This is a genomic window from Sporosarcina sp. QA0331 (assembly GCF_055808055.1).
The window spans coordinates 3,527,844-3,642,059 of the sequence record NZ_CM147850.1 but is presented as its reverse complement, the minus strand read 5'-3'; the positions used below and the strand labels follow the sequence as shown (position 1 = coordinate 3,642,059).

The 114,216-nt window shown below is 43.4% G+C and carries 126 protein-coding genes, 5 tRNA genes and 1 pseudogene (2 of these 132 running past the window's edge); 97 read left to right on the top strand and 35 right to left on the bottom strand.

The window, feature by feature from the left end:
• The 3 genes in view from AC0L13_RS18505 to AC0L13_RS18495 are tightly spaced (at most 17 nt apart) and all read left to right on the top strand, a layout consistent with a single transcriptional unit that may run on beyond the window.
• On the top strand, positions 1–260 hold the end of the coding sequence (locus tag AC0L13_RS18505; RefSeq protein WP_473642231.1) for an ABC transporter ATP-binding protein. Its footprint begins 517 nt before the window's first position; the window shows 260 of its 777 coding nt (coding positions 518–777); the start codon falls outside the window, past its left edge; it ends in the stop codon at positions 258–260.
• 17 nt (positions 261–277) lie between these two features.
• Positions 278–787: a heme iron utilization protein gene (locus AC0L13_RS18500; protein ID WP_473642229.1), complete on the top strand. Its 510-nt coding sequence runs from the start codon at positions 278–280 to the stop codon at positions 785–787.
• A 16-nt stretch (positions 788–803) separates the two neighbouring features.
• Positions 804–1,217: a DinB family protein gene (locus tag AC0L13_RS18495; protein ID WP_473642227.1), complete on the top strand. Its 414-nt coding sequence runs from the start codon at positions 804–806 to the stop codon at positions 1,215–1,217.
• Between the two features lie 139 nt (positions 1,218–1,356).
• Here the strand turns inward: AC0L13_RS18495 and AC0L13_RS18490 are convergent, their stop codons facing one another.
• The gene (locus AC0L13_RS18490) at positions 1,357–2,247 is read right to left on the bottom strand and encodes a LysR substrate-binding domain-containing protein (RefSeq protein ID WP_473642225.1); all 891 of its coding nucleotides are present in this window, start codon (positions 2,245–2,247) and stop codon (positions 1,357–1,359) included.
• Positions 2,248–2,432: 185 nt separating this feature from the next.
• On the opposite strand from AC0L13_RS18490, the gene AC0L13_RS18485 reads away from it, so the two are divergent.
• Positions 2,433–3,920 carry an SLC13 family permease gene (locus tag AC0L13_RS18485; RefSeq protein ID WP_473642223.1) on the top strand — a complete coding sequence of 496 codons (1,488 nt, stop codon included), beginning with the start codon at positions 2,433–2,435 and terminating at the stop codon, positions 3,918–3,920.
• A gap of 19 nt (positions 3,921–3,939) precedes the next feature.
• The gene (locus tag AC0L13_RS18480; protein ID WP_473642220.1) at positions 3,940–5,178 is read left to right on the top strand and encodes a 2,3-bisphosphoglycerate-independent phosphoglycerate mutase; all 1,239 of its coding nucleotides are present in this window, start codon (positions 3,940–3,942) and stop codon (positions 5,176–5,178) included.
• A gap of 80 nt (positions 5,179–5,258) precedes the next feature.
• Here the strand turns inward: AC0L13_RS18480 and AC0L13_RS18475 are convergent, their stop codons facing one another.
• On the bottom strand, positions 5,259–6,089 hold the full coding sequence (locus tag AC0L13_RS18475; protein ID WP_473642218.1) for a MerR family transcriptional regulator: 831 nt from the start codon (positions 6,087–6,089) through the stop codon (positions 5,259–5,261).
• Positions 6,090–6,173: 84 nt separating this feature from the next.
• Here AC0L13_RS18475 and AC0L13_RS18470 point away from each other — a divergent pair, with 84 nt between their 5' ends.
• From AC0L13_RS18470 to AC0L13_RS18450, 5 genes are all read left to right on the top strand, one after another.
• Entirely contained in the window at positions 6,174–6,650 is a 477-nt protein-coding gene (locus AC0L13_RS18470; protein ID WP_473642216.1) for a GNAT family N-acetyltransferase, read from the top strand.
• Positions 6,628–7,959 (top strand): MATE family efflux transporter, encoded by a 1,332-nt coding sequence (locus AC0L13_RS18465; protein WP_473642214.1) that lies wholly within the window; start codon positions 6,628–6,630, stop codon positions 7,957–7,959. The genes AC0L13_RS18470 and AC0L13_RS18465 overlap by 23 nt, the downstream gene beginning before the upstream one ends.
• A gap of 130 nt (positions 7,960–8,089) precedes the next feature.
• Complete coding sequence (locus tag AC0L13_RS18460) at positions 8,090–8,386, top strand: rhodanese-like domain-containing protein (RefSeq protein ID WP_473642212.1); 297 nt, start codon at positions 8,090–8,092, stop codon at positions 8,384–8,386.
• A 422-nt stretch (positions 8,387–8,808) separates the two neighbouring features.
• Positions 8,809–9,522, top strand: a complete 714-nt coding sequence (locus AC0L13_RS18455; protein ID WP_473642210.1) for an N-acetylmuramoyl-L-alanine amidase — start codon at positions 8,809–8,811, stop codon at positions 9,520–9,522.
• Between the two features lie 77 nt (positions 9,523–9,599).
• A complete protein-coding gene (locus AC0L13_RS18450) occupies positions 9,600–10,658 on the top strand; it encodes an Mrp/NBP35 family ATP-binding protein (protein ID WP_473642208.1) in 1,059 nt (352 codons plus the stop codon).
• Between the two features lie 32 nt (positions 10,659–10,690).
• Here the strand turns inward: AC0L13_RS18450 and gerD are convergent, their stop codons facing one another.
• Complete coding sequence (gerD, locus tag AC0L13_RS18445) at positions 10,691–11,314, bottom strand: spore germination lipoprotein GerD (protein ID WP_473642206.1); 624 nt, start codon at positions 11,312–11,314, stop codon at positions 10,691–10,693.
• A gap of 142 nt (positions 11,315–11,456) precedes the next feature.
• Here gerD and AC0L13_RS18440 point away from each other — a divergent pair, with 142 nt between their 5' ends.
• Entirely contained in the window at positions 11,457–12,140 is a 684-nt protein-coding gene (locus AC0L13_RS18440) for a KinB-signaling pathway activation protein (protein WP_473642204.1), read from the top strand.
• 212 nt (positions 12,141–12,352) lie between these two features.
• On the opposite strand, the gene AC0L13_RS18435 is transcribed toward AC0L13_RS18440, so the two are convergent.
• Positions 12,353–13,018, bottom strand: a complete 666-nt coding sequence (locus tag AC0L13_RS18435) for a polysaccharide deacetylase family protein (RefSeq protein WP_473642202.1) — start codon at positions 13,016–13,018, stop codon at positions 12,353–12,355.
• 171 nt (positions 13,019–13,189) lie between these two features.
• On the opposite strand from AC0L13_RS18435, the gene AC0L13_RS18430 reads away from it, so the two are divergent.
• The 12 genes from AC0L13_RS18430 (at position 13,190) to glmM (ending at position 22,656) form a co-directional block, all read left to right on the top strand.
• Positions 13,190–13,264 (top strand) — tRNA-Asn (locus AC0L13_RS18430).
• 7 nt (positions 13,265–13,271) lie between these two features.
• Positions 13,272–13,347, top strand: a tRNA-Thr gene (locus AC0L13_RS18425).
• Between the two features lie 163 nt (positions 13,348–13,510).
• Positions 13,511–13,585 (top strand) — tRNA-Glu (locus tag AC0L13_RS18420).
• A 193-nt stretch (positions 13,586–13,778) separates the two neighbouring features.
• Positions 13,779–13,863 (top strand) — tRNA-Tyr (locus tag AC0L13_RS18415).
• Positions 13,864–13,952: 89 nt separating this feature from the next.
• Positions 13,953–14,027 (top strand) — tRNA-Gln (locus AC0L13_RS18410).
• Positions 14,028–14,625: 598 nt separating this feature from the next.
• Complete coding sequence (locus AC0L13_RS18405; RefSeq protein WP_473642200.1) at positions 14,626–16,401, top strand: putative bifunctional diguanylate cyclase/phosphodiesterase; 1,776 nt, start codon at positions 14,626–14,628, stop codon at positions 16,399–16,401.
• 70 nt (positions 16,402–16,471) lie between these two features.
• Positions 16,472–17,377: an arginase gene (gene rocF, locus AC0L13_RS18400; RefSeq protein ID WP_473642198.1), complete on the top strand. Its 906-nt coding sequence runs from the start codon at positions 16,472–16,474 to the stop codon at positions 17,375–17,377.
• Between the two features lie 367 nt (positions 17,378–17,744).
• On the top strand, positions 17,745–18,308 hold the full coding sequence (gene sigW, locus AC0L13_RS18395; protein ID WP_473642196.1) for an RNA polymerase sigma factor SigW: 564 nt from the start codon (positions 17,745–17,747) through the stop codon (positions 18,306–18,308).
• A 13-nt stretch (positions 18,309–18,321) separates the two neighbouring features.
• Complete coding sequence (locus AC0L13_RS18390; protein WP_473642194.1) at positions 18,322–18,954, top strand: zf-HC2 domain-containing protein; 633 nt, start codon at positions 18,322–18,324, stop codon at positions 18,952–18,954.
• A 205-nt stretch (positions 18,955–19,159) separates the two neighbouring features.
• Positions 19,160–19,999, top strand: a complete 840-nt coding sequence (cdaA, locus tag AC0L13_RS18385) for a diadenylate cyclase CdaA (RefSeq protein ID WP_473642192.1) — start codon at positions 19,160–19,162, stop codon at positions 19,997–19,999.
• The gene (locus AC0L13_RS18380; RefSeq protein WP_473642190.1) at positions 19,992–21,263 is read left to right on the top strand and encodes a CdaR family protein; all 1,272 of its coding nucleotides are present in this window, start codon (positions 19,992–19,994) and stop codon (positions 21,261–21,263) included. Before cdaA ends, AC0L13_RS18380 begins: the two co-directional genes overlap by 8 nt.
• A 40-nt stretch (positions 21,264–21,303) precedes the next feature.
• Complete coding sequence (gene glmM / locus AC0L13_RS18375) at positions 21,304–22,656, top strand: phosphoglucosamine mutase (protein WP_473642188.1); 1,353 nt, start codon at positions 21,304–21,306, stop codon at positions 22,654–22,656.
• 191 nt (positions 22,657–22,847) lie between these two features.
• On the opposite strand, the gene pstA is transcribed toward glmM, so the two are convergent.
• The 5 genes from pstA to AC0L13_RS18350 all read right to left on the bottom strand — a co-directional run bounded on the left by pstA (position 22,848) and on the right by AC0L13_RS18350 (position 27,337).
• Positions 22,848–23,732: a phosphate ABC transporter permease PstA gene (gene pstA, locus AC0L13_RS18370; protein ID WP_473642186.1), complete on the bottom strand. Its 885-nt coding sequence runs from the start codon at positions 23,730–23,732 to the stop codon at positions 22,848–22,850.
• A gap of 1 nt (position 23,733) precedes the next feature.
• Positions 23,734–24,687 carry a phosphate ABC transporter permease subunit PstC gene (gene pstC / locus AC0L13_RS18365; RefSeq protein WP_473642184.1) on the bottom strand — a complete coding sequence of 318 codons (954 nt, stop codon included), beginning with the start codon at positions 24,685–24,687 and terminating at the stop codon, positions 23,734–23,736.
• Between the two features lie 104 nt (positions 24,688–24,791).
• Positions 24,792–25,772 (bottom strand): PstS family phosphate ABC transporter substrate-binding protein, encoded by a 981-nt coding sequence (locus tag AC0L13_RS18360; protein ID WP_473642181.1) that lies wholly within the window; start codon positions 25,770–25,772, stop codon positions 24,792–24,794.
• Positions 25,773–25,947: 175 nt separating this feature from the next.
• Positions 25,948–26,769 carry a phosphate ABC transporter ATP-binding protein PstB gene (gene pstB, locus AC0L13_RS18355; protein ID WP_473642178.1) on the bottom strand — a complete coding sequence of 274 codons (822 nt, stop codon included), beginning with the start codon at positions 26,767–26,769 and terminating at the stop codon, positions 25,948–25,950.
• Positions 26,770–26,896: 127 nt separating this feature from the next.
• Positions 26,897–27,337: a YtoQ family protein gene (locus tag AC0L13_RS18350; RefSeq protein WP_381441689.1), complete on the bottom strand. Its 441-nt coding sequence runs from the start codon at positions 27,335–27,337 to the stop codon at positions 26,897–26,899.
• A 107-nt stretch (positions 27,338–27,444) separates the two neighbouring features.
• Between AC0L13_RS18350 and AC0L13_RS18345 the strand changes: the two genes are divergently transcribed.
• The 3 genes from AC0L13_RS18345 to AC0L13_RS18335 all read left to right on the top strand — a co-directional run bounded on the left by AC0L13_RS18345 (position 27,445) and on the right by AC0L13_RS18335 (position 30,094).
• A complete protein-coding gene (locus tag AC0L13_RS18345) occupies positions 27,445–29,013 on the top strand; it encodes an amidohydrolase (protein ID WP_473642174.1) in 1,569 nt (522 codons plus the stop codon).
• A 75-nt stretch (positions 29,014–29,088) separates the two neighbouring features.
• Positions 29,089–29,424 (top strand): NIPSNAP family protein, encoded by a 336-nt coding sequence (locus AC0L13_RS18340; protein ID WP_473642172.1) that lies wholly within the window; start codon positions 29,089–29,091, stop codon positions 29,422–29,424.
• 112 nt (positions 29,425–29,536) lie between these two features.
• Positions 29,537–30,094: a GNAT family N-acetyltransferase gene (locus AC0L13_RS18335; RefSeq protein ID WP_473642170.1), complete on the top strand. Its 558-nt coding sequence runs from the start codon at positions 29,537–29,539 to the stop codon at positions 30,092–30,094.
• An 80-nt stretch (positions 30,095–30,174) separates the two neighbouring features.
• Here AC0L13_RS18335 and AC0L13_RS18330 read toward each other — a convergent pair whose 3' ends face one another.
• Complete coding sequence (locus tag AC0L13_RS18330) at positions 30,175–32,826, bottom strand: MMPL family transporter (protein ID WP_473642167.1); 2,652 nt, start codon at positions 32,824–32,826, stop codon at positions 30,175–30,177.
• A gap of 2 nt (positions 32,827–32,828) precedes the next feature.
• A complete protein-coding gene (locus AC0L13_RS18325; RefSeq protein ID WP_473642165.1) occupies positions 32,829–33,275 on the bottom strand; it encodes a MarR family winged helix-turn-helix transcriptional regulator in 447 nt (148 codons plus the stop codon).
• A 137-nt stretch (positions 33,276–33,412) separates the two neighbouring features.
• Between AC0L13_RS18325 and AC0L13_RS18320 the strand changes: the two genes are divergently transcribed.
• Complete coding sequence (locus AC0L13_RS18320) at positions 33,413–33,556, top strand: hypothetical protein (protein WP_473642163.1); 144 nt, start codon at positions 33,413–33,415, stop codon at positions 33,554–33,556.
• Between the two features lie 45 nt (positions 33,557–33,601).
• Here AC0L13_RS18320 and AC0L13_RS18315 read toward each other — a convergent pair whose 3' ends face one another.
• The 5 genes from AC0L13_RS18315 to AC0L13_RS18295 all read right to left on the bottom strand — a co-directional run bounded on the left by AC0L13_RS18315 (position 33,602) and on the right by AC0L13_RS18295 (position 37,870).
• Positions 33,602–33,934, bottom strand: a complete 333-nt coding sequence (locus tag AC0L13_RS18315; RefSeq protein ID WP_473642161.1) for a DUF4288 domain-containing protein — start codon at positions 33,932–33,934, stop codon at positions 33,602–33,604.
• Between the two features lie 38 nt (positions 33,935–33,972).
• Positions 33,973–35,115 (bottom strand): signal peptidase I, encoded by a 1,143-nt coding sequence (lepB, locus tag AC0L13_RS18310; protein ID WP_473642159.1) that lies wholly within the window; start codon positions 35,113–35,115, stop codon positions 33,973–33,975.
• Positions 35,096–35,611: an RNA polymerase sigma factor gene (locus AC0L13_RS18305; protein ID WP_473642157.1), complete on the bottom strand. Its 516-nt coding sequence runs from the start codon at positions 35,609–35,611 to the stop codon at positions 35,096–35,098. Before AC0L13_RS18305 ends, lepB begins: the two co-directional genes overlap by 20 nt.
• A 134-nt stretch (positions 35,612–35,745) precedes the next feature.
• A complete protein-coding gene (locus AC0L13_RS18300; RefSeq protein ID WP_473642155.1) occupies positions 35,746–37,326 on the bottom strand; it encodes a DUF4179 domain-containing protein in 1,581 nt (526 codons plus the stop codon).
• Entirely contained in the window at positions 37,304–37,870 is a 567-nt protein-coding gene (locus AC0L13_RS18295) for an RNA polymerase sigma factor (protein WP_473642153.1), read from the bottom strand. Before AC0L13_RS18295 ends, AC0L13_RS18300 begins: the two co-directional genes overlap by 23 nt.
• 316 nt (positions 37,871–38,186) lie before the next feature.
• Between AC0L13_RS18295 and AC0L13_RS18290 the strand changes: the two genes are divergently transcribed.
• From AC0L13_RS18290 to AC0L13_RS18265, 6 genes are all read left to right on the top strand, one after another.
• Positions 38,187–39,218 (top strand): ArsR/SmtB family transcription factor, encoded by a 1,032-nt coding sequence (locus tag AC0L13_RS18290; protein ID WP_473642151.1) that lies wholly within the window; start codon positions 38,187–38,189, stop codon positions 39,216–39,218.
• Between the two features lie 119 nt (positions 39,219–39,337).
• The gene (locus tag AC0L13_RS18285; protein WP_473642149.1) at positions 39,338–40,318 is read left to right on the top strand and encodes an ABC transporter ATP-binding protein; all 981 of its coding nucleotides are present in this window, start codon (positions 39,338–39,340) and stop codon (positions 40,316–40,318) included.
• Entirely contained in the window at positions 40,315–41,091 is a 777-nt protein-coding gene (locus AC0L13_RS18280) for an ABC transporter permease (protein ID WP_473642147.1), read from the top strand. The genes AC0L13_RS18285 and AC0L13_RS18280 overlap by 4 nt, the downstream gene beginning before the upstream one ends.
• Position 41,092: 1 nt before the next feature.
• Complete coding sequence (locus tag AC0L13_RS18275) at positions 41,093–41,881, top strand: ABC transporter permease (protein ID WP_473642145.1); 789 nt, start codon at positions 41,093–41,095, stop codon at positions 41,879–41,881.
• A 109-nt stretch (positions 41,882–41,990) separates the two neighbouring features.
• Positions 41,991–42,596 (top strand): methyltransferase domain-containing protein, encoded by a 606-nt coding sequence (locus AC0L13_RS18270; protein WP_473642143.1) that lies wholly within the window; start codon positions 41,991–41,993, stop codon positions 42,594–42,596.
• 2 nt (positions 42,597–42,598) lie between these two features.
• On the top strand, positions 42,599–42,793 hold the full coding sequence (locus tag AC0L13_RS18265; protein WP_336824712.1) for a YwbE family protein: 195 nt from the start codon (positions 42,599–42,601) through the stop codon (positions 42,791–42,793).
• Here AC0L13_RS18265 and AC0L13_RS18260 read toward each other — a convergent pair.
• Positions 42,785–43,255: a hypothetical protein gene (locus AC0L13_RS18260; protein WP_473642140.1), complete on the bottom strand. Its 471-nt coding sequence runs from the start codon at positions 43,253–43,255 to the stop codon at positions 42,785–42,787. The two genes, AC0L13_RS18265 and AC0L13_RS18260, sit on opposite strands and share 9 nt — an antisense overlap.
• Positions 43,256–43,278: 23 nt before the next feature.
• Positions 43,279–44,595, bottom strand: coding sequence for a solute carrier family 23 protein (locus tag AC0L13_RS18255; RefSeq protein ID WP_473647121.1), 1,317 nt, complete (start codon positions 44,593–44,595; stop codon positions 43,279–43,281).
• Positions 44,596–44,777: 182 nt separating this feature from the next.
• Between AC0L13_RS18255 and AC0L13_RS18250 the strand changes: the two genes are divergently transcribed.
• The 9 genes from AC0L13_RS18250 to AC0L13_RS18210 all read left to right on the top strand — a co-directional run bounded on the left by AC0L13_RS18250 (position 44,778) and on the right by AC0L13_RS18210 (position 54,557).
• Positions 44,778–45,752, top strand: coding sequence for a Rieske 2Fe-2S domain-containing protein (locus AC0L13_RS18250; RefSeq protein WP_473642138.1), 975 nt, complete (start codon positions 44,778–44,780; stop codon positions 45,750–45,752).
• A gap of 147 nt (positions 45,753–45,899) precedes the next feature.
• A complete protein-coding gene (locus tag AC0L13_RS18245) occupies positions 45,900–46,703 on the top strand; it encodes an ATP-binding cassette domain-containing protein (RefSeq protein WP_473642136.1) in 804 nt (267 codons plus the stop codon).
• Entirely contained in the window at positions 46,703–47,407 is a 705-nt protein-coding gene (locus tag AC0L13_RS18240; RefSeq protein WP_473642134.1) for a hypothetical protein, read from the top strand. The genes AC0L13_RS18245 and AC0L13_RS18240 overlap by 1 nt, the downstream gene beginning before the upstream one ends.
• A gap of 101 nt (positions 47,408–47,508) precedes the next feature.
• Entirely contained in the window at positions 47,509–48,657 is a 1,149-nt protein-coding gene (locus tag AC0L13_RS18235) for a PstS family phosphate ABC transporter substrate-binding protein (RefSeq protein WP_473642132.1), read from the top strand.
• Between the two features lie 259 nt (positions 48,658–48,916).
• A complete protein-coding gene (locus AC0L13_RS18230) occupies positions 48,917–49,924 on the top strand; it encodes an NAD(P)H-dependent flavin oxidoreductase (protein WP_473642130.1) in 1,008 nt (335 codons plus the stop codon).
• 14 nt (positions 49,925–49,938) lie between these two features.
• The gene (locus AC0L13_RS18225) at positions 49,939–50,361 is read left to right on the top strand and encodes a PhoU family transcriptional regulator (RefSeq protein ID WP_473642128.1); all 423 of its coding nucleotides are present in this window, start codon (positions 49,939–49,941) and stop codon (positions 50,359–50,361) included.
• A 137-nt stretch (positions 50,362–50,498) separates the two neighbouring features.
• A complete protein-coding gene (locus tag AC0L13_RS18220; RefSeq protein WP_473642126.1) occupies positions 50,499–52,238 on the top strand; it encodes a LytS/YhcK type 5TM receptor domain-containing protein in 1,740 nt (579 codons plus the stop codon).
• Positions 52,235–52,969: a LytR/AlgR family response regulator transcription factor gene (locus AC0L13_RS18215; protein WP_473642124.1), complete on the top strand. Its 735-nt coding sequence runs from the start codon at positions 52,235–52,237 to the stop codon at positions 52,967–52,969. The genes AC0L13_RS18220 and AC0L13_RS18215 overlap by 4 nt, the downstream gene beginning before the upstream one ends.
• 130 nt (positions 52,970–53,099) lie before the next feature.
• Positions 53,100–54,557, top strand: coding sequence for a carbon starvation CstA family protein (locus tag AC0L13_RS18210; RefSeq protein ID WP_473642122.1), 1,458 nt, complete (start codon positions 53,100–53,102; stop codon positions 54,555–54,557).
• Between the two features lie 429 nt (positions 54,558–54,986).
• Here AC0L13_RS18210 and AC0L13_RS18205 read toward each other — a convergent pair whose 3' ends face one another.
• On the bottom strand, positions 54,987–55,736 hold the full coding sequence (locus AC0L13_RS18205) for a DUF3888 domain-containing protein (RefSeq protein WP_473642120.1): 750 nt from the start codon (positions 55,734–55,736) through the stop codon (positions 54,987–54,989).
• Positions 55,737–55,874: 138 nt separating this feature from the next.
• Here AC0L13_RS18205 and AC0L13_RS18200 point away from each other — a divergent pair, with 138 nt between their 5' ends.
• The 9 genes and pseudogenes from AC0L13_RS18200 to AC0L13_RS18160 all read left to right on the top strand — a co-directional run bounded on the left by AC0L13_RS18200 (position 55,875) and on the right by AC0L13_RS18160 (position 61,663).
• A complete protein-coding gene (locus tag AC0L13_RS18200; protein ID WP_473642118.1) occupies positions 55,875–56,753 on the top strand; it encodes a DMT family transporter in 879 nt (292 codons plus the stop codon).
• A 60-nt stretch (positions 56,754–56,813) separates the two neighbouring features.
• A complete protein-coding gene (locus AC0L13_RS18195) occupies positions 56,814–57,557 on the top strand; it encodes a GyrI-like domain-containing protein (protein ID WP_473642115.1) in 744 nt (247 codons plus the stop codon).
• 9 nt (positions 57,558–57,566) lie between these two features.
• Positions 57,567–57,924 (top strand): annotated as a pseudogene (locus tag AC0L13_RS18190) (VOC family protein).
• Positions 57,925–57,971: 47 nt separating this feature from the next.
• Positions 57,972–58,391 carry a GyrI-like domain-containing protein gene (locus AC0L13_RS18185; RefSeq protein ID WP_473642113.1) on the top strand — a complete coding sequence of 140 codons (420 nt, stop codon included), beginning with the start codon at positions 57,972–57,974 and terminating at the stop codon, positions 58,389–58,391.
• A gap of 110 nt (positions 58,392–58,501) precedes the next feature.
• Positions 58,502–58,693 carry a hypothetical protein gene (locus AC0L13_RS18180; RefSeq protein ID WP_473642111.1) on the top strand — a complete coding sequence of 64 codons (192 nt, stop codon included), beginning with the start codon at positions 58,502–58,504 and terminating at the stop codon, positions 58,691–58,693.
• A gap of 25 nt (positions 58,694–58,718) precedes the next feature.
• The gene (locus AC0L13_RS18175; RefSeq protein WP_473642109.1) at positions 58,719–59,519 is read left to right on the top strand and encodes a hypothetical protein; all 801 of its coding nucleotides are present in this window, start codon (positions 58,719–58,721) and stop codon (positions 59,517–59,519) included.
• Positions 59,520–59,735: 216 nt separating this feature from the next.
• On the top strand, positions 59,736–60,311 hold the full coding sequence (locus tag AC0L13_RS18170; protein WP_473647119.1) for a bifunctional transcriptional activator/DNA repair enzyme AdaA: 576 nt from the start codon (positions 59,736–59,738) through the stop codon (positions 60,309–60,311).
• On the top strand, positions 60,292–61,209 hold the full coding sequence (locus AC0L13_RS18165) for a DNA-3-methyladenine glycosylase family protein (RefSeq protein WP_473642107.1): 918 nt from the start codon (positions 60,292–60,294) through the stop codon (positions 61,207–61,209). Before AC0L13_RS18170 ends, AC0L13_RS18165 begins: the two co-directional genes overlap by 20 nt.
• A complete protein-coding gene (locus AC0L13_RS18160; RefSeq protein ID WP_473642105.1) occupies positions 61,193–61,663 on the top strand; it encodes a methylated-DNA--[protein]-cysteine S-methyltransferase in 471 nt (156 codons plus the stop codon). The genes AC0L13_RS18165 and AC0L13_RS18160 overlap by 17 nt, the downstream gene beginning before the upstream one ends.
• A 109-nt stretch (positions 61,664–61,772) precedes the next feature.
• On the opposite strand, the gene AC0L13_RS18155 is transcribed toward AC0L13_RS18160, so the two are convergent.
• Both AC0L13_RS18155 and AC0L13_RS18150 read right to left on the bottom strand, forming a co-directional pair.
• Positions 61,773–62,747, bottom strand: coding sequence for an MraY family glycosyltransferase (locus AC0L13_RS18155; protein WP_473642103.1), 975 nt, complete (start codon positions 62,745–62,747; stop codon positions 61,773–61,775).
• A 34-nt stretch (positions 62,748–62,781) separates the two neighbouring features.
• Positions 62,782–63,279: a GNAT family N-acetyltransferase gene (locus tag AC0L13_RS18150; protein ID WP_473642101.1), complete on the bottom strand. Its 498-nt coding sequence runs from the start codon at positions 63,277–63,279 to the stop codon at positions 62,782–62,784.
• A gap of 137 nt (positions 63,280–63,416) precedes the next feature.
• Here AC0L13_RS18150 and AC0L13_RS18145 point away from each other — a divergent pair, with 137 nt between their 5' ends.
• The 15 genes from AC0L13_RS18145 to AC0L13_RS18075 all read left to right on the top strand — a co-directional run bounded on the left by AC0L13_RS18145 (position 63,417) and on the right by AC0L13_RS18075 (position 79,796).
• The gene (locus tag AC0L13_RS18145) at positions 63,417–64,139 is read left to right on the top strand and encodes a MerR family transcriptional regulator (RefSeq protein ID WP_473642099.1); all 723 of its coding nucleotides are present in this window, start codon (positions 63,417–63,419) and stop codon (positions 64,137–64,139) included.
• A 127-nt stretch (positions 64,140–64,266) separates the two neighbouring features.
• Positions 64,267–65,448, top strand: a complete 1,182-nt coding sequence (locus AC0L13_RS18140) for a MalY/PatB family protein (RefSeq protein ID WP_473642096.1) — start codon at positions 64,267–64,269, stop codon at positions 65,446–65,448.
• 323 nt (positions 65,449–65,771) lie between these two features.
• Entirely contained in the window at positions 65,772–66,368 is a 597-nt protein-coding gene (locus AC0L13_RS18135; RefSeq protein ID WP_473642094.1) for a hypothetical protein, read from the top strand.
• A gap of 81 nt (positions 66,369–66,449) precedes the next feature.
• On the top strand, positions 66,450–67,646 hold the full coding sequence (locus AC0L13_RS18130; RefSeq protein WP_473642092.1) for a class I SAM-dependent rRNA methyltransferase: 1,197 nt from the start codon (positions 66,450–66,452) through the stop codon (positions 67,644–67,646).
• Positions 67,647–67,960: 314 nt separating this feature from the next.
• Entirely contained in the window at positions 67,961–68,800 is an 840-nt protein-coding gene (locus AC0L13_RS18125; protein ID WP_473642090.1) for a hypothetical protein, read from the top strand.
• A gap of 12 nt (positions 68,801–68,812) precedes the next feature.
• Positions 68,813–69,331 carry a hypothetical protein gene (locus AC0L13_RS18120; RefSeq protein ID WP_473642088.1) on the top strand — a complete coding sequence of 173 codons (519 nt, stop codon included), beginning with the start codon at positions 68,813–68,815 and terminating at the stop codon, positions 69,329–69,331.
• Between the two features lie 161 nt (positions 69,332–69,492).
• Positions 69,493–70,113 (top strand): LysE/ArgO family amino acid transporter, encoded by a 621-nt coding sequence (locus AC0L13_RS18115; protein ID WP_473642086.1) that lies wholly within the window; start codon positions 69,493–69,495, stop codon positions 70,111–70,113.
• Between the two features lie 350 nt (positions 70,114–70,463).
• Positions 70,464–71,831 carry an ABC transporter substrate-binding protein gene (locus AC0L13_RS18110; RefSeq protein WP_473642084.1) on the top strand — a complete coding sequence of 456 codons (1,368 nt, stop codon included), beginning with the start codon at positions 70,464–70,466 and terminating at the stop codon, positions 71,829–71,831.
• A gap of 63 nt (positions 71,832–71,894) precedes the next feature.
• On the top strand, positions 71,895–72,713 hold the full coding sequence (locus AC0L13_RS18105) for an HAD family hydrolase (protein WP_473642082.1): 819 nt from the start codon (positions 71,895–71,897) through the stop codon (positions 72,711–72,713).
• A 21-nt stretch (positions 72,714–72,734) separates the two neighbouring features.
• Complete coding sequence (locus AC0L13_RS18100; RefSeq protein ID WP_473642080.1) at positions 72,735–73,832, top strand: ABC transporter ATP-binding protein; 1,098 nt, start codon at positions 72,735–72,737, stop codon at positions 73,830–73,832.
• Position 73,833: 1 nt separating this feature from the next.
• The gene (locus AC0L13_RS18095; protein WP_473642077.1) at positions 73,834–74,769 is read left to right on the top strand and encodes a carbohydrate ABC transporter permease; all 936 of its coding nucleotides are present in this window, start codon (positions 73,834–73,836) and stop codon (positions 74,767–74,769) included.
• A gap of 13 nt (positions 74,770–74,782) precedes the next feature.
• Positions 74,783–75,607: a carbohydrate ABC transporter permease gene (locus tag AC0L13_RS18090; protein ID WP_473642075.1), complete on the top strand. Its 825-nt coding sequence runs from the start codon at positions 74,783–74,785 to the stop codon at positions 75,605–75,607.
• A 247-nt stretch (positions 75,608–75,854) separates the two neighbouring features.
• Positions 75,855–76,820 (top strand): glycosyltransferase family 2 protein, encoded by a 966-nt coding sequence (locus tag AC0L13_RS18085; protein ID WP_473642073.1) that lies wholly within the window; start codon positions 75,855–75,857, stop codon positions 76,818–76,820.
• Positions 76,810–77,178 (top strand): GtrA family protein, encoded by a 369-nt coding sequence (locus tag AC0L13_RS18080; RefSeq protein ID WP_473642071.1) that lies wholly within the window; start codon positions 76,810–76,812, stop codon positions 77,176–77,178. The genes AC0L13_RS18085 and AC0L13_RS18080 overlap by 11 nt, the downstream gene beginning before the upstream one ends.
• The gene (locus AC0L13_RS18075) at positions 77,175–79,796 is read left to right on the top strand and encodes a YfhO family protein (protein ID WP_473642069.1); all 2,622 of its coding nucleotides are present in this window, start codon (positions 77,175–77,177) and stop codon (positions 79,794–79,796) included. Before AC0L13_RS18080 ends, AC0L13_RS18075 begins: the two co-directional genes overlap by 4 nt.
• A 15-nt stretch (positions 79,797–79,811) precedes the next feature.
• Here AC0L13_RS18075 and AC0L13_RS18070 read toward each other — a convergent pair whose 3' ends face one another.
• The 5 genes from AC0L13_RS18070 to AC0L13_RS18050 form a co-directional block, all read right to left on the bottom strand.
• Entirely contained in the window at positions 79,812–80,648 is an 837-nt protein-coding gene (locus AC0L13_RS18070) for a metallophosphoesterase family protein (RefSeq protein WP_473642067.1), read from the bottom strand.
• 135 nt (positions 80,649–80,783) lie between these two features.
• Positions 80,784–81,194 (bottom strand): DUF3021 domain-containing protein, encoded by a 411-nt coding sequence (locus tag AC0L13_RS18065; protein ID WP_473642065.1) that lies wholly within the window; start codon positions 81,192–81,194, stop codon positions 80,784–80,786.
• Positions 81,191–81,649, bottom strand: coding sequence for a LytTR family DNA-binding domain-containing protein (locus tag AC0L13_RS18060; RefSeq protein WP_473642063.1), 459 nt, complete (start codon positions 81,647–81,649; stop codon positions 81,191–81,193). The genes AC0L13_RS18065 and AC0L13_RS18060 overlap by 4 nt, the downstream gene beginning before the upstream one ends.
• Positions 81,627–82,442 (bottom strand): ABC transporter permease, encoded by an 816-nt coding sequence (locus tag AC0L13_RS18055; RefSeq protein ID WP_473642061.1) that lies wholly within the window; start codon positions 82,440–82,442, stop codon positions 81,627–81,629. Before AC0L13_RS18055 ends, AC0L13_RS18060 begins: the two co-directional genes overlap by 23 nt.
• 12 nt (positions 82,443–82,454) lie before the next feature.
• Positions 82,455–83,174, bottom strand: a complete 720-nt coding sequence (locus AC0L13_RS18050; protein ID WP_473642059.1) for an ABC transporter ATP-binding protein — start codon at positions 83,172–83,174, stop codon at positions 82,455–82,457.
• A 186-nt stretch (positions 83,175–83,360) separates the two neighbouring features.
• Here AC0L13_RS18050 and AC0L13_RS18045 point away from each other — a divergent pair, with 186 nt between their 5' ends.
• From AC0L13_RS18045 to AC0L13_RS17950, 20 genes are all read left to right on the top strand, one after another.
• Positions 83,361–84,182, top strand: coding sequence for a VanW family protein (locus tag AC0L13_RS18045; protein WP_473642057.1), 822 nt, complete (start codon positions 83,361–83,363; stop codon positions 84,180–84,182).
• Positions 84,179–84,718 (top strand): AAA family ATPase, encoded by a 540-nt coding sequence (locus AC0L13_RS18040; RefSeq protein ID WP_473642055.1) that lies wholly within the window; start codon positions 84,179–84,181, stop codon positions 84,716–84,718. The genes AC0L13_RS18045 and AC0L13_RS18040 overlap by 4 nt, the downstream gene beginning before the upstream one ends.
• The gene (locus tag AC0L13_RS18035; protein ID WP_473642054.1) at positions 84,685–85,251 is read left to right on the top strand and encodes a GrpB family protein; all 567 of its coding nucleotides are present in this window, start codon (positions 84,685–84,687) and stop codon (positions 85,249–85,251) included. Before AC0L13_RS18040 ends, AC0L13_RS18035 begins: the two co-directional genes overlap by 34 nt.
• A gap of 20 nt (positions 85,252–85,271) precedes the next feature.
• Positions 85,272–85,970: an isoprenyl transferase gene (locus tag AC0L13_RS18030; protein ID WP_473642052.1), complete on the top strand. Its 699-nt coding sequence runs from the start codon at positions 85,272–85,274 to the stop codon at positions 85,968–85,970.
• A gap of 48 nt (positions 85,971–86,018) precedes the next feature.
• Positions 86,019–86,783, top strand: coding sequence for a DUF817 domain-containing protein (locus AC0L13_RS18025; RefSeq protein WP_473642050.1), 765 nt, complete (start codon positions 86,019–86,021; stop codon positions 86,781–86,783).
• Between the two features lie 100 nt (positions 86,784–86,883).
• Complete coding sequence (locus AC0L13_RS18020) at positions 86,884–88,572, top strand: methyl-accepting chemotaxis protein (RefSeq protein ID WP_473647115.1); 1,689 nt, start codon at positions 86,884–86,886, stop codon at positions 88,570–88,572.
• A gap of 18 nt (positions 88,573–88,590) precedes the next feature.
• Positions 88,591–89,238, top strand: a complete 648-nt coding sequence (locus AC0L13_RS18015) for an HAD family hydrolase (RefSeq protein ID WP_473647113.1) — start codon at positions 88,591–88,593, stop codon at positions 89,236–89,238.
• On the top strand, positions 89,235–89,852 hold the full coding sequence (locus tag AC0L13_RS18010) for an NUDIX hydrolase (protein ID WP_473642048.1): 618 nt from the start codon (positions 89,235–89,237) through the stop codon (positions 89,850–89,852). The genes AC0L13_RS18015 and AC0L13_RS18010 overlap by 4 nt, the downstream gene beginning before the upstream one ends.
• Positions 89,853–89,994: 142 nt before the next feature.
• The gene (locus tag AC0L13_RS18005; protein WP_473642046.1) at positions 89,995–91,185 is read left to right on the top strand and encodes a hypothetical protein; all 1,191 of its coding nucleotides are present in this window, start codon (positions 89,995–89,997) and stop codon (positions 91,183–91,185) included.
• Between the two features lie 159 nt (positions 91,186–91,344).
• A complete protein-coding gene (locus AC0L13_RS18000; protein ID WP_473642044.1) occupies positions 91,345–92,265 on the top strand; it encodes a helix-turn-helix domain-containing protein in 921 nt (306 codons plus the stop codon).
• 383 nt (positions 92,266–92,648) lie between these two features.
• Positions 92,649–93,188, top strand: a complete 540-nt coding sequence (locus AC0L13_RS17995; RefSeq protein WP_473642042.1) for a GNAT family N-acetyltransferase — start codon at positions 92,649–92,651, stop codon at positions 93,186–93,188.
• Positions 93,189–93,198: 10 nt separating this feature from the next.
• Positions 93,199–93,594: an NUDIX hydrolase gene (locus tag AC0L13_RS17990; RefSeq protein ID WP_473647110.1), complete on the top strand. Its 396-nt coding sequence runs from the start codon at positions 93,199–93,201 to the stop codon at positions 93,592–93,594.
• A gap of 22 nt (positions 93,595–93,616) precedes the next feature.
• The gene (locus AC0L13_RS17985) at positions 93,617–94,333 is read left to right on the top strand and encodes a nucleotidyltransferase domain-containing protein (RefSeq protein ID WP_473642040.1); all 717 of its coding nucleotides are present in this window, start codon (positions 93,617–93,619) and stop codon (positions 94,331–94,333) included.
• 10 nt (positions 94,334–94,343) lie between these two features.
• A complete protein-coding gene (locus AC0L13_RS17980) occupies positions 94,344–94,847 on the top strand; it encodes an NUDIX hydrolase (protein WP_473642038.1) in 504 nt (167 codons plus the stop codon).
• Positions 94,848–94,990: 143 nt separating this feature from the next.
• Positions 94,991–95,443 carry a GNAT family N-acetyltransferase gene (locus tag AC0L13_RS17975; RefSeq protein ID WP_473642036.1) on the top strand — a complete coding sequence of 151 codons (453 nt, stop codon included), beginning with the start codon at positions 94,991–94,993 and terminating at the stop codon, positions 95,441–95,443.
• A gap of 21 nt (positions 95,444–95,464) precedes the next feature.
• On the top strand, positions 95,465–96,430 hold the full coding sequence (locus AC0L13_RS17970; protein WP_473642033.1) for a S66 family peptidase: 966 nt from the start codon (positions 95,465–95,467) through the stop codon (positions 96,428–96,430).
• Between the two features lie 224 nt (positions 96,431–96,654).
• Positions 96,655–97,512, top strand: a complete 858-nt coding sequence (locus tag AC0L13_RS17965) for a manganese catalase family protein (RefSeq protein WP_473642031.1) — start codon at positions 96,655–96,657, stop codon at positions 97,510–97,512.
• Between the two features lie 160 nt (positions 97,513–97,672).
• Positions 97,673–98,059, top strand: a complete 387-nt coding sequence (locus AC0L13_RS17960) for a hypothetical protein (RefSeq protein ID WP_473642029.1) — start codon at positions 97,673–97,675, stop codon at positions 98,057–98,059.
• A gap of 15 nt (positions 98,060–98,074) precedes the next feature.
• Positions 98,075–98,311 carry a hypothetical protein gene (locus AC0L13_RS17955; RefSeq protein WP_473642027.1) on the top strand — a complete coding sequence of 79 codons (237 nt, stop codon included), beginning with the start codon at positions 98,075–98,077 and terminating at the stop codon, positions 98,309–98,311.
• 153 nt (positions 98,312–98,464) lie between these two features.
• Complete coding sequence (locus tag AC0L13_RS17950; protein ID WP_473642025.1) at positions 98,465–98,845, top strand: CopG family transcriptional regulator; 381 nt, start codon at positions 98,465–98,467, stop codon at positions 98,843–98,845.
• A 46-nt stretch (positions 98,846–98,891) separates the two neighbouring features.
• On the opposite strand, the gene AC0L13_RS17945 is transcribed toward AC0L13_RS17950, so the two are convergent.
• The 4 genes from AC0L13_RS17945 to AC0L13_RS17930 are packed head-to-tail and all read right to left on the bottom strand — an operon-like array spanning position 98,892 to position 101,050.
• Positions 98,892–99,287 (bottom strand): VOC family protein, encoded by a 396-nt coding sequence (locus tag AC0L13_RS17945; protein WP_473642023.1) that lies wholly within the window; start codon positions 99,285–99,287, stop codon positions 98,892–98,894.
• Positions 99,288–99,304: 17 nt separating this feature from the next.
• On the bottom strand, positions 99,305–99,775 hold the full coding sequence (locus tag AC0L13_RS17940) for a DinB family protein (RefSeq protein WP_473642021.1): 471 nt from the start codon (positions 99,773–99,775) through the stop codon (positions 99,305–99,307).
• A 16-nt stretch (positions 99,776–99,791) separates the two neighbouring features.
• Positions 99,792–100,139 (bottom strand): VOC family protein, encoded by a 348-nt coding sequence (locus tag AC0L13_RS17935; protein WP_473642019.1) that lies wholly within the window; start codon positions 100,137–100,139, stop codon positions 99,792–99,794.
• A 17-nt stretch (positions 100,140–100,156) separates the two neighbouring features.
• Positions 100,157–101,050, bottom strand: a complete 894-nt coding sequence (locus AC0L13_RS17930) for a hypothetical protein (protein WP_473642017.1) — start codon at positions 101,048–101,050, stop codon at positions 100,157–100,159.
• A gap of 198 nt (positions 101,051–101,248) precedes the next feature.
• On the opposite strand from AC0L13_RS17930, the gene AC0L13_RS17925 reads away from it, so the two are divergent.
• Positions 101,249–101,989: a YhfM domain-containing protein gene (locus AC0L13_RS17925; protein WP_473642015.1), complete on the top strand. Its 741-nt coding sequence runs from the start codon at positions 101,249–101,251 to the stop codon at positions 101,987–101,989.
• A 52-nt stretch (positions 101,990–102,041) separates the two neighbouring features.
• Here the strand turns inward: AC0L13_RS17925 and dacB are convergent, their stop codons facing one another.
• Positions 102,042–103,580 (bottom strand): D-alanyl-D-alanine carboxypeptidase/D-alanyl-D-alanine endopeptidase, encoded by a 1,539-nt coding sequence (gene dacB, locus AC0L13_RS17920; RefSeq protein WP_473642013.1) that lies wholly within the window; start codon positions 103,578–103,580, stop codon positions 102,042–102,044.
• A 198-nt stretch (positions 103,581–103,778) separates the two neighbouring features.
• On the opposite strand from dacB, the gene pxpB reads away from it, so the two are divergent.
• From pxpB to AC0L13_RS17900, 4 genes are read left to right on the top strand one after another with little or no spacing between them, the layout of a single operon-like run.
• Entirely contained in the window at positions 103,779–104,480 is a 702-nt protein-coding gene (gene pxpB, locus AC0L13_RS17915) for a 5-oxoprolinase subunit PxpB (RefSeq protein WP_473642011.1), read from the top strand.
• Complete coding sequence (locus tag AC0L13_RS17910) at positions 104,480–105,469, top strand: 5-oxoprolinase subunit C family protein (RefSeq protein WP_473642010.1); 990 nt, start codon at positions 104,480–104,482, stop codon at positions 105,467–105,469. The genes pxpB and AC0L13_RS17910 overlap by 1 nt, the downstream gene beginning before the upstream one ends.
• An 11-nt stretch (positions 105,470–105,480) precedes the next feature.
• The gene (locus tag AC0L13_RS17905; RefSeq protein WP_473642008.1) at positions 105,481–106,266 is read left to right on the top strand and encodes a LamB/YcsF family protein; all 786 of its coding nucleotides are present in this window, start codon (positions 105,481–105,483) and stop codon (positions 106,264–106,266) included.
• A 27-nt stretch (positions 106,267–106,293) separates the two neighbouring features.
• A complete protein-coding gene (locus AC0L13_RS17900) occupies positions 106,294–106,842 on the top strand; it encodes a GNAT family N-acetyltransferase (RefSeq protein ID WP_473642006.1) in 549 nt (182 codons plus the stop codon).
• 82 nt (positions 106,843–106,924) lie between these two features.
• On the opposite strand, the gene AC0L13_RS17895 is transcribed toward AC0L13_RS17900, so the two are convergent.
• Positions 106,925–107,644, bottom strand: a complete 720-nt coding sequence (locus tag AC0L13_RS17895) for a YebC/PmpR family DNA-binding transcriptional regulator (protein WP_473642003.1) — start codon at positions 107,642–107,644, stop codon at positions 106,925–106,927.
• 231 nt (positions 107,645–107,875) lie between these two features.
• Here AC0L13_RS17895 and AC0L13_RS17890 point away from each other — a divergent pair, with 231 nt between their 5' ends.
• Together AC0L13_RS17890 and AC0L13_RS17885 are read left to right on the top strand one after the other, a co-directional pair.
• Positions 107,876–108,556 carry a phosphoribosylaminoimidazolesuccinocarboxamide synthase gene (locus tag AC0L13_RS17890; protein WP_473642001.1) on the top strand — a complete coding sequence of 227 codons (681 nt, stop codon included), beginning with the start codon at positions 107,876–107,878 and terminating at the stop codon, positions 108,554–108,556.
• Positions 108,557–108,706: 150 nt separating this feature from the next.
• On the top strand, positions 108,707–109,264 hold the full coding sequence (locus tag AC0L13_RS17885) for a superoxide dismutase family protein (RefSeq protein ID WP_473641999.1): 558 nt from the start codon (positions 108,707–108,709) through the stop codon (positions 109,262–109,264).
• 26 nt (positions 109,265–109,290) lie between these two features.
• On the opposite strand, the gene AC0L13_RS17880 is transcribed toward AC0L13_RS17885, so the two are convergent.
• Both AC0L13_RS17880 and AC0L13_RS17875 read right to left on the bottom strand, forming a co-directional pair.
• Positions 109,291–110,430 (bottom strand): zinc-dependent alcohol dehydrogenase, encoded by a 1,140-nt coding sequence (locus AC0L13_RS17880; protein ID WP_473641997.1) that lies wholly within the window; start codon positions 110,428–110,430, stop codon positions 109,291–109,293.
• Between the two features lie 71 nt (positions 110,431–110,501).
• On the bottom strand, positions 110,502–111,632 hold the full coding sequence (locus tag AC0L13_RS17875) for a CAP domain-containing protein (protein ID WP_473641995.1): 1,131 nt from the start codon (positions 111,630–111,632) through the stop codon (positions 110,502–110,504).
• Between the two features lie 127 nt (positions 111,633–111,759).
• Between AC0L13_RS17875 and AC0L13_RS17870 the strand changes: the two genes are divergently transcribed.
• The 4 genes from AC0L13_RS17870 (at position 111,760) to AC0L13_RS17855 (ending at position 114,153) form a co-directional block, all read left to right on the top strand.
• The gene (locus AC0L13_RS17870) at positions 111,760–112,638 is read left to right on the top strand and encodes a putative RNA methyltransferase (RefSeq protein WP_473641993.1); all 879 of its coding nucleotides are present in this window, start codon (positions 111,760–111,762) and stop codon (positions 112,636–112,638) included.
• Between the two features lie 215 nt (positions 112,639–112,853).
• On the top strand, positions 112,854–113,504 hold the full coding sequence (locus AC0L13_RS17865; RefSeq protein WP_473641991.1) for a pentapeptide repeat-containing protein: 651 nt from the start codon (positions 112,854–112,856) through the stop codon (positions 113,502–113,504).
• 44 nt (positions 113,505–113,548) lie between these two features.
• Positions 113,549–114,025 (top strand): hypothetical protein, encoded by a 477-nt coding sequence (locus AC0L13_RS17860; protein WP_473641989.1) that lies wholly within the window; start codon positions 113,549–113,551, stop codon positions 114,023–114,025.
• Positions 114,022–114,153 carry a hypothetical protein gene (locus tag AC0L13_RS17855; protein WP_473641987.1) on the top strand — a complete coding sequence of 44 codons (132 nt, stop codon included), beginning with the start codon at positions 114,022–114,024 and terminating at the stop codon, positions 114,151–114,153. The genes AC0L13_RS17860 and AC0L13_RS17855 overlap by 4 nt, the downstream gene beginning before the upstream one ends.
• Positions 114,154–114,211: 58 nt before the next feature.
• On the opposite strand, the gene AC0L13_RS17850 is transcribed toward AC0L13_RS17855, so the two are convergent.
• On the bottom strand, positions 114,212–114,216 hold the end of the coding sequence (locus AC0L13_RS17850; RefSeq protein WP_473641985.1) for an MMPL family transporter. It continues 2,125 nt past the right edge of the window; only the last 5 of its 2,130 coding nucleotides appear in the window; the start codon falls outside the window, past its right edge; it ends in the stop codon at positions 114,212–114,214.

Genomic DNA, 114,216 nt, shown 5'->3' with positions numbered 1-114,216 from the left:
AGCATGAAGTGCTAGAGCTCGTCAGGGAGCTGAATAGTGAAATGGGTATGACAGTTCTAATGGTGCTCCATGACCTCAATCAGGCTTCGCAATATAGTGACCGGATCGTCGTCGTGCAGTCAGGTGAAAAAGCAATGCAGGGCACGCCGAAAGAAGTGATGACACAAGAAATGATTCGAAGCGTGTATTGCATGGACTGTGAGATACAGTATAGACCAACGGAAAGAAAGCCACGCATTCATTTATTAAAAAAAGTATAGTGACAAGGGGGATTGCAATGAATAAGAAGATTGATGTAGAAAAGTATAAAAGCATGTATTTGAAGTTTATTGATAACCGGCATACCGCTGTTTTAAGCTTTGTCGATAAGGAAGGGAAACCTTTTAGCAGTATAGCTCCCTTTGTAAGAAAAGATAATAAGCTTTTCATCTATATTAGCAAGATCGCCGAGCATTACGAGTTGACCGAAAAATGCGATGCGATTGACGTGTTATTACTTGGTGACGAATCTGAAACGAAAAATCCCTTCGCAACAGAGCGAGTTCGCTGGAAATGTACTTCAAGAAATCTTGGGAATGATGGTCAGGAAGTTATTTTTGAAATGTTTAATTCCACATTTAATAAAAGTTTAATGGACGTATTGCGAGGGTTGGATTTTTCCCTCTTCGAATTAACACCTTCTGAAGGTCGATATGTCGTTGGCTTCGGCTTAGCCTTTGACGTTACGATAGATGGAGAAACTTTCGAGCATGTCGTCGTGGATAAGGAAAAGAAAGCAATATCGTAAAATTGGAGGTGATGGAATGACCTACGAGACAGTTCTATCAATGTGGGATGCTGTTCGTGAGCGTTTTTTTGAAAAGGCAAAGGGGTTGTCAGATGAAGATTTAACGCTTCAATTAGGGGACCTATCCATTGGAAGATTACTGTTCCACACGGGAGAGGTGGAGTATATATTTGCAGATTGGTATTTCGGTAAAAATCATGGCGAAGTCAAGAAGCCATCCTTGTTGAGTAAAGAGGAACTCATCGACTTTTTAACAGAATCAAATGCCTTTTTAAAGGACGCAATGAAGGATTTACCGGAAGAAGGTTGGCATGAATTGAAGGAAACGCAGATGGGAAGTTCGACACCTTTGGAAGTGATGGGCAGACTGATGTATCACACTGGCATACATGCAGGGCAAATTACGGATATACAAAAGTTCGGAAAATAACAGTACTTTAAACAGACTGTAGGCAAACTCTAGAAGTATACGAGTTTGCTTACAGTTTTTTTGGGTAGAAAAAGAGGCAGCATAGCTTCTTTCTTCGAATAGTAGGGAGGAGCTTTTCCTATCGGTGAAATTCAATGAATTAAGGGGATAGTTGATCCAACATCGATATGAACTTTGCGGCAGCTGGGGATAGGTGTGCTCCACGATGATGGACGTAGCGAATTCCACGCAGAAATTGTACGCCTTCGATAGGAACCTCTACCAACAAACCGCTGTTAATTTCCTGTTTGATCGCTAAGCTGGAGACGATGGATATGCCTAGGCCATGTATGACGCTTTGCTTTATGGCTTCTAAGTTGCTGATCTCCATATACTTTGGCGAACTGAATCCGTATTTTTTAAACTCCCCTTCCAAGTAATTGCGTGTCGCAGACTTATTTGGTTTCAAAATCCATGTCTCATCAATTAAATCGCCCAATTCGCAAATACTCTTTTGCGCAAAGGGATGTTGTTGGTTGACGATTAGGACAAGTTCGTCCTCACAAAATGTATTAAATTGAAAACGTTCCTCATCTATGGGAATACGATCGGAAAGCACTAAGAATTCCACTTTTTTCGTCTCCAACATGTCAATCAGGTGGCTTGAGGATATGATGTTCATATTCATTTTGATTCCTGGAAATTCCTTATTAAAATCACTGAGTATGGCGGGAAGAAGATAGACTCCGACAAAACTGCTTGCTCCGAAGGATAGTGTGCCGAATGAAAGATTGTCTAATTGCTTTATATGCTCTTTCGATGAATGAAATAAATTAATTATCTGCTCGGCATATGGTTTGAAATGTTCTCCTTGCTTCGTTAGGTAGAGCTTTTTACCGATCCTATCAAAGAGTTGAAAACCTAAATCCTTTTCGAGGCTTTGTATTTGCATGCTGACAGACGGTTGTGAACAAAATAGCTTTTCTGCTGCCACGGTAAAATTCAAACACTCCGATAAGGTGATAAAGGTTTGCAGCTTTGTTAAGTTCAAATGAAAACACACCTTTCAAATGAAGTCGAATTGGTCCGTTGAACGTACAATTCAGTAGTTGCGATGATTATAGCACAACGATTATAAGATTTCCTTATGATAATTAAAAATAAATCAAATTGTATTATAATAAACTCCCACATATAATGAAAGCGAATACATTTCAAGGGTGAGGGGGATGCAAGATGAGTAATTCCCAAAAGAAAGTGGGAACAAGTGACAACGAGCCTCAACAAAAGAAAAGGTGTGGACTTGAGGCGGGGATGAGAAAGTGGGGAATCCCTATTGCGCTCATCGTATTTTTATCACTATTATTTATGCCTAACCCGGAAGGATTAGATCCGGCCGCACAAAAATCATTGGCAGTATTCATGGGTGCCTTGATTCTTTGGGTAACAACTCCAATTCCAATCTATTTAACATCATTGATTGCGATTTTACTGCTTCCATTAGTTGGAGCCGTAGAGAATGAGGATGTCGCTTTTGGAACATTAGGATACGATGTTATTTGGCTAATGGTTGCCGCGTTTATCCTGACGTCTGCTATGATGAAATCCAATCTAGGCAGAAGGTTTTCATTATGGATGGTAACAAAGTTCGGAAGCACGCCGAAAAGAACGCTTCTTGTATTGATTGTCATCAACTTCATTTTGGCATTTTTTGTTCCTTCTACAACGGCAAGGGCAACGCTTATGATGCCAATCTGTATGATTTTGCTTGAAGTTTATAAAGCTATTCCAGGAAAAAGTAACTTTGGAAGGCTTATGATGCTACAAGGTCTACAGGCAGATGCCCTTGCCACGTCAGGAATCATGACGGCTACTGCAGGCAACATTATTGCGGTAGGCTTCATCAACGAACAAGCAGGTGGGGACATCGGTTATATGACTTGGCTTATTGCCTCGATGCCTTCTGCAATTCTGACAATGGGAATCACGTTCCTCATCGGACTGAAGCTGTTCTCCATCAAGGACGAGGAGAATTTTCAAGATGCTCGGAATACATTGAAGGACGAGTTGCACAAATTGGGCACCTTCTCCTTAGACGAAAAGAAAGCCACGGTTATCTTCCTGCTAACTGTACTCCTATGGGCAACCGGAGACTATCATGAAGCGTGGTTCGGCTTCGAAATTAGCACCGCCCAGACTGCTGTCATCGCAGGCCTTCTTTGTTTAATGCCAAGAGTGGGACTGCTTCAATGGAATGATGCGAATATCAAATGGGATTTGATGATATTCGCGGCGGGTGCATATGCAGTCGGGAACGCTTTGGATAAGTCTGGTGGGGCTGTTTGGATTATTAATAAAGTCGTTTATGGACTTGGAATCGAACAAATGAATCATAGTTTGGTGGCAATCGTAGTCATCTTTATCGCGATGTATAGCCATCTTATCTTCACGAGTAAAACGGTGCGGGTGACAATCTTGATTCCTGCATTCATTGCATTAGCAAAATCGTTGGGGATGGACCCTGTTCCGCTTGCGTTGGCTGCAGCGATGACGACGACCTTCACGATTACACTTCCACCGCATTCGAAAGTAAATACGATTTATTTTAGTACTGGATTCTTTACTGTCCTGGATCAAGTGAAATATGCGGTTGTCACTTGCTTTATCGGTGCAAGCGTCATTAGCGCATTTTATTTCACGTGGTTCAAGTTGATAGGTATCTAATCTAAAGGAGGACAACATGATGCGCAGAAAAGTGATTATGGCGATTGCTGACGGGATCGGGGATCGGCCTCATCCTTTATTGGAAGGACAAACACCATTGGAATTCGCGCGAACTCCTAATTTGGACCAACTTGCCTCACAAGGCATTAGCGGCATGATGGATTTGATTGCTCCAGGCATTCCAGTCGGGACGGATATGGGGCATATTATTCTTTTTGGCTATGAACCCCGCCACTATCCGGGAAGAGGGCCTATTGAAGCTCTTGGTATTGGAATGGACGTAAAGCCTGGTGATATTGTACTCCGTTGTAACTTTTCAACTGTGAATGAGAAAGGCCTTGTCGTCAATCGGAGAGCAGGAAGAATTCGTGAAAAGACTGACGAGCTTGCTCGAGCAATTGATGGGATGGAGTTAGAGGGTGGAGTAACTGTCCACTTCAAGCCTGCTACAGAGCACCGGTCTGTCTTGATTTTGCGCGGATCCGGTTTGAGTGATCAAATTAGCGATTCCGACCCGAAAGCACCGAATGATGGGCAGCCTTACCATAAGGTGATGCCATTGGATCATTCTAAAGAAGCTAAAAGAACGGCTGAATTGTTAAATCAATTCGTGCAAGAGGCGTATGAACGGCTATCCAACCACCCTGTAAATAAAGAGCGCATTGCAGCAGGCAAGCTGCCTGCAAACTTTATTTTGACGAGGGGCGCGGGGCGGATGGCGGATCTCACACCGATCACCGAAACAATGCAGATGACAGGAAGCTGTATTGCAGGAGAGAGTACTGTATTAGGCGTTGCCCAGTTAGCGGGTTTTAAAACGATCACAGATCGCAGTATGACGGGCAATATCGATTCGAATATAGAATTGAAAGCAAAATTGGCGATCGAAGAAATCGCGGACAATGATATGGTCTATGTTCATTTCAAAGCGCCGGACGTCAAAGGCCATGACAATGAACCGCATGAAAAAGCGAAAGCGATTGAGCTGTTTGATCATATGGTTGCGCTTATTGTAGAACAGCTTCCAAACGATGTCTATTTAGCAATAGCAGCCGACCACTCGACTCCTTGTGAAATCGGGGAGCATTCGGGAGATCCGGTGCCAGTTCTTATTGCTGGCCCTAGTATACGAAGAGACCGGGTTATGAACTACAATGAAATGGATTGCGCGTATGGCGGGTTAGGACATATGGCTGGGAACAATTTTGTAAGGACGCTGCACGGTTTAATGGGATTGGTGAAGAAGCAAGGAAATTAATAGTAACCCCTTCCGAATAGCGGAAGGGGTTTTCAGCTGTGTCCGATCGACTTTTATTTCGAAAGATCGCCATACGCATGTCAAACTTCTTTTTCAATTTCCAACATAATCTTCGTCACATACTCTGCTTCATCGTTTCTAATAAAAGCATCATATACATATTCCTCATACACATACTGCCCCAACCGATAGTGATGCTCATCCATAAAGGTAAATAATCGTTTATAGGTTTGTTCAATTGAACTTGCAGTCCCTACGTGATATCCAATAATAACTTCTCCTTCAAGGGCCTTGAAATAGGAATGTCCTTTGCGCGGAAGTGGCTGTTCCATATACAAGTATGAATAATTATCATAGTTGCCGGATAACACTTGCTCTCTCTTTGTAATGGCGCCAATCGGATAACCTGTATCTAATTGTGAACGATACAATTCATCAATGAAATCGGAAACTGCTTCGACAAATTGTTCTTCTGAGGAGTCTTCAATGTTTTCGCTAAGATACAATATTTCTTCCGGAAAATGCTGAATGGTAATGCTGTCAAAGTCGAGATGCAGTGTTTCCTCAGTCGATTGTATTTTCACGTTTATCATGCTTTCAATCATTCGTAGTTCTTGCCGCTTTTTCTCCACAACCTCTTTTTGCTGCTGCATTAATTGCAAAAAGTTATTGGGGGATTTATCCGCCATGTACGTCTGAATTTCTTTCAGTGACATGCCAACCGCTTTTAATAATTCAATGACACTAAAATAATCATATTGGGCAATCGAATAATAACGGTAGTCTTTATCGTCTTTCATAGCGGGCGATAGTAAACCGATTTGATCATAATAAATAAGTGTCTGTTTGTTAACTTTGCATAGCTTAGCAAATTCACCTGTCGTAAAGTACTTAATTTTCCGATTTGACAATGTATAATCTCCTTCTTGACTGTATAGTTACTATATACCTTAAATTATACCTATCCATAATACACATAGAAAGGTTTTGACAACATGTTCTCGGAAATTCGGAACATTACAGCTGTAAATAAAGAGGAGATTTTATCATTGCATATTGCAGACGATCAACAAGGTTTTATTGAAACGACGTGGCAATGCTTAACGGAGGCAGAAAGCGATCGTCGTTTCGTACCTGTTGGTTTATATAAGGGAGATACTGCAGTGGGATTTGCAATGTACGGCACGTTTCAACAGGATCAAGGAGAACAGCGTGTATGGCTGGATCGGTTTTTTATAGATGAGCGTTATCAGCATCGAGGAATAGGAAAATACTTTTTGCAGCAACTCATTTGTTATTTGCAAGCGACATTTCATTGCAGCCGCATTTACTTAAGTGTTTTTGATGATAACGAAGTAGCCATTCAGCTTTATAAAAAGTTCGGGTTTGTTTTCAATGGAGAGATTGATGAGAATGGTGAAATGGTGATGGTCAAGGAGGTGGGAATTGATGACTACAATGAATCTAATTGAAACAAAACCACTGAAACCATTATTTCTATCTTATTTATTTCCCGCTATGATCGGCATGCTGCTCATGTCGGTCAATATTTTAGTGGATGGTATTTTTGTGAGTCATGGTGTTGGACCGATGGCGCTGGCAGGAGTAAATATTGCGGTCCCAATCTTCTCCATTTTGTTATCAATTTCCCTTTGGATTGGAATGGGTGGCGCAACACTCTATTCCATAGCGCTCGGTCAACAGAATAAAGCACGTGCGCATCAGATCTTCACATTGTCATTCGTAACGATGTTAACAGTGGTTGTCATTTTAATCATTACCTTGTTACTCAACCTGCAAGACATCTCTTATATTTTTGGGGCGAATAACAGCACCTATCCGTATGTAAAAGAATATTTGTCTATTATTTTGCTGTTTGGCATCTTTTATACAATTGAAAATATGCTTAGTATCTTCATTAGAAATGATGGAAATCCAAAACTTGCGATGGCGGGTTTGGTCACTACATCCGTTTTGAATATCGTGTTGAATTATCTCTTTATATTCGTATTTGACTATGGGGTAACAGGTTGCGCATTGGCTACTGTAATATCCACAATGATAGGAGCCGCTGTGCTGTGCCTTCATTTCTTCAGGAAGAAGTCAGAGTTGAAGTTTGTCCGAAAGTTTTTTAACTGGACTGATGTAAAGAGCGTATTTGCAATTGGCCTGCCAAGCTTTATTGTAGAAGCTTCAGTAGCTGTTATCGTGATTTTGTATAATGTTACGTTTTTATACTATTTGGGAGATAACGGCGTAACAGCCTACGCGATGGTTAATTATATTCATACAGTGCTCTTAATGATGTTTTACGGTATAGGCATGGCGCTGCAGCCTATTGTCAGTTATCATTATGGCGCTAGGCTAATGAAGAGAGTGACAGCGCTTTTGAAAATTGGCATTGTCACCGCGTTTGGATTTGGATTCATCATTGCGGTTGCTGCTATATTATTTCCTGCGCAGATGATGGCCGTGTTCGGTGACAGTACAATGGATGTTCGCCAAATGGCATCACAAGGTTTTGTTCATTTTGCGTTTGGTTATATATTCTTGGGCATTAATTTAGTATTTGCGGAGTTCTTACAATCGATTGAAAAGACACGCCTTGCAACTTGGATTATGCTATTGCGCAGTATCGTTTTATTTGTCCCAGCACTCATCGTGTTGCCGATCGTATTCGGAGCGCGGGCGATTTGGTGGACATTCCCCGTTGCTGAAGGTGTTACGGCGTTGCTCATATTCTATTATGTAAAGAAAAATCCTAAAGTGATTTCTACTTGAGTTAAAGCTGGAGTCATAAAAGTATTAAAGTGCTCAGGCGACAGTCGAAGTTGAAATGATAATCAAAGTGCTGGACGACAGGCTTCTCTCATAGATAAGATGGAAGAAATGACTATGAGGAGGATTCGATATGAAAGAGATGAAGACAGCAGAAGTTCAGCAAAAACTTGATAATGGGGAAATCCTTCATATGATTGATGTACGTGAAGATGACGAGGTCGCGGCAGGAATTATTCCCGGTGCGATTCATATTCCATTAGGGGAAGTTCCAGATCGTTTGGAAGAACTCGATAAAGCAACGCCATATGTGCTTATTTGCCGGTCAGGCGGTCGCAGTGGGCGCGCTGCAGAATTTTTAGAGGCACAAGGATATGACGTAACTAATATGGTTGGCGGCATGTTGGATTGGCAAGGAGACGTTGAATAAGGAATGCAAAAAGGGAGCCGGAATGGCTTCTTTTTTTGTCCGCGTCTAGACTCCGGGTGGCAACTCCTCGGGTCATAAGTCAGCTCTGCTTCACGGCAAAAGCGCCGTTTCGCAGATCTGACTTATGCCTGTCGCAGTTAACCGCCACCAAAGAGGTGCCTTAATTTCTGCAAAAAGCGCCACTTCGTATCTTTGTCTTATGCCTGTCGCGGTTAACCACCACCCTCCGCTTTTGTTACGTCTAGACTCCAGGCTCCAGAAGCTCGGGTCATAAGCCAAAGCTGCTCTGTGGCAAAAAGCGCCACGCCGCATCTTTGTCTTATGCCTGTCGCCTCTAAGCAGGCGCCCTCCGCTTTTGTTGATACAAGCATTCATATCTTGGCCAAGGTCTGCGTATAGTGGAGGAAAAAGGCGGTGTGAGATTGAAACGATGGCTTATCATCGGGTTGTTATTTGCAAGCTCCCTACTTATCGTGCTTTACGGTGTGAATGCCTCGGACAGGGGTTTTTTCATGCCTGAACAGCTTGGGGGAGTGAAAATTGTCATTGATCCCGGGCACGGGGGACTGGACGGCGGAGCGTCGGTTGGAGAAGTTGTAGAGAGGGACATTACGTTAAGCATTTCGCATGAATTGAAGAAGAGATTGGAAAAGAAGGGTGCAATGGTCGTCATGACGCGTGAGAAGGAAGGAGACGCCCTTGCAGAACACGCACCGAGTGAGAAGTTCGGAACGACAAGGCAAAGAAAAATGGCCGACTTGAAATTGCGAGAAAGCCTTGCAATTGAAGAGGATCCTGATATGTTCCTCAGCGTCCATGTCAACGCGATTCCAGAACAAAGATGGCGAGGTTCACAAGTGTTTTATCATGCTGAAGGCCATCCTGGAGGAGAGCTCTTAGCAAAATCAATTCAAGGATCTTTCGTAAATAATTTACAGAATACTGATCGTGAAGCATTGGCGATCAAAGGAGTTTATTTGTTGAAAAAGGTTCCGATGCCATCCGTTTTAATAGAGACTGGCTTCATCTCAAACCCGGAGGAACGGGCATTGTTGACGGATCCTGCCTATCACGGGAAAGTGGCGGATGCGATAGTGGAAGGAATCATCCAATTTCATTTATCTGAAAAGCAATGAAGACAATTCTGACTTTGCAAGTGTAGCAATATGGTATACTTAGAGGAGAAGAAATAAACCTCTAAGGAGTGGCCATATTGATTAACGAACAAATTGTCCGTGACGTTGTAGGCGAGTTGAAGGATCCGTTTTTACATAAAACACTTGCGGAAACCGATGGGATTGTTAGCGTATCGGTTAAACCGGAGAAAAAGCATGTCAGTGTAAAATTGGCCATCGCTAAAGTCAACACAGCGGAGCAAATGAACTTGCAGATGAAAGTGGTTGAAGTAATAAAAGCAGCAGGAGCAGATTCAGTCGGTATCCGTTTTGAGGAACTGCCGCCTGAAACACTCGAAAAATTCCGCGGTACGGCAACGGAGGCTGAAGCTCAAGACTTACTGTCTCCGTTGAATGATATTGAATTCATTTCAATTGCATCCGGGAAAGGTGGAGTGGGGAAATCGACGGTTTCCGTGAACTTGGCGGTTGCCCTTGCTCGTCTCGGGAAGAAGGTTGGATTGATCGATGCGGATATTTACGGATTCAGTGTGCCTGATATGATGGGTATTACAGAATTGCCGGTCATCCGTGAAAATCGAATCATCCCGGTAGAACGTTTTGGAGTGAAAGTAATTTCCATGGGGTTCTTCGTGGAAGATAACGCTCCGGTCGTATGGCGTGGGCCAATGCTCGGGAAAGTGCTAGATCAGTTTTTCCGTGATGTAGATTGGGGACCGCTGGATTATCTCATCTTAGATTTACCGCCTGGTACTGGGGATGTCGCGCTTGATGTTCACCAAATGATTCCTTCATCTAAGGAGATTGTCGTCACAACGCCGCATCCGACAGCAGCATTCGTAGCGGCACGCGCAGGAGCAATGGCGCTTCAAACAGATCATGCCCTCTTAGGTGTCATTGAAAACATGGCGTGGTTTGAGTCGAAACTGACAAACGAAAAGGAATACGTATTCGGCCAAGGCGGAGGCACTCGGTTAGCAGAAGAATTACGTACCGAGCTATTAGGACAAATTCCACTCGGTCAGCCGGATTGGAATGAAACTGAATTTGCCCCATCCGTTTATGCAGAAGATCATCCGATTGGTCAAACGTACACGAAAATTGCACAGACAGTTATCGAGAAAACCAAAAAATAACGGGAAGCTTCATACAAAATGGGCGGTGGAGGTTATTGACCTCCGCCGCCGCTATTTCCACCACCACCGCCTGCTTGTCCACCGCCGCCTCCGCCAGATTCACCGCCACCACCTTGCTTCTCGGTCGGTGCCACTTCACCCGCTTTGAGGATCAGCTCCTGCCATTTCGCCTTGAGCAATGGGCTGTTAATCGTTTCTTCAATCGACTTCTCCATCTGTTTTTTCATATTTGCCGATTGCAAAATGGTTTCCATTTGTTTTTGCATATCAGGCTGTCCGAAAAATTCCACCATTTCTTCTTGGAATGAAGAGTCATTAATTAGCTTCGACATAATGTCTTGCTGCTGATCCTTCATGCTTTTCGCAATTTTTTCGGTGAACTTCGGATCCTCAAATGCCTTTTTCCAGAAATCCTCACCTTTATCCGACAATAACGTATCCTCGATGGATTTTTTCACTTCCGCCTGATCCAGTACCATCAACTCCCTGAATTCGGGATCGGATAGCATTGTCCGGACAGCCTTTTTTCCATCCTCGGTTTGCAAAGCATCCGTCATCATCTTCTTCATTTCATCATAATTCGGTCCTTGCTGTTGCATACTGCAGCCCGATAATAATATAACAAGTACAAGTAAATGAACCCATTTTTTCATCATGAGATCAATTTCCCTTCCGATTGCGTTTTCAATTATTGTTCACAATATAAAGAGGAATATGCATTACGCATTCAAGGAAATAGATTTTTCGGCAAAACGTTGATACACTAATGGAAGCAATTGAAAACGGGGGAACAGTAACGTGACCATACGAAATTGGGTTAAATTCTTTTTTACTGCATTAATTATCGGAGGAGTTGTCACGGGAATTCTCGGGTTGATTGTCCGTTGGGAATTCTTCTCACAATACTTATCATCCGGAGAATATACAGAGTTTCTTGGCGCATTCTTATGGATGATCTTTCTCGGATTTACGATGAGTGTCGTCGCGCAAATGGGCTTCTTCGCCTATTTGACGGTTCACCAATTTGGGGTGAACTTATTCAGAACATTGACATTATGGAATTGGGTGCAGCTGCTCATCATCGCGGTAGTCATCTTTGATCTCGTGTTTTTCAGATTCAAACTGACGGCTGGAGATACCGGGCGAACCATGCTTTATTTGACGCTGCTGTTTTCATTATTAGCAGTTTCTATTGTCACGGCTTATTTCAAAGCGAAATGGACAAAAAAACACACGCTCATTTCCGCACTGTTCTTCATGATCGTCATTACGACGCTCGAATGGCTACCGGCATTGATGGTCCGTTCAGGCAATATCGACTCGTGGGTGACAATATTATTATTCCCGCTACTCGCGGTCAATGCATATCAGCTTCTCATGCTGCCGAAGTACAACCGCCAATCCGATGAGGACAAGGCAAAGCTGGATGCGCGTAAACAGGCGCGAAAATCGAAATCAGCAAAAACGGCAAAAGCGAAATGATAAAAGCGCAGTTCCTCAAATAAAGGAGAACTGCGCTTTTTGTTTACGTCTAGACTCCAGGCGCCAGAGGTTCGGGTCATAAGTCAAAGCTAAAGCCGTCACGAAGAACGGCTTTTGCGAGCAAAAGCGTAGCGTTACGAGCAGCGAAAAGACAACCACTCCACATCTTTGTCTTATGCCTGTCGCCTCTAGGCAGGCGCTTTCCGCTTTTGTTACTTCGGCATTTTTTTTGTTTTGATGGACATGTTGAAAAGGACATCTTCCAATAACCTATTCTGGCGTGTCTCGGCCAGCTTTTTAAAATTGGATAATGTGATCCTTTCTTCACGATGATGCGGCAACGAAATAATTTCTCCTTCAATGACCGGCGGCGGCTCTCCTGTATGCCAGCGGACGGATGAACCGAGAGCATTCACTTCGCTATCCCATAGCGCACTTCGTAAAGAATATGGAAACTGTTCATCAGACGTCCTGAACCATAACGGTTTGGCACCGAACAACTCCTCATACTTTTCGAGCTGTTCAATGAGAAGAGGTGTGTTCTGTTCATATTCCATCCCTGCATGTCCCAGTAAGCCGGTCGGGATGTTTCGTTTCTTGATCAATTGTACGATTTCCGGAAAACGGTCGGCCCATTCCATATCAAGAAGAAGCAATGGATAGGGAGCCTGTAATTCACGAACCAGCTGCTTCACTTCCTCGTCTCCGAATGAAATATTAATTGTCATCGCAGAACCAGACATTCCTCTGACGATGACTTCATTCGGCTCGTCCGTCAACCGGAAAACAGCCTTCAATGAATCCGATCCGGGCATGCTTGGGAAGAATAGGGCGGCAGCGCAGCAAACAAAAATGAGAATAACTAGTTTAGCTCTCAAGTCACATCCCCTTTAAAACGAAATCTATAGGGTACTTTATGATAAAGGCTTGACCAATATGATTGGGTCATGCTAATATAAGAAAGTCGTTACAGGGTAGTGGAAAAAGGGTTGATTTTCACCCGGCTTTCAGCTAAACTAAATAATGTCGTTGGAAATAATAATTACGATTCCGCAGTAGCTCAGTGGTAGAGCAATCGGCTGTTAACCGATCGGTCGTAGGTTCGAGTCCTACCTGCGGAGCCATTTTTATGCTTCCATAGCTCAGTAGGTAGAGTGCTTCCATGGTAAGGAAGAGGTCACCGGTTCGAATCCGGTTGGAAGCTCCAGATGAAACTTGCGACTTCTGTTTCATTAAGAAAGACGCTTTTTTTATGTCAACCTGCCCTTTGGAATGCGAAAATTAAAAATGAAAAATAGACTTGCATAACGAATGCGAATTTGTTAATATAACATTTGTGCGATTCATAAAGCAGTTTATAAATCTTATATGGCCCCTTGGTCAAGCGGTTAAGACACCGCCCTTTCACGGCGGTAACACGGGTTCGAATCCCGTAGGGGTCACCATGTTTGTTTCTAAAGTTAATAAAATGAAGCTGACAAAGAAATGCGCAGCTTATCACTGTACTCCCGTTAAAATTGGGAGAAGCAAGCAGGTCGCGGAAGCGATTGAGAGAAAGAGGGAGCGTACAAAAGGTACGTGACCGAGTGAACGAATGAAGCTGACAAAGAGATGCGCAGCTTATCACAATTTTAACCTGGTGGGGTAGCGAAGTGGCTAAACGCGGCGGACTGTAAATCCGCTCCCTCAGGGTTCGGCGGTTCGAATCCGTCCCCCACCACCATACATACTTACGCTTTAACATGTTTGCTAATCCAGTTAAAAACGAGTGAAGCCGAAGCAGCAATGCGAAGCTAAACTCTATTTTAACGTTGGGGTATAGCCAAGCGGTAAGGCAACGGACTTTGACTCCGTCATTCGTTGGTTCGAATCCAGCTACCCCAGCCAAACTTTTTTAGCGCTTTGCGATAAAAAAGTTTTGCGAGTAATTCCGAAAGGAATTAGGAGCAAACCGGTTTTAATTATAGAGCATCCTAAATTTAAGGTATTGCGAGCAAAACGTTTTTAATTACAAAGCATCACAAGCAAACCAATTTTAACACCAAAGCTCCCTAAATTATAAAACCTCATACATCCCACTCAAATCCATCCAAAAGATAGGATTTTTTTATTGCCTAAAAACCCCTCTCACGACTTTCAAAAAATGTTCATACAGCGATCCGTCAAATCCAGTTTTTGCGAGTATTATAGAAAGGTATTGTATAGTAGAGACAACGAATCATATCTATGTTCATTGAAAGACTTCATGATCAGCAGAAATGACGTAGATTCCAACAAATATAGAACAGTTCGTAGGTGTTTATGCGTATTTAGGCTTATTTATGCGTATTTGTACTCATTTATGAGCTTTTCAGGAAATATATGCGTATGTAGAAGCGTTTATGCGCTTTTGAACTGATTTATGCGTATTTGGATTACCGTGGAGTCATCGAAGTTTATTCAAATAGGCAGCAAGGTTTCAGTTGAAAGGATTGATGATGTTCACATGCACAATTATTTTGAAGTGATGCGTAAAATGACAGGCGACGACAAACAGATTGACGTGGAGGCTATTCTCGCTGATATTGCATTTGCGCTCGATCAAACCGTCATAATCGCGATTACTGATCGCACGGGAAAAATCACCTATGTCAATGAATTGTTTACAAAGATATCCCAATACGAAGCTGATGAGCTGATTGGGGCTGCGCACTCGATCATTAATTCAGGCTATCATTCGAAAGAGTTTTTCAAAGATATGTGGTCAACAATTGGCCGCGGGAAAATCTGGCAAGGTGAAATTCGCAACCGAGCAAAAGATGGCAGCGTTTACTGGGTCGATACGAAGATTGTTCCTTTTTTGAATGAAAAGGGAATCCCGAACAGATATATTTCCATTCGTTATGATATTACAGAACGGAAGTTTATGGAGGAGAAAATTCGAAAGGATGCACAAACATACCGTCGAATTGCCGAAGAAAACCGTGATCTCTCGTATAACGACCAACTGACGTCATTGCTCAATCGTAATGCGTTCAGCAAGGAGCTGAGAACGTGTATCGAAAGTAAACGGAAAGATGGATCAAGATTAGGACTTGTATATTTGAACATCGATCGATTGCGAAACGTAAATGACTCTTTCGGACAGGAAACTGGGGATTATGTGCTGTCGGTAGTCGCGAGCCGGTTGAAGAACGTACTTAGTCATGAAGACATCATTGGTCGCATCTCAGGTGATGAATTTGCATTCACGTTAACGGAGGCTGCGGACGAGGAAGAAGCGGAGCAGTTGACGGAGAAAATAAAGAGCAGTTTGGAAAATCCGATAAGCATTGATGGTGAATTGTACACCATTTCCACTAGCTGTGGCATTGCGTTATTTCCAAAACATGCTAAAGTCGCGCAGGAGCTTATGATGAAGGCCGAAAAGGCGCTGCATTATGTTAAGGAGCATGGCGGCGGGAACTATAAAATGTATGAACCTGGAACAGCGACGAAAACGTTGGAACGCATATTGTTGGAGAATGAATTGCGTAAAAGTGTTCAAATGGGACATTTCACATTGGAGTATCAACCGAAAATGAATTTGGCTCGTGGTGATCTGTCTGGGGTCGAGGCATTGGTACGCTGGAATCATCCCGATCTCGGTCGCATTCCGCCGGATAAATTCATTCCGTTAGCGGAGGAGACGAAAATCATTTTGCCTCTAGGCGAATGGATTTTACGGAAAGCTTGCAAGCAGGCGGCGCAATGGAAGCGTGAAGGGTATGGACCGATTCGCATTGCTGTGAATATGTCGACCGTCCAGCTGGATGATGCGGATATCGTTGGAACGATAAAACGGATTCTTATGGAAGAGGAAGTGGAACCGGAACTCATCGAAATTGAGCTGACCGAGAGCTCATTCGCAGACCGCGATGAAATGAGGGAGACGATTCAGCAGATCAGGGATTTAGGCATGCACGTCGCAATCGATGATTTCGGAACAGGTTATAGCACTTTCAGTTATATTAAGGAATTGCCTGCGGACACAGTGAAAATCGACATGTCATTCGTGAAGGACATTGACGTGAACGAAAACAGCAGAGCTATCGTCAAGGCGATTGTTACATTGGCGGACACGGCAGGCCTTAATGTCGTTGCCGAAGGAATCGAGACGGAAGAACAGGCGAAAATCCTTTGCAACTTAGGCTGCAGAGAAGGACAAGGCTATTTCTTTAGCAAGCCTTTACCTCCCGAAGACTGTGAATTCATGTTTTCGAAATCAGTAGAATATGAATAAATATCCGTAAACTTGTCAGGTTGAGCCATTCCATTGAACGAATTACAATATGGATGGGGGGCTGACATATATGAGAAAATTGGATATATCACTAATTGGTGTTCCGCTCGATTACGGACAAAGCAGAAGAGGCGTGGACATGGGACCGAGTGCCATCCGTTATGCGGGGGCGATAAAAAGATTGGAAGCGATCGGACACACGCTGAAGGATGAAGGGGATATCCAAGTAAGCTCTGTCGAACATAAAGATCGTGAAGCTACGAACTTGAAAAACTTGGAGGAAGTTGTCCAAGCGACGAGTGAACTTGCAAATCGGGTTGCTGAAGTCGTAGAAAAAGGGAATTTCCCACTCGTCCTCGGGGGCGATCACAGCATTGCAATCGGGACGATTGCGGGATTATCGTCAACGTATAAAAACTTAGGTGTCATCTGGTATGATGCGCATGTTGACATGAATACTGCTGAAACGTCACCATCAGGTAATATCCATGGAATGCCGCTTGCGGTTCTCATGGGCCGGGGGCATGAAAGATTAGTAAACATTTTTAAAGAAGGGCAGAAAGTAAGGCCCGAAAACATTGTCATTATCGGAGCCCGTTCAGTCGATCCGGGCGAGCGTTTGTTAATTAAAGATCTAGGCATCAAAGTATTCACGATGCACGAAATTGACCGCGATGGCATGACTTCGGTCATGAAGGAAGCGATTGCTTATTTGCAAGCTAAGAATGTTGATGGTGTCCACCTGTCATTGGATTTGGACGGCCTCGATCCTCTCTACACACCGGGAGTCGGAACACCGGTGCCAGGCGGAATCAGCTATCGCGAAAGCCATCTTGCAATGGAAATGCTTGAAGATTCGGGCATGATCACATCAGCGGAATTCGTCGAAGTGAATCCGATTCTCGATGAAAAGAACAAAACTGCGGATGTCGCAGTCGGACTAATGGGATCATTGTTCGGAGAAAAATTATTATGAGAAGTGCCGCTTGGATTATTATCCGAGCGGTTTTTACTTGCTTCAGTCGATTAAACCCTCGACTGAAGCAAGTAAAAAGCCTCCGGCGGATGTCACAGATTTTGAGGGGAGTTATGGATGGCAGTCTAAGTTCGCGACGTCCTGTCGCAACGACTGCATGACCGACATCCTGCCGGCCTCAAGCGCAATTCAAAAACTGGACATAATTACGCCAAGGCGTAATTGATTTCAGTAAACAAAATTCCTAAAAGAACGGAAATATTTATCAATCTTTGGTAAAATAAAAATATGAATTAAAAAAATGAAACCTGTTGGACCCTTCAAACGTATAGAAGGAACAGCCGCATAGAGCGGAGGATGAAAGTCATTGGATGAATTGGTCAATAAAAGAATAAATGATGTGATCAAAGGCGATCAGGATGCATTCGAAGAAATTGTCACCATGTTTCAACATCGGCTGTATCATGTTTGTTATCGAATGCTCGGCAATCCCCAGGAAGCGGAAGATATAGCTCAAGAAGCATTTGTGCGTGCATATGTGAACATCCATACGTACGACCAGAAACGGAAATTTTCCACTTGGTTATTTCGGATTGCAACAAATTTATGCATCGATAGAATCCGTAAAAAGAAACCGGATTATTATCTTGATGCAACAGTGCCTGGAACGGATGGCCTGAATATGTATTCGCAGATTGCAGCAGCCGGCGACTTGCCGGAGGAAGAAGTGGAACGTATGGAAGCGCAGGATCGTGTCCAATATGAGATTGGAAGGCTTCCTGAAAAATATCGTTCTGTTATCGTCCTACGATATATGGAAGAATTGCCGTTGCAGGAGATTAGTGATATTTTAGAATTACCACTTGGAACCGTAAAGACCCGAGTTCACCGTGGCCGGGAAGCGCTACGGAAACAAATGGGTAATATGTAGGAGGGAATTAAGTATGAATACGTGTCAGGAACCAGTGATCCATTTAATGCACGCGTATTTAGACGGAGACATAAGCCGCGAGGATGAGCAATTGTTGCAGGAGCATTTAGCTGGCTGTGAACATTGTAGGGAAATGATGGATGAATTCAAAATGTCGGCTTTATTCCTGAAGGATGCTGCTCCAATCCAAGCCCCGGAAGGATTTGTCTCAGGCGTCATGGCACGTCTCCCGAAAGAAAAATCGCAAGCAGGTTTTCAACGGCTTTTACGCAGGCACCCACTCGTGGCTGCGGCTGCACTGTTTTTGATATTAATGAGCGCGACGCTCTTTTCTAGTTTCGGCAATAATCAGCAGTTTTCATTCACGAAGCAACCAAATCTGGTCGTTGAAGGGGAAACGGTCGTCGTCCCTGCTGGTGAAGTTGTGAAAGGGGATATCGTCGTCAAAAACGGCAATCTTCGAATTGAAGGAGAAGTGGACGGCAATGTAACTGTCATCCGCGGTTCGAAATACATGGCTTCAACGGCAGTTGTTACAGGAAAAAGCGAAGAAATTGATCGGGCCTTTGATTGGTTATGGTATAAAATCAAGTCGACAGTTAAAGATATTTTCCCGTCCTCCGATGGAGAGTCAGGGGAAGAATAATGATTGCACGATCGCCTTCCCGGCAAAGGGTGGGCGATTGTTTTTTATTTTTCATGAATGAACGTTTGACACATAGGGAAAGGAAACAAAACACCGATCAAAAACGTTCCATTAGTAGCCAGTCCTTGTTCGTTTTCAAGAGCATTGAAACTGAGCTGTATGATATACTGAAGTAAAGAATATGCGATGAAGGTGAGGGAAGCGCATGCCTGGTTGGGAAATGATTACAAACTCAAGTCCGATTGAAATACTTAAAAATATAGTGGATGTGCTTCTCGTTTGGTTTGTTTTCTATAAATTAATCACCATCATAAAAGGCACGAAAGCCGTACAGCTATTAAAAGGGATTTTCGTTATTTTATTTGCCCGTATTCTTACTGAATACCTTGGTCTTGATACATTGAAGTGGATGCTGGATCAAGTGTTGATGTTCGGTTTCCTTGCTATTATTATCCTTTTTCAACCCGAGATACGCCGTGCGTTGGAGCAACTTGGTCGAGGCCGTTTGTTTGCGAGGTCGGCAATGCAGGAAGAAGAGGAACGTGATCGCATGATCGACGCTTTCAACAAGTCGGTGAGCTATATGGCGAAGCGGCGGATTGGAGCACTTATATCGATTGAACGGGAGACAGGGCTTAGTGAGTATATTGAAACAGGGACTCCGTTGAACTCAATTGTCACTTCGGAATTGCTCATCAATATATTCATCCCGAATACTCCGTTGCATGACGGGGCTGTCATTTTACAAAAAAATCGCATCGCTGCTGCAGGATGCTATTTACCGCTTTCGGAAAATCCTTTCATTTCAAAGGAACTCGGAACCCGACACAGGGCAGCTCTTGGCATCAGTGAAGTGACCGACGCAATCACAATTGTCGTTTCCGAAGAGACAGGTGCAGTCAGCCTTACGACAAATGGAGATATTAACCGGAATTTGTCAATGGATGAATTTGAGAAACAACTGCGGAAAGTATGGTTTGGAGCAGAACCTGATGAAACCTCATCTACTTCATTCTGGAAATGGGGGAAACAGAAAAATGGATAAATTAATGGATCGCCCATGGTTTCTCCGTATTACGGCATTGGCGCTTGCCATTATCCTTTTCTTTTCCGTTCAGGCGGAGGAAGATAAAAAGACAGGATCCACAATCGGTGATTCACAGGATGTCCTTCGCGATGTCCCAGTGGAAGTTTTTTTTGACAATGAAAACCTTGTTGTCACAGGAGTACCGAAAACCGTCAATATGTCAATTGACGGACCTTCCAACCTTGTACAGTCAACAAAACTGTTGAAGGATTTCACATTGAAGGTCGACCTGCGGACCCTCGAATTGGGAAGACATACAGTTAGGATCCAAGCAGAAAACCTCTCGGAAAAGCTGGATGTAAGATTGGACCCAGCAACGGTGGATGTCGTCATCGAAGAGAAAATATCGAAATCGTTCCCAGTTGAGCCTGAGTTTAATGAGCGATTGCTCGCAGAAGGTTACAATGCCGTGAAAAAGGAAGTCGAACCTTCTATGATCCAAGTGACGGGCGCCAAAAGCGTCATCGAATCAATTAGCTTCGTAAAGGTTTCTGCAACAGGTGATCCGGGAATTGATAAATCGTTTGAGCAAAAAGCTCGTGTCCGGGTGCTTGACCGGGATTTGAATAAATTGAATGTCACGATCGATCCCGAGGATGTAACTGTTAAAGTGGAAGTGAAAGAAAATAGTAAAGAGGTGCCGATCGTTTTAAGGGAAAAAGGCGTTCCAGGAGAGAACATCGTAATCGACTCCGTTTTCACGGATATGAAGACAGTAACACTTTACGGACCACAGAAGACGTTGGAGTCCATTGACGAAGTTCGTGTAGATGTTGATATTTCGAAAGTGAAGGAGTCAGGGACAGTAGAGTTGAACGTTCCAAAACCGAAGGGAGTATCCAAGCTTTCAAAGGACAAAGTTAAAGTGAATATTCGAGTAACGACTTTGAATGGAGAAGATCCTCCTCCGGACATATCGATGGAACCGACTGAGGAGGATGTAACAAAGGAATTCAAAAACATCCCCATCGCTGTGAAAGGGCTGGATGAGAAATTTAGCAGTACCTTTCTGAAACCCACTGAAGGTGTCGTCGATGTAACAGTGACGGCAAAAGAGGATGTTATCAATTCACTAGACGTTTCAGACTTCGATATTAGCGTCGATGCTTCCGAGACGAATGAGGAAGGCGAACACTCATATCCGCTTTCTGTAGTTGCGCCTGACGGTATTGCTTGGAAGATTTCAGAGGATGAAGTGACGCTGGAAATAAAGCTTGCATAATGAAGAAGCTGATTATGAGCATTGAAAGGGAGTATGGATAATGACAAAGTATTTCGGAACAGATGGCGTCCGTGGGATTGCAAATAAAGAATTAACGCCTGAGCTTGCTTTTAGACTTGGTAGAATTGGCGGATATGTGCTGACAAAAGATTCACAGGAGACGTCACAAGTCCTTGTCGGCAGGGATACTCGCATATCCGGCCATTTATTGGAAAACGCTTTGATTGCGGGTCTGTTATCGATGGGAATCGAAGTAATGAGGCTCGGAATCATCAGTACGCCAGGTGTAGCTTACTTGACACGCGTAATGAATGCCCAGGCAGGTGTCATGATATCTGCATCCCATAATCCATTTGAGGATAACGGCATCAAGTTTTTCGGAGCGGACGGGTTCAAATTGACAGATGAGCAGGAAGATGAAATTGAAGCCCTCTTGCACGAAGAGACGGATCAACTGCCTCGTCCGGTAGGAGCGGAAGTCGGAACTGTAACGGATTACTTCGAAGGTGGCCACAAATACATCCAATACTTGAAACAGACGGTTGATGAGGAGTTCACAGACCTCCATATTGCCCTGGATTGCGCGCATGGTGCTACTTCTTCATTGGCAACACATGTCTTTGCTGATTTGGATGCGGACTTATCGACGATAGGAGTCTCACCGAATGGTGTGAACATCAATGACGGCGTCGGATCAACACATCCGGAAGGACTTAGTCAGCTTGTAATCGATAAAGGCGCAGACATCGGACTTGCTTTTGATGGCGATGGAGACCGTCTCATTGCAGTTGATGAACTAGGTCGGATCATTAACGGAGACCAAATCATGTTCATCATCGGGCGTCACCTCCAATCGAAAGGCCGCCTAAAATCTGACACGATTGTTTCTACGATTATGAGTAACCTCGGCTTTTATAAAGCGTTGGAGCGACAAGGCATGATGAGCGTCAAAACAGCTGTTGGAGACCGATATGTCGTCGAAGAAATGAAAAAAGGGAACTATAATCTTGGCGGAGAACAATCTGGCCACATCATCTTGCTCGATTACAATACGACAGGGGATGGCCTCTTGACGGCATTGCAGCTCGTCAACATCATGAAGCGGACAGGAAGAAAGTTATCCGAACTTGCAAGTGAGATGACGATTTACCCGCAGGAGCTCGTCAACGTCCGTGTGACGGATAAAAACAAAGTGACCGAAAATGCAAAAGTTGCTGCTGTTATTAAGGATGTAGAAGAGGAAATGGCCGGAAACGGCAGAGTACTCGTCCGTCCATCAGGAACGGAGCCACTCGTACGTGTAATGGTTGAATCACCAGACCACGATACTTGCAAACGCTTTGTCGACCGCATTGCAGAAGTCGTGCGTGCAGAAATGGGAACGGAAGAATAAGAAACGAACAGGCTTGTCTAATATACTGTAATGGATGAAGGAAAACATTTCCTTCATCCTTTTTTTATCTGTTAACAGGCGGTGAGAGCGACTTATTAGGCGGTTATGATGCTATATCAGGCGGTTAGGATCCCTGTAATGAAAGAAATAAAAAAATCGCACCCACAATCGGATGCGATGGAAAATACCACTTAGAATACACGTTGGAATTTATTTCGAATGATGATTGCCGTGGAATTCAAAATGAACAGCGCCACAAGCAATACGATGATCGTGGCGGCTGCCAAATTGGCGTATTCCGCAACTAATGAAGCATCCAACGTCCAATAATAAATCTGTACCGGTAACACCGTGAAACGATCCAGGATGCCTCCCGGGAACGGGATAAGCAATGCAGGAATGCCGATGACGACGAGCGGTGCTGTTTCACCGATTGCTCGAGAAAGGGCAAGAATTGCACCCGTTAAAATTCCTGGCAGTGCTGCTGGTAGGATGACCCGCTGAATGGTTTGCCATTTTGTCGCACCCAATCCGTAAGCCGCTTCACTTAAAAAGAAGGGGATGGAGCGGATTGCTTCCTGGCTCGCAACGATAACGATTGGCAGTATCAATAAAGACATCGCCAAACCGCCAGCAAGGACGACGTTTCCAAGGTTCAGCGCGCGTACAAATACTGTCATTCCAAGGATCCCGTAAACAATGGAAGGAACGCCCGCCAAGTTGGAGATATTCGTTTGAATGAACCCAAGTACTCGGCCTTTCTTCGCGTACATCTCTAAGAAAATTGCCGTACCAACACCTAAAAACATCGTGACAGGAGCAACGACAAGCATAAGCCAAAACGTTCCGAGAATTGCTCCCATAATGCCCGCACGCTCTGGTTGTGTCGATAATTTACCTGTTAGGAAATCCATGTTAATGGAACCAATGCCGTCTGCTACAACTTTGTACAGTAAAACGGCGAGAAAGAACAAGCCGAAAAAGGCGGAAAGCATAAAAATGTATTTCGAAAATTGATTCAAGAGCATACGGGACTTAGTCCGACGGATATGTTGGTTTTCGTTAAGATGTTTCATGTTAGTATTCCTCCCTGAACTTCTTGGAAACGGCCCTTGCAAGAAGGTTCATAATGAGTGTAAAAACGAATAGCGTCATCGCCACTGCATACAGGCTATAATAAACAGTTGAGCCTGCAGGAGCATCTCCGCCCGTTACTTCTACGATATAAGCGGTCATCGTCTGCATCGACTGTGTAATGTCAAAAGTGAAGTTTTTCGTACTGCCGCTCGCAATCGTCACAATCATCGTTTCTCCGATTGCTCGGGATATTCCAAGGACGAATGAAGCGATAATGCCGGATAAAGCAGCAGGGATGACAACTTTGCGTGTTACTTCAAGTTTCGTGGCACCTAATCCAGAAGCTCCTTCGCGCATTGCGTTTGGAACGGAGCTCATTGCATCTTCAGATAGAGAAGCGATCATCGGAATGATCATGACTCCCATGACTAGGCCGGGGCTTAGTATATTTGTCGCTTGAAGGCTTGGGATGAACTCGCGCAATAGCGGTGTTACAAATGTAAAGGCAAAAAAACCATAAACAATTGTTGGTACACCGGCCAACAGCTCAAGCACAGGTTTAACAACTTTTCTTACTTTGGGCGACGCATATTCACTCAAGTAAATGGCAGCCATCAACCCGATTGGGGCGGCTACAGCCATTGCGATTAAAGAGGAGGTTAGGGTACCCATCAATAAAGGGAGCAGTCCGAACTCAGGGTTCTGGCTTAGTGGTCTCAAGACGGTGCCTGTAAAGAAATCGAGGAATGGCACCCGTTTAAAAAACTCCACTGTTTCGGATAACAGTGTCCAAATGATGCCGATTGTCGTCAGGACAGATATAGAAGCGATCAATGTGAGGAAGATGGGAATTAGCTTTTCGATTCTTCTTCTGATTGAATTGCTGCGCTGATTTTGGTCGATCATGTCTCGGATATTCACTTTATCTGTTTTTGGAAATTCATGATTTATCATTAATGAGACTCCTTCCGGTAAGATGCAAGAGGATGAAGGCTGCGGGCAGCCCTCATCCTTTTCTTGTCTAGACTCAATTGCCTAGGCGCTTGCGCTTTTGTTGCTTACAGGCCTTCGAGGAAGCTGACGTTTTCTTTTACTTCAGATTCTGGAATTGGTGCAAAGCCTGTTTCTCCTGCGAATGTATTAATATTGTTCATCACGTAAATTGCAAAGTCTTTAACTTGTGGTTTCTCTTTTGCATGGTTCACATTCAAGTATGTGAAGACCGGGCGAGTGAAGTCTGCATAAGCTCCATCTTCAGCAATCGTATCCAATGCCGGCTCTACTGGACCATTTCCGAAGTCCACCGCAACAGCGTTCAACTTGTCTTGGTTGTTAACGTAGTAGCCAAATCCGAAGAATGCAATACCATTCTTATCTTCAGAAACAAGGTTTACAAGAGTTGAATATTCTTGTTGTAAGTTAACAGAGCTATCCATGTCTTGCTTATCTAAAATGCTTTCATAGAAAAATTCATACGTTCCGTGGTTTTCATTTGGTCCCATAGCATTGATCTTTTCATTCGGCCAATCCGGATTAATGTCAGACCAGTTTTCAACAGTGCTATCTGCAAGGAAAATGCTAATTAATTGTTCAGGCGTCATTTCTGTAGCCCAATCATTATCTTTATTGATGACGAAAGTAAGACCGTCTAAAGCAACTTTCAATTCTTTCACTTCGATGCCAAGCTTATCGGCTTCTGCAGCTTCTTCGTCTTTGATTTGTCGGGAAGCATCGTTAAAGTCTGTACCATTTTCAACGAGGAATTTCTTGAAGCCTGCACTTGTACCTGCACGGCTCACTTCAACAGATACGTTCTCTTGTTCGTTCACCATATACTCCTCAGCAAGACGAGCCATGAGCGGGTATACTGTTCCGGAACCGTCGATTGCAACGCTGCCTTCCAGCTCTTCGCCAGAAGATCCTTGTGCGGAAGCTGTGCTGCTGCCTGAATCTGTGCTGTCTTCATCTTTGCCACATGCTGCAAGGACAACTGCAAACGCAGCCATGATCATGAATAAAAGAAACTTGTTGAACTTCATTGATAAATCCTCCCCTGAGTTATGTTCTAATGTAGATGAAGGAATTTCCCTCACAACTAAATCATAACGGCTGATTGTTAAGTGAGTATTGTAAATATGTAAATGTATTGTAAATTGATTTTAGATGAAAAAATAAAAACCCGCTTCTAATAAGCGGGTTTCTACATCGTAAAGTTCAACCGAATCGGCCGTTAATATAGTCTTCTGTCATCTTGTCTGAAGGATTGTTGAAGATAGTCGTCGTACGGTCATGTTCAACCACTTCGCCATTGAGGAAGAATGCAGTACGGTCGGAAATACGTGAAGCTTGCTGCATATTATGTGTGACGATGGCGATTGTAACATCGTTCTTAATAGAACGGATTAACTCTTCGATCTTATGTGTCGATACTGGATCGAGAGCTGAAGTCGGTTCATCCATCAAAATCACTTCTGGGTCTATGGCAAGACATCTAGCGATACATAGTCGTTGTTGTTGACCACCGGAAAGGCCATATGCGCTCTTATGCAATCTGTCTTTTACTTCGTCCCATAATGCGGCTTTCCGTAAGCTTTCTTCAACGATTGTATCAAGTGTTGCCTTGTTGCGGATGCCGTGGACTCTTGGTCCAAAAGCGACGTTTTCATAAATTGATTTTGGGAAGGGATTCGGCTTTTGGAATACCATTCCGACTTTGGAACGGAGTATTTCGACAGGCATCGCCTTGCCTAAGATATTATTTCCTTTAAAAGTGACATTCCCGGAGATGGAGACATCGGCTGCTGTTTCCACCATTCGATTCAATGTTTTGATGAATGTAGATTTTCCACAGCCTGATGGGCCGATGATAGCCGTAACTTCGCGTTCATTAATTGCCAAGTCTATATTTTTTAAAGCATGCGACGTGCCGTACCAGAGATTCAAGCCATTCGTTTCATAAATCGGCTTCTGCCAGTTTTCATTTCGCACGACTGATAATGGTTTTTCCTTTATACGTTCATGAAGTGAAATTGTCATTTAAAATCCTCCTAGTTGGATTGAGGCTTACGTATAGTGTACGGGAGGATTATTGAGTGAGTATGAAGGCGATGTAAAGATTCTGTAAATGAAAAAAGGCCATCCCCGAATCGGATAGCCTTTTAGTTCATTCAAAAATATAATGCAATGCCTTCACGGCTTGGTCGACGGTCTCAACCGTAGCATGTGCTTTGCGGGAAAGCTCTTTTAACGGATGATGATGCTGTTCGGAACGGATAAGGATGAGCGGCTTGCCGTATGCAACCGCAGCACTCGCATCCATCGCCGTATTCCATTGCTTGTACTGCTCACCGAAAAGAGCAATGACAAGATCGGCTTTCTTCATTAATAGTTCAGTCCGCAAATTGTTAAAGCTAGAAGCGGCTGCATCTTTGAAGATCGCATTCGGCTGCTTGCCTAAAATCTCCTCTCCGATATTATCCGAGCGATCGTGGTCTTCCATCGGGCCGACGAAGTCAATCGGCAAGTTTAAAGCAGCAACTTTCTGTTTCACTTCTTCGCGCCATGACGTATGGATTTCTCCTGCAAGATAAACAGTTAATCTCATAAAAAATCCCTCCCTGAAATGATGGTTCCATTATAGCATTCATTCGAATTAGATTGCCCAACGTTGCACGAAAGTTTAGAATTAAGGAAAGAAAAGGGGGAATATGGATGAAAACGATTTGGCATAATGGCAAGTTGTATACGATGAAAAAGGAAGGGGAAACCGTCGAGGCGTTACTGACGGAAAACGGTAAAATTATCGCGGTAGGCGATTATCATGAACTAAAAGAGGAAGCGAATAACGAAGTCGACCTTAATGGAGCGGTGCTTTACCCGGGATTCATCGACAATCATATGCATATGATCGGGCACGGTCAGAAGCTGCTTAGCTTCGATTTGTCGAAGGCGAAATCCGCTGATGACATGATGGATATGCTCTTGAACGCTTATCCCGATTTGAAAGCGGATGAGTGGTTCATTGGCGAAGGATGGAACGAAAACAATTTTGCAGATAGAAAGATTTTCACTCGACATGAATTAGACAAAGTGACGGATTCGCCGATGTTTCTAAAACGAACATGCAGACATGCGGCTATCGCCAATTCGAAAGCGCTTGAACTCGCGGGCATTACGAAGGATACACCAGATCCGGATGATGGGGTCATTGAAAGAGATGAAAATGGGGAGCCGACTGGCGTATTGAAGGAAGGTCCGATGGATCGGATGCAGCAGCTTATTCCAGAGCCGACCGAGGAGATGCTGACGAAAGCGCTTGAGAAATCGGTCGATGATTTGCTGTCAAAAGGACTGACCGGTGCAGTGACGGATGACTTGGGCTATTACGGTGATTATCGAAATCCGTTGCAAGCGTTCAGAAATGTCATAGGGGAAAAGAAAAAGTTCCGTGCGCATTTATTGCGTAGATCGACGGTGTTTACACAACTAATGGAAGATAACGCAACGTATGATGAACCGTGGATCGAACCGGGAGAAATGAAGTTCTTTATCGATGGATCGCTCGGTGGAAGCACAGCTTTGTTGGGGGGACCATACGCAAATGATCCATCCACTTCGGGCACAGCAGTGTTGACAGATCTGGAAATCGATGAACATGTGGAGACTGCACGGAAGTATGGGCAGGCTGTTGCGATGCATATGATCGGGGACGGGGCGGTTGAAAAAGGATTGGACGCAATCGAGCGCCATCCAGTGCCAGAAGGGAAGCGGGACCGGCTCATCCATGTGAATGTGCTGCGTGATGATTTAGTGGAGCGTATGAAGAAACTTCCTGTCGTTTTGGATATCCAACCCGTTTTTGTATCGTCCGATTTTCCGTGGGTGATGGACCGGTTAGGTGAAGAGCGATTGGACTGGGCGTATGCATGGAAGCGTCTCATCGATGAAGGGTTCATTTGCGGCGCAGGATCGGACGCGCCGATTGAAGAAGTCGATCCGTTGCTTGGCATCTATGCCGCAGCAACAAGAAGGAAGCCGGGCGAGACGCATGAAGGGTACTTGCCGAAGGAGAAGCTGAGTCGTTTTGAGGCGGTTAGTTTATTCACAACAGGCAGCGCGGCGACGATTGGCAAAGCAGATTCACGAGGCAAGTTAGGCGTCGGCTATGATGCGGATTTCACAGTGCTTGAGAAAGATTTGTTTGAGGTGGATGAAGAGGAGATCCTAGAAACGTCTGTTGAGATGACAGTAGTGGCAGGTGAAATTATGTATCGGAAATAATAAAAATGATATTGGAAGGAAGATAGCATGATGTTACTCGTCTGTTATCTTCTTTTCAGCATGTGGGGGGATCTTATGTTTTATAGAAGAAAGTTTTATATTGTAAAAAAAGAGTTTGTCGAAATCTTTAATGAACATTTCAATAAAACCAACTTGCCTAACCAGCTAAAACACGGTTCCAGGTTAATCGGTCGTTGGATGAAGGAAAATGATGACGATACTGTCGAGATTTTTGCTATTTGGGAATATGACAGTTATGAGGATTATGTGGAAATTGAAACTAAGATAAGAAATGATCATGCTCATGTGGAGCATATAAAAAAATGGTACGCGAAAAACGGTGGACGGGAACACGTCTTGAAGGAATACATTTTAGAAGTTAAAAATGAAGCAATAATATCCACTGTATAGGCTGAAATTTCGATTTCGCTCTACAAAATGAGCTGGTGCGATGATAGATGACCTAATTGAGTTAAAAATAATGACGGGCTTGGAAAGTCAACGATTAATGGAGTGAGAATAAATGATAGATCTAAGTCACAAACCAATGCTAGAAGGAAAGAAAGTTATTCTCAGACCTTTTAAGGATGAAGACTTTCATTTTATTAAAGAATGCTTACTGGATCCCGAGGTAATCAAACTGACAGGAAGCAGTTCAGATTTTGAGTGGGAGAAAACTCTCCAATGGTACAATACGAGAAATGAACAAAGAGACCGCTTGGATCTTGCGATTGTTGACCGATCTAAAGGTATCTTAGTGGGAGAGGCAGTGGTCAATTTATACGATGAACAGAATCATAGTATGAATTTCAGAATACTTATTGGGCCAAGGGGAAGGAATCAGGGGTTCGGGACGGAGGCAACGCAACTTATCGTTGATTACATATTTACAGATACGACACTTCATGAATTGACCTTAAGTGTGTTCGACTTTAATCCAAGGGCGAAGCATGTTTATGAAAAGGTCGGTTTTGTGCCTGTCAGTATCGATGAAAACGATTTAGAGTATGAAGGGGTATGGATTGATTCAATTAATATGAAGATGACGAGGGAAGATTGGCTGGATAGAAAAAATGCTTAATAAACTGGAACTGTTTAATTGCGAAAAATAAACAGAAAAAGAGCAGAAAGGGCACCGTTGCCTTCCTGCTCTGTTTTCATTTAACCTCTAAACGGCCACCAAACTCCGCGTCCGAACGATACGGTAATCGCAGGAATGAGCAATGGCAAGATAATCAAACCATACAACAGCAATCCGGTAATAACAATCATCGCGATTTGCACGAGGCTCAATACGCCGGATGGCATCATCGCACCGAATGTGCCCGCCAAAATTATCGCTGCGGTAATGATGACCGTCCCCATTTTCGCCATGGATGTAACTAAAGCGTCCCGGACGTTCTTCCCGTTTATGCTTTCTTCCCGGAATCGGTCGAGTAGGAAGATCGAATAGTCGACGCCTAACGCAATTAGCATAATGAAGCCGAAGAACGGAACTGCCCAGCTTATGCCATCATATCCGAGTCCGTTGACGAAGATGAGCTCTGTAATGGAAACCGATGTGTAATAAGTGAGCAGCAATGACCCGATCATATACGCTGGCATGATTGCTGACCGGAACAGGATGAATAGAACGATGAACAAGCCGACGAGCATAATCGTCACAGTTCGTGTAAAGTCCTTCGTTGAAATATCATTCAAATCGGCATTCATAACGGAAATCCCACTGAATGCAATATTTGCTTTTTCGAAAGGAGTTCCGATGACAGATCTGTGAAGCGTGTTTTCGATATCCTCCACTGTCCCGATCGCTTCGCGGGAATACGGATCCTGCTCAAGGATGACTTCAAGGATGATGCCCGTTTCCTCATCGATCGTATATCGTTCAATGACAGGTTCGAACTCTTCTTCTGCAAGCGTTCCTTTTGGAATGAACAGGCCTGTATCCCGGACGCTCTTCGTATCTCCCATATCTTTCATCATATCAGCAAGATCGGAAAGTCCTTCATGAATCTCGCCAAGACCTCCGTTAGCTGCTTCTACACCATTAGCAAGCTCTGTCAAACCACCAGCAAGCTCGCCCATCTGACCGCCTGCTCCGTCTAACTGATTCGCAGCGCCATACAAGCTATTGCTAACTTTGCCAAGCTCGGTTCCCAACGCTTTCAAACCGTCGGCAGCTTGTGCAGCAGGCATTCCTTGTTCAAGTCCGCCAGCAATTTGTGCCAACTGATCGTTGATTTGCTTAATGCCGCCAGCAGCCTGGCGCAATCCTGCTCCTCCTGAGGAAGCTGAACCTGAAGGCAATTGTCCTGTAACTTCATTCAATCCGCCTTGCACTTGGCGAAGCCCGTTTTGAACTTCTGCAAGGCCGTCGACTGCTTCAGTCAACCCATCTGCCATCAGCGCAATTTGATGATCGACATACAAGTCTTCAATTAATTCACCAGTCGGGCGGGTAATGGTGCGAACGCCTTTGACGCCATAGACTTTCTCAAGGTCTTTGCTGATTGATTCCAAATAGGTGACGTCTTGTTCATTTACAATCTTCGTATCTTTTTTCAAGATGACTTGGACTGGCAATGAATCCCCCTCACCGAACGCTTCGGAAATCCGGTTCAGCCCCATGACAGACTCTTTGCTATCATCAATTTCATCGACTGTGTTGAACGACAAGTCATTGTCATACGTCAACAGAAGCGGAATTGTAATAATAGCCACAATTAGCATGGAAATGAGCGGCCGTGCAACCGACACTTTGCTGAAAGCAATCCAAATTTTGCTGTCTTTATGGGAAGCAGCCCCTTTAGAAGGCCAGAATAATTTATCTTTCAATAAAACCATGAACAACGGCACGACCGTATAAAGAATGAGCAGTAGAACGGCTATCCCGACTGCAACTGCAACCGCGGATTTAAAAATCGGGAAGTCTGCGAATCCGATCGCTGCAAATCCGATGAACACTGCAGCTGCACTGATGAATAATGTGCGTCCCGCCGTTTTATATGTGTTTACTATCGAATCTTCCACTTCATGGCCAGCTAATAATTCCTCTTTATATCTGCTGAGCAAGAGGATGCAGTAATCCGTTCCTAATCCAAACAAAATCGCCACGAGGAAGATCTGTGTATAGTTCGAAACAGGGAAGCCGAACCAATCGATGAAAAATGCAACGAACGATTGGCTGAGCAAATACGAAATCCCAACCGCCAATAGCGGAACGAAAGGTGTCACGATCGAGCGGAATACAATCAGTAATAAAGCAAAGATCAGAACGACTGTAATCAATTCCGTCTTTTTTAGCCCTTCTTGCGCGCTAATATTGACGTCATTATTAATGATCGCTTCACCTGTCAAATAGACCGTTTCATTCTTAGGCAGAATGTCTGCATGGATTTTATCTGCCAGCTCAATGATATCTTCATGTGTTCCGTCCACTGTGACCGGAACGAGGATCGTTTTCTTATACTCTGAAACGAGTTGTTTCTCCATATCTTCATTTTCAAACGGATCAAGCACATCCTTCACCGGTTTCCCGAGCGATTGGATCTTTTGTGCCACTGCAGATACATCTTTCTTTAATACGTCATCGACAGGATTGTCGAGCGCATATACGAGCGATATCGTATCTTCCGAAGCACCTGCTTTCTCCAGTATGTCCGCAGCTTTCTGTGACTCCGCCGTATCCGGCAACTGGAACGAACCAGCGTTTTCTGCTTGTTTCGCTAGGTCAGGAGACAAGATGAACAAAATCGCAGTAAGCGCGATAATCCCGATAAAAATGGGCCATTTGAATTTCAGCACATGTTTCATACTTACATTCCTTTCATATGTAAAATATCTTTCAATTTCCGAAACGTGTTAACGAACGTATCAATCTCATGTTCCTCCACTTTTCCGACGAACAGCTTCTCGATACTTTCATAGACGGCTTCATCGGACTTTCGGAGAACTTCTTCTCCAGAAGCGGTGAGCTGTACAATTTTCGCACGTTGATCATTCGGATCCTTATCGGAGGCAACAAGCCCTTTTTCTTCCAACTTCTTTAACCGAGTTGAAATAGCGCTCTTATGCACCCCTTGTATTTCGGCCAACTTTCCATTTGATAAGGGACCTTGCGTTGAAAGTATTTTCAGCACTTGAATCTGCTCAGGCGAGTATTCATCCCAAACATCGACATTGACCGACTTTACAACATGCTCGGATCCGTAAATTAACACTTCCTGAAACAACTCAATTGCTTCTTCCAGTTTCTCTCTCAATATAGTAGACCCCCTCAACTAATATACATAGTTTAGGGGGTCTACTAATTAACGTCAATGGATAAGATATGTCGTTTGGCAGGGTAGGACGGTAGAAAGCTTGATAGGGAAGGGCGCAAGAGGATTGTGACAAAATCGTGGCAGTACCATCAGGCGGTCTTGGTGTTACTTCAAGCGGTTTGAAGGGGATATTAGGCGGTTTAGGTGTTGCTTCAGGAAGTTCGGAAGGCTTATCAGGCGGTTTCATCCCTTCTATAGGTTTTATCTGGATGCGCCGGTGACGACATGAAAAAACGGAGCAGATAGCCAATTTGGCACTGCTCCGCTTATTTATCCAATGAATACCTCTCAATGACTTCGCTCGCTGTTATGAGTTCATCAAACGGTAAGAAGCGGCTGTACACTTCCTTGAAGTCAACATCTCCATCAAAGTGGTCAACTAGTTCAAACACGTCGAGAATGGTGACAAAACTCCAGGTCGTCTGTCCGCCAACTGCATTTTCATATGTGAGATCCACGAAATGGCCACGAATTTTCGTTTCGATACCGTCCTGACCGGACGCCCGGAGTAACACAATCGTTTCCTCAAACGTTTTTGATGAGTTTTCATTTGGTATTACAATCGATTCCAACAGCAGCTTGACTGAATAGAGTTTCATGAATATCCCCCAATGTCTTTTCCTCTACTTGTATTACATCATTCAGCAGTGCCTGTAATAATTCCTTCAATCTCTCCAATCGGCAGAGGACCATACTCGCTGCTATCGTATCCTCGCCACCATTGATCTACGAGAATGAACACCGTATTTTCCTTTACAGTTACAGCTGCCATATCCAGATTGAAGTAATCTCGTGTTGATTTTTCATTTACAATCGCACTGCGTGGAGTCTTATTGAAATAATCTTCCTCGCCCAAGCCATTCATTGTTGCTTTACCATAAAACGTATCAAGCTTTTTTCCGTCGATATACACTTGGCCGCCTTTAATTTCGACCGTTTCACCGGGCAATCCGACGACTCTTCCAATATACATGTCAGGAACTGCGGAATTTTTGGCAATGACGGAAGACGGCGTATGATAGTAAACCGGTTGCCCCCGCTGAAGCTCATCGAAATCAGTCGAAACGACAAGTTGCCCATGTTCAAGTGTATTGAAATCATGATTTCCTCTATCCATAGAATCGGCTCCCCATTCAATCAAAAATGTATGTTCATTTTGTGGGGCGGTTTCCAAACGTTCCGGCGTTACATCATCCGTAATCACTTCTGTTTGATCCAAATATGTCCCAGTTGAATATTCGATGCCGTCCTCTCCAGCAAATCTTCGCGGACCGAATTGTTTTAAAGTATAAGTGAACTCATCTGCTGTAATTGTATACAAATCACCATTACGCTTAACGGTATAGTTGGAATACTTTCCAGGCACTAATGTCGGTTCATTTATTTTATAAAAGCGGAGCGCCTTTTCTTTATCCAATTTAGGAAAGTGACTTATATCGAGAAAATAATCCTCGATTGTGAAAGAATCCTTTTCGAAAATGAACGTATAGTTTGTTGGACTTGTATGGCTAGTTTGTTGCAGTAAAACGCCTTCCCATGAGGCTGTTACATTCTTTGTTCCCGATTCGCTAATACCCACATACAGACCGATGCCGACTGAGAAGAGAACGAAAAGTGAAACGATGGTCGGCAGCAATGAATTCATGCGGAACCTCTTTTTAGAATGGGCAGGTTGGTAAAGTGAATGACGAACTTTCTCCTTTTGTATAGGAGTCGGTTCAAACGCACTACCGAGCTTTTCCAACTCTTGCGCAATGTCATCATCGGATAAGTGTTTCATTCGTAAAACCACCTTTCTCTAATTCTTCTTTGAACGCGGCAAGTGCCCTCGATAGGCTCATCTTCACTTTTCCTTCCGACCAATTAAGGACGGCCGACGTTTCTTTTGTCGAAAACCCTTGGATTTTCCTCAGAATAATGACTTGCTGATAACTTGGCTTTAGCTGGTTGAGCGCTTCGTAAAATTGCTTCTGCTGTGAGTTAAGAAGGACAACATCCTCAGACGATCGTTCATGCTTTGCGCTATAAATATCAAAATAATACGTTATAGGATTCTTCTTTCTGAAATAACTCATCGTCGTCGTGTAGGCGATACGGAAAATCCAAGTTTTGACGAGGGAGTCCCCTGTGAATTGATGTTCATTCCGGATAACTTTTATAAATGTCTCCTGCGACAAATCCTCGGCTGTATGGGAATCTTTCACGAGCATGAAGATGTAACTATAGATAGCATCATAATATTCATCAAACCATGCTTCACTCGACAAATCGTTCACCTCTCTTATTACTTACTTAGATGCATTCTCTTAAAATCGGTAACGAATCTTACATAAATCATATACTAATAGTTCAAACTAAAGACCGCATCCACACTTTTGAAGATGTGTGAATGCGGTCTATACAATATTGTTTAGTTTTCGCCAAGCAACGGAACTCTCCATTGCTTTTCGACAGGGTAGTAACTTGTCATTGAAACAAGATACAATGTCAATTCCTCTGGTACTTCTTCCAAACCGTCGAATTGCAAGTCCATTGTTGCTATATGACGGCCGTTTTCATCTTTTTCATCCAAGATGGAGCCACTGAAGGTGGCAGGGTAGCTATTGCCTTTACCATCTACAGCGATCCAGCTGCCGAAGTCCGCATCAAGAGAGTCCATACCGCCTTCCATTTTGATGATGACAGATTTATCCTCGCCGAATAGCGGCTTTTTCACACTTTTGACTGTTAAATGATATCCTTTATAGTCGATAGACACGGGATGCTTTTTAATGTCTTTCGGTTTCATTGTTACAGAGAAGTCTGTCGGATCCTTTTTATGGACGCCATCCAGTACAAAGGTCAGTTGGTCTTCATTCATTGGTACGAATGAATTAATCCAAGCCGTGCCCCCAGATGTACTTAGATCCTCGCCTGAACCTCGAAGCATGCCTGAGGTCTCTGAATTCGTATCGCGCGCTGTTGAATAAATCACTTTGCCATCTTGATTTTCAATATGGTATTCAATCGCGGAACTATTGCCAAATACAAGATTATCCATGCTATGTTTTCCGAACTTTTCCTCGAACTTGCGCTTTGCTTCTTCAAACTTAGCCTGTTCTTCCTTTGTAAAAGTAGTTTCGAAATACAATTCCGTGGAAGAAGGGGCTGTCTGCAGTTTTTTCAAATCGATTTGGACACCATGATGGATGGCGGTTGCATCTTTCAAATCCGCCGTTTTTGTCAGTTTGCGGGTTTCATTCAAATCGACAGGGACTTCCAACTGCCAATTTCCTTTTACGCCATTAAGCTCCACTAAGTTGAATTGAATTGTCATTTTTTCTATTTGGTCCTGATCACGTAGAGAGAATTCGACGTTACCGTAATCGCTCCCATATTGCCAGCCTGTTCCTAATCCACCCAACTCGTTCCCGTTTTGGTCGGTGGCAGTTATGTCGTTTTCAGAATCCGCCATGTTTAAATACGTATCCTGCGGTTTTCCATTTTTATTCAACACTTTATAAGAAAGCGACACCCTTGAAGAGTCGGCAATGACATCTTCTACAACAAACGTCAGTCCCTGATCTTCAACTTGCAAATCAACCCGTTGCGTAAGCCCAGCCTCCGCAGCTAAATTCAACCCTTTATCGACTTGGTCGGAAGAGAACAGTCCACCGATAAATTGAGCAAAGGCAGGGTTGACGGTTGCTCCGATGCCGATTGCCAAAACAACACCTGCAGCAGTAAGTGCAGCTTGTTTCCAAACGACTTTGCGCTGTTTTTTCGATTTCCCGTACGGCTCCAACTGATCCAATACAAAATCCGTGAAATTCTCAGTTAAGGTAGGTGTTTGCAACGTTTCTTCAATAAAGCGCTGTTCCTCTTGAAATGCATTAACAACTTCTCCACAGGACGTGCATGACTGTACATGCGCTTCAATTTCAGCCATCTCCTGTTTAGGTAGCAACTGATCTACAAATTGCGATAGCTTATCCGCCGTTGGACAGTTCATGAAAATAGCCTCCTTCACGTTTCACAGTTTCTCTCATCTTTTTCTTAGCCCGATGCAGTTTATTGCGAACTGTCGATGTAGGCACTTCCATCACTTCACCGATTTCCTCGTAACTGATTTCATTCACATAACGGAGAAGAATGATGAGTCGTTCATCTTCGGGCAACGTGGCGATCAGCCGTTCTAATTGGCGGCTTTTCTCTTTCTTCAGAAAAACCAATTCAGGATGATTCGGTTCGACTACTCTTTCTTCGTCTATCTCGATTTGGGTCATCGAATAACGTTTCTTCCGGAATTCATCCATGCAATGATTGATCGCGACCCGGTAGAGCCAGCCAGAAAAAGAACCGTTGGCATCATATTTATCAAGATTGCGGTACACTTTGATGAAAGCATCTTGAACGAGGTCCTGGGCGTCTTGCGGGTTTTTAGTCATTCGCAAGATGGTCGCATATAGTTGATTTTTATATTTATCGATTATGTTGGCATAGGCTTGTTTATCGCCAGCCAATATTTGTTGGATCCATCGCTGTTCGTCTTCCATGGTGACCTCCTAACTGAAACGGACATGCGCATGTCTTTTTGTGTTTCATATAGTATAACGGGTTTACTCAGGGGGGAATTTCATGTTCATAAACTTTTGTTATAATTTTTCTTCATAATGAGTGTAAATAGGGGCGAATCGGTGATAAAGCGGTCAAAGTCGGTGATAAACTCGATAAGGTCGGTGATAACGTAGTTGCCGGGATGGAAAGCCGTTACATATATGGCCAATTCGCTCGCTATTCCTTGTCCTGTTATAATGGATAGATAAGTAACAGTGAGGAATACGCGTTTTTAAGAAGGGAGAGGATCCTACTGTGGCATTCGAGAAGGAAGAGATACAGAGGAAGCCGGTGGAAGTGGTTGAACATTTACATTCCCCGGTTGTCGAAGCGCTATCTCTAATGGCGGCATTAATGGGTGAAAAGAAGAATGAATGTGCTGAAGTCGACGGGAAAAACGTAATGGCGGAGTTATCAGACGAGGCAAAGGAATTTATTGCAACGTGGCCCAAAACGCTCTGCTTTGGATTTTCTCCGTTGCTTAACTTTCTGTTGCCATGCCCTTATTTCCATGACGCGCGGGACTTCGTTAATGCGGTCGATCGTTTAAGCGATGCGGCGTATGTTTACGATTTCTTTTCTGAATATATTCCGTTGTCGCAAGTCGAATCGTTGCTGGATTCTCCTGCATCTTTGACGACATATGAGGAAACGATTTTATGGGATACGGAAGAAAAGCGTGAGGCTGTCATTGAATTCTTCATGAATCTTCGGGAGTATCGTCGCCGATTTTCGTCCCTTCTACTTGAAATCGATTCGTCACACTCCTTTCGCCAGGCATTGGATGAAAAAAAGGCGATTGTGGGGAAATCAAAGCAGGATGTGCAGTCCATTTCCATGGAGCCTCTTGCACTCGCCCAATACGTTATGGGTAAGTCGTTCAGGCGGACAAGTCAGTACAAAATGTTTTACTTCATACCGTCTTTATATAGTTCGCCCGGACGTATCCGGCTTTTCAATCCTGAAGTTTGCATCGTAATTTACGGTTGTGCGGTTCCGCTGTCAGATGTTATGGACACGAGCAAAGAGTTGGAATCTCGGCTGAAAGTATTGGCTGATGGGAATCGTTTACGGATATTGCGTTTATTGTCGGGTCAGAGGGAATATGGGGCTAAGATTGCCGAGTATTTAGGAATTACGACCGCCACAGTTTCCCACCATCTTGAACTATTGAAAAAAGCGGGCTTAGTGCAGGAAGAGAAAGTGGGCAACATTAAGTATTTTACATGCAACAAAGATAAGGTTGACCAGCTGCTAACTGGCGTAAGGACGTTTTTAGGAAAATAACATATAGCATTGTAGAGCGTGGTCCATAGTGGCTGCGTTTTTTTATTTTCATTGACAAATAGTTTTTATATAATACAATCATCTAATAAGATGTTCATCTAATATAAGGAGGGAATTGTATGAGTGAAACTGTCATCACTGTTTCTAACGTAAAACGGGTGTATAAAACAGAGGTTGGCATGTTTAAAAAAACGAAAAAGGAAGTTGAGGCGTTAAAGGGTATTTCATTTACGATCAATAAAGGGGAAATCTTCGGTTTGCTCGGTCCGAATGGGGCGGGGAAGACGACGATGATCAAGCTTTTGACGACAATGCTCATCCCTGATTCAGGGACGATTTCAATACTCGGGATGGACCCTGTCACGCAGCATATGAAAGTGCGTCCTCATATCAATTTCATTCTAGGCGGGGAGCGGAATTTATATTGGCGTTTGTCTGCCTATGATAATCTTGCTTACTTTGCAGATTTATACAAAGTCCCTCGGCAGGAACAAAAGAACGTCATTTTGGAATTACTTGAGCTTGTAGGGCTTGAAAATGTTGCACACCAACGAGTTGAGACGTTTTCAAAAGGGATGAAGCAACGTCTGCAAATTGCAAGAGGCCTTATCAATCGTCCCCATATCCTATTCCTTGATGAGCCTTCGATAGGATTGGATCCGGTCAGTTCAAGGAAGCTGCGTGATATTTTATTGAAGTTAAATGAACAAGGGACGACCATTTTACTGACGACACACTATATGTATGAGGCTGACGAACTGTGCGACCGGATTGCGTTCATCGACAAGGGAGAGTTGATCACGGTAGATACGCCGGAGAATATGAAACGGCAAACAGCTGGTGTGTCAATCATTGAATGCAAGCTGACTGGCGTGGATGCAAGCGTGATCGAAGAACTATCCCGGCTTCCGCATGTGCGACATATGAAGCACGAACAAGACGACATCATGACGACTGTCCGTTTGCAAACCGAGATGCCGCAAGCCGTCATCCCCGAAATTTATAAGTTAGTGGATGAGTCGAGAATTTCGGACTTAGCCATTATGCAGCCGACACTTGAGGATGTCTACGTGCAACTTGTCGGGAGGGATGCGCAATGATGCGAGCCTTGCTTCATACGGTGAAAGTGCAGATGGGCCTTTCAATCGCCCGTCCGATGTTCAAGTTCATCATCATCGTGAATCCGTTATTTTTGGCGACGTTGGCCTTTTTCATTTATGGGAGTTCTTCTCCTGATCGTTTATTCCAATATGTTGTGTTGGGGTCAGGCTTCATGGCTCTTTGGTCTTCGATTGTCTATTCATCGGCAAGCGATGTGCAACGTGAGCGTTTTTATGGGACATTGGAGCTTTTGTTCGTAGCGCCTGTCTCGTTTGCCGCCATTCTGATCGGGAAGATTATCGGTAATATGATATGGGGTTTGATTTCCATGGCTATCGCGTTTCTGTACCTTGTGCTATTGTTCCGGATTGAAGTACCGGCTGTGCAACCTTTATTATTCTTCGGCTCGCTCGTTTTTGTTTTGATTGCCATTTCGGTCTTTTCCTTTTTCCTGTCGCTTGCGTTTACACTATCGCGCCAAACGAATGCATTAATGAATTTCATCGAATATCCGATCTATCTCATTTGCGGATTTCTTTTCCCGATTGCAATTCTACCTGACTGGGTGAAGCCGATTTCCTATCTGCTGCCGCCAACTTGGGCAATCGAATTGCTGCGCAAGACGACTGAAGAGAACGCCACGTTTTCCGAGGTGACAATGCCCTTGTCTGCATTGCTTGCCCTTGTACTGATTTATGTTGTATTCGGGTATTTCTGCTACCGGGCTGTTGAGAATAAAGCCCGCATTAACGGGAAATTGGGGGTGTATTGAAATGGCGGCGGTACAGCGATTTTTTCGGCATAGCGTCCTATCTTATAAGGCATTGTTTGGTTGGCTCGACCCGAAAGTTTATTTATTCGTCATGGTATTGAATCCGTTAAGCCAGCTGCTCTTTTTCGCGGTTCTCGTGAATTATGTTTATGGAGGAGAAGGACTGGCCGGGTACATCGCTGCGAATGCGTTACTGCTCTGTGTGATGAATTCCGTCTTCGGCATGATGTCCGTCATTACATCGGATCGGGGAATGGGAACGCTCCAGCTCGTCATGAGCACACCTTCGAACAAAGCATCGCTCTTCATTTCCAGATCACTTGCTCATGTGCTAAACGGCGCGTTCACTGCAGTGCTTGGATTGGTGTTCGGCATCTTGCTATTCGGGCTTTCCATTCCATTGGATGCTTTCTTGTCACTATTCGTGATCTGGCTCGTCTCCATCTTCTCCGCCTGTGGATTGGGATTGATCATTGCGACATTTTGCTTGTGGTCGCCGTCGATGCATTTATGGTCCAACTTGCTTGCGAGTCTATTGCTTTTGTTAAGCGGCGCGAATTATCCACTTTCCGTCATGCCGGGGTGGTTGGAACAATTAGCAGCTTTTATTCCACTAACGCGGGGGGTCCGATTAACAAAAGACATCGTCAATAATGGTGATTACTCTCAAATGACGACGCTTTTGACTCAGGAATTCCTGTTAGGATGCGTATTTTTCACCATCAGCCTGCTGTTGATTGTTTATGCGGAATACTTGGCGCGTGTGAAAGGAACGATGGATTTGGAATGAAGTATTGTTCGAGTCCTTGATGGGGTTATCTCATCAGGGGCTTATTTGCATGAGAAGTATTTGCAGTATGATAAACTGTAGGAATTAACTCGAAAAAGGGCGGATAGTAATGACAAATTCTTGGCATGAACGGTTTTCTGCAAAAGAATATGTATATGGAAAAGAGCCGAACGCTTTTGTCGTAGAAGCGGCGCAAGACTTACCGAAAGGAAAAGTGCTTTGCATCGCGGAAGGGGAAGGACGCAACGCCGTCTATTTAGCTTCTCTCGGCCATGATGTGACAGCGTGGGATTACGCGCAAGCTGGGCTCGATAAGACACAGCAACTGGCGACTGAACACGGTGTTACCGTGAAGACCGAACTGCATGATTTGGCGGACGTAGAATGGGAAACGGAACAATGGGATGCGATTGTCCATATTTTTGGCCATCTGCCGCCGGATGTCATGGAAAGAACGATGGCAGGTGTTCAACAGTCGCTAAAAGTAGGTGGCTTTTATGTAAGCGAATTATATACGCAGGAGCAGCTTCGTTATGGTACAGGCGGACCGCGTGATGCGGCAATGCTTGCGGATCCGGCGGATATTCTGCAAAAGTTTAATGGATATTTCATCAAACATTTTTACGTTGGAGAAGTAACCCGTAAAGAGGGACAGCTTCATACAGGACAAGCCCATGTCGTGCAAAGTATTTTTCAAAAGAGAGAGGAAGCGTAAAGATGGATGGACGTAATCGAAGTGATGTGAAGCCGGGATTGAAAGTCGCTGTCATTTTGAAAAAGGATCAGCGCACCGGCGTAAAGACGGAAGGCGTCGTCAAGGATTTATTGACCAACTCAAGCTTCCATCCGCATGGCATTAAAGTACGGTTGGAAGACGGGCAAGTCGGAAGGGTAAGCGATATTTTAGAATAAATTTTTTGAATCGCGTCCAAAGCAAGCCGCCGCGCGTCCAAAGTAAAAGGTTCCGCGTCCAAAGCGGGCCGCGGCGCGTCCAAAGTAAAAGGTTCCGCGTCCAAAGCAAGCCGCCGCGCGTCCAAAGTAAAAGGTTCCGCGTCCAAAGCGGGCCGCGCGCGTCCAAAGTAAAAGGTTCCGCGTCCAAAGCGGGCCGCCGCGCGTCCAAAGTAAAAGGTTCCCCGGCCAAAGCGGGCCGCCGCGCGTCCAAAGTAAAAGGTTCCGCGTCCAAAGCGGGCCGCCGCGCGTCCAAAGTGAAAGGTTCCGCGTCCAAAGCGGGCCGCCGCGCGTCCAAAGTCGAAGGTGCCGCGTACAAAGCGGGCCGCCGCACGTCCAAAGTGAAAGGTTCCGCGACCAAAGCAGCTCACCGCGCGACCAAAGAATAATCCAACACATATCAAAAACCGGCGAAAGGACGTCCATTGTCTTTCGCCGGTTTTCCTATTCTACTCTTTCGCCTTATTCAGCGGAATGATCAAGTTCAACAGCACAGTCGCCAACGCGCCGACTGTAATGCCAGAAGATAAAATATAGTTCGCCCAGTCAGGTACAGCTGCGAGTGCTTCTTTCGGCAAGACTGTAACCGCAATCGTCAATAAAATAGGGATCCCGATGACCATCATGTTGCGGTCGTCGATCATAATCGGCTGGATGACTTTCATGCCATTTGTAACGATTGCGACGCAGACGATGCCGAAGATGCCGTTAATGACCGGTTCCGGAATACATGTGATCGCTGTTGACAGTTTAGGAACAAGTCCGAGGCAGACGAGAATCCCGCCGCTTACCATAATGACGGTCCTACTTGCGACCCCTGTAATGGCGAGCAGCCCTGCATTGGAAGAATAACCAGTCATTGGCGTGCTGCCGACGAGCGCACCTGCGAAACAGCCAAGGCCTTCACCAACGGAAGCTCGATTCAGTCGTTTTTCATCCAACTCTTCTCCAGTAACGGAAGAAACAACAAACCATGTTCCTGTCGTTTCAATTAAGATGATCAAGTAAACAAATATCATGGAAATGATGGCGCCCATGTCGAAGATTGGCTTTCCGAACGGCAGCAATGTCGGCAGCGAAAACCATGCCGCCTCTTTGACAGGGCTGAAATCGACCGTTCCAAAGAAGCTTGCCGTTATAATTCCACCTACAATCGCAAGAATAACTGATACAAGGCGGAAAAACGTACCGAGTCCTCCAAGTCTACGCCCCAGTAGCATGCAAATGATGACGATCGCAGCCGATACAGAAGCAACGATAATGTTCTCTCCGATATTACCTTCCGCCAGAAAAATATTGTTCAACCCGATCGGCATTAACGCAATCCCGACGATGATGATAACGGTCCCGCCGACTAATGGTGGGATTACCTTTCTAACTGCTTTGGCAAACCATTTTAGAGGATATCCTAGCAAAGCGACAAGGATGGCTCCGGGAATCAAGCTCCCCGCAATAGCGCCAAGCCCCAGCTTTCCACCGATTGCCGCGATAGCACCAATTGGTACATAAGAAGGGCCTTGAACGACAGGCATTTTGATGCCCGCCCCAGTCTGGATCAACGTCGCGATTCCTGTCGCTAAAAAACACATTTGAATGAAGAATGCTGTATTTTCGATTGTTAATGAAAGCAGCCCCGCAATGATGATAGGAGCAATATACAAATCCATTGCAAGTACATGCTGTAATCCTAGGATGAATGCTTTTGGCGCTCGTACTTTATCATTTACGCCAATTATAATGCCGTTCCCATCATTCTTTTCCACAATTCTTTTCCCCACTTTCGTGTGTTGGCTTATTTAAATTGAATTATAGTTGAAAAACATATTTTTGTATATAAAAACCGAATTATTTTTGGTGGTTGTATATAAATCATTCGGATTATGTATTGACGTTTCCTTTGTTCATTGAGTAAAATGAATATACGATAACAAGTCGGGAGGAAGTTGAAATGGTAGAAGATCAAGTATTGTTGGAAGATTGGATTGTTGCTTGTCGATCTGAAGACGTAAAGGAAAAGCCGATCCAAGTCGTTTTAATGGGGGAGAGGCTTGCCATTTTCCGAAACAGCAAAGGCGTTCACGCATTCAAAGATTTATGTATCCATCGCGGGGCGGCTTTGTCTTTAGGGGAAGTGAAAAACGATTGTCTCGTCTGCCCGTATCACGCTTGGGAGTATGATGATAAAGGCGCTTGCGTGCACATTCCTCAATTGCCGGAAGGACGCGCAATACCTAAAAAGGCTAAAGCCATTTCGTATAGCTGCATCGAGAAATATGGCCTCATATGGGTAAACTTTGCCGGGAATGAACCAGAGATTTTCGACTACAAACCGATGGCGGATAATAGTTACCATAACGTCATTTGGGGGCCGCAGGAAGTTGTTGCGAAGCCGCCACGGATTATTGAAAACTTTCTCGATGTCGGTCATCTTGCTGTCGTACATGTCGGCGCATTGGGAACGGAAACGCATCGTGAAGTGATGGATTACAAAGTGAATAAAGATGGGGACCGTATCTTTTCGGATGAAATTGCGATCTTCCAACCAGATCCAGACGGTTCGGGCATTCCGAAATATGTTTACTACACATATGAAATCCATCGTCCGTTCACGGTCAGCTTCACGAAAAGGGACAAAGAAAACGATACATTGATGACCATTTTATTGACTGTTCGCCCGATTGATGAAGAACGCTCGGTTGCATATGGCATTTTGTCTTTCAATTATGAAACAGGCCTTTCAGACGAAGCGATCATTACATTCCAAGATGAGATTTTCGCGCAGGACAAGCCTATCGTAGAAAATCAAAAGCCAGAAGAACTGCCTCTTGACTTGCAAGTGGAATTATCATTAGTATGCGATCGTATGAGCATCGCGTACAGACAGTATTTGAAGGAACTTGGCGTAGAATTAGGAACTGCATAATAATAAGGTGCCGGACAGATTGTTTCTGTTCAGCACCTTTTTTCTTTTGCATGGATCTTCGAACAAAGTGAACGTAGACCAGCCATTTCCAAATGCTGTATACTTTTACTACATGACTAAGCGCTAAAGCAAAGGGGATGAGTGCATATGTCTAACATTTTGGAGGCTATTCAAGTTAGCAAGGAAATAGAAGGAAGACCTATTCTGCAAAATATCTCGCTTGGATGTTCTAGTGATACGAGGTTATTAATTCGCGGAAAAAACGGGTCGGGGAAAAGCACGCTGCTTAAAATTTTTGCCGGAATCACTGAACCTTCGAGTGGAAAAATAATAGGAAGTACTCAAAAAATCGGTTATGTGCCTGAGCATTTTCCGGAAGGTCTGCGATTCAGAGTGAAAGAGTATTTGTTGTTGACTTCATCTTTTCAAGGTGGCTCGAGAGCTTCTCTTGAAAAAGAAATAATGAAGTTGGCTGAGTTATTCAGTCTAGAACCGTTTCTGCAAACTTCCCTTAAAGCATGTTCAAAAGGAACGAGACAAAAAGTAGGCATTATCCAGGCTCTCACTATGAAACCAGATCTTCTATTATTGGATGAACCTCTTACAGGGTTGGACGCAGAATCTCAGCAGGTCCTCATACAATTGCTGAAAGAAGAACAAATCCCAATCATTTTCACTTCTCATGAGGATACACTCGTTACTAATTTAGCGAAGGAAGTTTTACAGATTGAAACCGGGCAAATCACGCTTCAAATCGGGAAGACAGTACCGAAAAAGAGGATTAGCGTTAAATGCCGTATGAGGGAAGATTTGAAAGACCTTCCTGTCAGTCAATTGCACTTCGATGGAAAGATTGCAGTCTTCACAGTCGAAGGAGATGCAAGTGATCACGTACTGCGAGAACTGTTGCGGAAAAATTGTTCCATTTTGGAAGTGAGGGAGTTGAAGTAATGGTTTCGGGGTTCATTCGCTATCAATTCAGCAGTTATATTCGATCGTTGACATTCATACCACCACTCACAATTTTCATCGGTTGGCTCATTCTTTTCTATACATATAGTGGCGTTCCGATCATGAGCAGTTATGCAGTCACGAGCATCTCGCTATACTTAGTCATGACATGGGTGGCAATGAATGTCTTTGCTTTGGAAGGGGAAAATGAAAAGAATTTACTTTTTGTGCAACTGCCGAGCAAAAGAGATTATTTATGGGGGAAATGGGTTGTTTGCTTTCTTATTGCGTCTATTTTAGGATTCATAGCGATTGTTTATCCGTTGCTAATAAACAGTTTTAAAGAGACACCTCAGCTTGTTCACATAAGCCTAGCGATTTATGGACACCTTTTTTTCGCGGCTTTCGGTATTATAGTCGGTTCGTTTTTTTCCAATATTAAAGTGGAATCCAAAAGATTTGCCTGGTTGTCTGTAATGCTAGTCATCGCTATTTCGATTGCTCAAGAAGGCATTATCGAGAAAGCGAATATCTTTAAATGGTTGCTGCTACCTTTTCCGCCAGTGTCGCAAATTCTTCTTCATTTCACAGATGAAGCGTTATCGATCGATAAAAACTTTTGGACGGATGCCGCTTGGGTTGTCTTCTATTCCTTCATTTATTTTCTACTAATAACCCAAATGTTCTATCGGAAAGGGCGATAAGACAAAATGTAGATGCTGGACGGAATCATACCATTCAGTATCTTTTTTTAATTCGAAATAATGTATACTGGATGAAAGAGAGAGTAAGAGGAGGGGATGGCATGCAAACTTTTTGGGGTGTTCTATCTGTTTTATTCATCATGGCATTGCTCTTTCCGCTTGCTGCAATCGGGTCGCTTATGGCGTATTTTACAGGAATGGACTATCTCATTCCATTTATTGCAGCTGCCTACCTTGCAATTGGAGCTTTTGCTGTCATGTCACGCTTTGAATTGTACAAATACAAGAAGTTCTTCATCATCGGATCGTCTGCTGCATTCGCAATCGCGTTTGTCTACGCCATCCCTGGTATCTATGACAAGACGAGGCCGGTGATTAGTGATGGCCAAGTTGATTTAGTTGAATATCAGCCGTTCAAGGAGAAGACGAAAGCAGTAAAACTTGATAAGCAGGCATCAATACAAATCGAAGATGATTTACCGGTTATCGACGGTGCGACTGCACTTTACCCAATTTACGCAGCATTTGCACAAGCTGTTTATCCGGAAAAAGAATACGATCCGTATAATGGCGAAGTGATGTCGAGCCGGACCGGAGCCGCTTATGTGAATCTCATCAATGGTCGGGCAGATATCATTTTCGCTGCGGCGCCTTCAAAGGCACAAATAGACAGTGCGAAGAATGTTGGCAAGGACCTGAAGCTTACACCGATTGGAAAAGAGGCGTTCGTTTTCTTCGTCAACTCCAAAAATCCAGTGAAAACCTTGACGGAGGATGAAATCAAAGCAATTTATTCCGGCAAAATTACAAATTGGAAAGATGTCGGCGGAAAGGATGATCCGATTCGCGCTTTCCAACGTCCCGAAGATAGCGGCAGTCAAACTGCCCTGCAGAATTTCATGGGTCTGACGCCGATCATGAAACCACCGACAGAGGACGTCGCCTCACTTATGGGCACGGTCATCGGTGAAGTATCCGACTATAAAAACCATAAAAATGCAATCGGCTACACATTCAGGTACTATTCGACGCAAATGGTGAAAAACAATAAAATCCGTCTGCTTGCTGTGAATGGTGTCGAACCTACCGTCGACACGATCCGGTCAGGAGAGTATCCGATTACGAATGAAATTTACGCCGTGACGGCAGGAAGCGACAATCCACATGTCGAAGCTTTCATCGATTGGATTTTGTCGGATGAAGGGCAGGAAATCGTCGAGAAGACGGGGTATGTTCCGGTCAGTAAGTGAACGGATTAAGAGGAAGGAGTTGCATGAACTTGATGGTGGCCCTTTGGCAAGCTTCATTGGTTATATCTTTTCTATCATTCTTTTTTGGCTTATTCACCAAGTCAAAAACGTCATTGCTCATTAGCTTTTTTAATTCTTTACCGATCGCCTATTATTTTTTCGGAGCGAATAATGCATTTAAACTAGTTGCGCTGTGCTCGATTATCCCCTTAGTGATCATGTATTTGTTTTATCGGCATGAAAAAAGGAGAGTGGAATCATGACCTTTACAGAAACGTTAGCAATTAAACATCCGATCATCCAAGCGCCTATGGCGGGCGTGACAACACCGGAATTTGTGGCGGCTGCTGCGGAAGCAGGGGTTTTGGGATCTGTCGGGGCAGGCTATTTATCCGCTGAAGCAACCCAGGATTTCATCCGTGACGTGAAGAAGCTAACGGATAGGGCATTTGCTGTCAATCTATTCGTTCCGGAACATCCAGAAATAGACCAGGAACAACTTCGAAAGGCTTATATGGCATTACAGCCGATCGGCAAGAAGCTTGGCATGCCTTTTTGGAAGACGCCGCTATCCGAATCTTCATTCGAGGGTCAAGTAGATGCAGTCATCGAAGAAGGAGTTAAAATCTGTTCCTTCACATTCGGCTTGCCGGAGGAAACAGTTGTCCGAAAATTAAAGAAGCACAACGTTTTCTTGATTGGTACCGCTACAACTGTCGAAGAAGCAATGCTTGCAGAAAAAATTGGAATGGACGCGGTCGTCGCACAAGGGAAGGAAGCAGGTGGACATCGCGGTTCATTTATCGGCGAACAGCTTGTGCCGCTCGCAGAACTGCTGCCTGAAATTGTTGGGACGGTCAGCATTCCGGTCATTGCGGCGGGTGGAATCGCTAATAAGGAGCATATGAATTATCAACTCCTCCGCGGAGCAGCAGCCGTCCAGATCGGCACAGCACTACTTGCAACAAAAGAAAGCGGGGCACATCCGCTGTATAAAAAGGCGGTCCTGAATGCAGTTGAAAATAGCACAGTACTAACAAATAATTTTTCGGGTAAAACGGCACGAGGCATCCGCAACGAGTTTATTGAAATGACGGATAGCGTCCCGATTGCCCCTTATCCATACCAAAACGACTTGACGAAGAAAATTAGGAGCGAAGCGGCAAGACTCGGCAAACCTGAATTCATGTCGCTATGGGCGGGGGAGAGTGTTCACGAAACAGTTGGCGGGACGATGAAGGAAATTGTCGGGAAGTTTATTGAATAGAGGCTAGGTGTGAAATGAAGGGATTTCTTTTATCGTTATGTCTTTGTGTGTTGCTGGTCGGATGTTCAAAAGAAATCGGTGAGTTGGATTCGAACCCTGCTATAACCAGAGATTTCATTCAAACACATGCGGAAGTGGGCCTATCCAAAAGTGAATTAGAGGAAATCTTTGGGGATGACTATTTCTCTGGAGAAGGGGATTTTGAGTCGAATGAAGTATGGGTGTACGATAAGGTGAAAGATGGCTTTGAATATGAAGTGAGTACACAAATCGTTCCATTTGACGCCATACGGGAAGGAGATGTCGAGTATCAGCTCTACGTAAATTTCGTGGATGATGAAGCGATAATGTATCTGTTTATTTACCGGGGAGCCGACGGAGAACTTTGGCAGTATCAAGTCAATCCGGATGGGACAACACAAGAGCGAAAAATGTAAATGGATGAAAAGCATGCATGGATTCGATACTGGTCGGGTTCATGCTTTTATTCATTTAATTAACAGAAAATAATGATTTAACCCTCGCTTTGAAGTATACTAAACATCAAATATCACAAGTTGCTGGGGGAATGACAATGTTGGATTTGCTTGTGATCATGCTGGAGCGAGTGGGGACGATCGTGGCGGTGGCGTTCATCTTGACGCGCTTCCGCTTCTTTAAAAATATGGTTCACCAAGATTCATTGGACCGAAAGCAGGAGATGACGGCCATCCTGTTTTTCGGATTCTTTGGTATCATTGGCACGTATTTCGGGGTGGCGTTCAATACGCAAACACTTCATTTCAATAGTGTTTCCATCGAATTGACGACGGATGAGGCAATTGCGAATTCGCGGGTCATCGGAATTGTCGTCGCAGGTCTGCTAGGAGGGTATCGGCTTGGCATCGGCGCTGGGTTGATTGCTGGGATCCACCGGATGTCGCTCGGCGGGTTTACGGCTATTTCATGCGGCGTTTCAACGATTATTTCCGGAATATTGGCAAGCGCATTTTACAAACGCGGAAAGCATATTAAGCCACTAGCCGCTTTCGGGATCGGAGCGTTTGCGGAGACGTTGCAGATGGGTCTTATCCTAGTAATTTCCGAGCCGTTTGAAAAGGCACTTTCCTTAGTCCAGACGATCGGGTTGCCGATGATTCTTGCGAACGGGATAGGTACAGCCCTTTTCCTACTCATTGTCTATAATGTCATCAGCGACCAAGAGAAAGCGACTGCCATCCAGGCCCAGAAGTCTTTACGGATCGCCGATCAGACAATCGGCTATTTGCGCAAAGGGATGAATTCGGATACAGCCCTCGCCGTCTGCAATATTCTTTTCCGTGAACTGAAACCGAGTGCTGTCGCCATGACAAATAAGACGGAAATCCTCGCCCATGTCGGGATGGCGGATGACCATCACCAAGCGTCAAGCCCACTCCAGACGTATATTACAAAGAAAGTACTCCAACATGGAGAACTAGTCATCGCCAATGAAGAATCGATTCATTGCGTCCAGGATGATTGTCCGTTAGGGGCTGCGGTCATTGCACCATTAAAATTGCGGGACGAAACGATCGGGACATTAAAACTCTATTATCCTTCTGAAAAGGCCATTACGAACGTTACCATCGAATTGATTGCAGGGCTAAGTTCCCTTCTGAGTAATCAACTTGAAATTGCAGAAGCCGATAGATCCTTCCAGCTCGCAAAAGACGCGGAAATCAAAGCATTGCAGGCACAAATCAGCCCGCACTTCCTATTCAATTCCATGAATATCATCGTTTCCTTAATACGGACAAATCCGGATGAAGCGAGAAGGTTGCTTACATCGCTTTCCTATTTTCTCCGTCAAAATCTTGAAGGGACGACTGCAGAGAAAATAACTTTGGAACAGGAGCTTGCCCATGTTGAAGCCTACTTGAAGATCGAAGAAGCTCGTTTCATTGATAAATTGAAAGTATGCATCGAAGTAGATCCATCCATCCTCCACGAAACGATTCCTCCGCTCACGTTGCAGCCACTCGTCGAAAATGCCATCAAGCATGGCATTAAAGACATGGAGAAAAACAGCATCGTGCAAGTGAACATTCAAGATGAAGGAGACGCGATCAGTATACTTGTCCAAGACAATGGTATGGGGATTGCGAAAGAAAGGCTCCCTCTTCTATGTGCCCATCAAATTGAATCCGAAACAGGTACGGGAATGGGGCTTTACAATGTAAATCGGCGACTAATGATGACATTCGGAAAAGAGGCAGCATTGCATATTGAAAGCGAAGTCGAGAACGGTACGGAAATATCTTTCCAAATACCGAAAATGGGGGTGGTCAGATGAACCGGAAGATTCGTATCATTGTCGTGGATGATGAACGATATGCGAGGGAGGAATTGATCTATTTAATTGAACAACAGCCTATTTTCCAAGTCGTCGGCGAGGCGGATTCCGGGGAGGCTGCCATCATGCAAGCAATTCAACTTCAACCCGACGTTCTGTTTTTGGACGTGGAAATGCCAAAAATGAACGGGATGGATGCGGCAAAAGCCTTGATGGAATTAAAGAAAGTACCCCTCATTGTTTTTGCGACTGCTTATCCGCAATTCGCGGCTGAAGCTTTCCGTATCAATGCGGTAGATTATTTGCTGAAGCCGTACGATGAGGCACAAGTGAAGCAAGCCATCGTTCGGATCCAGGAAAAATTGATGCCGAAACAAAGCACAGAGAAAGCATGGCATTTAGGGAAGCTTGCGATCGAGATGGATGGGGAAATCGATTATATTCCAATCCATGAAATCCTCTATATGTTCCGCAACGAAAAAGTGACGAAAATAATAACATTGAAAAGGGAGTATGAGTTGCGGATGACGCTGAAGGAGTTGGAAAGCAAATTGACACCGTTTTCGTTTTTCCGTATCCATAAAGGCTACCTCGTCAACCTATCGCATGTCAGAAGGCTGACGCCTTGGTTTAACGGTGCTTATCAGCTGGAAGTCGAAGGTCGGAGCGAGAAGCTTTCTGTTAGTCGGAATTATGTCCGGGATTTGCGGCAACGGCTTGAGCTCTACTAAACTTGCATGTTATATCGCCTATCCTACATGTCAATCTACGATTTAGGCATCTTGTGATAGAAGTATCCGTTTTTAGAACATTTCCTTTAAACTGAATGAAACCGCTGTCATTTAGAAAGGGGAATGAGAGATGATTACATTTTTATTTGGTATTGTTTTATTGATTGTCGGTTATTTCACGTACGGCAAATTCATCGAGAAGATGTTTGGAGTGAAAGACAATCGCGCGACACCTGCGTATACGAGCGGGGACGGAGTAGACTATGTGCCGATGAGCACGAAGAAAAACTCGTTAATTCAGCTGTTGAATATCGCAGGAGTAGGTCCAATTTTCGGTCCGATTATGGGCGCGCTTTATGGACCAATCGCGTTCATTTGGATTGTGATTGGAGCAATTTTCGCGGGTGCTGTCCATGACTATTTGACGGGAATGATCTCTATCCGTAACCGTGGGGCGCATTTGCCTGAGCTTGCAGGCAAATTTTTAGGAAAATTCATGAAGCATATCGTGAATGCCTTCGCAATTCTCTTGTTGGTACTTGTCGGAACAGTATTTGTTTCCGCTCCTGCAGGATTGTTGTATAACTTGATGAACGGCTGGATGGCTATGGGCATCATCGTTGCACTTATTTTTGCTTATTATATTCTTGCGACACTATTGCCGATCGATAAGATCATCGGCCGCTTCTACCCGATTTTCGGTGCACTTTTGATTATTAGCGCGGTTGGGGTAGGCGGGATGATGGTCGTCAAAGGGGTTAGCATTCCTGAGTTGACATTTGCTAATATGCACCCGGACAAATTGGCGATTTTCCCACTTTTATTCCTAACTATTTCATGTGGTGCATTATCAGGTTTCCATGCGACACAATCACCGATCATTTCACGTACGACGCAAAAAGAAGGTCAGGGACGCAAGATTTTCTATGGCATGATGATTGCAGAAGCAATTATCGCGATGATTTGGGCGGCGGCGGGAATGGCGCTGTTCAATGGGTATGGCGGCTTGAGTGAAATGTTAGCTGCAGGCGGTCCAGCTTTGATCGTCAGCGAAGCTTCAACAATGATGTTGGGCGCGGTTGGTGGAACGCTTGCAATTCTCGGTGTCATCATCCTTCCGATCACTTCCGGCGATACGGCTTTCCGTAGCGCACGAATGATCATCGCGGATTATTTTAAAAAGCCTCAAGTGAAGATAGCGAGCCGTCTGTGGATTGCTGTACCGATGTTTGTCATCTCCATTGCTTTGACGCAAGTCGACTTTGACATTCTATGGCGGTACTTCTCATGGGCGAACCAATCGACAGCCGTTATCGCATTATTCGTAGGAGCGATGTATCTGTTCATTGCACGGAAAAATTACTGGGTGGCACTCATTCCGGGAACGTTCATGTTGATGGCGACGATGACGTATATTTTGAATGCGACAATCGGCTTCGGATTGCCGATGAATGTCGCGTATATAGGGGCAACGGTGATTTCGCTCTTCCTTGTCGTCCTGTTCTTCTTCGCTGCAGTGCGGGCAAGAGCAGCACAAGTTCCGTTGGAAGAAGACATTTCACATTGGAAAGGTGCAACGACAAACTAAATAAAGAGGCGGCAAGAGCCGCTTAGAGTGTAGACAAAGTCGTTTTTTGACTTTGTCTACACTCGATTTTGATGAGATATTCCATAAATAAGGATTTCCTCAGCCTGATTGAAAACGCTTGTCAAGGAAGGCAACCTAGATCGCCACTTCCTAAAGGGGCCTTAATTTCTGCTAAGAGCGCAGAAATACGGCAAATCGAACCCTTCGCCGTTCGATTGGCGACGGTTGCATGACTCGCATCCTGCGAGCCCGCGCGAAGTTGAGCGAAGACGCGAATACAACTCAGGTTCATGAGCGGACGAGCGATTAAGGAAGGCATCCTAAGAGCGCCGCGTCCTGCGGCGACGGATGCATGACCTACTTTCTATAGGCCGCAACAACGGATGCGAGCGTTTGTCAACAGGCTGAGGCGGCCTAGGCCGCCTCTTTTTACATATACCAAAGCAAGTCGTACTCCATCTTTTTCCCTTGTTCGCTGTCTTGGTCAATGACTTTCCAAATGCCATTCTCCTTGAGAACTTTGTAATAAAAATTGGTCCCATCCGCTTTTTTGAACAGGATGAAGCCATCATTGCCTTTAACGAAAGTTACCGGATTGATCACATTTTTATAAGGCGGTTGGATTTCTGTGCTGAGAATGTTGATTACAATTTCCTCTGCGATATGTGCTAGTGAATTGAAATCATTTTGTTTTTCGGCCTTATAGCGCAATTGGTTGTAGTCGTATCGCTCGTAAGGCAATAAATTCAAGTGGAACGACTGCTTAATATCGATTAGCACTTCTTTATAAAACTTCTGGATTTTCTTTTCTTCATCATCGCCTTCATGCGCAAAGTCGAGCAGTTTGATACCTTTCGGACTTATCCCGAATTGCAATGTCTCCTTGCCGTAGGGCGGATTTTCTGCTGTCTCGAAAGTGTTTACTTGAACTTCCACTGTGAAGGAAAATCCGCCTTTTTCCTCCCTCTGGATGCTCACTATTTTCGCATCATACAATCCATACGATTTGTCGTAGCCGTAATATTCGATGATTCCTTCCGATATATATGGCTGGAGTGTTGTTAGCAACGCATCTTGGATGGATTGTTGGTCATTGGTTGACTGTTCTGCTTTGGACGAAAGAGGATGAATAAACATCGAAGTCATGAGGATCGGAATTATGAAATGCAAAAGTTTCAATCGGGAAACCTCCTAACCGGGTTTTATGCTTATGTTTTCCTATGTGAATGAAACGATACGTTATACAAAAAAATCGCCTTCCATGAAGTCGGTTGAGCTATAATAAATGCAATTGAAAAACAGGTATTGGAGGATGCTATGCGGAAATATTATGGTGAAATCGGATTGCTGCTAACAGCGATCATTTGGGGGAGCGGATTTGTTGGAAGTGCGGTTGCATTGGATTCCTATACGCCTTATCAAATTTTAGCAGGAAGATTCCTAATTGGAGCCGTGTTATTATGTACGGTATTTTATAAAAAATTGAAGTTTATATCAAAAAGTGCATTGATCAAAGGGGCTATATTAGGTGTCTTCCTTTACATAGCATTTGCGTTGCAGACAGTCGGCCTCCAATTTACGACGCCATCGAAAAATGCATTTTTGACAGCGGTGAACGTGGTCATTGTACCATTTATCGGGCTAGCGATTTATCGAAGGAAACTGGATTTGTTTGAAGTGTTTGGTGCATTTTTAGCGATGTTTGGCGTGGCGGTTTTGTCTCTTCAATGGTCAGCAGGCATCAATATTGGGGACTTCCTGTCATTCTGCTGTGCGATTGGCTTTGCGTTCCATATTTTCTATACAGCTCAATTCGTAAAACAGGAAGATCCAATCGTCCTGACAATCGTACAGATGGTGACGGCGACTGTCATTGGCTTCATCGTCGTATTAATGAAAGGCGAGATGGCGTTCAGCATGCAGCCGGAAGGATTGACGTCTTTGCTCTATTTAGGCATTTTCTCGACAACAATCGCGTTTTTATTGCAAACCGTCTCACAAAAATTCATTACCGAAACGAAGGCTGCAATTATCCTTTCGACGGAATCATTATGGGGAATGGTCTTTTCCGTCATTCTGTTGAGTGAAATTCTTACATTTAAGATGGGAATCGGGGCTGTTTTGATACTCGCTGCGATTATTTTATCGGAAACAAAGTTAAGTTTTTTGGCTAAAAGAAGTCGAGTTCAATTATAAAGTTTTTGTTGACCTGTCCCTTGGAGGCAGGTTTATAGTTGGATTAAAGGGAGGGGAGCTATGTTATCGATCGGAAAAACGGCCTATCTTGTCGGGCTGACGACGAAGGCGATCAAATATTATGAGGAAATCGGACTCGTTCAGCCTGCTTATGTAAGTCCAGAATCGGGATACCGGTTTTATTCACAGAAGGAACAGCAACAGCTCGTGCGAATCAAAACATTGAGGAATTTCGGCGTCTCCCTTTCTGATATTTTGCGGGAAGGAGATGACCAAATGGATCGGTTGTTGATGAATCGAAAAAAAGAAATTGAGCAGGAAATTAATGAGCTGCATGGGAAGATGGAAGGAATCGATCAATTACTAACAAAAGGGGAGAAGGAAATGGAAACACGTATTGTGGAAAGCGAAGGGTTTACAGTAAAAGGGTATGAGGTGGTAGGTCCTGTTTCTGAAATTCCAGCTGAATGGGATCGATTGATCAAGGAAATTAATGAGAACAATGTCGTCGTAGAAGAATCGTTTGGCGTCTGCCTAAAGATGGAAAATGAAATCATCCATTATATCGCTGGGCTGAAAGAAGAGTTGACGGAAAAGTTCCCTGACACGAAAGAAGTCGTCATTCCACCTGGCAAGTTTATCGTTGCGAAAGTGGAAGGCGGAATTCCAGGCATCCCGGCTACGTATGACTACATCATTCAAATGGATGATATTCAACTGCGGGATTGCTATGACTTCGAGCGATATATCCATCCTGTCGGGGCTACGGAAGATATCATCGAGATTTGGATGCCGATCGAGTGAGGGCACATAATGTGGAAAAGAATTGAATGTATTGCAGTCTATACTGAAGACATTGAGGAGTCAGTCGTATTTTACGAATCCTTAGGGTTACAGAAGACTTGGGAGACATTTCAGGATGAAGAAAAGAAATGGGCGCTTATTGGAATGCAGTTTCCTGATGGTCTCAGAACTTGTGCTGAAAAATAATCCTGATTTAAAATTTGCTGAAATAGAAATAATCGTTGATGATGTTCGGGAGACATACCAGGCTTTACAATCAAATCAAGAGGTTCAATGGATTCGCACACCGTTTCCAAATACTCTTGGTGGACACGTAGCCGTAATGGAAGCACCTGACAAAAATGTTTTTGTGCTAGTTGGAAAATAGCTATTACAGTCAAGTTATTCAGAGCCGAAAACAAAGGGGGAAATGAAGTGGAAACACGAATCGAATACGTAGAGCAATTTACAGTCAAAGGCTATGAAATGAATGGGGCAGTTACAGAGATTCCGAAGCTATGGGGAAAATTGAATGGAATCATCCGTGAAAATGGTGCTGTTCCTGAACAGTCTTTCGGGATTACGTTAGGCATGGAGAATGGCAACTTTCATTACTTGGCGGGTATTGATGCACAATTGGCTGATGGTTTTATAGATGTGAAGGAATTGCCGATTCCGGAAGGGAAATTCATCGTCGCAAAGGTCGAAGGCGGAGTCGAAGCGATTCCTGTAGCTTTTGATGCATTGTTGCGCAATCCAGATGTAAAGCTTAGACATAGTTATGGATTTGAACGATACATTCATCCGATTGGTTCCGACGGGTATGAGACGGAAGTTTGGGTGGCGATAGAGTAATGCGGGATCTGGCTTTTGCCAGGTCTTTTTTTACTTATACTCCAATTGTGAATCCAAATGGTTTTCGTAACGTAGATAGAAGTAAACGGTTGACGGGGAGTGATGTTGACATGTGGATAATAATACTTCTGATACTCATCAACTTACTTTTATTGAATGTGGTTTATTGTCTATTAAAAATTAGAAATCAATTAAAATTGATTTCAGATCATTTCCATGTGAAAGAAAAAGTAGTAGAAGAAGATACAATTAGCGACGAAGAAATTGAAAAGGAATTGGAGAATGAATTCCTGAAGAAATAAAGCAGCATTTGACAGGAGTGACATCATGAAAGAAATTTATCGAAAGACGTCAATTGCCGGTTTCATCGGCGGTATAGGATTAATCCTATTCTTCATTCTTTATTATTTCATTTGGTATAAGGGCTTCTCCATAAATGGCGATGTTTTGTTGGAGATAGGGATTGGTGGATTGGCTGCGCTTTGTGCGGGATTTTATTTCAAATATGCATATGAAAAGATGGTTGACCCTGAAGTGGTTGAAAGTAAATGGGATATGGAGAGTGTTGGGGAATTGATTTTGAAAAGAGTACCGTCGTTGCTACCAAAAACGTACCATGTCGATCATAACGGACAACCATTATTTCAAATCCAACCTACAAAAGGACGAGTTCGCAATGGCCTTCTCTTTTTCTCGATGTTTGAAAAAGGAAGGGTGTTTCCCATCGAATATGACATATTGTCAATGGAAGGGCTGCCAATTGCAACATTTCATATCAAGAACAATGTGAAACAGTTTACGTTGACATTAAAGAAACCGGATGGCACGGTCATCGGATATTACATACAAAAGCTATCAAAATCGGTAACGAAAAATCGCGGTACCCTTTATCGGGCAGATGGTTCAGTATGGCGACAGCTAGAAGCTAAAAATATGGCGGGCGATATCGATGTAGCAGATGAGGAAGACAGGAGAACTGCATCTTATCGCTTTGGGTTGTTTCCATATGCGGCATATCCTGCATTCCAAAGCACAGCCCATCATGAGCATGTTAGCTTTGGAGTGCATATTTCACCAGAGGAAAAGCTGTCTTATGTGATGATTTTTTTCTTTTGGCTGGATGTGTAGAAAAGCTATCTGAAGGCGAAAAATAATTTTATAAATACAGACCATAAGAGCAAGATTGAGGACGAAAAGGAGGGTGATCACTTGTTAAAATGGGTTCAATCCATTTAGAGAGGAAAAAAAGAGTGAACAGAATTCAGGAATTTAATGAGCTGCATGGGTCAAAGGAACGCATGGGGTTTGCTTTCTGCCCTGTTGAAAGGATTGTGGAATTCCGTGATAGACAATATCAATCTTTCATTTGAAGAGATGTGGGAAAAAATCATCGCTTGTGATCATAAATATGATGGACTATTTTTTACGGCGGTAAAAACGACTAAAATATATTGCCGTCCTTCCTGCAGGTCAAGGAAACCTAAAAAAATGAATGTGGAATTTTACCATGACATGAACGAAGTTGAAAAAGCTGGTTATCGAGCATGCAAAAGATGCCAACCAAAGGCAGAACACTCACCTCATATTGAAATGGTCAGGAGTATCATTAAATATCTAGTCAATCACCATAAAAAAAATGTGGTATTAAAAGATATAGCGGATCAAGTTGGATTAAGTCCATTTTATTTAGAAAGGTTATTTAAACAAGAAACTAAGGAGACACCGCGGACTTATTTAGAAAAAATACGTATAGATAAAGCAGCTCACCTTCTAAAATGCTCGACTTTGACGAACCTTGAGATCTGCTATGAGGTAGGTTTCCGGAGCCCTTCGAATTTTTACAAAGCATTCCGGAATTTAAAAAGCTGTTCACCTAGTGAATATCGAAAGGAATTTCTTCATGAATTGGACGGACTATGAATCGTATTTGGAAATATATCCTCCTGAGGACTTTAACTATGAAGAGTGTTTAATTTTTTTAAGTAGATCCGACAAGGAAATCCTTCATAAAATTGAATCGGAATCTATATATAAACTAATCAAAGTGAAAGAGTCCTTGATATTATGCAAAATAGAACATAGCGATAACTCGATAAAGGTCGAATTTCCTATAAGTACTCCATCGATTCATTTGCGAGAAAAAGTGGCAGAATACATATGGGAATGGTTCGATTTGGAAAGGGACTTAGCAGGATTTTATCAAATGGCTTCTTATGATAAAGTTTTAAAGGAATTAGTCCAAAGTTATAATGGCTTGCGGATTATCTGCATGCCAGACTTATTTGAAGCACTCGTATGGGCAGTCATTGGACAGCAAATTAATTTAACATTTGCATACACATTAAAAAAACGTTTCGTCGAACAATATGGCGAAAGCTTAAGTTTTGAGGGTGAAACGTTTTGGGTATTCCCTTCATTTGAAAAAATAGCTTTTATTAGTATCGATGATTTAAGAAAACATCAATTTACTTCAAGGAAGGCTGAATATATTATCGGCATAGCGAAAACTATGTTAAATGGCGAGTTGACAAAGGAAATCTTACTGCAAAAACAAGATTATGAGCAAGTAAAAAAAACATTAATGATGATAAAAGGAGTTGGAGCGTGGACAGCGGATTACGTTATGATGAAATGCTTACACTTTACTTCTTCTTTACCAATAGCGGATGTCGGCCTTCATAACGCTATTAAAAATGTATTAGAACTAGAAATGAAGCCGACCGTTGAAGAAATTAAAGAATATGCCGCTACCTGGGAAGGTTGGGAGGCCTATGCGACTTTTTATCTTTGGAGGTCCTTGTATGACAAAACAATATAAATTACATTATGAATCACCGATAGGCTTAATGGAAATAATAGGTAATCAAGATGCTGTCAATTCTATCTTGTTCACCGAAAAAAGCGAAAAGGTGAATATGATAACCGCTGAAACTCCTGCGGTTCTAGTGGAGTGCTATACCCAATTCGACGAATATTTTAAAGGTGAACGTTTTGAATTTACATTTCCTCTGCAGTTTGAAGGAACTGAATTTCAAAAAAGTGTATGGGAAGCCTTAAAAGAAATCCCTTACGGAGAAACGGTATCCTATAAGGATATCGCTGTTTCAATCGGCAACGAAAAGGCAATTAGAGCTGTTGGGAGTGCGAATGGAAAAAACAAGTTAAGCATAGTCATTCCCTGTCACAGAATAATCGGTTCAAATGGGAAATTAACGGGTTACGCAGGTGGCCTATGGAGAAAAGAATGGTTACTTCAACATGAGAAGTCTTAGATACAAGACAAGTAGAGTTCGAAAATTATAAACCTTCCTTTTAAAAATACCTACCATAATCCTTTCCCTCATTAAAAGGATTACGGTAGGTATGTTGCCCGTTAACTTATTAAATTTGTATGAGTAACAAAATGATGGAAGATAGACAAAGACAAGCACTAGCTAAAAACAGAAAGGTAAGTACCTGCTTTGGTTTCAGACCAGCACGTAGCAGCCGATAATGGATTTGACTAGCGTCTGCTTGATAGATAGACTTTCCTTGCACAAAGCGCTTGACGATAACAAAGAGATTATCAAAAATCGGCACTCCTAATGCCAGGATGGGAATGAACAATGAGAGAACAGTCGCTTGTTTAAAAGCTCCGTCCAGGGCTATGACTGCAAGTAAAAATCCAAGGAATGTTGCGCCCGCATCTCCCATGAAAATTTTGGCCGGTGGTTTATTGAAGCGTAAATAGGAGGCGGTAATGCCTACTAGAATAATGGCCATCATAGCAGAGTTTGGCTGTCCTTTGGTAACAGCAACAATAAAAAGCGTAACGGCAGAAATCGCAACAAGCCCTCCCGCAAGCCCATCCATGCCATCCGAGAAATTAATTACTGTAGTCACACCGAATATCCATAAAATAGTAAGCGAAAATTGCAAAATAAACGGAAGGGTGACATATTCGCCTGATAGCGGATTTACGAAACCGTTAAACTTAATTCCCGAAGCGAAGACAAGAATGGCTGCGGATACTTGCACGATGAATTTGGGCAGGGCCGGAAAATCCTTGCCCTTCGTTTTATACCAGTCGTCAATCGTCCCAATAGTTAACAGTAATACCCCGCCTACAAAAAGTGCACCGGTTTCCCAAGTAAACTCTCTAGTAAAAAGAAGATAGACGAGAAAAAAACCAATAAAAAGTGCATAACTTGCTGTTAACGGAATCGGCTCACGGTGTAATTTACGTTCCTCGTTTTCCCGTGGTTTGTCCACAAAATCAATATGGAAAGCGAGCTTGCGCAACGGAGGGATTAACCCATAGACTATAAGGAATGATGCTACAAATGCCAATATGTATAAAATTTTACTCACCACCATTAATTTTCTACTATATTTTTTCAATCGAAGATGTTTAATAGAAGGACGTTTGACTCATTGGTTGGTTCCTCGTTACAGGTTCTCTTCCGACCATTTTCCAATGAAGCATATCGCCTACTTGCCCTGATTTTGCCATTCCCAACTTTTCGAGCACCTTGATAGATGCAAGATTGTCCTGTAAGCATTCGGCAATGATTATCTTAACTTGTCCTGAAGTAAATGCCCATTTTACGAGAGCACCTACAGCTTCTGTCGCATATCCTTTATTTTGCGCAGACGGAATAAGGCCATAACCGATTTCCACGATATGGTCTGCCAAAGGTTTTCCTTTAAATCCGATGTCTCCGATAATCTTATTCGTTTCTCTCTCCATAACGAGATAAGGGCCCCATCCTAATTGGCTATCGTCATTTTCAAGTTTGGATAAATGCCCTTTTATATGATTTCCTATTTCATACTCATCAGGCGAAATGGTTGATAGAAATTCAGATGTGCAAGCTATCGCCTTGAGTCTATCCGTGTTGATGATCAATGTTTTAACCCCCTACGCTAGATATTTAGTTAAGTATACTTGAATTTTGATTTTTAAGTGAAAATTATTTTATCGATTGTGTTGACTCTCACGTAACGTCATACTTTATAGTCAATAGTGAAGGGAGGCGGGGAACTATGAAAGTGAAGGAAGTGGCGGATTTGACCGGTGTGAGTGTGCGCACGCTCCATCATTATGATGATATCGGTTTACTCGTTCCGGACGAAGTGACGGAGGCAGGCTATCGGGTTTATTCCGATGAAAATTTGACGACCCTCCAGCAAATCTTGTTCTTTCGTGAAGTCGGCTTCCCTTTAAAGAAAATCAAGGAGCTGTTGGATAGTCCATCGTTCAACCGGTTGGAGGCGTTCGAGCTGCAACGCGACATGCTGCTGTCAAAGCGCCGTCAGTTGGATGTAATGATAAAGACGATCGATAAAACGCTCCAATCCGAGAGAGGAGAAATGACAATGACGAACGAAGAGAAATTCAAAGGATTCGACTTCAGTTCGAATCCATATGAGCAGGAAGCAAGAGAACGGTGGGGAGAAGAAGCGGTCGACAAGGCGAACAAAAATGTTGCCCAGTTCGGCGAGAAAGAACAGCAGGAGATGAATCGGATTTATTCCAATCTAGCGGCACTTCGAGGTACTGATCCTGCTTCAGCGGAAGCCCAGACTGCAATCGCTGATTGGTACACGTTTTTGAATAAAATCGCTCATTACTCACCGGAAGCATTCGCGGGCTTAGGTGAAATGTACGTCGCGGACGAACGATTCACAAAGAATATTGATCAATTCGGTGAAGGATTGGCTGTATTCATGCGGGATGCGATGAAGGCATATGCGAATAAAAACTGACACTGTTAAATAGTATTATTTTCGGCACCCGAATTTTTCGGGTGTCTTTTTAACAGAAAAAACTATCTAGACGTCCTTATCGTGTTGGCGTATTGTTATATAAATAAGAAAACGGGAGGAATTGCAAATGAACGTTGCTGAATTTTGCGAGCGGTATGCGGTAGAGCGAAACGGAACTAATTCATTGAAATGGGATGCACTGGACGTGCGATTCGGAGATCCAGATTTGATTGCCGCTTGGGTAGCTGATATGGAATTTAAAGCGCCGGAAGCTGTTCTTGATGCATTGCACCAACGAATCGAACATGGCGTGTTCGGTTATTCTTTCGTGCCGGATTCTTTCTATGAGGCATTCATTGATTGGGAGAAACGCCATCACGGTTATGTAGTGAAAAAAGAGTGGATACGATTTTCTACAGGAGTCGTTACTGCACTTTACTGGTTCGTCAATGCTTTTACAAAACCGGACGAGTCTGTTCTATTATTGACACCTGTCTATTACCCATTCCATAATGCCGTTAAGGACACCGGTCGTAAATTGGTAACATGCGGACTTGTGAATGAAAATGGAAAGTACCATATCGACTTTGACGCATTCGAGAAAAGCATCGTCGATAATGACGTAAAACTGTTCATCCAATGCTCCCCACATAATCCGGTCGGCAGAGTATGGACTGAAAAGGAATTGACGACAATCCTATCAATTTGCAAGAAACATGACGTCCTCGTCGTTTCGGATGAAATTCATCAAGACCTTGTTATGGAAGGTCATAAGCATATCCCTTCGGCAATTATTGATAATGGAGAATTTGCGGATCGACTCATTACGGTAACCGCACCATCTAAAACATTTAATTTAGCAGGACTCTTAACTTCCCATATTATTATCGAGAATGAACAGCTGCGCGCTGAATTTGATGACTACGTAAAGACAGTGAACCAAACAGAAGTGAATATCCTTGGACTTACTGCTGCGGAAGCAGCTTATCGGCACGGACAAGAGTGGTTGGATGGACTATTGGCAGTCATTCGTTATAACTACGAGCATGTGAAACAGCATATACAGGAAAAAGCGCCTGAAATCATCATCTCCCCATTGGAAGGGACGTATTTAATTTGGCTTGATATGAGGAATGTCATCGAGGAGGGTCAAACGAAAGAGTTCATTCAAGACCGTTGTCGAATTGCTGTCGATTTTGGGGAGTGGTTCGGTCCAGAAGGGAAAGGGTTTATTCGCTTAAACATGGCGACGGAGCCGAGATTTGTTGAACTTGCCGTTGAAAATATTTTGTCGAATCTCGTGAAGTGAAAGTTGCTTTTACTTTATTTTCAAGAAAAGCAGGAAAGTCGTCGTGTTTCATAGTATAATAGGAAAACCATCGATAGATGTGCAATCGTTATTTCCATGACAACCGTTGCCATCGCTTTCCTATAGGATTTAAAAATCTCGGGAAAGTGAAACTCTCCATATAGTTAAAACGTATAATACATATATAGAAAAATTACTTGAACTGTCCGCACCCCGATTCATGTCTACAACTTAGGGCTTAGAAGGTTTCAATCTGCAGACGGTTTAGGTTCCTAAAAAAATTGTACATACTTGTAGAGAGAGATGAGTTAGGGGTTGGGATAATGGGAAAAACAATCTATATCGTGCTCACTGACACGGGAACGCTGCTGTCAAAGGCGATTGGCATGTATACAAGAAAGGATTTGAATCATGCCTCTATCGCATTCGACGAGCAATTGACCGAAATTTATAGTTTCGGTCGGAAGCAGCAATACAATCCGTTCATCGGTGGGTTCGTACGTGAAAATGTTGCGGAAGGCATCTTTCAGGAGGCCGATTGCGCCGTGTACCGTTGTGAAGTGACTACGGAAGCGTATATGCGGATCCGTCAGAAAATCGTTCAATTCGAGTTGAATCAAAGAGACTATAAATATAATTTTATCGGTTTGTTCGGCGTGGCGCTGAATAGAGAGATTCAACGGAAAAGAGCCTTTTTCTGTTCGCAATTCGTCGCAACCGTCATGCAGGAGAGCGAAACACATCGACTGCTGACGAGACCTTGCCTGACAATGCCGCATCATCTGGCGTATTTGCCGCATATGGAACTAGTGTATGAAGGCGATTTGAAAACGTACTTAAATAATGTAAGAGGGCCGCAAATGGAACGTCCGATTCGAATGGGACTTTGGAAAAGTTTGGCGTTCCGCCTGCTCGCCTAATGTGGAAGCTTCTCCGTTACGAGAAGCTTTTTTCACGTCTTCATGCGATAATGAAAAAAATGATGGAAAAAGGATGACACGATGACGAAAACAATTGATGTACAAGTGAACGCCCAAAGTATAGCAGCCTTTAAAAAGGGCTACCCATTGATTTTAAAAGACGCAGTAATGAATCCGGAAGTGTTGAAGGAAGAAGGCTCCATCATCCGACTGGTAGACAAATACCGCAAATTCATCGCGAAAGGCTATTATGGCAATCAAAACAAAGGAATTGGCTGGGTACTGACAAGGGACGATAACGAAAAAATTGATTTCACGTTTTTTGAATCAAAGATTTCTGCAGCCCTTTCGAGACGGGAGTCATTTTTCGAGGATAGCGGGACGACTGCATTCCGCGTGTTCAACGGAGAAGGCGATGGTATTGGCGGGTTGACGATCGATTATTTTGACGGCTATTACATGGTGAGCTGGTATAGCGAAGGGATTTATTCCATGAAGCATCATGCGTATGGCGTGTTGGACAAGCTTGTGGACTACAAAGCCATCTATGAGAAAAAACGGTTTGATACACAAGGCCAATACATCGAGCAGGATGATTTTGTGAGAGGAATCGCAGGAGATTTCCCGATTATTGTGAAAGAAAATGGCATGAACTTCGCTGTCGATTTGAATGATGGCGCAATGACAGGAATCTTCCTCGATCAGCGTGATGTGCGTAAAGCGCTGCGCGATAAGTATTCGGAAGGTAAGCATGTACTGAATACATTTTCATACACGGGTGCATTTTCGGTTGCTGCAGCTCTTGGAGGGGCACGTGAAACGACGAGTGTCGATTTGGCGAAGCGCAGTTTGCCGAAGACGATCGAGCAGTTCAGCGTGAATGGTATTGATTACGAAGCACAAAATATCAAAGTGATGGATGTTTTCGATTATTTCCGATATGCGAAACGCCATGAACTAAAATTCGATGTCGTTGTCCTCGATCCTCCGAGTTTTGCACGCTCGAAGAAATACACGTTTAGCACAGCGAAGGATTACCCAGCTTTGCTGAAGGATGCAATTGACATCACAGAGAAAAACGGCATCATCATTGCATCGACGAATAACGCAAGCTTCAGCATGAAGAAGTTCAAGACGTTTATCGAGAAAGGCTTTGCGGATGCTGGTTCACGCTATAAAATCCTTGAGGAATCTTCATTACCAAAAGATTTCCGTACAAACCGCGACTTTCCGGAATTCAATTATTTGAAAGTCGTTATTTTGCAGAAGTTGAAATGAAAAGTGCAAAGCCATCTCCTCGCGGGGGTGGTTTTTTGTTATTGATAAAATTAGTGGAAGGAATATTGATAACTATACTCCAAGTAAATGCAACATTATTGTAAAGTACAAAAAACTAATAAATACTCAAAAGGGAAGTATCAAAAGGGAAGTATTTCAATTTTTCGTTACGTTTTAAGTAGAGTAAAATAGTATTATGTGAGTCATTAGTTATAGGTTAATTTCCCAACCTTCAAATATTGAATAAATATTTTAGAGTTCTATGATTGAGTTGAGTGAATAGAACTCAAATAAAATATAAAGGGGGGTATGATTTGAAAAACTTTAAAATTCAGTCAATGGTTTTGTCATTAGTGATGCTGTTTGGATTCGTATTTTCTCCATTAACGACGTTTGCCTCATCTACAGTATCGGTTGAAGACTATGAAAGTCTTAATGTTTCTCCAATGACAATTGTTTTTGAGGACAATAAAGAAAGAATTTTTCAACTCGAAATTAACGGGGACTTGTATGAATACCATGAAGTGAAAGATTTAATTGACGGAAAAGAAGTCACACAAATCACCACTTATTTTGTTAATGAATTTGGAGATAAAGAGAAAGTTGATTACTATGAAACTGGTATAGATTATTTGGAGGTAAGTAATGAACTAATTCAGCCAATGTGTGGACCGCCATGCCTATTTGTTGCAGTCGTTGTAGTTCGGCAAGGTACAAGTTATTTACTTAAAAGATCCTTGACATCTGCGACTCTAAGAACGGTTGCATCCCAACCCGCAACTAGAGTTGCGCCTGTGGTATCAAGTTATACACCACACACGGTAAATGTAAGTTCTCGAACATTTACAATTACAAAATCTAACATGCAACATATATTACAAAGACATCACCAAACATATTACCATGCGGGCGCAGGTAATCCTGTAAATCAAACATTTTTTTATGATAACATTGGTACAGGTACAATAAATAACATAGCTACACAAGCATTGAGACAAAATGCAACATTGATTGATGATTATATACGTGCTGGAAAAGGTTATATCAACGTACCAACAACTTATAATGGGGTTACGTATCAGGTCGGAGCTCAATTAACGGGATCTAGGCAAATTACAAATATCTATCCTACAATAACATATATTGCTCCATAAGGGGATTCACGTATGATTCAAGTAAAGACATTTTTATTAGATCCTAATATTCAATATCCCGGAATAGTGGGCCAAGAGCTTTTCGACAACTTTTTCTTTGATATTGAAGAGCCGTCTAGGGAGACTGAGCTTAGAGATATTTTTACAGGCGGAGGAAATATATATGCCTCCATTTTAATCACTCAAAATGGTAAGGTTATTCTAAACGATGAAGTGTTAGAACGTGTCCCTTTGTATTGGACGATTTGGGCTGATCTTATAGAGGATTACCTATCAATGAGGGACGGAAATGATATCGTTTCTATAGAGCCATACTTTTTACTTGAAAAAGAAGAAGATGATACAATTCTTTTAAGCTATAGTGGGGAAGCATTTTCTTTCCGGCTCCCCGAGAAAGAATTTCTACTTTCCGTTTTGCAAGGTGGTAAGAATTTCTTTAAGAAATATCATGAGTTAAATCCGGATGTAAATATTGATCGTGCGACGGAAGAGAAAATTAACAGATTGATACCATTAGCAAAGAATCTATAAATAAGATTTTTTAAAAGTCGTGAATAAAGAAGTACGAAATGAGAAGCCATTTCCGCATAAGGAGATGGTTTTTTTCGGCTGTAGTGTAAAACAATTCTCATTGCAATTAGTAAGAGAAAGTCTTTCAATAGATAGAAAGGGAGAAAAGGGAGAGAGCGATTATGATCGAGGCGGTTCTTCATGGCATTATCCTGGCAATTGGACTTATTTTGCCGCTAGGCGTACAAAATGTGTTTGTGTTCAATCAAGGGGCATTGCAGCCGAAGCTGGTGAGGGCACTTCCTGTTGTGGTGACCGCAGGGGTTTGCGACACGATTTTAATTGTAGCGGCTGTTTCGGGAGTTTCATTGCTCATTTTGACATTCCATTGGTTGGAAACGATTATGTTTGCTGTCGGAATACTATTTTTACTGTATATCGGAATTTCACTTTGGCGGAGTGCCCCTTCATCTGTAGAGGTGGAGGCGGAAAGATTTTCTCCTAAAAAGCAGATCTTATTCGCCGCGTCAGTTTCCTTATTAAACCCCCATGCGATCATCGACACGATCGGCGTCATCGGATCGAACGCTTTAAGTTATTCACGGGAGGCTCGTTTTGCATTCACATTGACGACAATCATCATTTCATGGTGCTGGTTTTTCGGACTTGCACTCGCTGGCCGGATGCTCGGCAAGATGGATACGAGCGGGAAATTTATTGGCATGTTGAATAAAATCTCCGCATTCGTCGTCTGGGGAGTTGCGCTCTATATGGCAATCAGGCTACTCGACAAGTTTTTTTGAAGATATCTATATAATCAATGGAATTATCTATTGAATCCACAGTGTTATCTATCGAATAATGAATCTTATCACCAAATCAGGACTTTGGACCGGCGAAAAAAGAAGCGGTTTTGTTGGTGTCTGTGCAAGATGCATTTACAGGTATTCATTAAAAGGCATAATTATACGAATGTAAGGCTGACGAGTCTATAATCGTCGGCCTTTTTGTGTTCAATATACAATTGCATTGCATAATTTGCATGACTTAGTGCACAGTCACCTTAATAATTCTTTACATTAAGAAGATTTCTGCTTAACAATCACCACGTAGAATATGAGCTGTAAGGAAGCGGAGGAGAAAAGGAGGGAAGATGGCATTCACATCCGGAAGTTTATTAATCAAACGACTAAACCATCAATTGTTAACTGGAGGAGACAAGTTGAAAAACATTGGCAGATTCATCACATTGCTCGTTTTCGTTTTAGTATTAAGTGCATGCGGAGACAACCAGGAAGGTACAGGTGCCAAAGATAATAAAGTTTCGGCGGATAGCGGCAGGACGGAAATTACGTATTGGTATGCATTTGGGGATAAGATCGGGGAAAACAATGAGAATTTAGTCAAAATGTTTAACGATTCACAAGATGAAATTTTAGTGAAGGCGGAATTCCAAGGGAATTATGCAGACCTTCATTCCAAAACGCAAGCGGCTTTAGCAGCAAAAAATGCACCGGAAGTTACGTTGAATGAAATTTCGTCAATGGGTGTCTTCGCTCGTTCAGGAATGACGGAAAACTTGAGGCCATTCATCGAAAATGACAGTGATATTAACTTGGAGGATTTCAATCCAGGTTTGATGGGCAACTCGTATGTGGATGGCAACATCTATGGGCTTCCGTATTTGCGGAGCACGCCTATTCTCTATATGAACGTTTCTATGTTGAAGGAAGCAGGTCTTGACCCGGCAGGCCCGAAAAACTGGAATGAATTCGAGGAATATTTACGGGCATTGACAGTTGATGGACAGAGTGTCGGTATGAGCATGCCTGTAGGGATTTGGTATTTTGAGGCATTCGTTGGAGCGGGCGGCGAGGATATGTTAGCAGCCGACGATTCTGAAGTAACATTCAATGGAACAGCTGGAGTAGAGGCGCTGGAATTCTGGAAACGCCTTGCAGAAGAAGGCATTTTGAAAATCCATGCCGGTGATGAAGCGGCTGCACAAGCAACACAAGATTTTGCAAACGGTCGATCTGCAATGATGTTTACATCCACTGCAAATTTGACGCAAAACTTGGCGATTGCAGAGGAGAACGGATTTGAACTGAACACGGCATTCATGCCATCAAATAAAGCGAGCGGTGTACCGACGGGCGGTGCAAACCTTGTCATGACGGCGGGGCTGTCGCCTGAAAAACAGCAAGCAGCATGGGAATTCATCAAATGGATGACAGCGAAAGAACAAACAATCTATGCGAGTAAATACACAGGCTATTTGCCAAGCCGACTTTCCGCAATTGATTCGGAAGAGATGCAAAGCTTGTATAAGGAAATTCCTCAATACAAAGTAGCTGTCGACCAATTGCAATATGGGAAAGCGCGTCCAATGGCGGAAGCTTACCCTGAAATCTCCACAATATTGGCAGATGAAATTACGAGAAGTTTACTGGAGCCGGATCTATCCCCAAAAGATGCGCTGGACAAAGCAGCCGAATTGGCGAATCCCCTCTTACAATAATCCGATTCGGGAAGATGGGCAATCGAGCCCCCTCTTCCTGTTTTCGTAAAGGAGACGATCACATTGGAATGGATGAAGCAAGTGAAAGTGGCGATTTTCGATATGGACGGGACATTGTATCAGGACGATGCTTTTTTAGGAAGATACGTAACGTATTTGTTGGATGGGATATTGGATGAAGAGGAAAAGGCAAAAGTCGTATCCGAAGCCTACGATATCTTGGATGGCAGTCATACTGTGAAGCTTGGCCATTTCTTTGATCGGGAACAGCATTTTTTCTATGAACATGATCAATTCTTGCCGACGATCTGTTATTCCTGGGACGGGAAGAAACATGAGAGTCTGTTGGAGGAAAACGCTTCTCTTTTATTCCTCGGGGATCCGTGGGGAATCGCCAATCTATATGCCGAAAAATACGGCACTCCACGTGAAAGAAGAGCGGAAGCTTTTGATAAAGTGCGTTATGAAATGATTCAAAAGCCATTTGAAATCAGTCGCTATGCGCCTCTTTTCGAAAGCATCTCTGCGCTTGCGACAAAGAGGAAAATCTTTATGACGAATACACCAGGAGATACCGGTCCCGCTTTTGTTACGTATTTGAATATTGGATCGATGTTTGATGATTATGTGTTCGACGCGAAAAAGCCTTTCGGGATGGAAACGATTGTAAAAGGTCTATTGAAGGAAGGATATGCTCCTGACGAAATCCTTTCCATTGGCGATAATCCATACAATGACTTGGCACCGGTACGAAAGCTCGGTGGACGGACTTGCCTCATTTCACCATATACGCATTTTGGAGTCCATGAGTGGGATCATACTGTGAAAACCGTAGAAGAGTTGGCGGAATTCTTAAGCCAACTGTCCGTTGTAAAGGTATAAAACAAAGAGGAGATGAACGGAATGGCTGAAATCAGATTAGTGAACATCGTGAAAAAGTTCGATGAGGATACAGTAGTAAACAATTTGAATCTCACAATCGAGGACGGTTCATTCACCGTCATTGTCGGTCCATCAGGCTGCGGGAAGTCGACGACCCTCCGGATGATCGCAGGATTGGAAACACCGACGAGCGGTGAAATTTGGATTGGTGATGACTGTGTGACGAACATAGAGCCGGGCAAGCGAAATATCGCGATGGTGTTCCAAAACTATGCACTCTATCCGACGATGACGGTCCGGAAAAATATCGAATTCGGCCTTGTGAATAAAAAAGTGCAGAAAGCGGAACGAGACAATTTAATTCGGGAAATTAGCGATATTGTCGGACTGACGGACCACTTGGATAAGAAGCCGCATCAATTGTCAGGCGGGCAGAGGCAACGGGTCGCACTGGCGAGGGCAATGGTGAAAAAGCCGAAAGTCTTCATTTTGGATGAACCACTTTCCAATTTGGACGCTAAACTGAGAGGGCAGATGAGACGTGAACTGATTCAGTTGCATAAGCGTCTTGGCACGACGTTCATTTACGTGACCCATGATCAGGTCGAGGCAATGTCAATGGGGGATCAAATCATCCTTCTCGATAAAGGCGTTACGCAACAAATGGATTCACCTATGAATATGTATCATGATCCGAATAATGTGTTCACCGCTGAATTCATCGGCACACCGCCTATGAATATTCTTGAGCGCGGACATTTGAATGCCGTATTACCGACGTTATTCGAAGATGTGAAATATGTCGGGTTCAAGCCGGAACATGCGGAAATCATTGCGGGCTCGGAAGAAAGGCAAGAACATGTCGTTTTAAAAAGTGAGATCTTGACGACGGAAACATTAGGCGCGGAAACAATTTACACAGTGTCGAACGTTGCTGGCATGATGAATGTCAAAAGCTTCGATAGCCCGATTACGGAAACGAATGATGTGCAAATCGCTATTCCGTACGAAAAGCTGTACTTCTTCGATGAACAGGAAGAACGGATCCGTTTCATCGACATAGATAGGAATGGTCCGCAACAGACGAAGCCAAAACCGGTACTCGTTGGAGGCGTCTAATATGACTTTGGCAAATAGTAACGGGACGTTAAATCGCAAACGAGAGCGTTCGGCGCTTTCTGCCTTGAACTGGGTGGCAGTCAGGCCATACATGATGATTTTTCCAGCAATCATTGTGTTTACGCTTTTCTTCCTTTATCCGATCGGCTATATGATTTATTTAAGTTTCCATGATTGGAACTTCGTTAGCCCGGATAAGAACTACGTCGGCTTTTCCAACTTTACAGCCTTGTTGCAAGACGCGAAATTCCAGCAAGTGTTGCGCAATACATTCATGTATTCGTTCGCGACAGTGTCATTGACGATCAGTATCTCTTTGTTATTGGCCCTTTGGTTGAATAAAAAAGGGGCGATGTACGGATTTGTACAAGGGGCGATTTTCAGTCCGCATATTATCTCTCTCGTATCCATCTCAATGCTTTGGATGTGGATTATGGATACGGATTACGGATTGTTGAATTGGTTTTTGAATCTTTTCGGCATCTCCAATATCCCTTGGTTGACAGACCCGAAAACGTCGTTGCTGTCGCTCATCATCGTGGCGGTTTGGAAAGGAATCGGCTATTACACGCTTATATTCATCGCAGGCTTGCAAAGCATTCCGAAAGACATTTACGAAGCGGCAGCGCTTGACGACACGAGCAAGGTACGGACCTTTTTCAAATTAACGTTGCCGATGCTGTCGCCGACATTGTTCTTTTTGACCATCATCGGCTTGATCGGCTCATTCCAAGTGTTCGAAACGATTTCGATCATGACGAAAGGCGGTCCAATCAATTCGACGAATACGATGGTTTATTACATTTATGAGAATGGATTCCGTTTCTTTAAAATCGGCTACGCTTCGACAGCGGGTGTCATATTGCTGCTAGTCGTTGGCATCTTTACAATTATTTATTTCAAACTGTTGTCACGGAAAGTCCATTACCAATCATGAAAGGTAGGAAGACATGAAGAGAAATCCGATTTGGATGGTCGTCAATGGAATCGGCCTAGTACTACTCATTTGCATATTTGCATTGCCCTTCGTCTGGATGATCTCCACCTCCTTTAAAACATTGGGGGAAACGATGACGTTCCCGCCGAAATGGATTCCGAACCAGTTATTGTGGGAGAACTTCTCGAAAGCGTGGAATTCAGGACCCTTCCTCAAATATTTGGTGAATAGCACGATCGTTTCTGTCGGCATTCTCGTTTTGCAATTTGCGACGATCATTCCCGCAGCATATGCATTTGCACGCTATCGATTCAAAGGGAGCAATTTTTTCTTCGGCGTCACGATGGTCACGTTAATGATTCCATCACAACTCATATTTCTACCGGTCTATTTGCAGATGAGTTCATGGGGGCTGTTAGATACGCTTTGGGCATTAATATTGCCGTTTGCGTCGAGTGCATTCGGGATATTCCTGCTGCGCCAGTCGTTCAAGCAAGTTCCGGAAGAGTTGTTGGAAGCCGCACGATTGGATCAGGCCAGTGAATGGAAGATCATTATGAAAATCATGGTGCCGATGGCGAAGCCCGTCCTTATTACGTTTGGGATGTTCAGCTTCATCGCTCATTGGAATGATTATTTCTGGCCACTCGTCATGACAACGACCGATGCATCTCGCACGCTGCCGCTCGGAATTACAAAACTTCGCGAAGTGGATGGCGGCGTCGCCTGGAACATTTTAATGGCGGGAAATCTTATACTGGTCATTCCGATTCTATTTATTTTCTTCTTTGCCCAAAGGCAAATTATTCGCGCGTTCATCTATACGGGTGTGAAATAAGGTGAAACTTCAATCAGTGAAGGTTTTCCACTGATTAGCTGAACAAAGGCTAAGTTCGCAACGTCCTGTTGCAACGCCTTTGTGACCTGCATCCTGCAGGCTCGAACCAATCGGGCTTTTACTGGCTGTTGAACCCCCACTGAGTATTTTGGATTTCTCTTTAATTCTAGAAGTGGGGGTCTTACAGCCAGTTAAAGCGAGATAAAACAGCTTAGCTAAAGTGAATTCCATGAAAGCGGGTGAGTAAATGGAACAGTTGAAGATTTCGTTTGTCATCCCTTCCTACAATGAGGCGGGGAATATTGCTAAAGTGATGAAGGCAATTGCAGATGAAATGATACATCAGCAAATGACATATGAAGTACTGTTCGTCGATGACGGCAGCACGGACGGGACAATGATTGAAATAAGGGACATTCAATATATATACCCGGAAGTTGAATATGTTTCATTCACACGAAACTTTGGAAAAGAGGCTGCAATCATAGCCGGACTGCAGCATGCGAAGGGACATGCAGTCATTTTAATGGATGCTGATTTGCAGCATCCTCCCGCGTTAATAGCCGAGCTATTGAAAGGCTTTGAAGAGGGCTATGATCAAGTGATCGCGAAACGCAACCGGAAAGGGGATTCACGTCTCCGATCTCTATTATCGAGTTCATATTACCGATTTGTGAATAAAGCGATCGACGTCCAATTAAACGACGGGGAAGGCGATTTCCGGCTACTGAGCAGAAGGGCGGTAGACTCGCTTTTACTGCTTAGCGAAGGCAATCGATTCTCTAAAGGGCTGTATGCTTGGATCGGGTTGGAACAGAAGACGATTACTTATGAAAATGTCACTCGCCAGCATGGAGAGACGAAATGGTCCTTTCCGAAGCTGTTGAATTATGCAATCGATGGAATTGTTTCTTTTAATACGAGACCGTTGCGTTTATGCATGTACATCGGATTAGCGACATTGACATCGGCGTTTGTTTATATATTTGTCACCCTTATTGGCATTTTCCTGCACGGAGTGGCGGTGCCTGGGTATTTCACGACGATTTCCGCTGTCCTTTTCTTAGGTGGTGTGCAGTTGCTGTCACTAGGAATTATCGGGGAATACATCGGAAGGATCTACAATGAAACGAAAAAACGCCCGCATTATTTAGTTCAGCAGACGAGCGTCGAATTGAAACGGGAAGGCCAGGCGACGATTCATGGCTCGTGAGTTCAATGCGTTTTTCATTGTAGGCGTAGTAAATACAGGCGTATACTACGGGCTCTATTTAGGTGGATTGCATGTATTGCATTTGCAATATGTGATTGCCCATTTTGGGGCAGTTCTCATAAGTATGGTCGGCTCGTTTTTATTAAATAGCTATATTACATTCGGCGTGAAGCCGTCATGGAAAAAGTTCTTCCTGTTCCCGATCACCCAATTTGTGAATATTGGAGTGACGTTCATCATCCTCTATGTTTTGGTCGAGTGGCTGCGCATGAATAGCAGCATCGCACCGCTCGCCGCCTTGGTCGTGACCGTACCAATAACGTTCGTTGTAACCGGGAGGGTGCTAAAAACCGCATGAATAGACGAAGGACATATGAATGGACCGCTATATGGACCGCGAGCATTGTCATCGCGGTTCTGAGTCATCTTTTCTTTTTAACGGAATTCCTCAATGGCCGTTATATGACGGGGTTGAACGACGGACTGTCCCAAATGATTCCGTTCAAGTATTTTCTTTATAATTTGTACACGAGCGGGGAGTTTTTCTACTCGGAAAGCTTCGGGCTTGGGGGCGGTGTTTTCTCACAGCTCGGTTATTATTTTTCAACTTCGCTCGTCTTTATAGTGACTGTGCTCGTTACGTTCTTACTTGAGAAGGTAGGAACCATCTCGACGCCAGACTTATTTTATTGGGCAAATACACTTATTATCATTAGCATTTTGCGGATGACATGCATTATTGCACTCACTACATATTATTTTAAAACAATCCGTTTCCAAGGGATTCCTGCTTTTCTTGGCGCAGTCCTTTATGGCACGAGTGTCATTTATTTCAGGCATGTGACCTATTGGGAATTTTTTGCCGATGCGATGCTATTCTTTCCTTTGTTGCTGATCGGCGTGGAAAAGATTATGCAAAACGGGAAAAGCGGTATATTCATCGCGGCAGTTGCGCTCAATATGATCGATAATTTCTATTTCGCATATGTGAATTTTTTGCTCGCATTGTTGTACATCCTTTTCCGTTGGTTGTTCCCGCTTTTCATTGAAAAGACAAACATTGGGAAGCAGGTGAAGCTGTTTTTCATCGGAGGAATTGCTGGGGCGGGAATGAGTGCACCGTTTTTCATACCGTCCGTCTATGGATATTTGAACAATTTCAGGCCGTCGTATGAGGATGCCATTCCACTCGTAGGAGCCGTCGATAATTTGCTTCTTCATGGGAGGATTGTCATTCTGCCGGCATTCGTATTGCTTTGCCTGCTCATGATCCCGCTCTATAAAAACCGTGCATTCCGGTTCTTCGCAAGCAGTACAATTGTGCTTTGCATCTTGCATTATAGCCCTTTTATTGGCAGCGTGTTCAACGGCTTTTCCGCACCGCAATACCGATGGGAGCATTATCTTTCCCTTGCGGCGGGTGGTACGGCGGCAGTGGCGCTTCAACAGTTACGCACATTGCGGTTGAAAAATATTGTCATCCCAACAATCGTTGCATCGGGACTTTATTTATTGTTTTTCATCTTTGATCCAAAGCTTACAATCCAAATGCATGAGTCCTACTTGCTCATTTGTGCCGGAGTGACGATGGCATTGCTATTTGTTTTCGTTTGGAATAAAAAGCGGTGGGCAAAGTGGCTCATACTCGCATTTCTTTTATTCACAACAGTGCTAACAGCAAATATGTTTCAGGAAGAGAAGCTGACGTATCGGGACAATGGTAAAAATAAAGGTCCGGAATACGGCATTACCCGGGAGTATATGGAGAGTGAGCATTACTACGGTGTGGACCAGCGGGCATTGATTCGGACTGTGCAAGCTGCTGAAACGGATCCGCTCGCTAGAATTGATTGGATGATCGAAACGAGGAACAATACGCCGATTGTTCAAGATTTCAACGGAATGAGCGTTTATTCAAGCATTTTAAACAAGCATTTGCTGTTCTTTTACTTGCAGAATCTTGATATAGACATGAGGCGGGAAAGTGTGAGTAGATATGCCTCTCTTGGCGACCGAGCGAATCTTTACAGCATATTGAATGGAAGCTATGCGATTCGGAAGGAGGGAGGCGATCCGGTTCCGTTCGGGTTTACTGAAATTGCGAGAGAAGGCGAGTACCGAGCGTATAAAAATGATTACCTCCTTCCGTTCGCCCGGACGACTTCGACCCTATACTCTGAAGAAGATCTTCAAAATGCGCCTGCACTTGCCAAGGAGCATGCAATGTTGAAAGGAATCATTTTACCCGAGGTTGAAGGGTCGGAAATTCCCAAGCTAGAAAACTTCGCCGAGCAACTCACGTTCCAGCCTATTCATGCGACGTATGAGGATGGAATTTTGCATGTAGTAGATGGCGAAGGAGGGCTTGACGTTGTAATGGGGGGGACAGATTTAAAGGAAGATAGCTTCCTGTCGTTCTTTATTCAACGGAAGACGAAAGATAAGGCTTTTAATTTAAAAGTGAACGGGTTTACGACCGAACGGAAGGAAAATGATTCTATCTACCGGACGAATGTCAATGACTTGACGATCAGAGTGTCGTCCGAGGAACGGATTTCCATCCGGGTGCCGAAGGGGAAATATGAGCTGCGCGACTTTTCATTGTATACGGAAGACTATTCTTTGCTGAAAGCAGTGAAAGAGCAAAGCGATCGGAAAGCGCCTATCGAAGTGGACTGGAGAGGCAGCAAAGCAAAAGTCGTGCTGGACAATCAGGAAGAAGATTCACATCTAATCTTGCCGATTCCATACGAAAAGGGATGGACTGCGAAGTTGAATGGTGAAAAAACACCGATTCTACAAGCGAATTATGCCTTTACGGGCATTGAACTTGAGCAAGGGAAGAATGAAATCGAGTTGACCTATTATCCGCCTTATTTCTTGTCATCTATTGCGATCAGCATACTGTCAATATTGTTCGCAGTTTATTGGAATAGGAGAAATGAAAAAACTGCCTCATCACCCCGAATTGGATGATGAGGCAGTTTCTATTTATTGAACTAGGGTAGGAAGCAATGAGATCGAGCAATTCCGGTCTTCATCGATACCTTTCGCATCCGGACGGTGTTTGAAATGATTCATATTCTCGTAAATATGAGCCGCATTTTGTTTAAGGAACTCATCATCCAAATCAATGGATGATACGACAATTTGCTCATCCTGTAATTCAACGACGCGAAATGCTTGCTCATCTAAACAAGCTGCAGTCTGAATGAATGTCCAGTTGTTTTCTTTTACGATTGAATCACAATGCATATGGCCATTGAAATAGACGCCGATGCCTTTCTTTTGTTCTAACAATCCCCGCATATCAATGCTTGGGTGAATGGATCCGTTGTTAAGTTCTGATCCTTTTGTTGTGTTATGAACAGGATGATGCGCGAATACAAGCAACGGCTTTTCTCCTGAATTTTGAATGACGTGCTCAAACCATTCCAATTGCTCGTCATCCATCCAGCCGCCCCAGCACTCGTAATCCAATTCTCGAGCAGTATCCAAAAATGCAAAAACCGCCTGCTCTGTCTCGAATGAATGGTACTGTTTCTGTCCTGTCAAAGCGAGCAGTTCCTGCTTCGTTAATGAGTAATTGTCATGATTTCCTAACACATGAATGAATTCACGGGAATCGCCGATCAATGAATAGATGCTGTTCAATTCGTGCGCCATGCCGTAATTCGTCAAATCACCGAGAGAGACGTGCAAACGTGCGTCGATCGCCAAAAACTGATCAATGAATTCTTTGTAAAACGATTCACGCGCCTCTAACAATCCAGGTACTCTTTCATCGACTGCCGGATAATGCAAATCACTGAACAATGCAATTTTCATGGAATTCTCCTCTCAAAATGGATTCTACTCCATCATACCGGCTGAATGTAAAGCGCATATGGCTAACTTGTTAATTGAGTGTTAAATCTTATGTTGGCACCTTTGGCTAACAGGATCATCAGCGTGACAGACCATTTACAGCCCCCTCAGCTCCTCATTCAATTTCGCCGCCTGCTTTCGAAAGTACATGTAAAACGAGAACCAAATGATCGAATAGAAGACAATGAAAATGCCGAGCATGCCGATGAATCCTTTCATCGTGAACGGAATCCACCCAATGATGAACGCGACGATGAAATACAGAACCGACACACAAATGAAATGTAAAGTTGTTTGCACTGGCAACGTTAATTTTTCATTCTCGAAGAGCAATGGAGTCACTGTGAAGAACCAGCCGCAAAAGACAGTGCCGAGTGCGTTTTTCCCGAGAATTGCAGCATCAAGAGAAGCTCGATCGCCAATATAAATAACCGCCAAGATTGTAACAATTGCCAGAAATGAGCCGAAGAAAATGCCCAATATACTTCTCGTTATAAACGTCTTCATCCGTTTTTCCTCCTGTTCATTTTGAGCGCTTCCTTGATGCTGCTCACGTACGTCCGTGATACATACTCTTTCGCTCCGGATTTAAAGTGGACGACTAACGTGCCATTGAAAGAGGCTTCAAAACGGCTTAGCTCATGGAGGTTGGCAATGACCGATTTCGATAGCCTGATGAATTTCGCAGAAGGCAACATTTCCTCGAGCTCATAAAGCTTCTCCTTCAATGAAAAGGAGCCGGCAGCAGTGACTGCCAAGACGCCCTCCTTTTCCGTATGAAAGTAATGAATCTCGTCGGGCTTCAAAATATGTTGCATCTCGCCATCCCTTCCGACGAGAAACTCCGTTTTCTTCCCCTTTAAAAAATCAAGGATTTCCTTTATCGAATCATCCACTTCATTGCAATGGATTGTCACTTTCGTCTCTTCGTAAATCTCATCAATGTCCAGTGAAATTTTCATTTCGTACATCTCCTTCTCGGTTCCTATTAGTAGGATACCATTTGAAGGAAGATTTTCGCAGACTATTTCCAAAACGTAATATGAGTAGAGAGAGAGCTGTAACAATTAAGATATAGCCGATGGAAATGAACGTAGCACTATCCCATTCCAACTGTCCGTTCCACACAGCGATGAAGATCTGATTCATATGATAGATCGGGTTGAAATCGGCAATGACTTGCACGAACTTTGGCATCATGGCAATCGGCATCGTGAATCCGCCTGTGAACATGACGACTTGAAAGATGACAATGGAGAAAACAAGCGCGCCATTCATGCTTGTGAAAAGAGAGTAGATCGCTGAAGAAATGACGAGCAATGCCGCATTCAACAAGATGAACGTAACGAATGCCAAGATGAAATTGAGCGGCTGGAATGAAAGATTATAAGCGATCATGCCGATGAGGAATACTAGGAAATAGCCAAGACTCGTAATGATAATCGACCTCAATATATTCGATAGCAGTAAGGTCCTTTTCGGCACAGGCGATAAAATAATTCGTTTTTCTACGCCAGTCGTACGGTTCATCACTTGATCAAACCCGAATGCGAAAAAGACGACACCGAATGTGATGAGCAAAATGAATGACGGGGTATACGTCTCCGCATAATTAAGATTGCCAGCATACGTGGCGTCGCCGAAAAGCTGCCCCATAAATAAATATGTGACCGGTGGAACGATGATCGTAAATACCATATAAAAAATTTCCCGTGTAAACATGAGCAGATCATATTTCAATTGAGTTAGTAACATTTGAATTCCTCCTTATATAGACACTTTTGATAAGTAAAAGTCGTTGATTGATTTGTAACCGGTAGACAAAATTCCTTCCGTAGAATCGAACACTTCATTAAGACCTTCATTCAACAGCATCACTTTGTCGCAATACAATTCGACTTCGTCCATATTATGTGTCGTTAAAATAACCGTGCCGCCTGTACGTTTGTTGTAGTCGGTTATATACGTCCAAAGCATATTTCGCATATGCGGATCTAACCCAGTTGTCGGCTCATCTAAAATGAGCAATTTTGGTTTGGATAAAAAGGCGATCGCTAGACTAACAATTTGCTTCCAGCCTCCTGATAATTTATCGAAGTATTTTTTACGGTGCGGTTCCAATTTGAAATCACTGACGATCTGTTCAATGTCTACAGTTGAGTTGTAATATGCTTTGAATAGCTTTAGCAATTCGATCACCTTCAGCGTTTTATAAAACTGCGTCGGCTGCAGAACGGCTGATATGTTCTTGCGTATATGTTCAATCTGACTCGTCGTTAACGTACTCAATTCCTTGCCCAATACGGCGACATTCCCATTGTCGTATGGCTTCAACGTCATTAAAATTTCTAGAAATGTAGATTTTCCTGCCCCGTTTTTGCCGATGACTCCAATGATTTCTCCGGCGTTCGCTGTAAAATCGATTCCCCTTAAAACGTTGTTCTCCCCATATGCCTTTTGCAAATTGCTGACCCGCACAATTTCCATTTGTAATCCCTCCGTCGCTGTTCTTTGTACTCTTACTATATCCAGCCAATACGAATCAGTCTGCCGGTTTTCGATGACCGGTCGTTTTTCCACGGTCAGTTGCAAAAAAGCACCAGTCAGTTACATTCGATAAAAAGGAGAATGCATAATTATAGTGGAATCTAGTAGTAAAGAGAGGTGACTCAATTGGTTTCATTACAACCAAAAAAACGAAGCAAACTAAGGATTTTTGCAGGAAAGAAAGTGTATAGGCTGAAACGTTATAGTGAATGGATATTTGACGGGAAAAAGTATGCGCGAAAAAGGCTTGCCGATAAGCTTCCATATGTAATTATGAAACATCGTACTCCTTTGCTAAGGCAATTGAAGGACGTCGACATGCAGCTGCAAAGGAATAAAGTAATGAATCTTCAACTCGCCGCGAAGCGATTGCATAAAATTGTCATTGAACCAGGAGAAACTTTCTCATACTGGCGTCTTATTGGAAGTACGACGAAGCGGAAAGGGTATGTGGACGGCATGATTCTCCATTACGGAAAAGTGACTGTCGGAACAGGCGGAGGGCTTTGCCAACTGTCGAACCTAATTTATTGGATTACATTGCATACACCTCTTACCGTGACGGAGCGCTATCGCCATAGCTACGACGTCTTCCCTGATTCAAACCGAAGTCAGCCATTCGGCAGCGGGGCAACGTGTGCTTACAATTATTTGGATTTGCAAATAAAGAACGAAACACAAACGCCATACCAGTTGATGATCTATTTGACGGATACATATCTTACCGGCGAATGGCGCTCGATTGCGCCGGCGACACGGACGTATGAAATCTACGAGAAAGATCATCATTTCACGAGGGAATTATGGGGCGGCTACGTCCGTCATAATTCGATTTTTCGGAAAGTATACGACACAAGCGGGAACCAGATCGACGATGAATTCGTCACAGAGAATCATGCGATAACAATGTATGAGCCGTTTCTTACATACGAGGGGGATGAGAAATGATTGTTATGATCAATGGGGCGTTCGGTGCTGGAAAGACATCCGTTGCGGATGAACTGCTGCGTAGATTGGACGGAGCGATGCTGTTTGATCCAGAAGTTGTCGGATTCATGCTGAGGCATATCATTCCGGAGGATGTAAAGCTGGAAGATGAGAAAACGGGAGATTTTCAAGACTTGGAAATGTGGAAACCATTGACGGTCGAAGTAGCAAGACAGTTACGTGAGACTTATGGCAAGGATTTGATCGTGCCGATGACAATTTACAATAAGGACTACTTCGATGCAATTCGTGGCGGATTTTTACAAATTGACTCTCAAACGTACCACTTCTGTTTGACTGCAAAAAAGGAAACAATCCATCGCCGGTTGCTTGAACGAGGGGAAGAGGCAGGCAATTGGTGCTTCGCGCAGACAGATAAATGTCTCGCAGGCTTTGAAGACGCTTGCTTTGAACGATTCATACCGACAGATGACGTCAGTGTCGAGGAGATTGTGGATTTCATATGCAAAGAGATTGGAGCGCAGTCAATATGTTAGGTTTGGATAAAGATGTCGTTGCTTTGACGCCATATCGTCAAGAATGGAAAGAACTTTTCTTGCAAGAGAAGGTGTTATTGGAATCGCTCATTGGCGAGTATATTATTGACATTCAGCATATTGGAAGCACGGCGATCGAAGGGATTTCAGCTAAGCCGATGCTTGATGTCCTGATTGGCGTCAGGTCAATAGATGATGTGAAGAAATTCGATAAATACCGATTGAAGGACGTGGACATTTATCATTTGGGCCGTGTCGAAATCGAAGGGAAGGCAGTGTTCGCCAAGTTCTCAGATTTGGATGAGTTGACGAAGACACATGTTTATCATGTTGTGGAATATGACGGTGACTGGTGGAAGCAACATACACTTTTCAGGGATTATTTGAATGAACATCCTGACATCGCGCGAGAATATGAATCATTGAAAAAGGAATTAGCTTTGAAATATCCCGACAATGAGCGGCAATATGCCGATGCAAAGAAAATGTTTGTGGATAAGGTATTGAGGTTAGCTATGGCGGATGGCCAATAGGAAGTTGAAAGGGGTCGCCAATGATGACAATTATTCCGCAACATATCGCAATTATGATGGATGGAAATGGACGATGGGGAAAGCGAAAAGGACTTACTAGAAGCCAAGGGCATTATGCCGGTTCCAAAACGATGGAAAGGATTATTATGGACTCTATAGATATAGGAATTAAAGTGTTAACCTTGTATGCATTTTCCTCCGAGAACTGGAAACGGCCAGAAGAGGAAGTTCGCTATTTAATGGATTTACCCGGAAGATTTTTCAATGAAAAACTACCGAAATTTATGAAGAACAATATAAGAGTGTATATATCAGGGGATATTGATAAATTGCCAATGCATACTAAATTAGCGGTTCAATCAGCGGTAAATGAAACGAAAAATAACAATGCTTTAATTGTTAATTTTGCATTAAATTATGGTGGAAGAAACGAAATACTATTTGCCTTAAAAGAAATCATCGAAGGTATTAAGGAAGCTAAATTATCAATAAGTAGTATCGATGAAGAACTAATAGAAAACTATCTTTACACAAGAGGTTTACCAGATCCGGAAATTATTATTAGAACCGGTGGTGAGAAAAGACTTAGTAATTTTTTATTATGGCAATCTTCGAAGTCTGAACTATGGTTTACTGATACTTATTTTCCGGATTTTAATAAAAAGTTATTACTTCAAGCAATTAAAGATGTCCAAGATCGAAAAGAACTATCAAGTTAGTATATTATAGTTTGAACAAAGTTCAGACAGATGATGGAGGCAATCATCATGAGAGCATTTAAACAACTCATCCATTTCGGCTGGCAGCAGGCTCTTTCCTGTTTGTTCCCAGTCGTTATTTTCGCCTCCTTGGCGCTGACAAAAATCATACCACTTCCCTTTCTCCCCCGATATGACTGGCTTCTGATCATTTGCATTCTCATGCAATGGTGGATGTTGCGTTCAGGGCTGGAAACAAAAGATGAACTAAAAGTAATTACGTTGTTCCACGTTATCGGACTCACTCTTGAAATTTTTAAGGTGAATATGGGGTCGTGGTCTTATCCAGAGGAAGGATATTTCAAAGTTTTTGGAGTGCCTTTATATAGCGGCTTCATGTACGCAAGTGTGGCGAGTTATCTATGCCAAGCGTGGAGAAGGCTGGATGTCGACCTTATTAAATGGCCGCCTTTTTGGATAGTGGTGCCTCTCGCATCTGCGATTTATTTAAATTTTTTCACCCATCACTATTGGATAGACATTCGTTGGTGGTTATCTGCCCTTGTCATCATCGTCTTTTGGAAATCATGGGTGAGCTATAAAGTGAATGGAACCCAGTACCGGATGCCAATTGCCTTTTCATTTGTCCTTATCGGATTTTTCATATGGGTAGCTGAAAATATCGCAACGTTTTTCGGTGCCTGGCAATATCCAAACCAAGCTGATGCATGGAGTCTCGTTCACCTTGGAAAAGTTAGCTCATGGCTTTTATTAGTGATTGTCAGCTTTCTTATCGTAGCGACATTGAAGCTAGTGAAAGGGAAAAACCCGTAAGATCAATGCAATCTTAACAAACACTTTACATCATACTTTGTCCCTATGACCTATAATCGTAATTGACTATAGATTGTTAAGGGGATGCTATGATTTGAGAATGACAGTCGGGAAAAAGTTATGGATTGGTTTTTTAGCGATTCTATCAATAGTGCTGTTAGTCGGAGCATCCGGATTATGGGCCCTATCCAAGTTGGATGGAGAGTACCGTTATTTAATTGACGAAAAAATTAATAATGTCGTGCTCCTGGAACAATTATTATCAGCGCAACATGCCGATGCGAAAAACATCCGGGGCTACATCATTTACAAAGATGAATCATATATCGAACAACGTAAAGAAATTATGGATGCTATTAAGGAAAAAATAAAAGCGTTAGATAAATCGATACATACGCCATCCGACCGAGAGATTATGAAAGAAATAAAGGAGACATCTAAAAGTGCTGAGCAAATCAGTGAACTGATTGTTCGGGATGTACAAGCAGGGAATACGGAAAGTGCGATGGACTTGGCGAAGGAAGTTTCGTTTTATCAAGAAGAGGTTTCTGCTAACCTTCAGCAGCTCATTCACCAGCAAAAAACCGAACAGAAACATACTGAAGAACAGCTACAAACCGTATTGAAGTGGATATATGTAAGTATTGGGGGCTTAATCGGCATCGCAGTCGTGGCGAGTATCGTCATTGCCCGAATCATGAGCCGTAGCATTGCTCGACCGGTAAGAAAGATGACTGCATCTCTTTCACAACTGGCAAACGGAGATTTTACAGCAGGGCCGATTTCCGTCCGAAACAAAGATGAAATAGGGGAAATGGCCATTGCGCTGAATGGAATGACAGAAGACTTGAGAGAAATTCTTACAACCGTCAAAGAATCTGCTGTCCAACTTGCAGTCCATGCAGAAGAATTATCCGCAAGCTCGGAAGAAAGTCTTGCCGCCTCGGAAACCGTTGCAGAAATAACTGAACGGAATTTGATGGCGAGTGATGTCCAAGTAACGAAAGTGAATGAATCTAACCGTTCATTGAATGAAATGCTAAAAGGAATTACCCGAATCAGCGATGATAATGAAAGAATGCAAAATGCATCGACGGAAGTTGCAGTGCTCGTTACGGATGGGGCATCACGGATGAAAGAAGTGACTGAGCAAATGGGTAAAATCAGCTCGTCCATTAAGAAGTCGTCCGACACGATTGGTCAACTGGCGACCCATTCGGAAAAAATCCGCGAAGTGACTTCGGTTATTACGATGATGGCGGAGCAGACGAACTTATTGGCGCTGAATGCAGCAATTGAAGCTGCGCGCGCGGGGGAACATGGCAAAGGATTCGCTGTAGTAGCAGAAGAGGTGCGCCAACTTGCAGACCAATCGAAGCGTTCAGCAGGACATATTGGCCGAATGATCGATGAGATGGTGCATAACGTCGAAAGAACAATCATAACAGCGGAAGAAGGCAATTTATTTATTGCCAAAGGAAGGGAATTATCAGAAGGTACTGGAGATGTGTTTCAACGGATTGAAAGTGCAACAGTAATGATGAACGATGCAATGAATGCTGTCTCTACAAATATTCAGGAAGTCAGGTCAATGACAGATATCATCTCTGCTGAATCGCTAAGCGTACAAGATCTCGCTTTGCAAACATCAGCGGAAGCTCAATCCGCAAGTGCAGCGACAGAGGAACAGCTATCCGCAAATGCAGAAATATCATCACATGCACAGACGTTGGCTACTCTTGCGGATAGGCTACTTAGTGATGTAAACCGGTTTGCGATATCTGAGTAATGGAGTATGGGGGAATTAATGGTGAGAGCGATTATATTTGATTTTGATGGGACATTGGCGAATACATTGCCAATTTGTTATTACGCATTTCAAAGTGTGTTTAAAGAATTTGATAATAGAGAGCTTACACCAAACGAAATTTTAGGTATGTTCGGTCCTTCAGAAGTTGGCATTATTAGAGAAAATCTTTTAAGCCCTCATAAAGAAGAGGCGATTGAGCATTTCTATCAACAATATTCACAGTCCCATAATGAATTAGTGGAAGCCAATCACGACATATTTGAATTAGTCACGTCCTTAAAAGGGACGGACATAAAGATAGGGATCTTCACAGGCAAGGCAAAAAGAAGCTTAGATATATCCTTGGAAAAATTACATTTGGAGGGGTTGTTTGATGTCATCATAACCGGCGATGATGTACGCAATCCAAAGCCTGATCCAGAAGGGCTATTGAAAGCTTTATCTATATTAGATGTGAAAAACTCCGAAGCGATATTTGTTGGTGATAGTGATGCAGATGTAATTGCCGGAAAGCAATCCGATGTTTTTACAATTGGCGTTCAATGGCTGCCTGAATATCAAACTGCAACATTTAGCGAGCAACCAAATTTGCTTATGAATAGCGTGACGGAATTTAAGGATTACGTAAAGGCGGGGGTCAAATGAGTACGCCATGGTTGGATTGGGCAAAAAGGATTCAAGCGTTGTCTCAGTCGGGGTTAGCTTTTTCAAAGGATATATATGATATCGAGCGTTACGAAGAGTTACGTCAAATTAGTGTAGAGATTATGGCGGCGTATACTGACCTTGAAATTGAGAAAATTGAAGGCTTGTTTACGAATGAAACAGGCTACCAAACGCCAAAAGTGGACGTTCGAGGCGTCGTTTTTAAAGATGGTCAAATATTGATGGTGAAAGAAAATATCGATGATCAATGGGCTTTGCCGGGTGGTTTTTGTGATATTGGATTATCTCCTTCAGAAAATATAGTGAAGGAGATTAAAGAGGAATCTGGTTATGATGTCATTCCGGTGAAATTACTCGCCTTACTGGATAAAAACAAGCATCCGCATCCTCCAGAACCATACCATTACTATAAAATTTTCATTTTGTGCGAAATTATCGGAGGGAAGCCAGCTGTAGGACCGGAAACGAATCAAGTTGAGTTCTTTTCGGAACACAATTTACCCCTTCTTTCTACGAATCGAAATACTGAATCGCAAATAAAAACAATGTTTGAATACTTGAAGGACCCTGAAAAAGAAACGATATTTGATTGATATTTTTCCTGCAGATTACCGTTCAATGGCTTGAACGGCCTTTTTTATTTATGATCAGTAATATTGGGAAGATTAAGGAAACTGTTGATGAGCTATAACGTATACGTACTATTACTAAACTATGAGTGTTAGGAGAATGATTATGGCCATGGATTTGCATGCATTTATCCCTCATTTGACTGAAGAAAGATTGTCCGCTTTCTGGACGGATTTCCAGGTAGGTTCGTATGCGTTATATACAGATGAATCTGTGTATTTGTTTCATCATCCTGCCTATCCTGAGACAATGCAATCTTTTGTACAGCTTCCATGGAGTGAGGAGTTTGCTGGGAATACGTCGATTTTGTTTCATGATTACCCAACAGCCATCGTCCAAATGGACAGCGGTATAGATGAGAACCGTTTGTACTCAGTACTTGCGCATGAGTTGTTTCATGGATTGCAGTATGTCAAAGGCGAGTCAAGGTTCCCAGATGAATTGCTCGGGATCACGTACCCGCTAGTTGCCGAGAACGTGGAGTTGCGCCAACAAGAGCGGTTTCATTTGTATAATGCTGTTACCGCGATGGGCGCAGCAAAAAGAAAACATCATTTAAACCAATTCATTTTGTATCGGGAAAAAAGAGCAGAAGTCATCGGTCCATTTATGAAATATGAGCAGTTGATTGAAACGGTTGAAGGTCCTGCATTTTATGTAGAGTTACATGCGTATGTTGCTAAAAGCGGTATTTCAAAGGAAAGAGAAATCCAGTCTTACGGTGAACCTTTGCTTGACATAGCAGATGCAACAAGACATTTACGTAGAAGTTGCTATAGTGCTGGGTTGTTCCTTTGCATTCTATTAGACGAAATTTCCCCAGGATGGCAAGCGGGCTTCATGCAATCCGAGTTGACGTTATACGAGTATTTCAGACAGTTTGTCGATCATATTCAAGAAAAGCCACTAGCGAGTGATTCACCAGTGGACATCAGTGGACTCGTCACCACTATAATGAACGAGCGAGATGAAAGGATCGCGGAATCTCTCCGGCAGGCTAAATATGTACTCAACATTCAGGGAGAAATCAAAGTTGCAGGAATTGACCCGATGAACATTATTGCCAGCGGAAATAAATTGCTGCACCAAAATTTTGTTCGTTTGAAGATGAATGAACAGGATTATTTATTTCGGCGGCCAGTCATCGCTTTGATAGAAGACAGCATCTTTAGTTGCAAACATGCTCAAATTCTGTTGAATGAGAAATTGGTTGTAGAAGAAGGAGAGATTTTCATTCCGGGTGTCGGGAGCGTTGAAGGCAGATTCGATGAAGTAGAATCGACTTTGTGGATATAAAACGATTGTCTTCGGAATAGCTTAGAATGAATTTATAGTGTTACTATTCCACCGTTAGTAGAATCCTCGTATTCAACTAATAGTTGATAGGCGGTTTTAGGGCGATATGCTACGCTGAATGTACAGTGCGCGCTGAAACTTATTGGGGAGGTTGTTTGGATGTTGGATACACTAAAGGTTGGGAGCTTTATATCAAAGCTGCGGAAAGAAAAAGACTGGACACAAATGGGATTGGCGGATCGTTTAAACGTAAGTCATCAAGCTGTTTCCAAATGGGAGCGTGGCGATTCGTTGCCGGATATCGGGACGTTGATGCAGCTTGGGCAAATTTTTGGTGTGTCAATCGACGAGTTGATGAATGGGGGAGCCGATAAGGAAAGCTCGACTTATATCCATAATCTCGGCCGGATCATGACCGGGTTTACTGAAAACCGTCGGGACGAAGTTGCTAAGATGATCAATACGGGAGAAGCGGATATGGAAGGGTTGATTGAAGTGGCACCATTACTTAAAGCAAGCGAATTGGCGGAAGTGACAGAGCGAGTGGACAAGCGGTTGTTCAACCAAGATTTAGTCGTCCGATTGGCTCCATTTGTCGAAACTGAATTGTTGGATGGATTGGTGACAGAGGCGATGGAAGACGACGTCGATATGAAATTTGTTCAAAAACTGGCTCCGTTCATTAGCAGAAATGCTTTGCTCCGTTTAGTTGATAAAGCAAATAAGGATGGAATGGATTTGAATGTCGTTGTTCGCCTGGCACCGTTTATCGGGAAGGAAGCCGTAGATGAACTCATTGAGCAAGCGATAGATGAAGGAATTGAATGGAATCTCATCGTCCGCTTGGCACCTTTCTGCAGTAAGGAAAAATTAATAAGCTTAGTAGACCGGACTGTGGATGGCAAGTTGGATTCGAGTTTTCTCATTTCGCTTGCGCCTTTTCTCGGAAGGGAATCTTTGAAACGGCTTGTGGATGAAAAGGAAATTGGCAATATGGATCCAGAAACGATTGCGAGATTAGCGCCATTTGTTGACAAGGGGACACTAAGCGGGTGGATTCAAGCATTATTAGTAAAGTGAGAAGTGAAGCAGCACTGTAAATTCGGTGCTGTTTTTTTATCTTGACGGAGTATGAATTATCTGGCAAGTGAGAACAAGCGTATGGTATAATATGAGAAGACAATATCATAGTTTCCAAGGGCGGTCAGCATCTGCTTATAGCAGTGATTACAAAAGTGTTGTCACAAAAGAAAAATCCACCCTTGAGTTTTAGCGGACTCGGGCGGATGATATCCTAACGTGACGCTGATTCCCAAATGGAAACAATGTCTATAGAAGTTCCGCAATGATGCTACCACATCGTTGCGGTCCTTTTTGCTATATTTTCTATCTATTAACAAGTGGAATTTTTAAAGTCTATTAATTAAAAGAATTTAAGTCTGCAAATGTGATCAGGGGGAAATGTGATGTTGATAAATAATCGGTTAGCCATTCGGGAATTGATTGAAGAAGATAAAGTCTCCTTGGCCAAGTGGCTGTCCGATCCTGTGGTTCTCCAGTTTTACGAGGGGAGGGACCGACCGTTGGATCTGACGCAAGTCGAAGAGGATTTCTTCGGGGATGCAGAGGAAGAGACGAGGTGTCTCATTTTATACGATGAGAAGCCGATAGGATATGTGCAATTTTATCCGGTCGGAGATGAGGAAAGAAGGATTTATGGTTATTCTGATCTATCAGAAATTCTCTATGGGATGGACCAGTTTATCGGCGAACCTGATTATTGGAATAAAGGAATCGGGACAAAACTCGTTGAAATGATTGTTGCGTATTTATTGACCGAAAAAAATGCAGACCGCATCGTTATGGATCCGCAAACGTGGAATGAGCGGGCAATCCGTTGCTATGAGAAATGCGGGTTCAAGAAAGTGAAGCTTTTGCCGAAGCATGAATGGCATGAAGGGGAGTACCGGGATTGCTGGTTGATTGAATATATCGGGAAGTGAAATTGTGCATATAAGAGATCGAGGATCTGCCGTTATTATTGAGGGAGATAAGGTTGCACTCATTAAGAGAAATCGTGATGGAGAGGAATATTACGTCTTTCCAGGCGGCGGAATTGAAAAAGGTGAAAGTCCTGAACAGGCAACAATTCGGGAAGCTTTCGAGGAGCTAGGTGTGCGGATTGATGTAATAAAATGTCTTGGGACAGTCGAATTCAATGGCAAGCAGCATTATTTCATTGCCAAGATTGTCGGTGGGGAATTTGGAACAGGACAGGGCGAGGAATACGAAGAAAGCCGTAACCGGGGAATCTATGAGCCAATGTGGATCCCTATTGCCAAGCTAGACTCGTTGGACATTCGACCGAAGGAGATTGCGAAGAGATTGATTGAAAGAATGGAAATTTGAAAAGTGGTTGGAGGAACCAGGGATGAGAAGAATGAAAAGAATGAAAGCACCATTTGCAGCCAAACGATTTGTCGATGAAGAATTCCCTCATTGCCAAGCTGCGCTTCTCGCGGGAAGTGTTATTAGAGGCGAAGAAACCCCGACATCTGATCTGGATATCGTAATTTTTGATAATCAAATCGAAGAAGCCTATCGTGAATCCCGTATTGAATACGGCTGGCCCATTGAAGTATTCGTACATTCTTTGACTTCCTATAAAAACTACTTTAGAAATGATGCTGAAAGAGCACGTCCTTCGTTGCCGCGAATGGTGGCGGAAGGAATTGTGTTGAAGGACTCCGGAATTTTATCAACTATTAAAAACGAAGCTGCGGAGCTGTTGAATAATGGGCCTGCCCCTTGGTCGGAACAAACGTTAATGATAAAGCGGTATATGTTGACAGACGCACTTGGGGATTTGATAGGCACACAAAATGAAGCAGAAGCTCTTTTCATCGCCAATACACTTGCCGAAGCAATCCATGAATTTGTACTACGAACGAACGGGCAGTGGATCGGCGCTTCCAAATGGATCGTGCGGGCTTTGAAACAATACGACGAGGATTTTGCGGATAGATTTGTGGAAGTATTTGACATATTTTATAAAACGGGTAATCGAGAAGGAATCATCAAAATCGCAGATGAAGTACTAGCACCATTTGGCGGGAGATTATTTGAAGGGTATTCTGTTGGGAAATGAGGGGTTGAAGATGACGGTCACATACGTTGATTGGGGCGGACATAAGTTGAAGCTCACGTGGATGAAGGACGTGATGCCCGCTCGGGAGTTGATTACAAGTGTGCATGCTTTTTGTTTTCATGAGGGGCGGCTGCTCATGGTTAATTTGAATGATCGTGGTTGGGACTTCCCAGGAGGACATATTGAGGTCGGCGAAACAGTAGAAGCATGCGTCTGTCGAGAAGTGAGGGAGGAGGCTTATGTGACTGGTGATTGCACGTTGTTGGGTGCCATTGAAGTGAATCATGAAGAGAATCCGTTATGGAATCCATCCAGCCCCTATCCGAAAGTGGGCTATCAAGTGTTTTACCGGATGGACATTGCGGAATTTCTCCCGTTTGACGCGGGTTTTGAATCGTCGGAGAGGATGCTGATCCAGCCAGAAGAAGCAGCTCACTATCATAAGGGATGGCAGACGGGCTTTGATGAAATTATGGATGTGGCGCTTCGTGTTCATGGATTATCTATTGAATAAAGTGAAATATCTATCGGATACCTGAAAATATCCATTGAATAACGAGAGTTATCTATTGAATAAAGAAAGTTATCTATTGAATATCGAAAGTTATCACCAATACGGGACCTTTGGTTTATAAAGAAGAAAGGTGTTCAGCTCAAATGAAGATACGAAAATTACAGCACCATGAAACACCGCCATATGATTTGCTTCTACTTGCCGATCCTTCACGTGAACTTGTAGAAGCATACGTAGCAGAAGGAGAATGTTATGTCGCGGAGGAACAAGATGACATAATCGGAGTATTGGTTATCGTGCCGTTGACTAACGAGACAGTGGAGATTAAAAACATTGCAATACGCGAAGACAAACAAGGACAAGGGATTGGCAAGAAATTGCTTGGTGCAGCTATCGAGGTAGCAAAAAGTAACAGCTATAAATTCATCGAAATCGGAACGGGAAACTCAAGCATAGGTCAGCTTGCGCTTTATCAAAAGTGCGGATTTCGTATTTCGAATATCATCAAAGACTTCTTCGTACAGCATTATGATGAAGTCATCATGGAGAACGGCATTCAATGCATGGATATGATACGGCTCAGGCTGGAAATTTAGCAAATGGAAGAGGGAAAAAAGATGCGAATACCAGAGAAGTTAAAACAGGGAGATGAAATCCGGATCATTGCACCAAGTCGGAGTGCAAGCATTTTATCCGAAGAAGGCGTTCACACTGCAAAGGAACAGTTAGAGAATTTAGGTTTCAACGTTACATTCGGCAAACATGCTTTTGACAAAGACCTTCAAAACTCCACTTCTATTCAGCAACGAGTAGAGGATTTGCATGAGGCATTTCGGGATAAAAATGTTAAAGGTATATTGACGGTCATTGGCGGGTTCAATTCGAATGAACTCTTACCATATATTGATTATGAGTTAATAAAAGAGAATCCGAAAGTGTTCTGTGGATATAGCGATATTACGGCTATCGGAACAGCGATATCGACGCAAACTGGAATGGTTACATATTCTGGTCCACATTTCTCGAGCTTTCAAATGAAGAAGGCGCAGGAATACCAAACTCATTTCTTTAAACAATGTCTCATGCAGGATGCGCAGTTTGAATTGGAACCATCTGAACAATGGAGCGATGATGCATGGTATTTGGATCAGGAAAATCGTGTCTTTGAGGAGACGACTTGGAAGACATATAACGAGGGGACAGCGAGCGGCAAGCTTTGGGGCGGCAATTTGTGCACTTTGAATTTGCTGCAAGGAACAAAGTACATGCCTGAGATTGAAAATGCGATTCTTTTTGTTGAAGATGACGAGATGACAATTCCAGAAACGTTCGCGAGGGATTTAACGTCTTTATTGCAAAATGCGCAGTCCATAAAAGCTCTCGTCATCGGCAGATTTCAACGAGCATCGAAAATTACAGAAGAGCAATTGCTGTTCATTCTCGATAAGCAACCAATGTTGAAGGAGATTCCTGTGGTATATGATGTGGATTTCGGCCATACACAGCCGATGTTTACATTCCCGATTGGCGGAAAGGTGCAAGTGGATACATCAAAGGATGTATTGAAACTTGTGACGTTTTGAGCTGAAGATCTGAAGAAAATTTAAATGAAAACACATATAAACGTTTTTTTCTTTACATGTTCAATGTTTTGTTCTCCAAGTTATTTGTACTAATTAGTAAAAGGTACTGCATTTATTTTCTTGCTCATACGTTTATCCCTGTCGCTCATTACATTGTAAATGAATAAATTTACTTATAAAGGGCAATCTAATCCTGAGAAAAAGTTTGAAAGGATTGGATTAATTTGTACTACTACAAAGAAGAGCTTATAAATATTATTACTCCCGATAAGCCAGACCCTGAAGCGGCAAGGGTTATGCAAGAAATATTAGGCGGTCATTTTGGTGAAATGAGAACGATGATGCAGTACTTTTTCCAAAGTTCCAATTTTAGAGGGAAAGAGACACAATATCGGGATTTGCTCCGGGGCGTTTTCTTGGAAGAGATAGCGCACGTCGAACTAGTACAAAATACAATAAATCAACTATTAAATGACTCTGGCCATTCAGCTGCACCAGGAAACTCCGGCATCGATCATGCCCCACTTAATGATGCAACGAGACATGCCAATCCACATCACTATATTATTGGTGCGCAGTCTTCTTTGCCGGTCGATGCTTCCGGTAATCCTTGGAATGGATCTTGGGTTTATGCGCATGGTAACCTCATCTCAGATCTACTCGACAATTTGGTGCTTGAATCAACAGGAGTTCTCCAAAAAACTCGCATTTACGAAATGAGTTCAAATAAGACTTTCCGTGAAACGCTCGCTTTTCTCATTGTTCGTGATAACGCACATCAAAATGCTTTTGCGAAAGCTTTGGAGACTTTAGGCGTGAATTGGGGTAAGATACTCCCAATTCCTAACTATGATATAAACAAGTATCCTGAATGCAGAAAATATGTAGAGATGGGTTTTCATAATGCACAATTTAACTTTAGGTTGGACCCTACACGCATAGCCGAGATTTTTCAAGGTGAGTCTCCAAGTAGAAATGAAGGCACTCTTAATGTAACTGACCCTCCTAAAGGTTTTCCAGTACCGATGATGCCTGATATGCCAAATGAACATAGTCCAGGAATCCAAGACATGAACCGCTAATTTTACCCCCCTAGTCAAAACACTAGGGGCTTTTGTATTTTCATTACCTTAACAATCATGTGGTCCCTCTTATTGTCACAAATTAGTCGGGAGACAAACAGCGACTTTCCCATTACGCTAAAAGTAACAGATGTGAAGTTTTCGTGAGGGGGTTGCTGTGATGAGGTGGATGTTGATTCCGATGTTGTTGTTTGCCGCTGTTATGATGACAGGTTGTGTATATGAGTATACGGAGGAAGATGGCTATCGGATGGCGGTCATCAATGAAGGATTTCCGGTTCCGAAAAATGCCTATGAATTGAAGCCAGAGGATTGTACGTCAGAAATTGCGAAGTCGGCGAAGTATAAGTTGAAGGGAATCGGGGATGAAGAGGGAACCCCGCCTGCAGACTATTTGGAGGAAATCCAAAGATGGGGATGGACCGAGCTTGAAGACAAGCGGGTCGGCCATGTTCATTACTTTGAGAAAAAGGGCAAAATCATGTCACTCATCATTCAAGAAAATGTGTTTGATGTGTTTGAGATGAGTGATGATGTGGAGTTGTAATTGGGGGTATATGGGATGACGGCATTCACCACGTTCAATACATTTTTAAATCAGTTGGATCAGAAGAAGATATTTTACCGTTTGAGCAAGATCCGTCCAGAAAGCGTCCTTGTTGAGATTGCAGTACCAGGGCAACGGTGGGAAGTCGAATTCATGGATGATGGAACCGTAGAGATCGAGAAGTTTATTGCTGAAGGAACTATGCATGACGCAAGGGAATTGGATGTACTTTTCAAAGAGTTTTCGGATTGAGTCTATAAGTGCTCACGGAACATTGGATGATAAATCTAATGTTCCGTGGGTACTTTTATTTTTAATAATCATTAACCAAAAACATCCATATACCTTCCGTATGGATGGTATTGATGTTATAATATACATATTAAAGTAAGGGGGATGGTAAGTGTGGCGGAATCAGAAAAGATTACAATCAATATGAACGTCGTCGATTTGGGGAAAGTCGATTTATTGGTTGACCAAGGGTTTTATTCCAACAGAACAGATTTCATTAGGACTGCAATCCGTAGTCAATTGGAAACACACGCCGAAGAAGTGAAGGACATCGTAATTAGGAAATCGTATGTCGTCGGGGTAGTGCGATATGGAAGAAAAGAGTTAGAAGAACTTCGAGACTCAAGGACGAAGGTTGATGTGAAAGTGGTGGGATTGCTAGTGATTGCGGAGGATGTCGATGCTGAACTTGTAAAACAGACATTGGCTTCGGTACAAATAAGAGGTGTATTGAAAGTAAATGCAGATGTGAAATTGGCTATACAGCAGCTATGAAAAGACGCCTCCCGGTGAAATTGGCCAGGGAGGCATTTTGATTTATTTATTGTGAATTTCCAAAAACGACCTGAATCCTTTCATTCTTCTCGTCCTCGTTAATATATTCAAAAAATCCAAGCTGATTCCCCCAAGGGTCAGAGAAAGTTGCCCATTTGACAGGAACCTCGTCCCTTGAATGAAGCTCAAAGTTTTCTGCTCCCAATTCTTCCTGAATCCGAATGCGTTCTTCTTCTATGTCAACAACCCCTAAGCGAATTGGACCAGAATTTATGGAAGGCTCACCTTCAGCAACTTGAAGCCAACAACCAGGTAGTAGCTCCCATTCTGCAAACCCTTCATGTGGTATAAAATCAGGTTCTCTTTTAAGTAAGATCGTATACCAATGTTGCCCTTCTTCAAATTCAGAAACACGAACTTGTATCGTCATTTCATAAATCATTTAATCACCTTTTCACGTCATTCAAACAAAGCAACTTTAGGGTCCTTCCCAACACAATACACAAGCATGGAATGCAGCTGTCCACGATGGTGATAAAGATGAGAAGAGATTTCTAACAGCCATTCAAACCGCGTATAGGAAACGCCCCAGTAAGAAGTTGTCGTTTGCCTTAGTTCTTCCTCTGTATATTCAAGATAGCGATTTTCCAATAAAGCGAAGTTAGCAAGCAGGGATTCCTTCATTTCAGGAATGGTTTGAAGACGATTAGAGGAATAAAAGATGCTCATCTGTTCCTCGGAAGCTTCGTCTGAAATGAGCAGGTCCGCCTGGCATATCAATGAAATATGGGCTACCAGCTGCCCAATGGAAAACTTGTTTTCCGTTGGTTGAAAAACTAAATCGCTCGTCTCTAATTTGTCCATAGTGTCAGCGATAGTTCGTACTGCTATCGAAATCTGATTCAAAGCTGTTTTTACATACATATTCATATTGTCACCCATTCTTTCAATAGGAGCAGATCTCTATACAATTACCATCTAGATCCTCGAAGATGAAATACACAGCTCCCGCCTCCTGTATATCCTCCACCCGTTTACTATGTATTGTAAGGTGGGCATGCGCTTTCTCAATAGCTGTTGTATACAAACTGAAAAGGCTATATTTCCGTTGTAAATTAAATTCATGTTTATTAATAAACAGCGTGACAGATGTATCTCCGAAACTAACTGCTTGATAAATCCCGTTGTCATCCTTCCATCCGGGTTTACCACCTAACACTTCAACATACCAGTTAAGTGCTTTTTCTAGATTGTGAACGGGAATGAAGACGGTATCAATTCTTTCAAATAGCATAGATCATAACGCTCCTTTTACGAAATTGCATCGAATTCCCGCAATACTCTTAGATTATCAAGCGTCAACACTCCGCTCCATTCCTGCTTTGCAATTTCAAAAACGTCTTCATATCGTCCCCATGACCATGTCGGCTTCCAACTGCCATCTTCCGCTTGGTTGGAAGAGAGATGCTTGATGTTTGTAGGGATGATTTCCTTAAAGTCTTCATAGAGAAAAGATGCTGGGGAAGAGACGACTTGAAGGGGGAGCAGGCAATAGTCATTCCATTTTTCTGGATCAGTTGTCACGCTATGGTGGGCGATTTCGCGCACTCTAGCGGTAATCTTCTCCGCTTCCTCCGCAGGCAATTCTCTTATCAGTTTCACTAAGCACTGCAATTCATGGAAGTCGTTTGTCGCCTCCTCGTTCACATACGAAACTGCTTGGACTGTTAGCTTTTCAAGAAAATCCTCGGGAACAAGACCTTTATAATGATAAAGCAATCCGGCCATTTCAGCGCTTGGATTCCCCCATGGCCAATCGCCGCCGTAATTCCACCATATTGCACGTGGCGCGGTCTCCACTTCCTCCGGGACAATTTCCCATCCCATTTTTTCATCGTCAAATGTAGTAAGCGCATATTGAATCGCGCGTTGCACCATTGGCTCCGATTCGTCCGCCCCAATGCGAATCAAGTGCTGAAGCCCAATCGTCGTCGCCAACGCTGAAGAGGCCTCGCATCGGAAATCGGGCTCCAATCCGTTTCCAAAACCACCATCTTCATTTTGATAAACTATTAATTCTTCCAACACCCGCTCACGGTTGCCATTTTCAAATTCATATTCGAATAAAGCTTTTTCCAATGGACGTGCTTTTGATTTGAGAAATTCTGTGGCTCGTAGATATTGTTCTGCGGCTAATTTTTCCATATGAACCCCCACTTTCGAGTGAATGATTGATATGAATGTATTCGCTATCGGTATTATTGAATCCTTTAAATAAATCATATATTTAAGAGGTAATTATTACGATACGTTGAATAAGATGATTATGGTGCTTAGCTTTACGGAATTTAATCTTGTTGATAAAAAAAATGAAAATGTCGTGTCTAGAAAGGAAATAAGGGAATGAGGAATAAATTTATTTTATTAATTTTTATAAGTATGTTTATTATCAGTTTGACAGCTTGTGGAGACGAAAAATCTCCTATTGAAAGCTCTTCTGTTGAAATTGGCTCAAAACAAGATCCAAGTAATAAAGAACTGCATTTTCGTGTGTTAATTAATGGTTCAGGATTGGAACCAGAACAAGAATACAATATAAGATTTGTTATACAAGACACTGATCTTCAAGAATTAGTCGCAACGGATATAATCGAAATCGCTGAAACATATAAAGCGATGCCTGAATTCGCCATTAGTACGGGGGAGCATAGGGAAATAAAAGGAGAGTTTGCGGCAGATGAGATAAAGAAACAAGTGGAAAAGTATCAAGCAGTTATTGTGGAAATCTATAATAGTGATCGGATAATTGCTAAAGAGGTGATTACCACTTTTGCTGATAACCGAGGTAAACCAATAGTTACGATTAATTCAGAAGCAAAAATAAAACATATCGATTTAAAAAATGAAGAGGAAATAACGATATTCAGTAGAGCGGTGAGTGATTCTACCGAGGAAGAAGGTATTGTCAATATTATAAATCCCAACTACAAATTCAGCCTTGACGGTGAATCATATTTTCTTTGGCTTGCCGAAGAGGATGGCAGTTTTGTCGATGGAAAAATCATGAACTCAAAAGACACTCACACTATTTATTCACTTTCAAAAATCTCCTTAAAAGAGATTAAAGACTTTATGGAAAAGTAGAATGAGAAAAAGGCATTCCCGATAATATGGGGGAATGCCTTTTTGTGATACTTCAGTTGCTTTCATATTCCGCAAGCACTTTCGCAATTGCATCTTCAATCGGCGTAACAGGACCGGTGATGTAATTGTTAATCATCACCGAGAAGATCAGTTCCGTGCCGTCTTTCGCAGTGACGTAGCCGGAAAGGGTAGAGACGCCTGTAATCGAACCGGTTTTCGCTGTAACGTTGCCGGCAGTCAATCCGTCGCCCATCCGGTTACGAAGCGTGCCGCCTACCAACCGTTCAGGGACGCCTGCAATCGGCAATGAAGCAACGAACTCAGGGAACCAGATTTTCCCTTGAATGTTGTACAGTAAATTCGTAAATTCATCTGCAGAAACGAGGTTCTTATGTGACATTCCGGAGCCGTCGCGTAGAACTACTGTGTCGGTATTCACGCCGAATTGCTTCAGCTTCTCCTTCATAACCACAAGTCCCGCATCCCAACTGCCTTCACCACTTTGTACTTTGCCCATTTCCTTCACAAGCGTTTCTGCGTGTCCATTGTTGCTTAATTTCATAAATGGAATAAAGAGCTCTTTCAGCTGCATCGATTTTTTCGAAGTGAGAACAGTTGCGCTGTTTGGTGTCACGCCAGATTTCATTCCACCATTGCCTACAATCTGGATGCCTTCCGCTTTAAGCGATTTTTGGAACACATCAAGCGCCAGCATGGAAGGGTCCCAAACAGCGGACCATGATTGGGAGCGTGTGCCATCGAGCGGCATTTTTCCTTCGATAATGATCCGGTTCGTTCCATGTTCACGCGCAATGGAGATGCTCTTCGTTTCGCCTTTTGCGACAGTCGTTGCGTTATTGACGATTACGACAGAATCTGTCTCCGGAGTAAGGGTCACTTTCGGGAGATCTCCTGCTTTATTGCCAGGATTCACTTCTACAATGACAGTGCCCGCGTCATAGTCCTCGTTCGGAGACAGCGTCAATGCTGAAACTTGCGCGCCGACATAATTATGCTCATCCGACCAGTTCAAATCCTGTGAATAGCGGACATCATCATACCAACTGTCGTCCGCGATTAGGCTGCCGTTGATCTTATCGATCCCTTTCGCCTTCAAGTCCTTAGCAAACTGGTCCAAATCCTTTTTCATCAACGTCGGGTCGCCTTTACCTTTCAGATAAAGATTGCCGTGAATCATTTTCCCTTTCACTTGACCGTCCGTCAGCACTTCTGTAGTGAATTGATAATCAGGGCCCAATATGTCCATCGCCGTCGATCCTGTCAGCAATTTCATATTGGAAGCAGGGCGGAGACGGATATCGCCGAAACTAGAATAAATCTTTTCACCCGTATCTGCTTTCCGTACGCTAACCCCAGTAATTCCCCCTTGGAGCTTCGGGTCTTTCAAGATTGCCTGTAATTTTTGATCTAATGTTGTCGAATCAATGGATGCTATGGGAGTCGTATCCCCGGATGCGGCGACAGATGAAAGAGTTCCTTCATGTGTTACCGGAAATAAGGCGATCAAAGCAACAACCATTGCTAGGAAGGCCCTTTTGAGAAAACATTGCTGTTTCATTAAAATGCTCACATCCTTTCATCCTTTGTATTTGATTGTACTTCAACTTATTTACGGTTGGTAGCTGAAAATGCGGAAAATTGGCAATTGAAACGTTTTACCTAACGCATTGAGTAGTTGTAATTAATTATATGTATGAGAGTGCTTTGCTCATACATCGTTGTTCGAGTAGAATTATATATATTCATACAATAAGGAAGTGTCGGCAAAATGCAGTACACTTTGTCACCTTTAGGCGATCAAGCCGTTGTCATTGAAGTTGGGAAAAAGATCAATAGTTCATCCGAGCAGAAAGTAAAGGCGATTGTTTCCCGATTGGAAGCCGAATCGCCAACTTGGATAATTGAATATATCCCTGCCTATACGACGGTCACTATTATTTATGCAATCACCGTTTTTCTAAAAGAAGACAGTCCGTATGAAGCGGTTTGCGAACGGATTCACGCGTTGCTGGAAGGTGTGAAACAAACAGCTACAATTCAGCAAAAGGTCGTGGAAATCCCTGTTTTGTATGGTGGAGAATACGGACCGGATCTGGATTTTGTTGCATCGTATAATGATTTGACGGTGGATGAAGTGATTGCAATCCATTCGTCGGGAGATTATACAGTACATATGATTGGATTTGCGCCGGGCTTCCCGTTTATTGGCGGCATGTCGGAACAAATTGCCGCTCCAAGACGGAAGACGCCGCGACTGAAGATTCCTGCGCGTTCGGTAGGAATAGCGGGAGTCCAGACGGGTGTTTATCCAATCGAAACGCCGGGGGGATGGCAACTGATCGGCAGGACGCCACTTGAGCTATTTCTCCCAACGGAAGATCCTCCTAGCTTGTTGGCGGCGGGAGATAAAATAAAGTTTTACGAGATTACGAGCGAAGAGTATGAAGACTTAAGAGGTGGCACGGATTGATGGAGGTTACGAAGCCGGGTATTCATGATACGATTCAAGATTTGGGCAGATTCGGATACCAGCAATTTGGTGTTGTGGCGGGCGGTGCTATGGATCCATTCTCTTATCGAGTTGCGAATATGCTTGTTGGCAATAAAGAGACAGCTGCTACGCTCGAAATGACACTTATTGGACCGAGGCTTTTATTTACGAATGATCAATTGGTCGCGATTTGTGGAGGGAACTTAGAACCGACGATTGAAGGCTTGCCTGTACCGATGTGGAGACCGGTTTTTATTCAAAAGGGGAGCGAATTGCGGTTCGGAGCGGCGAAGACAGGGTGCAGGGCATATTTGGCGGTCGCCGGTGGGTTTGATGTACCGAATGTGTTAGGAAGCCGGTCGACTTATGTGAAAGCGGAACTTGGCGGGATGGAAGGAAGAGCATTGAGGAAGGGGGACATCCTTAAAGTTGCTCCGGCATCCGAGCTGGCTGAATTAATGAAGATGAGGCTCGCTACAAGTGCATCGTTTCATGCAGCGGATTGGCGAATTGCGTCGAAACTTTTGCCAAATCTATCGAACCATTATGAAATACGAGTCATTCGCGGCAGGCAGTATGAGTTATTCGATGAAGCGAGTCAACATCATTTTTGGAATGAATCCTTCACCATAAGTTCGCAGTCGGATCGGATGGGCTATCGGATCAATGGAGCAATTTTGCAATTGAAAGAGCCTATTGAAATGATTTCGGAAGCAGTTACATATGGGTCCATTCAAGTGCCTGCGGATGGGAATCCCATTATATTGTCGGCGGATCGGCAGACGACGGGAGGGTATCCGAAAATCGGACAGTTGTCTTCGATTGATTTCACAAAACTAGCGCAGGCGAAGCCAGGAGACCGGCTTTCATTCAAGGAAGTGACGATTGAGGAATCACAAAGGCTTATTGCAAAGCAGGTAATGCATTTGAAGGAGCTGCGTGCGGCGATACAGGATAAATTAAGATAGGAGCGGGTGGAATGGGATTTGTAGTCGATTTGAATTGTGATATGGGCGAGAGCTTTGGAGCATATGTAATGGGAAATGATGAAGCGATTTTGGAGACGATTACGTCGGCGAATATCGCCTGCGGCTTCCATGCGGGCGATCCAATGACGATGCGGAGAACGGTGCGGATGGCGCTCGAGAAAAATGTTGGCATCGGTGTGCATCCGGGCTTGCAGGACCTAAATGGATTCGGGCGCAGGGATATGGCGATTTCAACTGATGAAGCATTTGATTTGGTTGTCTATCAGATAGGAGCCTTGTATGGGTTTGTCAGGGCAGAAGGCGGGCGTTTGCAGCATGTGAAGCCACATGGCGCGCTTTATAATATGGCTGCCGTGAACCGAGATTTATCCGATGCAATTGCAGAAGCTGTTTATAAAGTCGACCCGGAATTGATCCTCTTCGGACTTGCGGGTAGCGAGTTAGTAAAGGCGGGGAAGAGAATTGGGTTGAGAGTGGCACACGAAGTGTTTGCTGATCGGACTTATCAAGCAAACGGAACATTGACGTCACGGCGGGAGCCGAACGCCCTCATTACCGATCACGATATCGCCATTCGCCAAATCGTCCGGATGGTGAAGGAAGGCAAAGTGCGCGCAAAGGATGGAACGGATGTGGCGATTCAGGCAGATACGATTTGCATTCATGGGGATGGGAAGACGGCATTGGAGTTTGCTAGGGTGATACCGGGTGCTTTGCGTGAGGAAGGGATTGAAGTGAAGAAGATGGGTGACTTTCTAGCAGAAACCGACGGATGATTTTCACAATTCAAGGAAGTGATTATTATGAATATTGAAGGGGAAAATGTAGTTCTTTCAAGGTTTACCCGGGATGATTTGGATTTTATCTGTGAACTAGAATGCAATAAAGATATTTGGTTATTTGAAGAATATGTTGAATCAGATATGAAAGCCGTTAGAGAAACGTACCTACAAAAGATGAATTCTCAGCATAGTTTTGATTTTATTGTCAAAAGCACTATCAAGGGAGATGTTAAACCAATTGGGCTGGCTCAAATTTGGAGTTATGTTGAGCATAGAAGAAGTTGGGAGATTGGTTTTGCAATTCATCCTACTTACCAAAGAAACGGTTTTGGATATGAAGCGACGAGACTTTTAATAGAGTTTGCATTCGAGAGATTACAAGCTCATAAAGTAGTTGGAATGTGTAATTGTAACAACCTTAACTCAATAAAAGTAATGGAGAGCTTGGGTATGAGAAGAGAGGGAACATTTCAAGAAGAACTATTCTGGAATAACCAATGGCATGATCAACATTTTTATTCGTTACTGGATAGAGAGTATTTTATTAATTCTCATCGGGACAAGTGTTAGAATTGTACTTACTAACTACTTTCAAGTCTATAAATAAACAAAAAACCACCTCGCTTAAATGAAACGAAGTGGTTTTATACATTTATTCCCCTAAATCAACATTATGGTAAACTTGCTGAACGTCTTCCAAGTCTTCTAGTGCATCGATCATTTTCTCGAACTGGGATTGAGCGTCAGCATCCAATGTCACGTCGTTATGCGCGAGCATTGTCAATTCGGCTACGGAGAATTCCGTGATGCCGGCTTCTTTCAAAGCTTCCTGGACGGCATGGAATTGGTCTGGTTCTGCGTAAACGATGACGGTATCTTCTTCATCCAAAATATCGCGGACTTCGACGTCTGCTTCCATGAGTAGTTCGAGCACTTCATCCGCAGTTTTGCCTTCCAAACCGAATACGGCAGTCGCATCGAACATGTACGCAACGGAACCGCTGACGCCCATGTTTCCGCCGTTTTTCCCGAATGCTGCACGCACTTCGGATGCGGTACGGTTAACATTGTTTGTCAATGCGTCGACGATGACCATCGAGCCGTTCGGGCCAAAGCCTTCGTAGCGAAGCTCGTCATAGTTTTCTTCAGCGCCGCCTTTCGCTTTCTCGATAGCACGGTCAATGATCGCTTTTGGTACATTGTACGTTTTTGCGCGTTCAACGACCATTTTCAATGTTTGGTTCAACTCGGGATCAGGTTCACCTTGTTTTGCTGCTACATATAATTCACGCCCGAACTTTGCGTAAATACGACTCGTATTTGCATCCTTCGAAGCCTTTTTTTCTTTAATGTTATTCCATTTACGGCCCATCTTCATTCACTCGCTTTCGCTCTGTGCATAGATTTCATCGAGCTATTATACACCCATTGCATGAATGCTGACAAGTGGAAAATCCTTTAAATGGAATTGGGAATGAACGGATTGAAATAGACAATCCGGGAATGAAACCCTGTCCAATATTGAGATTTCTCTTTTTATACCGATGAAAGTGCATTATACTAATTGTGGCACTACATTTTCGAATGGAAAGGAAACGTGGTCATGGAACTTGTATATAAAGGCAAGACGAAAGACGTTTATAAATTGGAAGATGGCAATGTGTTATTGAAATTCAAAGATGACGTAACTGGGGAAGATGGAGTGTTCGATCCGGGAGCGAATACTGTAGGATTGACGATTGAAGGTGCGGGGCAATCGGGCTTGCGCATGACAAAATTTTTCTTTGAGAAATTAGCCGAAAAAGAGATTCCGACGCATTATATTGATGCGGATATCGAGAACACAACGATGACTGTGAAAACGGCAACCGTGTTCGGGAAAGGGCTGGAAGTTATTTGCCGCTTCCGCGCAGTCGGCAGCTTCTTGCGCCGTTATGGAGCTTATTGTGAGGAAGGACAACCATTGGATTCATTCGTTGAAGTGACGATTAAGGACGATGATCGCAAAGATCCGCCGATCTCAAAGGACGCACTCGCACAACTCGGAATTTTGACGAACGAAGAATATGATGTTCTCGAGCCGCTCACGAAAGAAATATCTTCCGTCGTGAAGGAAGAACTTGCGGCGAAGGGACTTGAATTATACGATATTAAACTGGAGTTTGGCCGTGACGATGAAGGAAATATTATGCTGATCGACGAAATTTCCGGTGGCAATATGCGTGTGTACAAAGACGGGGTTTATATTGCTCCGCTTGAACTTGAAAAATTAGTGCTAGCCTAAATGAGAACCCGCTGTTCATTCCCGAAAACTGGAATGAGCAGCGTTTTTTTTATGCCAGGCATCTACCGCCCATATCGGAAAAACTTTCCACTACTAAATTCTTACCAATAGGGAATGCTTGGCAGGAATAAATGTGGAGGAGGAATTATAGTGAAGAAAAAACTGATAACCGCACTGCTAATTAGCGTCATTCTCGTCGTAGCAGGATGCGGAAAAGCGAATCAAAAGATGCCTGTCAGCGGGGATAAGATGGAAGCAATCGTCTCTCCTTTATTGAATACGGAAGGGAAGGAAATCGGTGAAGTGACGTTGGTCCAAGAGACGGAAGGTGTGATGATTAATGTGCAGGCAGAAGACTTGCCGCCAGGAACACATGGCATTCACATCCATGAAACAGGCGTCTGTACACCGCCAGATTTCACTTCTGCTGGAGCGCACTTTAATCCGACAGGGAAGGAACATGGATTTGAGAATCCGAAAGGCTTCCATTTAGGTGATTTGCCGAACATAGAAGTTGCGGAGGATGGGAAAGTGTCCATGAGTATGACAACCGGTGAAATCACGCTAAAGAAGGGCCAAGAAAATTCAATCCTCGATAAGGACGGAAGCTCCATCGTCATTCATGAAAAGGCGGATGACTATAAGACGGATCCTGCAGGGGATTCAGGTGCACGGATCGCCTGCGCCGCCGTTAAAGGGAAGAAATAAGGAAAACCGGTCCGCGGACCGGTTTTTTATGGTTTTAATATTACTTTGATACAATCATCTTCATGTTCGTAAAAGTGATGGTAAGCGGCAGAGGCTTCCTCGATCGGTACGACATGCGAAATGATTTCAGTTGGATCAAATTCGCCCTTAGTAATCTTATCAAATAATGTAGGCATGTAATGGATGACAGGAGCTTGCCCCATCTTCAATGTAATATTACGCTCAAACATATTGCCGAGCGGAAACATGTTATAAAGCGATCCGTAAACGCCGGTCAGTTGGATTGTACCGAATTTGCGCACAGCTTGGTGGCCGATTTCAATGGCGCTCAATGTCCCGCCTTGCATTTTCAGCTTTTGTCCGACCTTTTCCGCGACATTCTTCTTTCCGTCCATCCCGACACAATCGATGACGATGTCGACGCCGCCGTGGGTGAGTTCTTTAATATGTGCGCCCATATTGTCATAGTCGTCAAAATTGAAAGCTTCGACTTTATTCATCTTAACGGCGTGGTTTAGCCGGTAAGGGACATGGTCGATGGCGATGACGCGTTTCGCGCCTTTCATCCAAGCGAACTTCTGCGCCATCAAGCCGACAGGACCGCATCCTAAAACAGCAACAGTATCACCTTTTTTCACACCTGCATGCTCCACGCTCCAATAAGCAGTCGGCAGCACATCGGACAGGAATAGAAGCGCTTCGTCCGGCAGCTCGCATGACTCCGGAATGACAAATGGCGTGAAATTGCCGTAAGGAACACGTAAATATTCTGCCTGTCCACCTGGATACTCTCCGTAGCGTTCTGTAAATCCTAAATAACCGCCTGTGTCGACATGAGGATTTGGGTTGGAATTATCACATTGGCTCTCCATCTCATGCTCGCAATAAAAACAGTGACCGCACGAAACGTTGAACGGAATGACGACACGATCGCCTTTTTTCACTTTTGTCACATTCGGACCGGTTTCCACGACAATCCCCATCGGTTCATGGCCGATAACATAGTCTTTATGCGTAGGTAGCGCGCCTAAATAGATATGCAGGTCGGATCCACAAATGGCCGTCGACGTCACCTTGATAATAATATCGTCTGGCTTCTCGATTTTCGGAGCTTCAACGTTCTTCACTTGGATGTCTTTCACGCCTTGGTACGTTACAGCTTTCATTCGAACTCCTCCTTATCTCTCTGCTCTCACGCTTATATTCCCCGGAACAGACAGATATAGTCCTGAAAGAGTCATTGTAAGAAAAAATTCTCCGTATAATACGGCTGCGATTTTTCGTTGAAAGCAACACCGATGCCGAGATGACTATAATCTTTTATTAAAATATTTTCCCGATGCCCTTTTGAATTCATGAGACCTTCATGAGCGAAAATGCTGCTCGATTGGCCGTATGCCAAATTTTCACCCGCTCTGCGGAATTTAATATGATCCTCTTTCATCCGGTCGAAAGGCGATAGCCCTTGTAAATTATCATGGCTGAAATAATCATTGATCGCCATATCGAGGCTATGTTTGCGGGCCGTTTCGGCGATTCTCTCATCCCATCGTAAAATGGAGCGGCCGTGACGTACACGGGCAGCGTTCGTCAAATCGAAAAGCTGAAGTTCGAACCCATTGCGCAAAGACACATCTCCACCTGCGTACATTCCGGATTTCCGCTGTTCGAGTGCTGTCGTAATGAGCTGGACGGCAGTTACCGTATCGTTTTGATGGATGTCATAAAACACATACATATAGACATCCCCGGATTTAAAAAGGTCCATCCCTTCATTCTCTTGAAGGACATAAATGTTCAAGCCTTTCCGGATCTCCTTCAACGGTTCGCCATACGCTTTTCGGACGACGGCTTTCGGAGTCCCGTACTGTATGCCTGCTTTTGAGGAGATGAGATCGTCGTTCGTGTAGATGGCATTCACTTTCCAGTTTTCGTCGAATGAAACCATAACGAAGTTTTGGTAATCCTCGTGGTATGTGAACCATTCAGTTCCGTATTCATTCAATGAATGGCTTTTTGGCTCGCCAAGTTCGGCTTTCACTTGGTTTTCTGTCGCTCCGAGCTCGATATTATGAATGGACATGACGGAGTGATCAGGTTTATCCAATTTCGGCTTTGCGACTTTGTCGGGAATCATCTGCTCTACTTCGGATGTTTTCGAAGATATATAAAGGAAGATTTTATCGGCTGTGTTGAATATGGAATCCATTGCGGAAGCAACCGGTTCTTTCTCCCATATGGCTTCTAGCTTTTCATCAATCGGATTGAGGAAGGAAAGGTCGATATATTTCGAAACTGGCTCTTCCCATAAAGGTTTTGCAAGATAAAGTGCAACTATGAAAATGATGAATAGTAAAATCCGCTTCACGGAAATCGCCTCCTATCTATTATTGTACCCGCTGAAGGTGCGATAGATACAGTGGAACCTATTGATAGTTTGAGTACTGGCGGAAAGACGGTATACTGGTAGAACAATAATGGAACGGAGCATGAAAATGAAATTGACGAAGAAAATGCAAAGCGCGTTACTGATAGAGGAAAATTTACGGCTGTTCAAATGCCCGATCTGTTCTGCGGAGATGGAAATGGAGGAGCATTCGCGTCTCGTCTGCCGGAACATGCATTCATTTGATTTGGCGAAGAGCGGATACGTCAATCTAGCGCCGCAAGCGCATTCCACAAAATATGATAAATCGCTGTTTGAAGCGAGGACTGCCGTCATGGATAGCGGTTTTTTTGGACCTGTTCTTGACAATATCATCGCTCGTTTACATACGCATTTGGGGGGAATGGAACGTCCTGTCCTTTTGGATGCTGGATGCGGCGAAGGAACTCATTTACATCAAGTTCATTCACGAATGCAATCGGGAACTGTTGGCATCGGCATTGATTTGGCGAAGGAAGGAATCGTCGCTGCTTCGAAGACATATCCGGGCATCATTTGGAGTGTGGCGGATCTCGCTGCTATGCCTTTTGCGGATTCGAGTATGGATACGATCATGAATATTTTATCACCTGCAAATTATTCGGAATTCAACCGGCTGTTGAAACCTCAAGGCGTATTGGTGAAAATCGTACCGGAAAGCGGGTACTTGAAGGAATTGCGGGAAGTCTTCTACGACGGCAAGCAGCAGAAAGAGGAGGCCGATCCGGTAGCACGTTTCCGCGAACAGTTCGACGCTGTCGAGACCGAACGGGTGACGTACCAATTTGAATTGCCTGAAGCGCTGCTCGCCCCATTGATCCGCATGACGCCGCTAACATGGAATGCGAGTGAAGAACGCATTCAAGAGGTGCTTGCGAAGGGAATGAAAGAGATTACGATTGATTTGCGGGTGATAGCGGGTGTTCGACGGGCAGGGGAATTTGGTTGAGTGGTGATAAACCCGTTTTGAGTGGTGATAAACTCATTCTAAGTGGTGATAACATCGTCCTGAGTGGAGATAACCGAGAATTTCATGGGGGAAGGGGAGAGGGCAGATGTTTAGTGGAATAAGCGCTGTTCCAAGTTGGTTTTATGTGATGGCGTTCGTAGTTGTCATATTGCTCGTCATCTTTATTGAATGGAAAACTCGATAGGAGGGTTCGTATGGGAGCGAAAAAAGACAAGCGTGTGAAACCAAAATTGTCGATGGAACATGAGCTGTTGAGGCCATCCGATATATGGATTCGAGATAGGTTTATTGAAAAAGCAAGTTTTGAAGGCGGCACAATGCCAGGTGCGGATGGAGAGCGACTTGTTTTCGATAATTGCGTGTTCAAGGATATGTCATTTGCGAATAGCGATTGGAGAGACGTGGAATTCGTCGATGTTTTATTCCAAACATGCGACTTTTCGAACGTCCAAATGGAAAACGTCATGTTCCATCGATGTGAAATCCTCAATTCAAAGTTAACGGGAGCGGATTTGGCTAATTCCAATTTGGGGCATCTATTAATGAAGGAAAGTGATATCCGTTACGCAAACTTCAATTTTTCGAAAATGAAAGAAGTGGAGTTCGCAGGATGCAACTTAGAGGATAGCGATTTTTACGAATGCGATTTAAAACAAGTCCGGTTTGATAAGTGCAAGCTGGACGATGCCAATTTTTCGGAAACCGATTTGGATGGAGTGGATTTATCCACCAATACATATGAACGAATAGAAGTGACGGTACCGAAAATTGCAGGATGTATCGTATCGACAGAGCAAGCGCTCGGTTTTGCTCGTGCACTCGGTCTGACGGTGAAAGACGAATAATGGTATACTGAAAAGACATTTGACAAAGAAAGAGTGGCCAAAGCATGCTTACATTCGAACAAAAACAACAAATTATTGAGACATTCCCTGAACTTACACGGAAAGAAGTATCGATGAAGCGGCTCAATTATCATTATGAAGACAGTTTGTATGACAAAACGGTTGTCGTGCAGCATCTTCATCCGAACGGCAATGGTTTTGTGTATGTGGAAGGAATTCCAGGTTATGAGGCAGATGATCGCGGGCTCGTCAATATCCGTGAAGCGACGGAAGAGGAATTGAAAGCGACGATTCGGGACGCCATCAAAGCGCTTTCCACTGAGGAAGAGGCTGAGGAAGAAGAGCAGGTCGAAGAAGTATGGGTGAATGAGCAGGGGCAAAATCTTACATTATTGGAAGAAGAGGGCTTTTTCAATATTTATCATGGTTATAATTTGGAGGAAAGCTTCGGCGATTACCAGGAAGCTGCGGATTATTTGAAAGAGGAGAATTTTAAACTCGGCGGAGGTGAATCCGTGTGAAGGGTAAAACGCTCGTCATCGGGCTCGTCGTTTTCGTCCTTGCGGTAGTGGCGGCTATCTATTTTGCGGTGATGGCGGAATTTGATAGAGACAAACCTGCCAATACGAATGTGGAGATTGTAGATTGATCTAAATAAAACTGCCTCGACAATTGGAAACTCCGTTGTCGAGGCAGTTTTTTTGAAGTTAAT

Excerpts from the sequence above, each read along its gene's own strand:
- AC0L13_RS18500 (WP_473642229.1), top strand. The coding sequence starts at position 278 with ATGAATAAGAAGATTGATGTAGAAAAGTATAAAAGCATGTATTTGAAG.
- AC0L13_RS18495 (WP_473642227.1), top strand. The coding sequence starts at position 804 with ATGACCTACGAGACAGTTCTATCAATGTGGGATGCTGTTCGTGAGCGT.
- AC0L13_RS18485 (WP_473642223.1), top strand. The coding sequence starts at position 2,433 with ATGAGTAATTCCCAAAAGAAAGTGGGAACAAGTGACAACGAGCCTCAA.
- AC0L13_RS18480 (WP_473642220.1), top strand. The coding sequence starts at position 3,940 with ATGCGCAGAAAAGTGATTATGGCGATTGCTGACGGGATCGGGGATCGG.
- AC0L13_RS18470 (WP_473642216.1), top strand. The coding sequence starts at position 6,174 with ATGTTCTCGGAAATTCGGAACATTACAGCTGTAAATAAAGAGGAGATT.
- AC0L13_RS18465 (WP_473642214.1), top strand. The coding sequence starts at position 6,628 with ATGACTACAATGAATCTAATTGAAACAAAACCACTGAAACCATTATTT.
- AC0L13_RS18460 (WP_473642212.1), top strand. The coding sequence starts at position 8,090 with ATGAAAGAGATGAAGACAGCAGAAGTTCAGCAAAAACTTGATAATGGG.
- gerD (WP_473642206.1), bottom strand. The coding sequence starts at position 11,314 with ATGATGAAAAAATGGGTTCATTTACTTGTACTTGTTATATTATTATCG.
- AC0L13_RS18405 (WP_473642200.1), top strand. The coding sequence starts at position 14,626 with ATGCACAATTATTTTGAAGTGATGCGTAAAATGACAGGCGACGACAAA.
- rocF (WP_473642198.1), top strand. The coding sequence starts at position 16,472 with ATGAGAAAATTGGATATATCACTAATTGGTGTTCCGCTCGATTACGGA.
- AC0L13_RS18390 (WP_473642194.1), top strand. The coding sequence starts at position 18,322 with ATGAATACGTGTCAGGAACCAGTGATCCATTTAATGCACGCGTATTTA.
- cdaA (WP_473642192.1), top strand. The coding sequence starts at position 19,160 with ATGCCTGGTTGGGAAATGATTACAAACTCAAGTCCGATTGAAATACTT.
- AC0L13_RS18380 (WP_473642190.1), top strand. The coding sequence starts at position 19,992 with ATGGATAAATTAATGGATCGCCCATGGTTTCTCCGTATTACGGCATTG.
- glmM (WP_473642188.1), top strand. The coding sequence starts at position 21,304 with ATGACAAAGTATTTCGGAACAGATGGCGTCCGTGGGATTGCAAATAAA.
- pstA (WP_473642186.1), bottom strand. The coding sequence starts at position 23,732 with ATGAAACATCTTAACGAAAACCAACATATCCGTCGGACTAAGTCCCGT.
- pstC (WP_473642184.1), bottom strand. The coding sequence starts at position 24,687 with ATGATAAATCATGAATTTCCAAAAACAGATAAAGTGAATATCCGAGAC.
- AC0L13_RS18360 (WP_473642181.1), bottom strand. The coding sequence starts at position 25,772 with ATGAAGTTCAACAAGTTTCTTTTATTCATGATCATGGCTGCGTTTGCA.
- pstB (WP_473642178.1), bottom strand. The coding sequence starts at position 26,769 with ATGACAATTTCACTTCATGAACGTATAAAGGAAAAACCATTATCAGTC.
- AC0L13_RS18350 (WP_381441689.1), bottom strand. The coding sequence starts at position 27,337 with ATGAGATTAACTGTTTATCTTGCAGGAGAAATCCATACGTCATGGCGC.
- AC0L13_RS18345 (WP_473642174.1), top strand. The coding sequence starts at position 27,445 with ATGAAAACGATTTGGCATAATGGCAAGTTGTATACGATGAAAAAGGAA.
- AC0L13_RS18340 (WP_473642172.1), top strand. The coding sequence starts at position 29,089 with ATGTTTTATAGAAGAAAGTTTTATATTGTAAAAAAAGAGTTTGTCGAA.
- AC0L13_RS18335 (WP_473642170.1), top strand. The coding sequence starts at position 29,537 with ATGATAGATCTAAGTCACAAACCAATGCTAGAAGGAAAGAAAGTTATT.
- AC0L13_RS18330 (WP_473642167.1), bottom strand. The coding sequence starts at position 32,826 with ATGAAACATGTGCTGAAATTCAAATGGCCCATTTTTATCGGGATTATC.
- AC0L13_RS18315 (WP_473642161.1), bottom strand. The coding sequence starts at position 33,934 with ATGAAACTCTATTCAGTCAAGCTGCTGTTGGAATCGATTGTAATACCA.
- lepB (WP_473642159.1), bottom strand. The coding sequence starts at position 35,115 with ATGAAACACTTATCCGATGATGACATTGCGCAAGAGTTGGAAAAGCTC.
- AC0L13_RS18300 (WP_473642155.1), bottom strand. The coding sequence starts at position 37,326 with ATGAACTGTCCAACGGCGGATAAGCTATCGCAATTTGTAGATCAGTTG.
- AC0L13_RS18295 (WP_473642153.1), bottom strand. The coding sequence starts at position 37,870 with ATGGAAGACGAACAGCGATGGATCCAACAAATATTGGCTGGCGATAAA.
- AC0L13_RS18285 (WP_473642149.1), top strand. The coding sequence starts at position 39,338 with ATGAGTGAAACTGTCATCACTGTTTCTAACGTAAAACGGGTGTATAAA.
- AC0L13_RS18280 (WP_473642147.1), top strand. The coding sequence starts at position 40,315 with ATGATGCGAGCCTTGCTTCATACGGTGAAAGTGCAGATGGGCCTTTCA.
- AC0L13_RS18275 (WP_473642145.1), top strand. The coding sequence starts at position 41,093 with ATGGCGGCGGTACAGCGATTTTTTCGGCATAGCGTCCTATCTTATAAG.
- AC0L13_RS18270 (WP_473642143.1), top strand. The coding sequence starts at position 41,991 with ATGACAAATTCTTGGCATGAACGGTTTTCTGCAAAAGAATATGTATAT.
- AC0L13_RS18265 (WP_336824712.1), top strand. The coding sequence starts at position 42,599 with ATGGATGGACGTAATCGAAGTGATGTGAAGCCGGGATTGAAAGTCGCT.
- AC0L13_RS18260 (WP_473642140.1), bottom strand. The coding sequence starts at position 43,255 with ATGGACGTCCTTTCGCCGGTTTTTGATATGTGTTGGATTATTCTTTGG.
- AC0L13_RS18250 (WP_473642138.1), top strand. The coding sequence starts at position 44,778 with ATGGTAGAAGATCAAGTATTGTTGGAAGATTGGATTGTTGCTTGTCGA.
- AC0L13_RS18245 (WP_473642136.1), top strand. The coding sequence starts at position 45,900 with ATGTCTAACATTTTGGAGGCTATTCAAGTTAGCAAGGAAATAGAAGGA.
- AC0L13_RS18240 (WP_473642134.1), top strand. The coding sequence starts at position 46,703 with ATGGTTTCGGGGTTCATTCGCTATCAATTCAGCAGTTATATTCGATCG.
- AC0L13_RS18235 (WP_473642132.1), top strand. The coding sequence starts at position 47,509 with ATGCAAACTTTTTGGGGTGTTCTATCTGTTTTATTCATCATGGCATTG.
- AC0L13_RS18230 (WP_473642130.1), top strand. The coding sequence starts at position 48,917 with ATGACCTTTACAGAAACGTTAGCAATTAAACATCCGATCATCCAAGCG.
- AC0L13_RS18225 (WP_473642128.1), top strand. The coding sequence starts at position 49,939 with ATGAAGGGATTTCTTTTATCGTTATGTCTTTGTGTGTTGCTGGTCGGA.
- AC0L13_RS18220 (WP_473642126.1), top strand. The coding sequence starts at position 50,499 with ATGTTGGATTTGCTTGTGATCATGCTGGAGCGAGTGGGGACGATCGTG.
- AC0L13_RS18215 (WP_473642124.1), top strand. The coding sequence starts at position 52,235 with ATGAACCGGAAGATTCGTATCATTGTCGTGGATGATGAACGATATGCG.
- AC0L13_RS18210 (WP_473642122.1), top strand. The coding sequence starts at position 53,100 with ATGATTACATTTTTATTTGGTATTGTTTTATTGATTGTCGGTTATTTC.
- AC0L13_RS18200 (WP_473642118.1), top strand. The coding sequence starts at position 55,875 with ATGCGGAAATATTATGGTGAAATCGGATTGCTGCTAACAGCGATCATT.
- AC0L13_RS18195 (WP_473642115.1), top strand. The coding sequence starts at position 56,814 with ATGTTATCGATCGGAAAAACGGCCTATCTTGTCGGGCTGACGACGAAG.
- AC0L13_RS18180 (WP_473642111.1), top strand. The coding sequence starts at position 58,502 with ATGTGGATAATAATACTTCTGATACTCATCAACTTACTTTTATTGAAT.
- AC0L13_RS18175 (WP_473642109.1), top strand. The coding sequence starts at position 58,719 with ATGAAAGAAATTTATCGAAAGACGTCAATTGCCGGTTTCATCGGCGGT.
- AC0L13_RS18165 (WP_473642107.1), top strand. The coding sequence starts at position 60,292 with ATGAATTGGACGGACTATGAATCGTATTTGGAAATATATCCTCCTGAG.
- AC0L13_RS18160 (WP_473642105.1), top strand. The coding sequence starts at position 61,193 with ATGACAAAACAATATAAATTACATTATGAATCACCGATAGGCTTAATG.
- AC0L13_RS18155 (WP_473642103.1), bottom strand. The coding sequence starts at position 62,747 with ATGGTGGTGAGTAAAATTTTATACATATTGGCATTTGTAGCATCATTC.
- AC0L13_RS18145 (WP_473642099.1), top strand. The coding sequence starts at position 63,417 with ATGAAAGTGAAGGAAGTGGCGGATTTGACCGGTGTGAGTGTGCGCACG.
- AC0L13_RS18140 (WP_473642096.1), top strand. The coding sequence starts at position 64,267 with ATGAACGTTGCTGAATTTTGCGAGCGGTATGCGGTAGAGCGAAACGGA.
- AC0L13_RS18135 (WP_473642094.1), top strand. The coding sequence starts at position 65,772 with ATGGGAAAAACAATCTATATCGTGCTCACTGACACGGGAACGCTGCTG.
- AC0L13_RS18130 (WP_473642092.1), top strand. The coding sequence starts at position 66,450 with ATGACGAAAACAATTGATGTACAAGTGAACGCCCAAAGTATAGCAGCC.
- AC0L13_RS18120 (WP_473642088.1), top strand. The coding sequence starts at position 68,813 with ATGATTCAAGTAAAGACATTTTTATTAGATCCTAATATTCAATATCCC.
- AC0L13_RS18115 (WP_473642086.1), top strand. The coding sequence starts at position 69,493 with ATGATCGAGGCGGTTCTTCATGGCATTATCCTGGCAATTGGACTTATT.
- AC0L13_RS18110 (WP_473642084.1), top strand. The coding sequence starts at position 70,464 with ATGGCATTCACATCCGGAAGTTTATTAATCAAACGACTAAACCATCAA.
- AC0L13_RS18100 (WP_473642080.1), top strand. The coding sequence starts at position 72,735 with ATGGCTGAAATCAGATTAGTGAACATCGTGAAAAAGTTCGATGAGGAT.
- AC0L13_RS18095 (WP_473642077.1), top strand. The coding sequence starts at position 73,834 with ATGACTTTGGCAAATAGTAACGGGACGTTAAATCGCAAACGAGAGCGT.
- AC0L13_RS18090 (WP_473642075.1), top strand. The coding sequence starts at position 74,783 with ATGAAGAGAAATCCGATTTGGATGGTCGTCAATGGAATCGGCCTAGTA.
- AC0L13_RS18085 (WP_473642073.1), top strand. The coding sequence starts at position 75,855 with ATGGAACAGTTGAAGATTTCGTTTGTCATCCCTTCCTACAATGAGGCG.
- AC0L13_RS18080 (WP_473642071.1), top strand. The coding sequence starts at position 76,810 with ATGGCTCGTGAGTTCAATGCGTTTTTCATTGTAGGCGTAGTAAATACA.
- AC0L13_RS18075 (WP_473642069.1), top strand. The coding sequence starts at position 77,175 with ATGAATAGACGAAGGACATATGAATGGACCGCTATATGGACCGCGAGC.
- AC0L13_RS18070 (WP_473642067.1), bottom strand. The coding sequence starts at position 80,648 with ATGAAAATTGCATTGTTCAGTGATTTGCATTATCCGGCAGTCGATGAA.
- AC0L13_RS18065 (WP_473642065.1), bottom strand. The coding sequence starts at position 81,194 with ATGAAGACGTTTATAACGAGAAGTATATTGGGCATTTTCTTCGGCTCA.
- AC0L13_RS18060 (WP_473642063.1), bottom strand. The coding sequence starts at position 81,649 with ATGAAAATTTCACTGGACATTGATGAGATTTACGAAGAGACGAAAGTG.
- AC0L13_RS18055 (WP_473642061.1), bottom strand. The coding sequence starts at position 82,442 with ATGTTACTAACTCAATTGAAATATGATCTGCTCATGTTTACACGGGAA.
- AC0L13_RS18050 (WP_473642059.1), bottom strand. The coding sequence starts at position 83,174 with ATGGAAATTGTGCGGGTCAGCAATTTGCAAAAGGCATATGGGGAGAAC.
- AC0L13_RS18040 (WP_473642055.1), top strand. The coding sequence starts at position 84,179 with ATGATTGTTATGATCAATGGGGCGTTCGGTGCTGGAAAGACATCCGTT.
- AC0L13_RS18035 (WP_473642054.1), top strand. The coding sequence starts at position 84,685 with ATGCAAAGAGATTGGAGCGCAGTCAATATGTTAGGTTTGGATAAAGAT.
- AC0L13_RS18030 (WP_473642052.1), top strand. The coding sequence starts at position 85,272 with ATGATGACAATTATTCCGCAACATATCGCAATTATGATGGATGGAAAT.
- AC0L13_RS18025 (WP_473642050.1), top strand. The coding sequence starts at position 86,019 with ATGAGAGCATTTAAACAACTCATCCATTTCGGCTGGCAGCAGGCTCTT.
- AC0L13_RS18020 (WP_473647115.1), top strand. The coding sequence starts at position 86,884 with ATGACAGTCGGGAAAAAGTTATGGATTGGTTTTTTAGCGATTCTATCA.
- AC0L13_RS18015 (WP_473647113.1), top strand. The coding sequence starts at position 88,591 with ATGGTGAGAGCGATTATATTTGATTTTGATGGGACATTGGCGAATACA.
- AC0L13_RS18010 (WP_473642048.1), top strand. The coding sequence starts at position 89,235 with ATGAGTACGCCATGGTTGGATTGGGCAAAAAGGATTCAAGCGTTGTCT.
- AC0L13_RS18005 (WP_473642046.1), top strand. The coding sequence starts at position 89,995 with ATGGCCATGGATTTGCATGCATTTATCCCTCATTTGACTGAAGAAAGA.
- AC0L13_RS18000 (WP_473642044.1), top strand. The coding sequence starts at position 91,345 with ATGTTGGATACACTAAAGGTTGGGAGCTTTATATCAAAGCTGCGGAAA.
- AC0L13_RS17985 (WP_473642040.1), top strand. The coding sequence starts at position 93,617 with ATGAGAAGAATGAAAAGAATGAAAGCACCATTTGCAGCCAAACGATTT.
- AC0L13_RS17980 (WP_473642038.1), top strand. The coding sequence starts at position 94,344 with ATGACGGTCACATACGTTGATTGGGGCGGACATAAGTTGAAGCTCACG.
- AC0L13_RS17975 (WP_473642036.1), top strand. The coding sequence starts at position 94,991 with ATGAAGATACGAAAATTACAGCACCATGAAACACCGCCATATGATTTG.
- AC0L13_RS17970 (WP_473642033.1), top strand. The coding sequence starts at position 95,465 with ATGCGAATACCAGAGAAGTTAAAACAGGGAGATGAAATCCGGATCATT.
- AC0L13_RS17960 (WP_473642029.1), top strand. The coding sequence starts at position 97,673 with ATGAGGTGGATGTTGATTCCGATGTTGTTGTTTGCCGCTGTTATGATG.
- AC0L13_RS17955 (WP_473642027.1), top strand. The coding sequence starts at position 98,075 with ATGACGGCATTCACCACGTTCAATACATTTTTAAATCAGTTGGATCAG.
- AC0L13_RS17945 (WP_473642023.1), bottom strand. The coding sequence starts at position 99,287 with ATGATTTATGAAATGACGATACAAGTTCGTGTTTCTGAATTTGAAGAA.
- AC0L13_RS17940 (WP_473642021.1), bottom strand. The coding sequence starts at position 99,775 with ATGAATATGTATGTAAAAACAGCTTTGAATCAGATTTCGATAGCAGTA.
- AC0L13_RS17935 (WP_473642019.1), bottom strand. The coding sequence starts at position 100,139 with ATGCTATTTGAAAGAATTGATACCGTCTTCATTCCCGTTCACAATCTA.
- AC0L13_RS17930 (WP_473642017.1), bottom strand. The coding sequence starts at position 101,050 with ATGGAAAAATTAGCCGCAGAACAATATCTACGAGCCACAGAATTTCTC.
- AC0L13_RS17925 (WP_473642015.1), top strand. The coding sequence starts at position 101,249 with ATGAGGAATAAATTTATTTTATTAATTTTTATAAGTATGTTTATTATC.
- pxpB (WP_473642011.1), top strand. The coding sequence starts at position 103,779 with ATGCAGTACACTTTGTCACCTTTAGGCGATCAAGCCGTTGTCATTGAA.
- AC0L13_RS17910 (WP_473642010.1), top strand. The coding sequence starts at position 104,480 with ATGGAGGTTACGAAGCCGGGTATTCATGATACGATTCAAGATTTGGGC.
- AC0L13_RS17905 (WP_473642008.1), top strand. The coding sequence starts at position 105,481 with ATGGGATTTGTAGTCGATTTGAATTGTGATATGGGCGAGAGCTTTGGA.
- AC0L13_RS17900 (WP_473642006.1), top strand. The coding sequence starts at position 106,294 with ATGAATATTGAAGGGGAAAATGTAGTTCTTTCAAGGTTTACCCGGGAT.
- AC0L13_RS17895 (WP_473642003.1), bottom strand. The coding sequence starts at position 107,644 with ATGGGCCGTAAATGGAATAACATTAAAGAAAAAAAGGCTTCGAAGGAT.
- AC0L13_RS17890 (WP_473642001.1), top strand. The coding sequence starts at position 107,876 with ATGGAACTTGTATATAAAGGCAAGACGAAAGACGTTTATAAATTGGAA.
- AC0L13_RS17880 (WP_473641997.1), bottom strand. The coding sequence starts at position 110,430 with ATGAAAGCTGTAACGTACCAAGGCGTGAAAGACATCCAAGTGAAGAAC.
- AC0L13_RS17870 (WP_473641993.1), top strand. The coding sequence starts at position 111,760 with ATGAAATTGACGAAGAAAATGCAAAGCGCGTTACTGATAGAGGAAAAT.
- AC0L13_RS17865 (WP_473641991.1), top strand. The coding sequence starts at position 112,854 with ATGGGAGCGAAAAAAGACAAGCGTGTGAAACCAAAATTGTCGATGGAA.
- AC0L13_RS17860 (WP_473641989.1), top strand. The coding sequence starts at position 113,549 with ATGCTTACATTCGAACAAAAACAACAAATTATTGAGACATTCCCTGAA.